Source organism: Actinoallomurus oryzae, assembly GCF_039541955.1.
Classification (GTDB): Bacteria; Actinomycetota; Actinomycetes; order Streptosporangiales; family Streptosporangiaceae; genus Actinoallomurus; species Actinoallomurus oryzae.
On the sequence record NZ_BAABHF010000010.1, the window covers coordinates 396810 to 502035 of the forward strand.

Annotated in this window: 105 protein-coding genes; 49 read left to right on the forward strand and 56 right to left on the reverse strand. The window is 71.9% G+C overall.

Translation table 11 applies throughout. The features are described from left to right. Window positions 1-157 precede the first annotated feature (157 nt). The 9 genes from ABEA10_RS06785 (at window position 158) to ABEA10_RS06825 (ending at window position 11122) form a co-directional block, all read left to right on the forward strand. Window positions 158-1276 carry a glycoside hydrolase family 18 protein gene (locus tag ABEA10_RS06785; RefSeq protein ID WP_345458792.1) on the forward strand — a complete coding sequence of 373 codons (1119 nt, stop codon included), beginning with the start codon at window positions 158-160 and terminating at the stop codon, window positions 1274-1276. 313 nt (window positions 1277-1589) lie between these two features. Continuing rightward, on the forward strand, window positions 1590-2504 hold the full coding sequence (locus ABEA10_RS06790) for a DUF998 domain-containing protein (RefSeq protein ID WP_345458794.1): 915 nt from the start codon (window positions 1590-1592) through the stop codon (window positions 2502-2504). Next, window positions 2501-3352: an alpha/beta fold hydrolase gene (locus tag ABEA10_RS06795; protein ID WP_345458796.1), complete on the forward strand. Its 852-nt coding sequence runs from the start codon at window positions 2501-2503 to the stop codon at window positions 3350-3352. Before ABEA10_RS06790 ends, ABEA10_RS06795 begins: the two co-directional genes overlap by 4 nt. Next, window positions 3349-3732 carry a hypothetical protein gene (locus ABEA10_RS06800; RefSeq protein WP_345458798.1) on the forward strand — a complete coding sequence of 128 codons (384 nt, stop codon included), beginning with the start codon at window positions 3349-3351 and terminating at the stop codon, window positions 3730-3732. The genes ABEA10_RS06795 and ABEA10_RS06800 overlap by 4 nt, the downstream gene beginning before the upstream one ends. A gap of 34 nt (window positions 3733-3766) precedes the next feature. Beyond that, window positions 3767-4861 (forward strand): phosphate acyltransferase PlsX, encoded by a 1095-nt coding sequence (plsX, locus tag ABEA10_RS06805; protein WP_345458800.1) that lies wholly within the window; start codon window positions 3767-3769, stop codon window positions 4859-4861. A gap of 96 nt (window positions 4862-4957) precedes the next feature. Continuing rightward, window positions 4958-6088 carry a saccharopine dehydrogenase family protein gene (locus tag ABEA10_RS06810; protein WP_345458803.1) on the forward strand — a complete coding sequence of 377 codons (1131 nt, stop codon included), beginning with the start codon at window positions 4958-4960 and terminating at the stop codon, window positions 6086-6088. Window positions 6089-6218: 130 nt separating this feature from the next. Beyond that, complete coding sequence (gene argS, locus ABEA10_RS06815; protein ID WP_345458805.1) at window positions 6219-7955, forward strand: arginine--tRNA ligase; 1737 nt, start codon at window positions 6219-6221, stop codon at window positions 7953-7955. Window positions 7956-8065: 110 nt separating this feature from the next. After that, window positions 8066-9601: a hypothetical protein gene (locus tag ABEA10_RS06820; protein ID WP_345458807.1), complete on the forward strand. Its 1536-nt coding sequence runs from the start codon at window positions 8066-8068 to the stop codon at window positions 9599-9601. A 51-nt stretch (window positions 9602-9652) separates the two neighbouring features. Beyond that, a complete protein-coding gene (locus ABEA10_RS06825; RefSeq protein ID WP_345458809.1) occupies window positions 9653-11122 on the forward strand; it encodes a glutamate-cysteine ligase family protein in 1470 nt (489 codons plus the stop codon). Here ABEA10_RS06825 and ABEA10_RS06830 read toward each other — a convergent pair whose 3' ends face one another. The 9 genes from ABEA10_RS06830 to ABEA10_RS06870 form a co-directional block, all read right to left on the reverse strand. Further along, window positions 11123-11368 carry a DUF2630 family protein gene (locus ABEA10_RS06830; RefSeq protein ID WP_329243389.1) on the reverse strand — a complete coding sequence of 82 codons (246 nt, stop codon included), beginning with the start codon at window positions 11366-11368 and terminating at the stop codon, window positions 11123-11125. It lies immediately after the preceding gene. A 173-nt stretch (window positions 11369-11541) separates the two neighbouring features. Continuing rightward, window positions 11542-12237, reverse strand: a complete 696-nt coding sequence (locus ABEA10_RS06835; protein ID WP_345458812.1) for a hypothetical protein — start codon at window positions 12235-12237, stop codon at window positions 11542-11544. A gap of 74 nt (window positions 12238-12311) precedes the next feature. Next, entirely contained in the window at window positions 12312-13166 is an 855-nt protein-coding gene (locus ABEA10_RS06840; protein WP_345458814.1) for an aldehyde dehydrogenase family protein, read from the reverse strand. After that, window positions 13163-14578 carry an aldehyde dehydrogenase family protein gene (locus tag ABEA10_RS06845; RefSeq protein ID WP_329243397.1) on the reverse strand — a complete coding sequence of 472 codons (1416 nt, stop codon included), beginning with the start codon at window positions 14576-14578 and terminating at the stop codon, window positions 13163-13165. The genes ABEA10_RS06840 and ABEA10_RS06845 overlap by 4 nt, the downstream gene beginning before the upstream one ends. 3 nt (window positions 14579-14581) lie before the next feature. Further along, a complete protein-coding gene (gene deoC, locus ABEA10_RS06850; RefSeq protein WP_345458817.1) occupies window positions 14582-15541 on the reverse strand; it encodes a deoxyribose-phosphate aldolase in 960 nt (319 codons plus the stop codon). 67 nt (window positions 15542-15608) lie between these two features. Beyond that, window positions 15609-16706 carry a hypothetical protein gene (locus ABEA10_RS06855; protein ID WP_345458819.1) on the reverse strand — a complete coding sequence of 366 codons (1098 nt, stop codon included), beginning with the start codon at window positions 16704-16706 and terminating at the stop codon, window positions 15609-15611. Between the two features lie 11 nt (window positions 16707-16717). Continuing rightward, complete coding sequence (locus ABEA10_RS06860) at window positions 16718-17851, reverse strand: beta propeller repeat protein (RefSeq protein ID WP_345458821.1); 1134 nt, start codon at window positions 17849-17851, stop codon at window positions 16718-16720. A gap of 194 nt (window positions 17852-18045) precedes the next feature. Then, window positions 18046-19764: an LLM class flavin-dependent oxidoreductase gene (locus ABEA10_RS06865; RefSeq protein ID WP_345458823.1), complete on the reverse strand. Its 1719-nt coding sequence runs from the start codon at window positions 19762-19764 to the stop codon at window positions 18046-18048. Between the two features lie 310 nt (window positions 19765-20074). Further along, the gene (locus tag ABEA10_RS06870; RefSeq protein ID WP_345458825.1) at window positions 20075-20599 is read right to left on the reverse strand and encodes a hypothetical protein; all 525 of its coding nucleotides are present in this window, start codon (window positions 20597-20599) and stop codon (window positions 20075-20077) included. Window positions 20600-21042: 443 nt separating this feature from the next. Between ABEA10_RS06870 and ABEA10_RS06875 the strand changes: the two genes are divergently transcribed. Beyond that, window positions 21043-21351: a DUF6980 family protein gene (locus ABEA10_RS06875; RefSeq protein ID WP_345458826.1), complete on the forward strand. Its 309-nt coding sequence runs from the start codon at window positions 21043-21045 to the stop codon at window positions 21349-21351. Window positions 21352-21523: 172 nt separating this feature from the next. Here the strand turns inward: ABEA10_RS06875 and ABEA10_RS06880 are convergent, their stop codons facing one another. Beyond that, entirely contained in the window at window positions 21524-21949 is a 426-nt protein-coding gene (locus ABEA10_RS06880; protein ID WP_345458828.1) for a DUF6228 family protein, read from the reverse strand. A gap of 295 nt (window positions 21950-22244) precedes the next feature. Here ABEA10_RS06880 and ABEA10_RS06885 point away from each other — a divergent pair, with 295 nt between their 5' ends. Then, window positions 22245-22673, forward strand: coding sequence for a DUF6896 domain-containing protein (locus ABEA10_RS06885; RefSeq protein ID WP_345458830.1), 429 nt, complete (start codon window positions 22245-22247; stop codon window positions 22671-22673). Between the two features lie 389 nt (window positions 22674-23062). Next, complete coding sequence (locus ABEA10_RS06890; protein ID WP_345458832.1) at window positions 23063-23500, forward strand: VOC family protein; 438 nt, start codon at window positions 23063-23065, stop codon at window positions 23498-23500. Between the two features lie 325 nt (window positions 23501-23825). Here ABEA10_RS06890 and ABEA10_RS06895 read toward each other — a convergent pair whose 3' ends face one another. The 3 genes from ABEA10_RS06895 to ABEA10_RS06905 form a co-directional block, all read right to left on the reverse strand. Beyond that, window positions 23826-24245, reverse strand: a complete 420-nt coding sequence (locus ABEA10_RS06895; RefSeq protein ID WP_345458834.1) for a LapA family protein — start codon at window positions 24243-24245, stop codon at window positions 23826-23828. Between the two features lie 318 nt (window positions 24246-24563). After that, window positions 24564-24944, reverse strand: coding sequence for a DUF2218 domain-containing protein (locus tag ABEA10_RS06900; protein WP_345458836.1), 381 nt, complete (start codon window positions 24942-24944; stop codon window positions 24564-24566). A 5-nt stretch (window positions 24945-24949) separates the two neighbouring features. Next, window positions 24950-25576: a class I SAM-dependent methyltransferase gene (locus ABEA10_RS06905; protein ID WP_345458838.1), complete on the reverse strand. Its 627-nt coding sequence runs from the start codon at window positions 25574-25576 to the stop codon at window positions 24950-24952. A 135-nt stretch (window positions 25577-25711) separates the two neighbouring features. Here ABEA10_RS06905 and ABEA10_RS06910 point away from each other — a divergent pair, with 135 nt between their 5' ends. Continuing rightward, window positions 25712-26281: a TetR/AcrR family transcriptional regulator gene (locus tag ABEA10_RS06910; protein WP_345458841.1), complete on the forward strand. Its 570-nt coding sequence runs from the start codon at window positions 25712-25714 to the stop codon at window positions 26279-26281. 63 nt (window positions 26282-26344) lie between these two features. Here ABEA10_RS06910 and ABEA10_RS06915 read toward each other — a convergent pair whose 3' ends face one another. Then, window positions 26345-27280, reverse strand: a complete 936-nt coding sequence (locus tag ABEA10_RS06915; protein WP_345458842.1) for an alpha/beta hydrolase — start codon at window positions 27278-27280, stop codon at window positions 26345-26347. Window positions 27281-27373: 93 nt separating this feature from the next. Between ABEA10_RS06915 and ABEA10_RS06920 the strand changes: the two genes are divergently transcribed. Beyond that, window positions 27374-27919: a PadR family transcriptional regulator gene (locus ABEA10_RS06920; RefSeq protein WP_345458844.1), complete on the forward strand. Its 546-nt coding sequence runs from the start codon at window positions 27374-27376 to the stop codon at window positions 27917-27919. A 145-nt stretch (window positions 27920-28064) separates the two neighbouring features. On the opposite strand, the gene ABEA10_RS06925 is transcribed toward ABEA10_RS06920, so the two are convergent. The 5 genes from ABEA10_RS06925 to ABEA10_RS06945 all read right to left on the reverse strand — a co-directional run bounded on the left by ABEA10_RS06925 (window position 28065) and on the right by ABEA10_RS06945 (window position 32786). After that, the gene (locus ABEA10_RS06925; protein WP_345458846.1) at window positions 28065-28838 is read right to left on the reverse strand and encodes a phytanoyl-CoA dioxygenase family protein; all 774 of its coding nucleotides are present in this window, start codon (window positions 28836-28838) and stop codon (window positions 28065-28067) included. Between the two features lie 78 nt (window positions 28839-28916). Then, window positions 28917-30647 (reverse strand): ABC transporter permease, encoded by a 1731-nt coding sequence (locus ABEA10_RS06930; RefSeq protein ID WP_345458848.1) that lies wholly within the window; start codon window positions 30645-30647, stop codon window positions 28917-28919. A 118-nt stretch (window positions 30648-30765) separates the two neighbouring features. Next, window positions 30766-31491: an ABC transporter ATP-binding protein gene (locus ABEA10_RS06935; protein WP_345458850.1), complete on the reverse strand. Its 726-nt coding sequence runs from the start codon at window positions 31489-31491 to the stop codon at window positions 30766-30768. After that, entirely contained in the window at window positions 31488-31991 is a 504-nt protein-coding gene (locus ABEA10_RS06940; RefSeq protein WP_345458852.1) for a PadR family transcriptional regulator, read from the reverse strand. Before ABEA10_RS06940 ends, ABEA10_RS06935 begins: the two co-directional genes overlap by 4 nt. Window positions 31992-32102: 111 nt before the next feature. Then, window positions 32103-32786, reverse strand: a complete 684-nt coding sequence (locus tag ABEA10_RS06945) for a rhomboid family intramembrane serine protease (RefSeq protein ID WP_345458854.1) — start codon at window positions 32784-32786, stop codon at window positions 32103-32105. A gap of 121 nt (window positions 32787-32907) precedes the next feature. On the opposite strand from ABEA10_RS06945, the gene ABEA10_RS06950 reads away from it, so the two are divergent. Continuing rightward, on the forward strand, window positions 32908-35808 hold the full coding sequence (locus tag ABEA10_RS06950; RefSeq protein WP_345458856.1) for a helix-turn-helix transcriptional regulator: 2901 nt from the start codon (window positions 32908-32910) through the stop codon (window positions 35806-35808). An 11-nt stretch (window positions 35809-35819) separates the two neighbouring features. Here the strand turns inward: ABEA10_RS06950 and ABEA10_RS06955 are convergent, their stop codons facing one another. After that, the gene (locus ABEA10_RS06955; protein WP_345458858.1) at window positions 35820-36191 is read right to left on the reverse strand and encodes an OsmC family protein; all 372 of its coding nucleotides are present in this window, start codon (window positions 36189-36191) and stop codon (window positions 35820-35822) included. A 278-nt stretch (window positions 36192-36469) separates the two neighbouring features. Here ABEA10_RS06955 and ABEA10_RS06960 point away from each other — a divergent pair, with 278 nt between their 5' ends. From ABEA10_RS06960 to ABEA10_RS06970, 3 genes are read left to right on the forward strand one after another with little or no spacing between them, the layout of a single operon-like run. After that, on the forward strand, window positions 36470-36628 hold the full coding sequence (locus ABEA10_RS06960) for a hypothetical protein (protein ID WP_345458860.1): 159 nt from the start codon (window positions 36470-36472) through the stop codon (window positions 36626-36628). Between the two features lie 6 nt (window positions 36629-36634). Continuing rightward, window positions 36635-39523, forward strand: coding sequence for a helix-turn-helix transcriptional regulator (locus ABEA10_RS06965; protein WP_345458862.1), 2889 nt, complete (start codon window positions 36635-36637; stop codon window positions 39521-39523). Window positions 39524-39565: 42 nt separating this feature from the next. Further along, the gene (locus ABEA10_RS06970; RefSeq protein ID WP_329263033.1) at window positions 39566-39958 is read left to right on the forward strand and encodes a nuclear transport factor 2 family protein; all 393 of its coding nucleotides are present in this window, start codon (window positions 39566-39568) and stop codon (window positions 39956-39958) included. Between the two features lie 8 nt (window positions 39959-39966). Here the strand turns inward: ABEA10_RS06970 and ABEA10_RS06975 are convergent, their stop codons facing one another. Further along, window positions 39967-40767: a class I SAM-dependent methyltransferase gene (locus ABEA10_RS06975; RefSeq protein ID WP_329243460.1), complete on the reverse strand. Its 801-nt coding sequence runs from the start codon at window positions 40765-40767 to the stop codon at window positions 39967-39969. Between the two features lie 133 nt (window positions 40768-40900). Between ABEA10_RS06975 and ABEA10_RS06980 the strand changes: the two genes are divergently transcribed. From ABEA10_RS06980 to ABEA10_RS06995, 4 genes are all read left to right on the forward strand, one after another. Continuing rightward, window positions 40901-41128: a zinc ribbon domain-containing protein gene (locus tag ABEA10_RS06980; RefSeq protein WP_345459013.1), complete on the forward strand. Its 228-nt coding sequence runs from the start codon at window positions 40901-40903 to the stop codon at window positions 41126-41128. A gap of 104 nt (window positions 41129-41232) precedes the next feature. Continuing rightward, a complete protein-coding gene (locus ABEA10_RS06985; RefSeq protein WP_345458866.1) occupies window positions 41233-41736 on the forward strand; it encodes a hypothetical protein in 504 nt (167 codons plus the stop codon). A 96-nt stretch (window positions 41737-41832) separates the two neighbouring features. Then, window positions 41833-42507, forward strand: coding sequence for a response regulator transcription factor (locus ABEA10_RS06990; RefSeq protein ID WP_345458868.1), 675 nt, complete (start codon window positions 41833-41835; stop codon window positions 42505-42507). Next, on the forward strand, window positions 42504-43886 hold the full coding sequence (locus ABEA10_RS06995) for a sensor histidine kinase (RefSeq protein WP_345458870.1): 1383 nt from the start codon (window positions 42504-42506) through the stop codon (window positions 43884-43886). Before ABEA10_RS06990 ends, ABEA10_RS06995 begins: the two co-directional genes overlap by 4 nt. Here ABEA10_RS06995 and ABEA10_RS07000 read toward each other — a convergent pair. Beyond that, entirely contained in the window at window positions 43776-44408 is a 633-nt protein-coding gene (locus tag ABEA10_RS07000; RefSeq protein ID WP_345458872.1) for a TMEM175 family protein, read from the reverse strand. The two genes, ABEA10_RS06995 and ABEA10_RS07000, sit on opposite strands and share 111 nt — an antisense overlap. A 72-nt stretch (window positions 44409-44480) precedes the next feature. On the opposite strand from ABEA10_RS07000, the gene ABEA10_RS07005 reads away from it, so the two are divergent. Further along, the gene (locus ABEA10_RS07005; protein WP_345458874.1) at window positions 44481-46367 is read left to right on the forward strand and encodes an acyl-CoA dehydrogenase family protein; all 1887 of its coding nucleotides are present in this window, start codon (window positions 44481-44483) and stop codon (window positions 46365-46367) included. Window positions 46368-46710: 343 nt separating this feature from the next. Continuing rightward, entirely contained in the window at window positions 46711-46992 is a 282-nt protein-coding gene (locus tag ABEA10_RS07010; protein WP_345458876.1) for a muconolactone Delta-isomerase, read from the forward strand. A gap of 32 nt (window positions 46993-47024) precedes the next feature. Here ABEA10_RS07010 and ABEA10_RS07015 read toward each other — a convergent pair whose 3' ends face one another. From ABEA10_RS07015 to ABEA10_RS07025, 3 genes are read right to left on the reverse strand one after another with little or no spacing between them, the layout of a single operon-like run. Further along, window positions 47025-47381: a MerR family transcriptional regulator gene (locus tag ABEA10_RS07015; protein WP_329243483.1), complete on the reverse strand. Its 357-nt coding sequence runs from the start codon at window positions 47379-47381 to the stop codon at window positions 47025-47027. 55 nt (window positions 47382-47436) lie between these two features. Continuing rightward, window positions 47437-48093, reverse strand: a complete 657-nt coding sequence (locus ABEA10_RS07020) for a response regulator (protein ID WP_345458880.1) — start codon at window positions 48091-48093, stop codon at window positions 47437-47439. Between the two features lies 1 nt (window position 48094). Continuing rightward, window positions 48095-49276 carry a sensor histidine kinase gene (locus tag ABEA10_RS07025; protein WP_345458882.1) on the reverse strand — a complete coding sequence of 394 codons (1182 nt, stop codon included), beginning with the start codon at window positions 49274-49276 and terminating at the stop codon, window positions 48095-48097. A 123-nt stretch (window positions 49277-49399) separates the two neighbouring features. Between ABEA10_RS07025 and ABEA10_RS07030 the strand changes: the two genes are divergently transcribed. Both ABEA10_RS07030 and ABEA10_RS07035 read left to right on the forward strand, forming a co-directional pair. Further along, the gene (locus tag ABEA10_RS07030) at window positions 49400-50287 is read left to right on the forward strand and encodes an ABC transporter ATP-binding protein (RefSeq protein ID WP_345458884.1); all 888 of its coding nucleotides are present in this window, start codon (window positions 49400-49402) and stop codon (window positions 50285-50287) included. After that, window positions 50284-51066, forward strand: a complete 783-nt coding sequence (locus ABEA10_RS07035) for an ABC transporter permease (protein WP_345458886.1) — start codon at window positions 50284-50286, stop codon at window positions 51064-51066. Before ABEA10_RS07030 ends, ABEA10_RS07035 begins: the two co-directional genes overlap by 4 nt. Here the strand turns inward: ABEA10_RS07035 and ABEA10_RS07040 are convergent. The 3 genes from ABEA10_RS07040 to ABEA10_RS07050 form a co-directional block, all read right to left on the reverse strand. Beyond that, window positions 51036-51383 carry a MerR family transcriptional regulator gene (locus ABEA10_RS07040; protein WP_345458888.1) on the reverse strand — a complete coding sequence of 116 codons (348 nt, stop codon included), beginning with the start codon at window positions 51381-51383 and terminating at the stop codon, window positions 51036-51038. The two genes, ABEA10_RS07035 and ABEA10_RS07040, sit on opposite strands and share 31 nt — an antisense overlap. Window positions 51384-51448: 65 nt before the next feature. Further along, window positions 51449-51865, reverse strand: coding sequence for an Hsp20/alpha crystallin family protein (locus ABEA10_RS07045; RefSeq protein ID WP_329243503.1), 417 nt, complete (start codon window positions 51863-51865; stop codon window positions 51449-51451). A gap of 193 nt (window positions 51866-52058) precedes the next feature. Further along, window positions 52059-53204, reverse strand: a complete 1146-nt coding sequence (locus tag ABEA10_RS07050; protein ID WP_345458891.1) for an acetyl-CoA C-acetyltransferase — start codon at window positions 53202-53204, stop codon at window positions 52059-52061. A gap of 169 nt (window positions 53205-53373) precedes the next feature. Here ABEA10_RS07050 and soxR point away from each other — a divergent pair, with 169 nt between their 5' ends. Beyond that, a complete protein-coding gene (gene soxR / locus ABEA10_RS07055) occupies window positions 53374-53844 on the forward strand; it encodes a redox-sensitive transcriptional activator SoxR (protein ID WP_345458893.1) in 471 nt (156 codons plus the stop codon). 91 nt (window positions 53845-53935) lie between these two features. Here the strand turns inward: soxR and ABEA10_RS07060 are convergent, their stop codons facing one another. After that, complete coding sequence (locus ABEA10_RS07060) at window positions 53936-54565, reverse strand: TetR/AcrR family transcriptional regulator (RefSeq protein WP_345458895.1); 630 nt, start codon at window positions 54563-54565, stop codon at window positions 53936-53938. Here ABEA10_RS07060 and ABEA10_RS07065 point away from each other — a divergent pair. Next, a complete protein-coding gene (locus tag ABEA10_RS07065; protein WP_345458897.1) occupies window positions 54537-56042 on the forward strand; it encodes an FAD-dependent monooxygenase in 1506 nt (501 codons plus the stop codon). The two genes, ABEA10_RS07060 and ABEA10_RS07065, sit on opposite strands and share 29 nt — an antisense overlap. Here ABEA10_RS07065 and ABEA10_RS07070 read toward each other — a convergent pair. After that, window positions 55990-56373: a DUF1707 SHOCT-like domain-containing protein gene (locus ABEA10_RS07070; protein ID WP_345458899.1), complete on the reverse strand. Its 384-nt coding sequence runs from the start codon at window positions 56371-56373 to the stop codon at window positions 55990-55992. The two genes, ABEA10_RS07065 and ABEA10_RS07070, sit on opposite strands and share 53 nt — an antisense overlap. Window positions 56374-56541: 168 nt before the next feature. Between ABEA10_RS07070 and ABEA10_RS07075 the strand changes: the two genes are divergently transcribed. Both ABEA10_RS07075 and ABEA10_RS07080 read left to right on the forward strand, forming a co-directional pair. Continuing rightward, window positions 56542-56709, forward strand: coding sequence for a hypothetical protein (locus tag ABEA10_RS07075; RefSeq protein ID WP_329243512.1), 168 nt, complete (start codon window positions 56542-56544; stop codon window positions 56707-56709). A 138-nt stretch (window positions 56710-56847) separates the two neighbouring features. Then, a complete protein-coding gene (locus ABEA10_RS07080) occupies window positions 56848-57435 on the forward strand; it encodes a class I SAM-dependent methyltransferase (RefSeq protein ID WP_345458902.1) in 588 nt (195 codons plus the stop codon). On the opposite strand, the gene ABEA10_RS07085 is transcribed toward ABEA10_RS07080, so the two are convergent. Beyond that, entirely contained in the window at window positions 57359-58396 is a 1038-nt protein-coding gene (locus ABEA10_RS07085; protein WP_345458904.1) for a zinc-dependent alcohol dehydrogenase family protein, read from the reverse strand. The two genes, ABEA10_RS07080 and ABEA10_RS07085, sit on opposite strands and share 77 nt — an antisense overlap. A gap of 84 nt (window positions 58397-58480) precedes the next feature. On the opposite strand from ABEA10_RS07085, the gene ABEA10_RS07090 reads away from it, so the two are divergent. Continuing rightward, complete coding sequence (locus tag ABEA10_RS07090) at window positions 58481-59197, forward strand: DUF2625 family protein (RefSeq protein ID WP_345458906.1); 717 nt, start codon at window positions 58481-58483, stop codon at window positions 59195-59197. 14 nt (window positions 59198-59211) lie between these two features. Here ABEA10_RS07090 and ABEA10_RS07095 read toward each other — a convergent pair whose 3' ends face one another. Together ABEA10_RS07095 and ABEA10_RS07100 are read right to left on the reverse strand one after the other, a co-directional pair. Then, window positions 59212-61449, reverse strand: a complete 2238-nt coding sequence (locus ABEA10_RS07095) for an ATP-binding SpoIIE family protein phosphatase (RefSeq protein ID WP_345458908.1) — start codon at window positions 61447-61449, stop codon at window positions 59212-59214. A 78-nt stretch (window positions 61450-61527) separates the two neighbouring features. Then, window positions 61528-62232: an iron-dependent transcriptional repressor DtxR gene (locus ABEA10_RS07100; protein ID WP_329243525.1), complete on the reverse strand. Its 705-nt coding sequence runs from the start codon at window positions 62230-62232 to the stop codon at window positions 61528-61530. Window positions 62233-62394: 162 nt separating this feature from the next. Here ABEA10_RS07100 and ABEA10_RS07105 point away from each other — a divergent pair, with 162 nt between their 5' ends. Continuing rightward, complete coding sequence (locus ABEA10_RS07105; RefSeq protein WP_345458911.1) at window positions 62395-63042, forward strand: UdgX family uracil-DNA binding protein; 648 nt, start codon at window positions 62395-62397, stop codon at window positions 63040-63042. A gap of 30 nt (window positions 63043-63072) precedes the next feature. On the opposite strand, the gene ABEA10_RS07110 is transcribed toward ABEA10_RS07105, so the two are convergent. After that, complete coding sequence (locus ABEA10_RS07110; protein WP_345458914.1) at window positions 63073-64416, reverse strand: MFS transporter; 1344 nt, start codon at window positions 64414-64416, stop codon at window positions 63073-63075. Further along, window positions 64413-65066: a pyridoxamine 5'-phosphate oxidase gene (gene pdxH, locus ABEA10_RS07115; RefSeq protein WP_345458916.1), complete on the reverse strand. Its 654-nt coding sequence runs from the start codon at window positions 65064-65066 to the stop codon at window positions 64413-64415. The genes ABEA10_RS07110 and pdxH overlap by 4 nt, the downstream gene beginning before the upstream one ends. Before the next feature lie 176 nt (window positions 65067-65242). Here pdxH and ABEA10_RS07120 point away from each other — a divergent pair, with 176 nt between their 5' ends. The 3 genes from ABEA10_RS07120 to serC all read left to right on the forward strand — a co-directional run bounded on the left by ABEA10_RS07120 (window position 65243) and on the right by serC (window position 67947). Beyond that, window positions 65243-66349: a citrate synthase 2 gene (locus ABEA10_RS07120; protein WP_345458918.1), complete on the forward strand. Its 1107-nt coding sequence runs from the start codon at window positions 65243-65245 to the stop codon at window positions 66347-66349. Window positions 66350-66489: 140 nt separating this feature from the next. Further along, window positions 66490-66804 (forward strand): hypothetical protein, encoded by a 315-nt coding sequence (locus ABEA10_RS07125; protein WP_345458920.1) that lies wholly within the window; start codon window positions 66490-66492, stop codon window positions 66802-66804. Between the two features lie 33 nt (window positions 66805-66837). Next, window positions 66838-67947, forward strand: coding sequence for a phosphoserine transaminase (gene serC / locus ABEA10_RS07130; RefSeq protein WP_345458922.1), 1110 nt, complete (start codon window positions 66838-66840; stop codon window positions 67945-67947). A gap of 100 nt (window positions 67948-68047) precedes the next feature. Here serC and ABEA10_RS07135 read toward each other — a convergent pair whose 3' ends face one another. From ABEA10_RS07135 to ABEA10_RS07145, 3 genes are all read right to left on the reverse strand, one after another. Next, window positions 68048-69973, reverse strand: a complete 1926-nt coding sequence (locus ABEA10_RS07135) for a YqeB family protein (protein WP_345458924.1) — start codon at window positions 69971-69973, stop codon at window positions 68048-68050. 34 nt (window positions 69974-70007) lie between these two features. Next, a complete protein-coding gene (locus tag ABEA10_RS07140; protein WP_345458926.1) occupies window positions 70008-71009 on the reverse strand; it encodes a hypothetical protein in 1002 nt (333 codons plus the stop codon). A 181-nt stretch (window positions 71010-71190) separates the two neighbouring features. Next, window positions 71191-71766: a Uma2 family endonuclease gene (locus ABEA10_RS07145; protein ID WP_345458929.1), complete on the reverse strand. Its 576-nt coding sequence runs from the start codon at window positions 71764-71766 to the stop codon at window positions 71191-71193. A gap of 128 nt (window positions 71767-71894) precedes the next feature. Between ABEA10_RS07145 and recD2 the strand changes: the two genes are divergently transcribed. Beyond that, the gene (gene recD2, locus ABEA10_RS07150) at window positions 71895-74153 is read left to right on the forward strand and encodes an SF1B family DNA helicase RecD2 (RefSeq protein WP_345458931.1); all 2259 of its coding nucleotides are present in this window, start codon (window positions 71895-71897) and stop codon (window positions 74151-74153) included. Window positions 74154-74257: 104 nt separating this feature from the next. Continuing rightward, on the forward strand, window positions 74258-75091 hold the full coding sequence (locus tag ABEA10_RS07155) for a phosphoribosylaminoimidazolesuccinocarboxamide synthase (protein WP_329243552.1): 834 nt from the start codon (window positions 74258-74260) through the stop codon (window positions 75089-75091). Here ABEA10_RS07155 and thpR read toward each other — a convergent pair. The 4 genes from thpR to ABEA10_RS07175 all read right to left on the reverse strand — a co-directional run bounded on the left by thpR (window position 75066) and on the right by ABEA10_RS07175 (window position 78210). Beyond that, on the reverse strand, window positions 75066-75620 hold the full coding sequence (gene thpR, locus ABEA10_RS07160; protein ID WP_345458935.1) for an RNA 2',3'-cyclic phosphodiesterase: 555 nt from the start codon (window positions 75618-75620) through the stop codon (window positions 75066-75068). The two genes, ABEA10_RS07155 and thpR, sit on opposite strands and share 26 nt — an antisense overlap. A gap of 12 nt (window positions 75621-75632) precedes the next feature. Beyond that, window positions 75633-76955, reverse strand: a complete 1323-nt coding sequence (locus ABEA10_RS07165; protein ID WP_425550881.1) for an MFS transporter — start codon at window positions 76953-76955, stop codon at window positions 75633-75635. Further along, window positions 76862-77302: a MarR family winged helix-turn-helix transcriptional regulator gene (locus tag ABEA10_RS07170; protein ID WP_329263038.1), complete on the reverse strand. Its 441-nt coding sequence runs from the start codon at window positions 77300-77302 to the stop codon at window positions 76862-76864. The genes ABEA10_RS07165 and ABEA10_RS07170 overlap by 94 nt, the downstream gene beginning before the upstream one ends. Before the next feature lie 314 nt (window positions 77303-77616). Next, window positions 77617-78210 (reverse strand): TetR/AcrR family transcriptional regulator, encoded by a 594-nt coding sequence (locus ABEA10_RS07175; RefSeq protein ID WP_345458937.1) that lies wholly within the window; start codon window positions 78208-78210, stop codon window positions 77617-77619. Between the two features lie 117 nt (window positions 78211-78327). Between ABEA10_RS07175 and ABEA10_RS07180 the strand changes: the two genes are divergently transcribed. Then, the gene (locus ABEA10_RS07180) at window positions 78328-79377 is read left to right on the forward strand and encodes a zinc-binding alcohol dehydrogenase family protein (protein WP_345458939.1); all 1050 of its coding nucleotides are present in this window, start codon (window positions 78328-78330) and stop codon (window positions 79375-79377) included. A 57-nt stretch (window positions 79378-79434) separates the two neighbouring features. Here the strand turns inward: ABEA10_RS07180 and ABEA10_RS07185 are convergent, their stop codons facing one another. Beyond that, a complete protein-coding gene (locus ABEA10_RS07185; protein WP_329243563.1) occupies window positions 79435-80907 on the reverse strand; it encodes an NCS2 family permease in 1473 nt (490 codons plus the stop codon). 140 nt (window positions 80908-81047) lie between these two features. On the opposite strand from ABEA10_RS07185, the gene ABEA10_RS07190 reads away from it, so the two are divergent. Both ABEA10_RS07190 and ABEA10_RS07195 read left to right on the forward strand, forming a co-directional pair. Then, window positions 81048-81302, forward strand: a complete 255-nt coding sequence (locus ABEA10_RS07190) for a DUF2530 domain-containing protein (protein ID WP_345458942.1) — start codon at window positions 81048-81050, stop codon at window positions 81300-81302. 109 nt (window positions 81303-81411) lie between these two features. Next, window positions 81412-81951: a hypothetical protein gene (locus ABEA10_RS07195; RefSeq protein ID WP_345458944.1), complete on the forward strand. Its 540-nt coding sequence runs from the start codon at window positions 81412-81414 to the stop codon at window positions 81949-81951. Between the two features lie 36 nt (window positions 81952-81987). Here the strand turns inward: ABEA10_RS07195 and ABEA10_RS07200 are convergent, their stop codons facing one another. Together ABEA10_RS07200 and ABEA10_RS07205 are read right to left on the reverse strand one after the other, a co-directional pair. Then, a complete protein-coding gene (locus ABEA10_RS07200) occupies window positions 81988-85023 on the reverse strand; it encodes a sacsin N-terminal ATP-binding-like domain-containing protein (RefSeq protein ID WP_345458946.1) in 3036 nt (1011 codons plus the stop codon). Window positions 85024-85115: 92 nt separating this feature from the next. After that, window positions 85116-85940 (reverse strand): DUF3027 domain-containing protein, encoded by an 825-nt coding sequence (locus tag ABEA10_RS07205; protein ID WP_345458948.1) that lies wholly within the window; start codon window positions 85938-85940, stop codon window positions 85116-85118. 59 nt (window positions 85941-85999) lie between these two features. Here ABEA10_RS07205 and ABEA10_RS07210 point away from each other — a divergent pair, with 59 nt between their 5' ends. Then, window positions 86000-87391, forward strand: a complete 1392-nt coding sequence (locus tag ABEA10_RS07210) for an MFS transporter (RefSeq protein WP_345458950.1) — start codon at window positions 86000-86002, stop codon at window positions 87389-87391. 77 nt (window positions 87392-87468) lie between these two features. Here ABEA10_RS07210 and ABEA10_RS07215 read toward each other — a convergent pair whose 3' ends face one another. Beyond that, complete coding sequence (locus ABEA10_RS07215) at window positions 87469-87855, reverse strand: cold-shock protein (RefSeq protein WP_329243577.1); 387 nt, start codon at window positions 87853-87855, stop codon at window positions 87469-87471. 45 nt (window positions 87856-87900) lie between these two features. Continuing rightward, on the reverse strand, window positions 87901-88524 hold the full coding sequence (locus tag ABEA10_RS07220; RefSeq protein ID WP_345458953.1) for an HAD family hydrolase: 624 nt from the start codon (window positions 88522-88524) through the stop codon (window positions 87901-87903). A 464-nt stretch (window positions 88525-88988) separates the two neighbouring features. Between ABEA10_RS07220 and ABEA10_RS07225 the strand changes: the two genes are divergently transcribed. Beyond that, window positions 88989-89213, forward strand: a complete 225-nt coding sequence (locus ABEA10_RS07225) for a hypothetical protein (protein ID WP_345458955.1) — start codon at window positions 88989-88991, stop codon at window positions 89211-89213. A 17-nt stretch (window positions 89214-89230) separates the two neighbouring features. Here the strand turns inward: ABEA10_RS07225 and ABEA10_RS07230 are convergent, their stop codons facing one another. From ABEA10_RS07230 to ABEA10_RS07240, 3 genes are all read right to left on the reverse strand, one after another. After that, entirely contained in the window at window positions 89231-90214 is a 984-nt protein-coding gene (locus ABEA10_RS07230) for a quinone oxidoreductase family protein (RefSeq protein ID WP_345458957.1), read from the reverse strand. Between the two features lie 43 nt (window positions 90215-90257). Then, window positions 90258-91124, reverse strand: coding sequence for a helix-turn-helix transcriptional regulator (locus ABEA10_RS07235; protein WP_345458959.1), 867 nt, complete (start codon window positions 91122-91124; stop codon window positions 90258-90260). A gap of 110 nt (window positions 91125-91234) precedes the next feature. Beyond that, complete coding sequence (locus ABEA10_RS07240; RefSeq protein ID WP_345458961.1) at window positions 91235-92215, reverse strand: phosphotriesterase family protein; 981 nt, start codon at window positions 92213-92215, stop codon at window positions 91235-91237. Between the two features lie 98 nt (window positions 92216-92313). Between ABEA10_RS07240 and ABEA10_RS07245 the strand changes: the two genes are divergently transcribed. Then, on the forward strand, window positions 92314-92931 hold the full coding sequence (locus ABEA10_RS07245) for a CGNR zinc finger domain-containing protein (RefSeq protein ID WP_345458963.1): 618 nt from the start codon (window positions 92314-92316) through the stop codon (window positions 92929-92931). Window positions 92932-93068: 137 nt separating this feature from the next. Here the strand turns inward: ABEA10_RS07245 and ABEA10_RS07250 are convergent, their stop codons facing one another. After that, window positions 93069-94712 carry an AMP-binding protein gene (locus ABEA10_RS07250; RefSeq protein WP_345458965.1) on the reverse strand — a complete coding sequence of 548 codons (1644 nt, stop codon included), beginning with the start codon at window positions 94710-94712 and terminating at the stop codon, window positions 93069-93071. Window positions 94713-94838: 126 nt separating this feature from the next. On the opposite strand from ABEA10_RS07250, the gene ABEA10_RS07255 reads away from it, so the two are divergent. From ABEA10_RS07255 to ABEA10_RS07270, 4 genes are all read left to right on the forward strand, one after another. Continuing rightward, a complete protein-coding gene (locus tag ABEA10_RS07255) occupies window positions 94839-95453 on the forward strand; it encodes a TetR/AcrR family transcriptional regulator (RefSeq protein ID WP_345458967.1) in 615 nt (204 codons plus the stop codon). A gap of 73 nt (window positions 95454-95526) precedes the next feature. After that, window positions 95527-97863, forward strand: a complete 2337-nt coding sequence (locus tag ABEA10_RS07260) for a helicase-associated domain-containing protein (protein ID WP_345458969.1) — start codon at window positions 95527-95529, stop codon at window positions 97861-97863. A 72-nt stretch (window positions 97864-97935) separates the two neighbouring features. After that, on the forward strand, window positions 97936-98415 hold the full coding sequence (locus ABEA10_RS07265) for a hypothetical protein (RefSeq protein ID WP_345458971.1): 480 nt from the start codon (window positions 97936-97938) through the stop codon (window positions 98413-98415). A 73-nt stretch (window positions 98416-98488) separates the two neighbouring features. Further along, window positions 98489-100141 carry a DNA repair helicase XPB gene (locus tag ABEA10_RS07270; protein ID WP_345458973.1) on the forward strand — a complete coding sequence of 551 codons (1653 nt, stop codon included), beginning with the start codon at window positions 98489-98491 and terminating at the stop codon, window positions 100139-100141. On the opposite strand, the gene ABEA10_RS07275 is transcribed toward ABEA10_RS07270, so the two are convergent. From ABEA10_RS07275 to ABEA10_RS07290, 4 genes are all read right to left on the reverse strand, one after another. Then, window positions 100093-100524, reverse strand: coding sequence for a hypothetical protein (locus ABEA10_RS07275; protein WP_345458975.1), 432 nt, complete (start codon window positions 100522-100524; stop codon window positions 100093-100095). The two genes, ABEA10_RS07270 and ABEA10_RS07275, sit on opposite strands and share 49 nt — an antisense overlap. Beyond that, on the reverse strand, window positions 100517-101044 hold the full coding sequence (locus tag ABEA10_RS07280) for a SigE family RNA polymerase sigma factor (protein WP_345458977.1): 528 nt from the start codon (window positions 101042-101044) through the stop codon (window positions 100517-100519). The genes ABEA10_RS07275 and ABEA10_RS07280 overlap by 8 nt, the downstream gene beginning before the upstream one ends. A gap of 17 nt (window positions 101045-101061) precedes the next feature. Further along, window positions 101062-101472 carry a hypothetical protein gene (locus ABEA10_RS07285; RefSeq protein ID WP_345458979.1) on the reverse strand — a complete coding sequence of 137 codons (411 nt, stop codon included), beginning with the start codon at window positions 101470-101472 and terminating at the stop codon, window positions 101062-101064. A 96-nt stretch (window positions 101473-101568) separates the two neighbouring features. Continuing rightward, on the reverse strand, window positions 101569-102756 hold the full coding sequence (locus tag ABEA10_RS07290; protein WP_345458981.1) for an FAD-dependent oxidoreductase: 1188 nt from the start codon (window positions 102754-102756) through the stop codon (window positions 101569-101571). A 108-nt stretch (window positions 102757-102864) separates the two neighbouring features. Between ABEA10_RS07290 and ABEA10_RS07295 the strand changes: the two genes are divergently transcribed. Continuing rightward, a complete protein-coding gene (locus ABEA10_RS07295) occupies window positions 102865-103551 on the forward strand; it encodes a TetR/AcrR family transcriptional regulator C-terminal domain-containing protein (protein ID WP_329243625.1) in 687 nt (228 codons plus the stop codon). 117 nt (window positions 103552-103668) lie between these two features. After that, window positions 103669-104448, forward strand: a complete 780-nt coding sequence (locus ABEA10_RS07300; protein WP_345458985.1) for an ArsR/SmtB family transcription factor — start codon at window positions 103669-103671, stop codon at window positions 104446-104448. An 18-nt stretch (window positions 104449-104466) separates the two neighbouring features. Here the strand turns inward: ABEA10_RS07300 and ABEA10_RS07305 are convergent, their stop codons facing one another. Beyond that, entirely contained in the window at window positions 104467-105069 is a 603-nt protein-coding gene (locus ABEA10_RS07305) for a hypothetical protein (protein WP_329243632.1), read from the reverse strand. Between the last annotated feature and the right edge of the window lie 157 nt (window positions 105070-105226).

Below are 105226 nucleotides of genomic sequence, written 5' to 3' on the forward strand. Positions count from 1 at the left end.
CTCAACGTCACAATCAGCTCAAAAGTGTCAGCTCGACACGCACTGTCAGGGTCGATCCTGGTAAGCGGTCTGCGACATACTGTGTAACCCCAGTCCCGCTACGCGACAGAAGTCACTGTGCTCCCGCTACGACACCAACGGCCCACGTGGAGCGATCGTGGGTAGACATCGCAAAAAGCAAAGCCGGCAACGCCGCCGGGCGAGAATCGCGCTGGTCGCGGCCGGCCTGCTGGTCCCGCTGACCGGCGGCGCCGTGGTGTTCGCGGCCACCGACGGCTCCGGCGCGCCCGCGGCCCAGGCGCCGGGGGCGACCGACGGAGCGGTCCGCCGGGCGTACACCGGCGGCTCCTCGCGCTCACGGCCCACCGCCCAGACACCGGCCTCGTCCCCACCGGCCCGGACGCCGGCCGCGTCCGCGTCGCCGTCGCCGTCCACCGGACCGCGGATCGGCTTCGCCCCGTACGCCGACGTGCTGTCCTGGCCGCCGCCGGACCTGTCCAAGACCGACGTGAAGGCCTACACCATGGGGTTCGTCTCGGCCGGCGGCGGATGCTCGGCCGCCTGGGGCGGGCTGTCCCCGGTCGACGCCGCGTTCGCGGTGCGGCGGATCAAGGACGTTCCGGGCAAGGTCATCGTGTCCTTCGGCGGTCCGCACGGCACCGAACTCGCCCAGTCCTGCGACAGCGTCGGCTCCCTGGTCAAGCAGTACCGCAAGGCGTTGGACGCCACCGACCCGGCGGGACTCGACTTCTACCTCTCCGAGGGCACGCTGTCCGACACCCTGTCCGTGCAGCGCCGCACGCAGGCGCTCGCCCGGATCCAGCGCGACGACCTGCCGCTGTCGATCACGCTCCCGCTGCACCGGTCCGGCCTGTCCGCGAGCGCGCTCGGCGCGCTGCGCTCGGCCGCCACGGGCGGTGTGCGCGTCTCGGTCGTCAACCTTGTCCCGGCCGACGGCGCGGGCCAGTCGGTCACCGCCTCCGCCATCGCCGCGCACACCCAGCTGATGCGGCTCTACCACCTCGGCGACGCCCAGACGTGGCAGCGCATGGGCGTGACACCGATCATCGGCGTCGCGGGCGTGGACGCGCAGTTCCGGCCGGCCGACGCCCAGCAGCTGCTCACCTGGGCCACCGCCCACGGCCTCGGGCGGCTCTCGATGTGGACCGTCACCCGCGACAACCCGTGCACCTCCGACACGAGCGTCGCCAGCGACACGTGCAGCGGCCTGGACGAGGACCCCGGAGTCTTCACCAAGATCCTCCAGGGCTTCTGACGCACCGGCCGCCCGTCGGCCGGAGGTTTTCCACAGGCGTCCGGCCGCCCTTCCTCGGGCGGCCTCACCCCCTCGACAATGGGATTGGGCTGAGCCCCCCGGGCGGGCGGGGCCCGCATCGGGACGGGGCCCGCATCGGGACGGGGCCCGCATCGGGACGGGGCCCGCATCGGGACGGGGCCCGCATCGGGACGGGGCCCGCATCGGGACGGGGGCGGTCGGTTCGCATCCGGGCAGGTCACGGGGCTGGTCGGTCGTTGGGCTTCGGTTCTGAGTCCTTATGCTTGGACTCTGGGCGGGGGGAGCCTAAGCCGTGACTGTGAGCTCGTACGGGGGTTCACGCGAGCCGGGCATGGTGCCGGTGTTCGCGTGGCTGCTTGCCGCCATCGCCGGGATCACGTACGCGTCGTGGCTGCTGCAGTTCTTCCTCAACCCCGAGCTCGACCCGGTCAACGGCTATGTCAGCGAGCTGTCCGCGAGCGACCAGCCGTACCACCTTCTGTTCTCCGCCGGTGACTTCGTCTCCGGCCTGCTGACGATCGTCGTGGTGGTGGCCGTGCTGCGCGCGGTACGCCCGCGCGGTCACGCGCTGGCCGGCTGGCTGGCGCTGGTCCTGTTCGGCGTCTTCTCGATCGCCGACTCGCTGTTCGCGATGGACTGCGCGCCCAACTCCGACACGACGTGCGCCCTGCGGGAGCGGGCCGGGAAGGTCTCCTTCGCCCATCAGTTCCACAGCGTGACCAGCGTGTGCGTCGTGACGGCGGGCATCGTCAGTCTCGTCGCCCTCACCATCGCCGCGCGCCGGCACCGCCGCTGGCCGGTGATCGCTCGCTGGAGCTGGCTGCTGCTGGTCGTGGAGACGGTGACGGCCGTGGCCACGCTGCCGCTGATGTACTTCGGCGTCCTCCTCGGCGTGATCGAACGGGTCCAGGTCGCGATGATCTCGATCTGGCTGTTCGTGATCGCCGCCCAGCTCCACGCCGACCGCCGCCGCGCGCCGGCTCCCGCCGCACTACCGGCTTCCGAGCCCCCGCCCGCCCGCGCCGCGGCGCCGCTTCCCGAGTCGCCGCCGGTTCCCGGCATCGCCTCCGCCGCGCCGCCGGCCCCGGACACGCCGCCGGGTGGCGCCGGCCCCGTACACGCCAGGCCGGAGTCCGCCCGGCCGTCCGTACGCGGGCGCCGTCGCAGGCCCGACGACGGCGCCCGGGAGAGGACCTCGCGGACGTGAACGGATCGCTGCCCGGTGAGATCCTGCTGGTCGGCGACGACCGCCTGCACGTGGTCGAGGAGGGCACCGGTACTCCGCCCGTGCTGCTGACCTCCGGGCTCGGCGGCGCGTGGTTCGACTGGAACGCGGTCGCCGAGCTGCTGCGCGAACGGCACCGCGTCATCGCCTTCGACCGTCCCGGCCTCGGCGGCAGCCCGCCGACCGGTCACCGGCCGGGCGGCCTGTGCGCCGAGGCGGACCGTCTCGCCGCGCTCGCCCGCCGCACCGGTGAGGCGGTGATCGTGGTGGCGCACTCGCTCGCGGGCTTCCACGCGGAGGCGTTCGCGCGCCGGTACCCCCTGCTGGTCGAGGGCCTGGTCCTGGTCGACCCGAGCGCCGAGCAGCAGAGTCCGCCGCACGCGCGGCGGCTGAGCCGGCTGGCCCCCGCCGCCGGGCTCGCCGGTCACGCCATCGGCATGACCGGGCTGGCCCGGTTCGCCGGGCCGCGCATCCGCGCCGCGGTCATGCGGCGGATCACCGAACGCGGCGACGTGGCGCCGCCGGACCTCTCCCGCGCCGTCTACGGTCGGGCGCACGTGCTCGGCACGCTCCTCGCCGAGAACGCCGCGTACCGCCAGCTCGCCGCCGACCTGCTCTCGCTCCGCGAGTCGGCCCCGTTCCCCGAGGTCCCGCTCTGTGTGATCACGGCGCTCGGGGACGTACGCGGCGACGGCCGTGAATGGCGGCGGGCCCACGCCGACATCGCCGCGCTCAGCCCGTACGGGCGGCAGATCGTCCTCCCCCACACCGGGCATCTGGTGCAGATCGACCGGCCCGAGGTGGTCGCCGAGGCGGTGGACCGGCTGTGAAGAGGCTCCTGCTCGCGGTTTCGGCCCTGCTCGTCCTCCTGGCCCTGCTCGTGGTCGCGGGCTGCACCGATCCGGTACGGAAGGTCTCGGAGAGCTCGCTGCGCAACGCGACCGCCCGCGGCGCGACGGAGGAGATGCGCGGCCTGGGATACGAGATCAGGAAGGGCATGCGCTGCCGTACGCTGTCGGCCGACACGATGTCCGTCGTCCGGGTGCAGTGCGTGGGCCGCACGACGCGGGACGAGCCCGTACGGGTGGACGCGGTCGCCTCCGACGCCGGTTCCGCGCACCCCCGCCAGGAGTTCGTGATCAGGGTCGGTGGCCGGGAGGTCGTCCGTACCCCGTGCCTCGGCCAGGGCTGCCAGGACCGTGACCGGTGAACCGGAACCCCGGCCGTCACGGTAGCTTTCGCGCATGCAGCGCCGAGCCAGCGGAACCAGCCGCGTGAGCGAGCCGACGAGTGACACGGCCGCCATCGACGGCAGGCGCATCGTGGTGGACGCGATGGGCGGCGACAACGCGCCGGGCGAGGTGGTGGCGGGCACGGTCATGGCCGCCCGCGAGCACGGCGTACGGCCCATCCTCGTCGGCCAGGCCGTCCGCATCCGGCAGATCCTCGCCGCGCACGACGCCCTCGGGGAGATCCCGATCGTGAACGCCGAGGACGTCGTGGCCATGGACGAGGGCGCGCTGGCCGGACTGCGGCGCCCGCGGTCGTCGGTGGCGGTGGCCTGCCGGCTGATCCGGCGGGGGTACGCCTCCGCGCTGGTGTCGGCCGGGTCGACCGGCGGCGTCGTCGCGACGTCCCGGCTGCGGCTGCGCGGACAGCCCGGCGTGGCCCGTCCCGCGATCGCCGTGGTCCTGCCGACCCGGCCGCGGCCGACCGTGTTCCTCGACGCCGGCGCCACCGCCGACGCCAAGCCCGAGATGCTCGTGCAGTTCGCCATGCTCGGCACGGCGTACGCCCGGGTCCGGCTGGGCGTCGAGGCCCCGCGCGTCGGGCTGCTGACCATCGGCGAGGAGGCCGGCAAGGGCGACAAGCTGACCCGGCGGGCGTACGAACTGCTCTCCGGCGACGTGGAGGGTGTGGAGTTCGCGGGGAACGTCGAGGGCTCCGACCTGCTGACCGGCAAGGTGGACGTCGTGGTCACCGACGGGTTCACCGGCAACGTCGCGCTCAAGACGATCGAGGGCGCCGTACGCCTCGCCATCGCCGAGATGCGCGATGCCCTCACCGCCAGCCGTACCGCCAAGCTCGGCGCGCTGCTGCAACGGCGGCGGCTGCGGCTGCTGCGTCACCGCCTGGACTCCGAGACGTACGGCGGCGGGGTGCTGCTGGGGCTGAACGGCACGGTCGTGATCGCGCACGGTTCCTCTCACGCGCCCGGGGTGGCCGCGGCGTGCGTGCTCGCCCGCGACCTGGCCGAGAGCCGCATCGTCGAGCAGATCGGCGAGCGCATCGCCGCGAACCGCCCGCACCGGCTCCCCCGCCGCGAGGAATCCCGCTGACCCGCCTCCGCCCCGCATGGTTGACTCACCGGTAACCACTGGCTCGCCGGCAACCACTGGAAGGTCTCGATGGAGCGGTCGTACGACGTTGTGCTCATGGGCGGAACCGGGTTCACCGGAGGGCTCACCGCCGACTACCTGGCCTCGCATCTGCCGGGCGGGGCCCGGTGGGCGCTGGCCGGGCGCAGCCGGTCGCGGCTGGAGGCGCTGCGCGACCGGCTCGGCGTGGACGTGCCGCTGCTGCCGGCCGACGCGACCGACCCGGGCTCCCTGCGCGAGCTGGCCGCGTCGACGCGCGTCGTGCTCAGCACGGTCGGCCCGTACATCGACCACGGCGAGCCGCTCGTCGCCGCCTGCGCCGAGGCGGGCACCGACTACGCCGACCTGACCGGCGAGCCGGAGTTCGTCGACCTGATGTACCTGAAGTACCACGCGCGGGCGACCGAGACGGGCGCGCGGCTCGTGCACAGCGCCGGGTTCGACTCGATCCCGCACGACCTGGGCGTCTACTTCACGGTCCGGCAGCTGCCGGCGGGCGTGCCGCTGCACGTGGACGGCTACGTACGGGTGAACGGCAGGATCTCCGGCGGCACCTACCAGTCGGTGATCAGCGTGGCGTCGCGCGCCCGGCAGATGGCCGAGGCCCACCGGCGGCGCCTCGGAGCCGAGCCGCCGCGGGAGGCGCGCCGCGCACGGGCCCTGCCGGGCCGCCCGCACCGCAACGCCGGCCTGGGCGCGTGGGCCCTGCCGTTGCCCACGATCGACCCGGACGTCGTACGGCGCTCGGCGACGGCCCTGGACGCGTACGGCCCGGACTTCTCCTACAGCCACTTCGTCGCGCTCAGGCGCCTGCCGGCCGCGGCGGCGCTGACGGCGGGCGCCGCGGGCCTGCTGACCGCGGCGCGGATCCCGCCGGTCCGTGAGTGGCTGCGGGGCCGCATGGGGTCCGGCGAGGGCCCGTCGGAGTCCAGGCGGGCGAGGAGCTGGTTCGAGGTCCACTTCGCGGGCGAGGGCGGCGGGCAGAAGGTCGTCACACGCGTACGCGGCGGCGACCCGGGCTACGGGGAGACCGCCAAGATGCTCGCCGAGACCGGCATGGCACTGGCCTACGACGATCTCCCGAAGACCGCGGGCCAGGTCACCACGGCCGAGGCCATGGGCGACGCCCTGCTCGACCGCCTCCAGAAGGCGGGCATCGCCTTCACCGTCGTGGGCCGGCGCGAATGATCCTCTCAGCGGGGCCGTGGGCGTGTGCGGCGGGTCGGAGGATATTCGGTCGGGCCGGCGCGGTTCCGCCGATAGGCTTTGAGGGAATTCGCAGCGTGAGCTGCCGTACGCCCGTCACCTGAGGATCTCCATGCCCGACCCGCAGAAAGTTCTCGCCGCTCGCGTCCAGGCCGCCCTCGGGCAGGCCTTCGGGGAGCCCGACGCGGATCCGGCGATCCGGCCGTCGCAGTTCGCCGACTTCCAGGCCAACGTCGCTCTCGCGCTGGCCAAGAAGCTGGGCCGCAAGCCTCGCGACATCGCGGCCGAGCTGGTCGCGCGCCTCGACGTCGCCGACGTGTGCGACAAGGTGGAGATCAGCGGGCCCGGGTTCGTCAACCTGACGCTGCGGAACGAATGGATCGCCGGCCGGGCGCAGCTGATGCACGGCGACGAGCGGCTGTCCGTCGAGCCCACCGCGTCACCCCAGACGACCGTCGTGGAGTACTCCTCGCCCAACGTCGCCAAGGAGATGCACGTCGGTCACCTGCGCACCACGATCGTCGGTGACGCGATCGCGCGGGTGCTGGAGTTCCTCGGCCACGAGGTCATCCGCGACAACCACCTCGGGGACTGGGGCACGCAGTACGGCATGCTCATCGAGCACCTGCTCGACGTCGGCGAGGACTCCGACGAGGGCATGCTGCTGGAGACCGATCCGAACTCCTTCTACCAGGCGGCACGGGGCCGGTACGACACCGACGAGGAGTTCGCCGGGCGGGCGCGGCGGCGGCTGGTGAGCCTGCAGGCCGGCGACGCCGAGACCATGCGCCACTGGCAGCGGCTCGTCGACCTGTCCAAGGTCTACCTCCACACGGTCTACGGACGGCTCGGCGTCACGCTCACCGACGACGACATCCGCGGCGAGAGCTTCTACAACGACATGCTCGGCGCCACCGCCGACGAGCTGGCCGCCGACGGCATCGCGACGATCAGTGACGGCGCGCTCTGCGTGTTCCCGCCCGGGTTCACCGGACGGGACGGCGGGCCGCTGCCGGTGATCATCCGCAAGAGCGACGGCGGCTACAACTACTCCACCTCCGACCTGGCGACGGTCCGCTACCGCGTGGACAAGCTGACCGTCGACCGGATGATCTATGTGGTCGGGTCCCAGCAGTCACTGCACTTCCAGATGCTGTTCGCGGTGGCGCGGATGGCGGGCTGGCTGCCCGACCGCGTACGGGCCGAGCACGCCAAGATCGGCAACGTCCTCGGCTCCGACGGCAAGATCTTCCGCACCCGGAGCGGCAAGTCGATCAAGCTGACCGAGCTGCTGGACGAGGCCGTCGAGCGGGCCGGCGCGGCGTTCGACGAGGTGCCGCACGACGAGCCGTTCGACGAGGTCGCCCGGCGTGAGGTGGTCGAGGCGGTCGGCATCGGCGCGGTCAAGTACGCCGACCTGTCCGTGGCGCGGGACAGCGAGTACGTCTTCGACTTCGACCGGATGATCTCCTTCCGGGGCAACACCGGCCCGTACCTGCAGTACGCCACCGCGCGGATCCGGTCGATCTTCCGCAAGGGCGGAGTCGCGCCGGAGGACGCCCTCGGCCCGATCGCCATCGACCATGACGCCGAGCGGGCGCTCGCCGTGCACCTGCTGGGCTTCGGCTCCGCGCTGGAGACCGCCGGGGAGACCGCCGAGCCGCACCGGCTGTGCGCCTACCTGTTCGACCTCGCGTCGGCCTACACCACCTTCTACGAGAACTGCCCGGTGCTGAAGGCCCCCGACGACGACACCCGGGCGTCGCGGCTGGCGCTGTGCGCCCTGACCCTGCGCACGCTGTCGAAGGGCCTCGAACTTCTGGGTGTTACCACTCCGGAACGCATGTAGCCCCCGCTGCGTCGCATAAACCGGGACGATATGCGGCGAGGAGGGCACGTGCACGAGCGAACCGGCAGGCGCAGCAGTCTGCTGCTCACGGGCCCGGTAAAGGAGAACCGGTGAGCGACAACTGGTGGGTCGACTACAAGCAGAACCGCCGGATCGAAGAGCTCCAGGGGGACGTACAGGCCGCCTACAGCTACGCCGCGTCCCGGTCACGGGCGTTGCAGTCGCGGCTGTCGCAGGTCCAGGGCACGCTCGAACGCCGTCTCGACCGGCTGGCCAAGTCCTTCGACGCGTTCGTCGAACTCTCGGACGTCCGGCTGGAGATGGCGATGTTCGACCGGGAGGCGGACGTCCGGAACCGTACGCGCCGTCTCCTCAACGGCCTGGCCCAGGGTGCCGGCGACCCGCCGCCGCTCGACGTGGACGACTGCCCCGGTTACTGGCTGAAGCCGGCCGCCGACGGCCTGGCCGCCCTCATCCGCGGTGACGACGAGACGGCGGAGAAGTTCACCGCCGAGGCGATCGCCCTCGACGAGGACCGCACCACGCTGTTCCTCACGCTCGGGCTGGCGACCGCCGGCCGGTACGTCGACGCGGTGCCGTGGCTGTCGCGGTCACTGCCGTCTCTCGGCACGACGGTGACCGCGGTGCAGCGGCAGCTGTGGATCGCCTGCGCCGACGGCGCGTTCGGCGCGCCGGGCGCGGCCCACATCGAGCGGCGGCTCACCGAGGTCATCGACGAGATGCCGGCCGAGGCCGCCGATTCGGAGCGCGAGCGGTGGCGCCAGGCGGTCGACGGCAAGGCCGACGTCCGCAAGGGCCGCGCCAGGCTGCCGCGTGAGCTGCAGAACATACCGGCGCTGACCGAGCCTTCGGTCATGGCCGGACGCCTGGCGAACCTTCGGCGAAAGGTCGACGAGGCGCTCCAGCCGGTCGACGCGAAGCCGGCCGCCGACTTCGTGAGCCTGCTGATCACTCTGGTGGACGAGGGCGCCCCGGAAGAGCGCGAGCTCATGGCCCGTGCCCGCGAGCTGCGCGACATCATCGAGACGGGCGGCGCGCAGCAGCCGCCGGCCTGGGACGCGCCCGCCGGCGAGACGCTCGAACTGCTGCGCGGCGACCTGTTCTCCCGGTCCGCGCCGGGCCCGCGCGCGCTGGCGGCGAGAGTGGGCGCGCGATGGCTGCGCTCGATCGCCGAGGGCCTGGCCGAGCGCGCGTCCGTGGCGCCGCCCAAGGCGGTGGACGTGCGCCTGTACGGCCATCCGCTCCGGGTCGGGGTGGATGGGGCGCCCGCGCTGCCCGAGGCCCAGGCGAGCATCGACGAAGCCGCCACGATCAGCCCCACGGGTGAGCGTCTCGGCATGGCCGTGGCGATCGCCGGTGTCGTGGTGCTCGTGCTCACGATCGTGGCCGGGGTGCCGGCGGCGGCCGTCGTGGGCGCCGTGGGGATCCTCGTCGGCGTGGGAATCTGGATCAAGCTGCGACTCGATCGGTCGCGGGCCCGCGAGGAGGCCGAGCACAACAAGGAAAGGCTCGCGCGGCAGACCGAAACCATTACCGACGCACTGAAGAACTGCCACACCGTTCACAACAATCTCCGCAAAACCGTGGAGGCGGATCGCCAGGCGATCGTCACCGTCTTGACCTAGGAGATTTACGGGTATTCGTGCCACTGTGAGAGCAACATCCCGGAGGCACGTATGGGCAGGGACGTAGCGGCGATCACCGTCTCCACACAAGATCGGCGGCGTTATCGCGAAAAAGTGCAGCGCTGCCTGGAGGCGTTCGCGGCGATGCTGCGAGACTCCCGGTTCGCACCCGAACCGCCCAGTATGGGGATGGAGATCGAGCTCACTCTCGTGGATGACCGAGGACGGCCGGCGATGCGAAACGCGGCCGTCCTCGACGCGATCGCCGACGATCAGTGGTCGACCGAACTCGCCCAGTGCGACATCGAGGTGAACCTCCCGCCCTTCCCGCTGGCCGCCAAGGCGCTGGGCGCGCTGGAGCAGACCGTCCGCGACACGCTGAACGACGCCGACGCCCGTGCCCGGCAGCAGGGCGCCCGGCTCATGTTGGTGGGCATCCTGCCGACCCTGCGGGAGGCCGATCTCACCGAGGAGACCCTGTCCGCCAACCCCCGTTACCGGCTGCTGAACGAGCAGATCATCACCGCACGCGGCGGCGAGGCCCTGCACCTGGACATCGACGGGCACGAACGGCTCCGTACACACGCCGACAGCATCTCGCCCGAGGCGGCGTGCACGAGCGTCCAGTACCACCTGCAGGTGACCCCCGAGGACTTCGGGGCGTACTGGAACGCCTCCCAGATGATCGCCGGTGTCCAGGCCGCCCTCGCCGCGAACTCACCGTTCCTGTTCGGGCGCGAGCTGTGGGCCGAGACCCGGATCCCGCTGTTCGAGCAGGCCACCGACACGCGGGCCAAGGAGCTGAGGGAGCAGGGCGTACGGCCGCGCGTGTGGTTCGGCGAACGCTGGATCACCTCGGTGCTGGACCTGTTCGAGGAGAACAGCCGCTACTTCTCTCCCCTGCTGCCCGTGTGCGACGACGGCGACCCTCTGGACCAGCTGGCCCGCGGCGACGCGCCGGCCCTGAATGAGCTCACCCTGCACAACGGCACCATCTACCGCTGGAACCGCCCCGTCTACGACATCGCCCAGGGCCGTCCGCACCTGCGGGTGGAGAACCGCGTGCTGCCCGCCGGGCCCACCGTCGCCGACACGCTGGCGAACGGCGCCTTCTACTACGGCCTCATCCGCGCTCTGGCCGACGAGGAGCGCCCGCCGTGGCACCGCATGCCGTTCGCCGCCGCCGCCGGCAACCTGCGCCGCGGCGCGCGGTACGGGATGGACGCCGTGGTGGTGTGGCCGGGCGTCGGCGAGGTGGCGGTGACCGACCTGGTGCTGCGCCTGCTCCTGCCGCAGGCCGCCGCCGGCCTCGACCGCTGGGGCGTCGACGGGGTCGTACGGGACCGGCTGCTCGGCATCATCGAACAGCGGTGCCTGGCCCGCCGCAACGGCGCGACGTGGCAGGCCGACACGGTGCGCGCGATCGGCGGAGACCGCCAGGAGGCGCTGCGCCGGATGGTGCGGCGCTACCTTGAGCACATGCACACCAACGCCCCGGTCCACACCTGGCCGATCGGCTAGTTACTGAAGGTAGCCCTCGACCTCACCGGCCGAGCGGGACGAGGCCTCGTCCGGGTTCTCACCGGCGTCGCGCCGGGCACGTCGCTGGCGCAGGAGGTCCCAGCACTGGTCGAGGGCCTCCTCCAGGCTCCGCAGCCGCTGGTGCTCCTCCTCGGCGGCCAGGTCGCCCTTCTGCAGGCGTTCGCGGAGTGTGTGCTCCTCATCCACCAGGCTGTGAATCCGGCCGAGAATCTCGCTGTCCTGCATCTTCAGATCACCTCAAGACGACAGTCTGACAGCTGCCGTGCCCACGGCACACTCACACCCGCCGGCGGGCATACTCGACCTGCGCCGCGGCCTCACTGCGGCCGCGGCCCCTCCTGACCATCGGCCGGACCGGGCCCCGTGCTCAGCGGACCCGGCCTGTCAGCGACCGGGCCTCACAGCGGGCTGCGGCTGCCGACGAGACCGTTGAGGAAACCGCCCGAGCTCTCCGGCTGCGGCCGGGAGGCGGACGCCGACTCCTCCTTTGGAACGGCCTCCTTCGCCTTGCTCGCCGCCTTCTTGGCGGTCGTCTTGGCCTTGCTCGTGGCCTTCTTCGCCGTGGCCTTCACCCCGGTCGGCTTCTTCGCCGCCGCCGTGGTCCGCTTCGCCGCCGTTCCCGCCTTCGCGGTGGTCTTCTTCGCCGCGGAGGTCGTGCGGGCCGTGGTGCTGCGCCCGCCCGCGGCCGGCTTGGCGGCGGCCGGCGGCTTGATGGCCGAGATGGTCTTGGCCGCGTTGGTGAGCGCGTCGGCAGCGGTCATGAGCGCCTTGGTAGCGGTGTTCATCGTCTTCATGGCGGTGTTCATCGCCTGCGCCGAGGACGTCGCCTTGCTCGCCGCGTCGGTCATCTTCGTCGCCGCGGACGACACCTTGGTCGCCGCGGACGACACTCGCGTCGCGGCGGCCGCAGGAGTGACGGACGACTTGGCGGCCGACGTGGACTTGGCCTTCGTCGACTTGGCGGCCGGCTTGGACGTGGTCTTGCGCGCCGTGCTGCCGGTCGTCTTCTTGGCGGCGGCCGTGGTCTTCTTCGCACCGCCGGACTTCGTACGGCTCGTGCTCGCCGTTGAACGGCGGGCGGACGAACGCGTCATCGTATTAGTGGGCACTGATCCATCCCCCCGTGTCGATCAGCTTCGGGGGGATCTATTCCACAATTGGCGAAGATCTACACGCCTACCGGGTGCCAGACGGTCTTTGTTTCCAGGAATGTGGTCATCCGGACAGTGCCCGGATCGGCCGTCCAGTCGTTTCCGGCGGGCCGGAGGACGCGCTTGAGGTTCTCCGCGGCGGCCTTCTCACACTCGGCCGCGAGCTCCTCGCCCGCGCCGGTGAGGTCGAGCCCGTTCACGTCCATGTGCGAGGCCAGCCACGGTGCCAGCTCGGCGCGGTGGCCGGTGAGGATGTTGACGACGCCGCCCGGCAGGTCGGAGGTGGCGAGCACCTCGCCGAGGGTGACCGCGGGCAGCGGCGCCGGCTCGGCGGCCACGACCACCGCCGTGTTGCCCGTCACGATCACCGGTGCGAGTACCGAGGCCAGGCCGAGCAGGGGGCCGTCGGGGGCGATGATGCCGACGACGCCGGTGGGTTCGGGTGTGGAGAAGTTGAAGAACGGGCCGGCCACCGGGTTGGCCGCGCCGGTGACCTGCGCCACCTTGTCCGCCCACCCGGCGTACCAGACCCAGCGGTCGACGGCCGCGTCCACCTCGGCGCGCGCCGCGTTCTTGGCCAGGCCGGTGGCGCGCAGCTCGTCGGTGAACTGCTCACGGCGTCCCTCGAGCATCTCGGCGACCCGGTAGAGGATCTGCCCTCGGTTGTACGGCGTGCGGGCGGCCCAGGGCGTCTGAGCCTTGCGGGCGGCCACCACCGCGTCGCGTACGTCCTTGCGGGAGGCGCGTGAGGCGTTGGCGAGGAAGTTGCCCTTGGCGTCGTTCACGGTGTACGACCTGCCGGATTCCGATCGCGGGAAGGCTCCGCCGATGTACAGCTTGTACGTCTTGCGCACACTCAGCCGGTCGGTCATCGCAGGTAGGCCTCCAGTCCGTGACGTCCGCCCTCACGGCCGAAGCCGGACTCCTTGTATCCCCCGAACGGCGAGGCCGGGTCGAACTTGTTGAAGGTGTTCGCCCACACGACCCCGGCGCGCAGCCGCTCGGCCATCCACAGGATCCGTGAGCCCTTCTCGGTCCACACGCCCGCCGACAGCCCGTACGGGGTGTTGTTGGCCTTGTCCACGGCCTCCTGCGGCGTGCGGAAGGTCAGTACCGACAGCACCGGGCCGAAGATCTCCTCCCGCGCGATGCGGTGCGACTGGGCGACGCCGGTGAAGACCGTCGGCGCGAACCAGAAGCCGCGGTCGGGCAGCTCGCAGGGCGGCGACCAGCGGGTCGCGCCCTCCTTCTCCCCCACCTCCGACAGCATCCGGATCTTCTCCAGCTGCGCGGCGGAGTTGATCGCGCCGACGTCGGTGTTCTTGTCCAGCGGGTCGCCGACCCGCAGCGTCGCCATGCGGGTCTTGAGCCGGTCGAGCAGCTCCTCGGCCACCGACTCCTGTACGAGGAGCCGCGAGCCCGCGCAGCAGACGTGGCCCTGGTTGAAGAAGATGCCGTTGACGATGCCCTCGACGGCCTGGTCGAGCGGGGCGTCGTCGAAGATGACGTTGGCGGCCTTGCCGCCGAGCTCCAGCGTGAGCCGCTTGCGGGTGCCGGCGACGGAGCGGGCGATCCGGCGGCCCACCTCGGTGGAGCCGGTGAAGGCGACCTTGTCGATGCCGTCGTGCTCGACCAGGGCCCGCCCGGTCTCTCCCGCGCCGGTGACGATGTTCACCACGCCGGGCGGCAGGTCGGCCTGGCGGCAGATCTCCGCGAACGCCAGCGCGGTCAGCGGGGTCGTCTCTGCGGGCTTGAGGACCACGGTGTTGCCGCAGGCCAGCGCCGGAGCGATCTTCCAGGCCAGCATGAGCAGCGGGAAGTTCCAGGGGATGACCTGGCCGGCCACGCCCAGCGGGCGCGGATCGCGGACGGCGTACTCCAGCTTGTCCGCCCAGCCCGCGTGGTAGAAGAAGTGCGCGGCGACGAGCGGGAGGTCGACGTCGCGCGACTCGCGGATCGGCTTGCCGTTGTCGATGGACTCCAGCACCGCCAGCTCGCGAGAGCGCTCCTGGATGATCCGGGCGATGCGGAACAGGTACTTCGCCCGCTCGGCCGCCGGGAGCCGCGACCAGACGCCGTCGTAGGCCCTGCGGGCGGCGGTGACGGCGCGGTCGACGTCGGCGGCGCTCGCCTCGGCGATCTCGGCGAGGACCTCCTCGCTCGCCGGGTTGACCGTCTTGAACGACGTGTCCGCATCGACGAACTCCCCGTCGATGAACAGGCCGTAGGAGGGTTTGATGTCGACGATGTCGCGCGACTCGGGCGCGGGCGCGTACTCGAACATCTGCTAGTCCATGGTGAAGTAGTCGGGACCCGCGTACACGCCGGTCGTGAGCTTTCGGCGCTGCATGAGCAGGTCGTTGAGGAGCGAGGAGGCGCCGATGCGGAACCACCGGGGCGTCAGCCAGTCGGGCCCGGCCGTCTCGTTGACCAGCACCAGATGCTTGATCGCGTCCTTGGTCGACCGGATGCCGCCGGCCGGCTTGACCCCGACCTGGCGGCCCGTACGCGCGCGGTAGTCGCGCACGGCCTCGAGCATGACGAGGGTGACCGGCAGCGTGGCCGCCGGGCTCACCTTGCCGGTGGAGGTCTTGATGAAGTCGGCGCCGGCCATCATGGCCAGCCACGACGCCCGGCGCACGTTGTCGTAGGTGACCAGCTCGCCGGTCTCCAGGATCACCTTCAGGTGCGCCTCGCCGCACTCGGCCTTGATCGCGACGATCTCGTCGTAGACCTTGGCGTAGTCGCCGGCGAGGAACGCGCCCCGGTCGATCACCATGTCGATCTCGCTCGCGCCGTCGTCGACCGCGCGGCGGGTGTCGGCGAGCTTGGCGTCGAGGGGCGCCCGCCCGGAGGGGAAGGCGGTGGCGACGCTCGCCACGCCGACGCCGCTGCCCGTCAGGGCGCGTACGGCCTCGGCCACCAGGTCGGAGTAGACGCAGATCGCGGCCACCTTGGGCACGCTCGCGTCGCCCGGGTCGGGGTGCATGCCCTTGGCGCACAGCGCGCGGACCTTGCCCGGCGTGTCGGCGCCCTCGAGCGTGGTCAGGTCGACCATCGAGATGGCGAGGTCGATCGCCTCCGCCTTGGCCGACTTCTTGATCGACCGGGTCGCGAGGCGCGCGGCACGCTCCTCGGCGCCCACCTGGTCGACGCCCGGCAGCCCGTGCAGGAACCGGCGCAGCTCGGCGGTGCCGGTGACAAGGCCCGGCAGAGTCTCCGTTGACACGCACACAGCATCGCCCATGGGACCCTCGGGCACAAAACGGGCCCGGTACGAGCGCACCGGACCCGTTTTGGCAGGTTGTGTGGAATCAGCCGGTGGCGAGGTAGACGCCGTTACCGGTCGGGTCGTCCGGATCGCCCTCGGGGTAGGCGACACCGCCCGCCCACACGGTCGAGCCCTTGACGGCCAGCGCGGTGAGGTTGATGTCGTGGCCGGACGGGCGCGGCGCGGTCACGTCGGTCACCGACCCGCCGACGACGTGCGTCAGCCGCGGGTCCCACGCGCCTCGCAGCAGCCACACGCCGGAGCCGCCGTCGCCGGTGACCCGGGTGTAGCCGCCGTACCCCTGCGGGAAGGTCTGAGAGGACCACTTCTTGCCGTTCCAGTGCAGCAGGATCGGCTGGGTGCAGGTGTCGTCGCCGTCCACGCCGCAGGACCACTCGACGCCGCCGGACGCCCAGACGTCGCCCACCGACGGGGCGTAGATGTCGCTGATCACGCCCATGGCGTCCGGCTCGGGCAGCGTGAACTTCGGGGTGGCCGCGAGTTTCCAGGCCGAGCCGGTCCAGTGCATGACGGCCGGCTGGTTCTTGTAGGTGCCGCCCGCGTACACGTGGGTGCTGGAGACCCCGGCGATCGTACGAGCGGGCGCCGGGAGGGCGACCTTCGCCCAGCTCTTGCCGTTCCAGTGCATGGCGGTGCGGGTCCCGTCACCGCCGACCGCCCAGACGTTGGAGGCGCTGAGGGCGCTGGCGTCCAGGACGTTGTAGCTGTTCGCGCCCACCGTGGTGCGGTTCCACGCGGTGCCGTTCCAGCGGGCGGCGAACGCGCCGGCGTCGGTGGTGCCGAACGCCCAGACGTTCTTGCTGGACGAGGCCGACAGCGCGCCGATCTCGCCCAGCGCGCTGCTCGGGCTCTTGGCCGTGGTCCACTTCCCGTTCAGCAGGTGCTGGACGAGCGGGACGTTCTTGCCGTTCGAGGCCTGGTAGCCGGCCGCCCAGGTGCTCCCGGTCGGCGCGACGCTGATCGCGTTGATGCCGTCCTCGCCCGGCAGGGTGTTGGTCTGGGCGACGCTCCAGGTGGCGTCGGCCGCCTTGGTCCTGGGCTCCGCCTGGGAGGTGGCCGCCGTGGTGACCGTGGCGGTGGCGGCCAGCGCCGCGGTGAGCGCGGTCAAGCTTCGTCGCATGGGGGTTCCTCTCAGTGGTACTGCTCGACGACGCCGTCCCAGGACTGGTCCTCACCGCCGGGCACGGGCGCGATCTCGCCGACGGCGAGCATGGTCGTGCCGCCGGGGACCCCGGCGACCTGCCGGATGCCGGGCACCTGACGCCCACCGGTCGTGGCGACGGGGGCGGTGGTGGTCGTGCCGTCCGCGGCGACGTGGACGAAGGTGCCGTTGAAGCCGGAGTACCAGATGCCGCCCTGGCCGTCGGCGCCCGCGCTCAGCGCGAAGTCGCCGTCGGCGCCGAGCCGCAGGCTCCACTTGCTCCCGTCCCAGTGCATGATCACCGGCTGGTTGTGCTCGGCCTCGGCGAGGGTGGCGTTCCCGGCCTTCTTGACGCTCTTGAGCTCCTCGCCGCCGCCCCAGTAGAGCCGGCCGACCGCCCAGACGTTGTCGCTCGACTCCGCGACGACGTCGTTGAAGTAGGAGAAGCCGCTCTCACCGGCCGGGATCGGCACCTCGGGAAGCGGCGAGACCGTCCACGACGTGCCGTCCCAGTGCTCCGCCGCGGGCTGGTCGTCGACGTCGCCCACGGCCCAGACGTCGTGCGCCGCGACCGCGCCGACCTTCCGCGCGGTGAAGGGCATCGCGACCTGCTTCCACTTCCGCCCGTTCCAGTGCAGGGCCTTGCCCTCGCCCGTGCCGCCCTCGTAGTCGTTGCCGACCGCCCAGACGTTCTTCGGGCCGAGCGCGGCGATGTCCGCGACGTCGTACGAACCGGTCGGCGCCGAGGTCCAGGACGTGCCGTTCCAGTGCCACGACGCCTGGACGCCGTCGTAGGTCGCGCCCATGACCCAGACGTTCTTCGGAGAGGATCCGCCGACGCTGTTGAAGGACCCCGTGCTGCCGGGAACGGTGACGGCGGACCAGGTGGTGCCGTTCCACCGCAGCAGCGCGCCGGTGCTGCCGGCGCCCTGCTGCCGCGAGCCGACCGCCCAGGCGTCGTGCGCGCCGGTGGCCGCGACGTCGTACAGGCCGTAGCCGTCGTAGCCGGTGTCCGGGCTCAGGTAGGTGACCCGCCACCCCTCCTGATCGGCGGCGCCGGCCGGTGCCGACCCGGCGGCGACGATCAGTGCGGCCAATCCCGCGCCTATCAGCGTCTTTCGCATCCAATGTCCTCCATTGCCCAATTTCCCGACGCCCGGACGGATCGGGCGTACGAGAACTTGACGCCGCCGGGAGGTGAATGGTTGGCAAACGTTATGAGGACGAAGGCGGAAATTCACTGATATGAGCTTCTCGGCGGTCCGGTCAGTACGGCGAGAGGCCTCAGTCCGATGAGAGCATCAGTACGGTGAGAGCCTCAGTACGGTGAGACGCCGCCGAACATCTCTCCGACGCGCGGGGCGAACGCGATATCACCGTCGATCTCCAGCCTGCCGTCGAGGGCGAGGGCCGGAGCCTGCTTCTCCCCCGTCAGAAGACGGAGAAAGTCCGCGGCGCCGATCCGGATGCTCACCACGGGACGGCGTGCCGGCTCCGGCCGTACGCGCGCCCGTCCGTCGCGGATCTCGATCGTCCAGGGCGTCTCCTCCTCGCCCCGGCGCAGGCGGAACTCCAGCTCGCCCTCGAAGCCCATGGCCATCCGTGGATCGAAGGCACGGACCATGCCGGCGAAGAACACCCGCTGCGCGGCCGGCCCGAACCGGCGCTCCAGCCTGTCGTCGGAACGGGCGGCGACGAGCCGGGCCATCGTCCGCCGTCCACGGGCACGGACCGCCGTACGGGCCGTCGCCCTGAAGTCGCGCGCCGTCGCCCGCGGCCTGCGCGCCCGCGCGAGCTCGGCCGCCTCGTCGATCAGGTACGGGGCCTGCCGGCGGGGCGGCTCCTTCCGCGCGAGAGCCGCCTCGACCGCCGGCGCGAGGCGTTCGGCCCTGGCCCGCTCGCGTTCCTCCCGCCCTTCGGCGAACCGCGGGATGACCTGCTCGCCGACCAGTTCGAGGCTCTCGCAGACGTGTTCGTGCCGGTTGGGACCGGCCTGGAGCACGAAGATGACCTGGTCGACCCCGACGGCCTCGTACCGCCGTACGAGCTCGGCCACCTGGGCGGGCGTCCCGACCGCCCCGCGCAGCGACCCGAGGCCGCCCTCGGTGATCCGCACCGCGAGCGGCGCGTCGGCGGCACCCACGATCCGCCGGGAGTAGCCCCGCTCCTCACGGTGGCGGACGAAGTCGTCCCAGATGCTCGTACGGCCCGGCTCGTGCGGGGAGGTGCCGTAGTAGTGGGCGAGCGCGAACCCGAAGAAGTGCCCCCCGTCGATACCGCGCTCGATCGCCGTCGCCTCGTCCTCGTGGCACATCATGGGCAGCACGACCGCGACGCCGGGATTGACCGCGAACCCGGCCGGAACGCACTCCTCGGAGTTCAGCAGGCGGTAGTACTCATCGACCCAGACGCCGGCGTCCTCGGGCTCGGCGAAGGAGAAGGACAGCGCCCCGATCCCGTTCCGGGCGGCGAAGTGGATCGTCTCGCGCCGCGAACAGGCGACCCAGAGCGGCGGGTGCGGCTTCTGCACCGGCTTGGGGATGACGTTGCGCGGCGGCATCCGCAGGTACGGGGAGTCCCAGCCGGCGAAGGGCTCCTCGACGAACATCCGGGTGATCGCGTCCATGGCGTCCTGCCACATGGCGCGCTTCTCCTCCCGCGGCACCCCGAATCCGCCGAGCTCGGCCATGGAACTGGCCTCACCGGTGCCGAAGTCGACCCTGCCCCCGGAGACGAGATCGAGCGCGGCGACCCGCTCGGCGACACGCGCGGGATGATTGACGGGCGGCGGCACCTGCACGATGCCATGCCCGAGCCGGATACGCCGCGTCCGCTGCGAGGCGGCGGCGAGGAACACCTCGGGCGCGCTGGAGTGGGAGTACTCCTCGAGAAAGTGATGTTCGACCGCCCAGACGTGGTCGAACCCGACCCGGTCCGCGATCTCGACCTGCTCGAGCGCGTCCCGGTAGAGCCGCTCCTCCGCCCCGTCGTCCCACGGCCTCGGCAACTGGTGCTCGTAGAAGATTGAAAACCGCAACTCAAGCACCTCCGGGTGCGTGACCAGCCTGAACATCGTTCAACCTGGCCATACCCGGCCAGCGTCGCTCCGACTGGGCCACAGCGTCAACGTGTCATACGGGATCGCTCACCGCGCTGACCCGCCCATCCGTCAAAACGAGCGGCCTCCGTCGTCGGCTCCCTTGGCAGCTACGTACTGGCGCAGCCGACGGATTCACAGTTGGTCGGCGATCTCCATTAGCTCCCCCGTTGACCTCGGCTTTCATCCGGTCTCGGGTCCATGCGCAGCAGGTTCATCCCGCGTATGTCCCGCGCGTCCGCAACTACGTCTACACACCGCCGAGCCCGACGTCACGTGCATGATCGGGGAAAAGAACGACTGGGTCGGTCCACCCACGGACGACCGCGATGACCTGGGCGCGATCCGGCTTCGAGGGCAGGACGCTGATGCCCCGTGCCCAATTCGCCAGCAGGCCCTCGGTCGTAGCGATGCAGGTCGTCACCAGCGTGTGAGCCTGCTGCTCGTTGTCCCAGGTATGCCACAAGGCCCAGCCTTCGGCCCGCGCTTCGACACCAAGCCGGCTACACATCTCGGTATAGGCGTCTGAGTCCGGTCGGATCAGTCCCGCCCCTCCGATGCGATAAGCCGGGCGCTCATCGATGCACCCATCGCCCTCGAAGTGGTAATGACGCAGCGTCCGAGCAAGCTCATTGACCATGCGTTGCAAAGGCGTCGCATCGTCGGGATCTCCCGCATAGCTGAGCCACCCCTCATCGTGAGCGCGCTCTACCAACTCGCGTGCAAGCATCTCGACACGCCGCAGGTAGTCAAACTCATCAAGGTCAGACGACACGTGGACCAGTCTGCCAACTGAGAGCTACAAGCACTCTGAAATTTCCAGCTGCTCGGACCGTCGGGCAGGTGACGGGAGTCGAACCCGCAACTACCAGCTTGGGAATCGTCTGGTTCCACGCCGTCACGGGGTGCTGACCTGGGTTTCGACATGACCGCAGGTGGCCGCTGTTGACCTCTGTTCACCGTGCTTAATGGCCCGTTAATGGCCCGGCACCAACCTTGACCCGATCGGCGGGACCTTCTAATCCGTAGGTAGTTCGGATTGGTCCGCATGCTGGGCGAACCTCGCACGGGCTTTCCGGACTCGTACGACTCGGATCAGATTCGTTCGTCCCAGTGGCTCCCGGGAGCCACGCCAGATCACCGGTCCGGAGCGTCGTCCGCGCCCACGGCAGAGGATACGGCGCTAGAGGTCGATCGCGTTCCGCGAAACTGATGCCCATGACCCAGCACTGCTGCGAAGCGATGGCGCGCCAGGTGAACCGGCACTGTGATCACCACGATGACCCGTTCGACTGCGCGGACGCGGTGGTCCGGTTCAGCGCCAGGTTCCAGGAGTACGGGTTGATCATCCATGACGGTGGCACGTCGAGCATCGGGATCGACTTCTGTCCGTGGTGCGGGCAGCGGCTGCCCGCGTCGCAGCGGGATCGCTGGTTCGCGGAGATGGAAGGACGCGGGATTGATCCGTGGGAAGACGAAATCCCCGCCGAATTCCAGGACGATCGCTGGCTCCACCGACACGGGTGAAGGTTGAAGCCACGCTCTCAGCTTGGGAAGTCGGCGCCATAGATCGTCGATCACCGGCGGTGCCACTGGCCCGCGCCTTCTCGGAGTTCTCCCCGTGAGTGCCCGTACGCGACCGAGGCCGCCTGCTCTGACGGGCACGCAACGGGCACGCTGGAACTCGTGCCCAACGGTCTTAGCTACCTTCGAGGAAGCGCGTGACGTCAGCGGCGAAGCCCTTAAGCTCCTCGCCCGGGGACACATGGACCTCCACTGTCGCCGTCCAGTCCGCATCCCACTCAGGGAACCGAAGGGTCCACGCCAGCCGGATGCTGCGACCGAGATGGGCGGCCCTGATCTCGACGTCCCGCCTGAACGATGCCCAAGTCCGCTCGCCCTGCCAGCCCCGGAAGCCCTCCTCAAGGGACTGCACATACTCCGCAAGCCCATCGCCATTCAACGTCTCAACGCCGATGGTCGCCGAAAGCCCAGGCGCTTCAGCTCCGACCACGAGACACACGAGCGCATCCCCATGAGGCCGCCGCAGTCCGCTAAGCCGGATGTAAGCACCAGCCGGCCCGCGAGGAACCATCACCTCGCAGCCATCGTCGGGAGCAGTCACGGACGCATCCTTACGCATCACCGCTGGCTGGTCATCCCGTTTGCCTTCGGCCCACCCTCCGGGGAGCGGGCCAGGCGACGGTGGTGAAGGTGGAGCACTCCACGACTGAACGACCTTCGCCACCGTGGCCTGGGCTGCTCGGCTTGCCCAGGGGCGAAGGCGGGCGGGATGACCAGGCTTCCACCTCAACCACCCACCCAGCTCGACCCCGGTGACGCGGCCATCCCGGAGCCTGAGGCCCCCGCCAGAGGCGAAATGCCTTGGCCTGGACGTCGGTGGCGGACAGCATGTGCGGGTGGACGCTCGCGAGGTGGTGTTGAGGTTCGTCCGCGATACGGAGCGCTTGACCGGCGCGGTGAGCGCTGCGACGGCGCACGACATCGGTGGCGGTGGTATCGGTGCGCTGGTCAGGGCGGTGAACCGGCGACTCGTTCCCCGTGGTGCTGAGCTTCCCGGGGGCCTGCGCTACGACGTGCACGGGATCGGCTGCCGCATCACGGACCGGAACGGAACCTTGGTGGATGTCGACCTTGGTCCCGAACCGCGGATGCTGATTTTCGACGCCTGGCGAGTCCGGCGATTCGCCGAGTCCATCGGCGAGGAGTCTGTCACCGAGCTGGAGCTCTCTGCTGCGTTGGAGGCGCTGGCCGGCGAAGGCGTCGTGATGGCGGCGCCAGGGAAGTATTGCGTTTGGTACGCGGCACCGCCGCCGTCAGAGCGGTGAGATCGGCGCACAGGCGAGGAACGTCAAGGGCCGCCCGATCGGCACGGCCGTAGGGACCGGCGCCCACGCCGCAGGTCGTAGGGCGTGCCGGAGCGGGCGGTCGCGGCGCTGCCTGAGCCGACGCACGTGGCGGTCATAGAAGATCCCGAACCGCACCTCGACCACCTCCGGGCCCATGGCCGCCGAAACATCGCTCGACCTGGCCCATACCCGGCCGGCGTCGCTCCGACTGGGCCCAGAGTCAACGTGTCATGGATCGCTCACCGCTCCGGCTCTCCCATCCGCCGGGCAGCCTCCGTCATCAGCTCGTCGGTGGTCACGCCACGCGCGGTAGGCGGCGTTGTCAGATCTGGACGGTACGGTCTGCGCATCTCGGCCGAGGAGGATCCGTGGCGATCAAATGGAGCCTGACGATCGACTGTGCCCAACCGGCGAGGCTGGCGGAGTTTTGGGCGTTGGCCTTGGGATATGTGCCGGCGCCGCCGCCGGCGGGGTTCGGAAGCTGGGGGGAATGGTTCACGCATTACGACGTTCCGGAGCAGGAGTGGGATCAGGGCGCATATCTGTCCGACCCGGATGAGGTGGGCCCGAGCTTGTCGTTCCTGCAGGTGCCGGAGTCGAAGGTGGTGAAGAACCGGCTGCATCTGGACGTCCAGGTCGGCGGGGGCCGCAACACGCCGTGGGAGGTGCGGTGGCCTCGCGTGATCGAGGCGGTCGAGCGACTGACCGCCGCCGGTGCGACGGTGATACGTGAAGAAGAATTGCAGGGAAAACCCGACCACGTGGTCATGGCCGACCCCGAGGGAAACGAGTTCTGCGTCCTTTGACGTACATTCTCCGCCACACGCCTGGTCGTACCCACATATCGCGTCTTCCCCTGGATCGGCGGCGCCTCTTGCCATGACATACGCCGGCCGGACGGAGACCGGAATTTGTGCCGTCATCACCGGCATGTCTTCCGCCGTTCAGCGGCCCACCAAGCCAACTGCACTGACATGGGGCCATGTGGCGGGTGGACAGCGCGCCGCCGAAGCGGCGGCGCTTCCGCGGTACGCGGTCAGCGACGACTGAATCGACGCGCGCTTCGCCGGGTGTCCGGCTCGGCGTGCCGGGCACCCGGCGAAGCGGTCCGGGCGCTTGCTCCCGGCCGCGTCAGGCGGGGCTGTCGAAGAACGGGGAGACGGGTTCCCGGTCACGGCGCCGTCCGGACGAGACGGGCACGTCCGTGGTCACCGGAGCGCTCGTGGCACGGCCGCGCACGCGGGACAGTTCGCGTTCGAGCTGCTGGTTCTTCCTCTCCAGCGACGCCATCGTCTCCTCGCGCTCCTCCCGCAGGTCGTGCAGCTCGCGACGGACCCGCATCTTGCGCAGCAGGGAGAGCCAGGACACCGCCAGCCCCGCGCCGGCGAAGAACGCGACGATCACGCCGACGACGAACACCTGCGACTCGGTGTGCACTCCGGGCACGTGGTAGCCGAAGACCTCGAGCGAGGCGGATGACGAGTTCTGGACGATGACCTCGATGCCCACCACCACGGCGACGACGGCCACAATGACTCCCAGGAAGACCATGCGGTCCTCTCCTCTCCTCGATCGGGCGCGGGCCGTATGAGCGGGGGGCTCCGGCGGCCTCTGACACCCTCCAGCCAAATGGGCAATTCGGTCAAGGCCGGAAATCATAGGAGATAACAAAGCATCGAACATCTTCGACGCTACGCATACGGCCGGTAGCTCATCGCTGTTTCCGCAGTAGCGGGATCCTCACCTAGAGCAACTACCGTCCGCGCCGTCGAACGCGCTTTCGCCAATACCCGCGATAAACGAGAATCGCCGAATTCTGCGCACGGAAATCGCCACGAATGACAACATCATGCCGCCGTTTTCGCATGGTCAGGACCGATCGGCTATTTCCGGGGTTTCCGGTTGCCAGGTCACCGTGAGGTGGTCGCGGCGGCCGATGAGTTCCAGCCGGGCGGTGATGCCCTCCTGCACCCGCCGGAGCTGCCGCGGGTCGGCCGCCTCGGCGCGGAGGATCAGCTCGGTCTCGGTGGCGCGCAGCGTGCAGCGGCCCCATCCGAAGTCGATCGACGCGTCGGCGCCGGACCACTCGGCGCGTACGACCCTCGCGGGGCCTCCGTGGCCGTGACCACCCTCGCCGTGACGGCGCGGGTGACGGAAGGCCGGCGCACTCAGGTGGCCGGCGTGTTCGCCGAGCTGCGCCAGGTAGCGGCCGGCCCGGTCGGTGCGGACACGGGCCTGTGCGCTCACCACGACCGTCACCTCCCGTCCGCGACGCGGGTGAGCGCGACCAGCCAGGCGGCGATGCCGCCGGGGTGGAGAGGTGAGATGGAATCGCAGCCGGTGGGGTCGAGGGAGTCGATGCGCCATCCGTTCGCGAAGCTCTCCCGGATCTGATCGCGGCCGAGTCCGTGCGGCGCTCCACTCTCGCCGGCCCGGCGGTCGGCGTAGCACAGCAGGAAGGCGCGGCCCGTCGGCGGCACCACCGTCCGCAGGCCGGCTAGGTAGGCGGTGCGATCGGCCTCGGCGAGGGCGTGGAACACCAGTGAGTCCAGCACGGTGTCGAACGTCTCGCCCAGCTCGGCCAGGTTCCGCAGGTCGTGGCGCAGGAATCGGGCCGTGAGCGACCTGCGCCGCGCCTTCTGCCTCGCCGTCTCCAGCGCGCCGGCGGCCAGGTCGATGCCGGTGGCGTCCAGCCCGAGGGCGGCGGCCATCAGCGTGTGCTCGCCCGTCCCGCAGCCGACGTCCAGCACCCGGCCCTCGATCGCCCCGCTCTCGGCGAGCGCGGCGAACGCGGGCTGGGGACGGCCGATGTCCCACGGCGGCGGACTGGCGTAGAGGTCGTCCAGATGACGGGGCGCGGGATGCGCGGAGAAACCTGACACGTACGTCTCCCTTCAGGCGACGACGATCGCGGACGGATACCCGGAGCAGGTATCGCGCTACAAGGATTATTCGATACATAGTGTCTACGTCAATAGACAACTCGTCGATGAATCGGCGATATGTATCATCGGAGGGTGCCGAAGCTGTGGGAGGACACGATCGAGGCGCACCGCCGCGCGGTGCGCGACGCAGCGGTGGAGGCCGCCGCGCGGCTGGTGGCCGACCAGGGCTTGGCGTCGCTCACGATGTCGCAGGTCGCCAAGCGAGCCGGCATCGGCCGGGCGACGCTGTACAAGTACTTCCCCGACATCGAATCGGTCCTGGCCGCCTGGCACGAGGACCACATCGCCGATCACCTGCGCCGGCTCACCGACGTCGCCGAGCATGCCGACCCGGCCGAACGGCTGCGGGCGGTGCTGCTGAGCTTCGCCTCCATCACCCACCAGCGCCACGACGGCGACCTGGCGGCACTGTTGCACCGCGGCGAGCACGTCGCCCGCGCCCACGAGCGCCTGCACGCCTTCATCCAGACGCTGGTGGCCGACGCCGCGGCGGACGGCACGGTCCGCGACGACGTTCCCGCCGGGGAACTGGCCACCTACTGCCTGCACGCCCTCACCGCGGCCGGCGCCATGGCCTCGGCGGACGCCGTCGGCCGGCTCGTCGAGGTCACCCTGGCCGGACTGCGGCCCGCGCCGGGGTGAGCGCGTTCCTCCGCGACGCCGGGCCTCCGCCGTCCACGGCCGTCGCCCCGGCCGGTCCGGCCGTCAGCGGTGCAGTCCGCTGCGCAGCGCGGCGATCCAGTGTGCGGTCGCCGCACCGGCCAAGGCGCTGCCGGGCGCGTGCGCCTCGAAGAAGTGCCAGGCACCCGGCACGTGGTGCGTCTCGACCGGAACGTCCGCTTCGATCAGCCGGCGTGCGTAGTCCAGCGCCTCGTCGCGCAGCGGGTCCAAGCCGCAGGTGAGAACGTACGCGGGTGGCAGGCCGCTCAGATCCGTGGCGCGGGCGGGCGCCGCGTACGGCGAGACGTCGAGCCGGTCGGACCCCAGGTAGGTGTCCCACATGTGCCTCATGCCGGGTCCGTTGGGGATCCGCCCGTCGGTGATCCGCCGGATCGAGGCGGTCCGCGTCCGATCGTCCAGGCAGGGGATCAGCAGGCACTGGTAGGCGATCCGCGGCCCTCCGCGGTCCCGGGCCAGCAGGCACAGCGCCGCGCTGAGACAGCCCCCGGCCGAGGCGCCGGCGACGGCGATCCGTTCGGGCGCGACACCCAGGTCGGCGGCGTTGCCGGCGAGCCGGCACAGCGCGGCGTAACAGTCCTCGATCCCCGCCGGGAAGCGATGCTCGGGCGCCAGCCGGTAATGGACGTTCACCACGACCGCGCCGACCTCGGCGCACACGTCGCGCGCCATGGGGCTCGACCCGTCCAGCTCGCCGTAGGCGAAACCACCGCCGTGGAGGTAGAGGACAGCGGGAAGCACGCCGTGCGCCCCGGCGGGCCGGAGGATCTGCACCGGGATCTCGTTGCCGTCGGGCCCCGTGACGGTCGTCCGCTGGACGGTGACCCGGGGATCACGCGCTGATGCGAGGGGCGCCATCAGCGCGCGAAAACTCGATCGTGTGGCCTCGATGTCGGCGAACGGGTTCTCGGGCCGTTGCGGCAGGGCCGCGAAGACGCCGGCGAGCTCTGGATGGATGTACATGCCGGTCCAATAGTCTCATTGATACGGTCTCAGTGCGACGAATTTAAGGTCTCATTGAGACCATGTCAATGGGAGGTACGCGTGGAGCTGAGCATGTCCGCATACACCGTCCTGGGGCTGATCGCCCGGCACGGTCCGATGACGCCGTACGAGCTGAAAGCCCGCGTCGAGCAGAGCGTCGCCTACTTCTGGCCCATCCCCCACGCCCAGCTCTACCGCGACCCGCCCAGGCTCGCCGAGATGGGCCTGCTGACCGAGGAGGCCGAGGCCGGCGGGCGACGGCGCCGGGTCTTCCACCTGACCGATGCCGGCCGCGAAGCGCTGCGGGCATGGCTGTCCGCCGCCGAGGTTCCCCAGGCCGAGACCCGTGACCCGGCACAGCTCCGGCTGGCCTTCGCCGACCTCGGCGACGCCACGGACCTCGTGCGGCTGGCAAGGGCGCAGGAGTCGCGACACCGCGAACTGCTCGACCTCTACCGAACCCGGCACGCCGCCCTCGACCCCGCCGACGCCGCCACCCGATCACGCTCGCGCGTCCTGGCCCTCGGCATCCTGCAGGAACAGGCTCAGGTCGCCTTCTGGGCCGCCCTCGCGGCGAACCCCGACGCTCTGGACGTCATCCCCGATGAACAACGGTGACTTCGAGAATCCCGACGAACCCGGCCGGCCCGCCCCGGTTCACCGCCGAGTCCGGCGAGGGACGGCGTGTCGGCCACGGGCCCGACGGGCCCCAGTGTGGGGCTAGATCTCCGGCGAGATGACGACCGTCACGATTCCGGCGGTTTCAAAGCCGGCGGCGCGATGAGGCCAGCCCCTCCAGTACCGCGCGCTCGACCGGCGTCGGCGCCGCGCCCGACAGGTCGAGCAGGCCGGCCGGATCCAGTGGAGGCTGGGCCATGAACCGGGGCTCGGTCCCGCGATGCGGCTGGGCCGCGTGGACGAGGAACGGGTGGCACAGGAACACGTCGCCCACCGATCCCGTGGCGAGGGCCTCCGGCCGCCCCTCACTCGCGCGGACCGCGTCCCGGCACAGGTCGAGCCACTCTCGCCCCTCCTCGCCCGCGTCGGCCAACAGCGCCGGGACGTCCCGGTGGGAGCCGACCCGGATCCGCGTCGGCGCGTCCGACGGCCCGACGTCGGAGAACAGGAACAACATGAGGAGCGCCCGGGCGCGAGAGCGCAGGTTAACGCGGTGCTTGCCGTCGGGGCCGGGGAAGCTGCCCTCCAGGTGCCAGCCGTCGTCGCCGGGCGGCTCGTCGCTGGGAAAGCGCACCGGGAAGGTGCCCAAACCCTGCCGGGGCACCCAGCGTCCCGGCCCGACCAGCTGGTCGAACGCCTCGTACAGCGCCGGGGTGTTGGCCGCCTCGCGGAACGGCGGTGTGCCGAAGCCGTTCAGCCGGATGACCGGCCGCGTCCAGGTGGATCGGTCGGCGGGGTCGCACCCGGTCGCCGCCCACAGCTCCTCCAGACAGCGCCCGGCCACCTCTCGCGAGAACGCGCCCGCGATCCGCACGAAGCCGTCCTCGACGAAGGCCTCGACCTGCTCGTCGCTCAGCATCGCGACTCACCTCCCGCCCGACCCGGCCGTTCGGGCAGGAGATCCTCGCCCGTCGCCCGCGGTCGCCGCAACGGGTTTTCACTCGGCGGCCAGCACCCGGGCGATCGGTCGCCGGCAGACCACGCGGATCGGGACGGCGGTGAGAGCGGCCACGACGAGGAGCGCGCCGGGCACGACCAGGGGCAGCCGGGCGTATGGGATGAGGATCGACCCGGCGGCGCCGCCCGCCGTACGCGCGGCGTAGTAGATGGCCAGGCCGAGCGGGATGCCGAGCAGCGACGCCCCGAACGCCGGCAGCAGCTGCGCCGCCGACAGGCCGAAGGTGACCTGCCGCGGCGTCGCGCCCAGCGTGCGCGCCAGACCGGCGAAACGCTGCGCGTCCAGCGACGTCGCCCAGGCGATCAGCACCGCGTTCACGGCGGCGAGCGCGAGCAGCGCCAGGGTCAGCGCCAGCACGACCTGGCCGACCTGCTCGGTGACCGGGTTGTCCGCGCCCGGGACGAACCCGGGCCCGGCCAGCCGGGCGTCCTTGCGGGCGATGTCGCCGTGCAGGGCGATCGCGGCGACCACCATCGCGACCGTGAGCGCGAGACTCGCGGTCGCCAGGATCACCCGGCGCGGGCGGCGCGCCGCGACGCGTACGCCGAGCAGGAACGGCACCGGCAGCCGGGCCGACAGCGCGATCAGCAGCGGTGAGCGGCGCGGCGTCCGCCGGGGACCCGACAGGGCCCGTACGGTGGTCGTCCGGGCGCCGCGGATCGCGGGGAACACCGTTGCCGCGCCCGTCACGACCACCGCCACCAAGGCCACGACCAGCGCCGACGCGACCGTCAGATGCGGGGAGCCGGCGGGCAGCAGACCGCTGCTCGGCCGTACGAGCAGCGGCGCCGCCGCCCGGCCGGCGACCAGGCCGGCGGCGGTCGCGGCCAGCGCGAGCAGGACGTGCTCGGCCAGCAGCACCACCGCGACGAACCGGGGTGAGGCCCCGACCGCCTTGAGCAGGCCGACGCGCCGGGTCTGGTCGGCGAGGCGTCCACCGACGAGCACGGCCACGCAGGCGACGCCGAGCAGCGCCAGCGCCCAGGTGCCGGTGAGCAGGGCACTGTCGACGAGATGCAGTTCGGCGGTCGCGTACGCGCCCATGTCCTGCCAGGAGCGGACGCCCCGGTGCGCCGCCGCGAAGGCCGGGGCGGCCGCGGGGTCGGCCAGCCGCAGCGGCATCACCTGCGACGTCGGCGTGCCGATCCGTCGTAGGTCCGCCCGCGTGACCCAGATCAGGCCCGGCGTGGAGGACGGGTACGGGACGCGGCCCGCGCTGACCGCGATCCCGGCGACGCGGAAGCGGTGGCCGGAGATCGTGATCTCCTCACCCGGCCGCACGCGCAGGGCGCCGGCGAAGGCGCGTTCGACCACGGCTCCCCCATGGCGCACCCAGGACCCGGCGGTGACCTGGGGACGGTCGACCGCTCCCGGATCGGTGTCCCGGCCCTGCACGGAGGCGTCGACGCCGATGTCGCGGACGCGGAGCCCGCCGGAGACGACCGGGTACGGACCGGCCGACGCCGTCACGCCGGGCGCGTGCGCGAGCTGTCTGAGTGAGGCCGCGCGGTCCGCGGTCGCCACCGCGTCCGGACCGGCGGTGGCGGCGCGCGTACGGTCCCAGGGCCGGTCGGCGACACCGCGTACGGTCAGGCCCAGCGTGAGTGTGGTGGTCGTCGCCGCGATGGCGATGAGCAGCAGCAACGCCTCGGCACGGCGGTGGCGCAGGTCGCGCAGCGCCAGCCGGGCCACCAAAGTGATCACGCTCACGAGCCCTCCTTCGCCGGAGGGGCGATCCCGACGCGCGTGTTCTTGACTCGCTCGCTCATGAGCCCTCCTTCGTCGGGGAGGGTGACCACAGGCGCGTGTCTTTGATTCGCTCGCTCATTCAGCCCTCCAGCCCGGCCAGGGTGCCGAGGCCGCCGCCTCCGCCGTTCAGCCGGGTCTCACCGGCGAGCACGCCGTCGCGCATGGTGATCACGCGGTCCGCGGTGGCGGCGGTCCGTGAGTCGTGCGTGACGATGACGAGAGTCTGGCCCTCGGCGCGCAGCGATCCGAAGAGCCGCAGCACCGCGGCGGTCGCCGCGCTGTCGAGGTTGCCGGTCGGCTCGTCGGCCAGGACGACGAGCGGGCGGCCGATGAGCGCGCGGGCCACCGCGACCCGCTGCCGCTGCCCGCCGGACAGCGCCGCGGGCAGGTGAGTGGCCCGGTCGGCCAGCCCGACGCGTTCCAGGAGCGCGGACGCCCGCCGCCGTGCCGTACGCGGCGGCACTCCGGCGAGCAGGGCCGGCAGTTCGACGTTCTCGCGCGCGGTGAGCTCGTCGACGAGGTGGAACGCCTGGAAGACGAAGCCCAGGGCCTTGCGCCGCATGCGGCTCAGCTCGGTCTCCGACATGCGGTCGAGCCGCCGGTCCGCCAGGTGCACCTCGCCGCCGGTGGGCCGTTCGAGCCCGCCGAGCAGGTGCAGCAGGGTCGACTTGCCGCAGCCGCTCGGCCCGACGATCGCGACGGTCTCGCCGGGCCGCACCTCCAGATCGACCTCGTCAACCGCGCGGACCAGCCCCGCGTCCCGGCCGTACTCCTTGCGCAGCCTCACGGCCCGCAGCACCGTCATTTCGACTCCCAGTAGTGGGCGCAGGCGTCCAGCCAGCGCAGATCGGCCTCGAACCGGAGGACGACGCCTTCGAGGAGCAGCGCCGCGGCCGAGCCCTCGGGCTCGGCGAGCGCGGCCCGCTGCGCGTCGGCCAGCCGGCGCAGCAGCTCGCGGCGCTGAAGGTCGACGAGCTCCACCGGATCGGCCAGGCGGGCCGCGGCGGCCGCGATCAGCTTCAGATGGAACTCGGTCGGCCGGTTCCAGCTCACGTCCGCGAGCCAGGTCCGTACGCGCTGCTGGCCCTCGGCCGTGAGCGCGTAGACCTTGCGGTCGGGGCGGTCGGCCTGGCCGACGTGCTCGGCGGTGACCATCCCCGCCTTCTCCAGGCGCGTCAGGGTCACATAGACCTGCCCGGCGTTGAGCGCGTCGCGGAGCGGCCCGAGGGCCTCGTGGAGCCGGGCCCGCAGCTCGTAGCCGTGGGAGGGCTCCTTGGCGAGCAACGCGAGTACGACGTCCTGCACGGCATCACCTCTAACGGTTAGCTATATAGGTAACGGTTAGCCGAGGCGGGCGTCAAATCGGGACGGCCGCCGGCGCGACACGCGTCGCCGGCGGCCGGAGAGGGCACGCGGTCAGGCGGTGACCGGATTCCGACGGCGTACGGACAGGACGAGAGCGACGGCGACCACCAGCCCGGCCAGCAGCGCGACGCCGTGGATGTTGCGGACCGCGGTCAGGGCCACGCCCGTGACCAGCGCGCCGGCCGCCGTCCAGCGGCCCACGGCGATACCGCGCTCGGCCGCGACCCTGGCGGCCATGGCCGCCACGAGACCGATCGCCAGCAGCGGGAACCAGGCGGTGGCCAGCAGCGCGGCGCACCACAGCAGCACGATCGTCGGGGCGAATCTCGGGAGACGTTCGTCACCCCGCCAGAGCGCCACCGCCGCGGCGCCGGCCAGACCGCAGATCGCGATGGAGTTCCCGCCGCCGTGCGGCTGCCAGGCGTAACCGGCGATCTCTCCCACCAGGCCGGCGGCGAAGTAGCACACCAGCCAGCGCGACCGCGACACGGCCTGCTCCGCGACGGCGCCGACGAGGACGAGGAACAGCAGGTTCGAGACCGTGCCCGCCACGCCGCCATCCTGCACGAAGAGCGAGGTACCGGTCCGCCACCAGTCGCCGTGCAGCCCGGCGGGGGCGCGTTCCAGGTGCGCGAGCATGCCGGGCACGAGGAACTGCGCGACGTTCGACAGCGCCGTGACACCGAAGACGACCGCCGTCACCAGGGGGAACCGCCGCAGACCGTGAATTGTCATGCGACTCACTCTTCCCTCCGGCGGCGCGTCGCGGCAGAGCCATCGATCCACTCCCCGGCAGGACGAATGTCCGTACGCGGCGCGGGCGTCAGCCCGACGAGGGTTCGATATTAAGTCTGTTTTGTCCGACCTTGATGGCATCCTTGATGACGTGCCCAACCAGCAGGGAATCAGTGCCGTCATGGTCGGCCGCGCCACCGAGCTGGCCTTTCTCGAGACCGCCATGCGAGAGACGCCGGCCGCTCTGCTCGTGGGCGGCGAGGCCGGGGTGGGCAAGACACGCCTGATCCGCGAGTTCCTCGAGGCGGCGCGCCGCCGCCCCGGCGGGCCGCGCGTGCTCATCGGCGGATGTCTCCAGATCAGCTCCGAAGGCCTGCCGTTCGCGCCGTTCAGCGCGGCGCTGCGGCAGCTGGTCCGCGAGATCGGCGTCGACGGGGTGGCCGCCCTGCTGCCCGGCGGCTCGCCGGGCGGGCTGGCACGCCTGCTGCCGGAGTTCGGTGAGCCGGACACCGAGGCCGCCACGACCGAGGCGCGCACGCGCCTGTTCGACCACGTGCTGCTGCTGTTCGAGCGGCTGACGGAGCAGACGCCCGCCGTCCTGGTCATCGAGGACGCGCACTGGGCGGAGCGGTCAACGCGCGACCTGCTCAGCTACCTGATCCGCAACCTGCCGCCCGGCCTGCTGGTGATCGTCACCTACCGCTCGGACGAGCTGCACCGCGACCATCCTCTCCGGCCGCTGCTGGCCGAGCTCGGCCGGGCGGGCTGGGTCCGCCGCCTCGACCTCGACCGGCTGCCGCGCCGCGCCGTGGCCGAGCAGGCACAGGGCATTCTCGGCCGCAAGCCCGCCCCGCAGCTGCTCGACGAGGTGTACGAGCGGAGCGAGGGCAACCCGCTGTTCGTGGAGGCCCTGCTCGGCCGCGACGGTGAGATCAACTGCGAGCTGCCCGAGTCGCTCCGCGACCTGATCCTCGGCAGCGTGCAACGGCTGCCCGAGGAGACCCAGGAGATCCTGCGTGTGGCCAGCGCGGGCGGCGACCGGGTGGAGCACGCGCTGCTGGCGGCGGTGAGCGGGCTCGACGACACCGGGCTGTCCCGGGTGCTGCGGCCCGCGGTGGCCGCGAACGTCCTCGTCGTGGACGGCGAGGCGTACGGCTTCCGGCACGCCCTGATGCGCGAGGCGATCCACGGTGACCTGTTGCCGGGTGAGCACACGCGCACGCACACGCGGTTCGCCGAGGCGCTGGAGGCCGACCCGTCGCTCGTGCCGCCGGGGCGCGTCGCCGCCGAGCGGGCCCACCACTGGTACTCCGCGCACGACACGACGTGGGCGCTGGTCAGCGCCTGGCAGGCCGCGCAGGCCGCCAAGGAGGCCACCGCCTACACCGAGTGGCTCCGGATGATCGACCGGGTCCTCACGCTGTGGGACCGGGTGCCCGACGCCGCCGAACGGCTCGGCGTCGGCCACACCTACGTGCTGGAGCGGGCCATCGAGGCCGCCGACCTGGCCGGTGAGACCGAACGCGGCGTCGCGTTCGCCCGCGAGGCGCTCAAGGAGATCGACGATCCGCTGCGGGCGGCCGCGGTGCTGGAGCAGCGGGGCCGCCTCAAGATCCGGCAGGGCCACCGCACCGCACTGGACGACCTGCGCGAGGCCGCCCGCCTCGTGCCCGTCGACCCGCCGAGCGTCACCCGGGCCCGCGTGCTGTCCACGCTGGCGCAGCACCTCTATCTGCTGCCGAACCGCGCCGAGGAGGCGCGGGAGCTGGCCTCGGAGGCGCTCATGGTGGCCCGGGAGACCGGTGACGCCACGGTCGAGGCGCACGCGCTGACCACGATCGCGGCCTGCGACATCCCCGAGACCGAGGCCGAGCGTCACCTGGCCGTCCTGGCCGAGGCCGCGGAGGTCTACCGCCGGGGCGCCGACGACTCGGCGATGCTTCGCGTGGCCACCAACGAGTCGCACGTCCTGGAGAGCATCGGCGAGCACGAACGCGCCATCGAGGCCGCCCAGCGGGGCATCGCCCTGGCGCGCAAGCACGGGCAGGCCCGTACGTCCGGGGCGTTCCTCACCATCAACCTGGCCGAGCCGCTGCTCAACCTGGGCCGCTGGGACGAGGTCCTGGAGGTGACCGAGCACGCGCTGGAGCTGTCCCCGCCGCCGCTCACCCGGGCGTCGCTCCACGCCGCCCTCGGCGACATCGCGCTCGCCCGCGGCGACCTGGCCGGCGCCGCGCGGGCCGCGGCCGCACTCGACTCCGTCCTCGCGCCGACGTTCTCCCGCACGCAGGAGCTGTTCCCCTCCGTGTGCCTGCGGCTCGGCCTGACGGTGGCCGAGGGGGACCTGACCGCCGCGCTCGACGTCGTGGAGCAGGTGGTCGAAGAGCTGCATCCGTCGGTCAACGCCCGCTACGGCTGGCCGTTGATGGCCGGCGCGGCGCACGCCTGCGCCGAGGCGCCGGGCGAGCGTTCGGGCAAGCTGCTGGCCCGGCTGCGCGACGAGGCGAACAGGACCCCGGTGAACGGACGGCCGCAGCGCGCGCGGCAGCTCGTGTTCGAGGCCGAGGCCGCACGCGCCGAGGGCCGGGACGGCCCGGAGCGGTGGGACGCCGCCGCGGCGGCCTGGGACGACCTCGGCGAGCCGTACCCGCTGGCCTACGCGCTGTGGCGGGCGGCGGCCGCGGACGGCGACCGCGACCGGGCCGCTCCCCGCCTGCGGCGCGCCGCCGAACTCGCCGACCGCCTCGGCGCCAGGCCGCTGCGCGAGCGGATCGAGGCGTCCGCCCGCCGGGCCCGCGTGCCGCTCGGCGGCCAGACCGGCGGTCCTTCCCTCGGCCTGACCCCGCGCGAGCTGGAGGTGCTGCGTCTCGTCGCCGAAGGCCGCAGCAACCGCGAGATCGCCGGGGAGCTGTTCATCTCCGCCAAGACCGCCAGCGTGCACGTGTCCAACATCCTGGCCAAGCTGGAGGTGTCCAGCCGCGGGGAGGCCGCCGCCACCGCCCACCGCATGGGCCTCGTCTGACGGCCCGGCGGTCAGGCGGGTTCGAAGACCAGCGGCTTGCTCAACGTCGAACGCACCGGCGAGCGCGCGATGCGCTCGGCGATCGCGGACCGGTGAGTCTCGAGGTCCGGGTCGAGGACCAGCTCGTACCGGAACCGTGTCTCCGACTCCTCGCGTTCCAGGAGCACCCGCACCCCGACCTCGGCATCGCCGATGCCGAGGTCGGCCAGCGCCATCCGTGCCGAGACGGTCATGCACGTGGCCAGCGCGGCCTCCAGCAGTTCGTGCGGCCGCATCCCCGCCGAGCCGCCGACACCCTCCTTGAGCGTGTCGGCGACGCCCTCGTTACCGCCCGCCCGGAACCTCACCTGCCAGGGCTTCGCGAGCACCGTGGCCTCGACCATCGCCGTCACCTCGTCATATCAAGAACCCGACCTGCCGCGATAATAGCGAGCCAGCTCATATTCTGAGAAATGATATCCATATGATGGACGCATCAGGGCCCCGGCCGGGCTCGAGGATTGGCAAATAAGCGTCAGGATCATGGCGGAGATGTGCCTCTGAGGACCTCTTAGACCGACTCACCCCGGATCGGCGCTGCGGATAGGACATACGCCGGATGTGGGGGTACGCGCCTTACGGCGACGGTGGACGGTGTCGGAACAAAGAGCAGGAGGACACCATGCATCCCGAGATCGTCCGGGCCCTGATGACGACGCGTGTCCATGACGACCACCGGACCGCCGCGGCCTGGCGGAGGCGTGCCCGCGTACGCCGCCGTCCCCGCGCCCTGTCCCGTTATCCGCGCCCGCGTCCCGTCTGGTCCACCAAGACCGCATAAGTCGCCATGACTGGCATGCTGGAGGACGTGCGCGCACATGAGGTGAGCCCCGCCTTCGTGGGGCGGGAGCCCGAACTCGCCACGCTGACCGACGCCTTCGAGCGCGCCCGTGCGGGCGATCCCGGCGCGGTCCTGCTCGGTGGCGAGGCCGGCGGCGGCAAGACCCGCGTGGTCGGCGAGTTCGCCCAACGCGTGCGGAGCGACGCGCACGTCCTCGTCGGCGGCTGCCTCGAACTCAGCACGGCCGGCTTCCCGTACGCGCCGTTCACCGCGGCGCTGCGCCAGCTCGTACGGGAGGCCGGCGCCGCGGAGATCGCCGCCCTGATGCCGCGGGACGGCGCACGCGACCTGGCCCGGCTGCTGCCGGAGTTCGGCGAGCCGCCCGCCGACCGCGACCCGGACAGCGCGCGGGCCCGGCTGTTCGAGCAGATGCTCGCGCTGCTCGAGCGCCTGGCCGAGCGCCGTCCCCTCGTCCTCGTCGTCGAGGACGCGCACTGGGCGGACCGGTCAACCCGTGACCTGCTGGTCTTCCTCCTCCGCAACCTGCTGCACACCGCCGTACTGGTGATCGTCACCTTCCGCTCCGACGAGTTGCACCGCGGCCATCCGATGCGGCCGGTGATCGCCGAGCTCGAGCGGTTCGAAGGCGTCATCCGGCTCGACCTGCCCCGCCTGACCCGGGCGGAGACGGCCGCCCAGCTCGCCGGCATCCTCGGCCACGCTCCGGATCCCAAAATCGTCGAGATGGTCTACGAACGCAGCTCCGGCATCCCGCTGCTCGTCGAGGCCACCGCCGAACACCCCGCCTCCGGGATGCCCCAGTCCGTACGCGACCTCGTCCTGGCCGACGTCAACCGGCTGCCCGAGAACACCCAGGATCTGCTGCGCCTCGCCAGCACCGGCGGCGTACGGTTCGGGCACGCGCTGCTCTCCACGGTCTCGGGCCTGGACGACACGGCCCTGTCGTCGGCGCTGCGGCCCGCGGTCGACGCGAACGTCCTCGTCGCCGACGCGCAGGCGTACGCCTTCCGGCACGCGCTGATCTGGGAGGCGATCCACGACGAGCTCCTGCCCGGCGAGCACACCCGCGCGCACCGCCGGTTCGCCGAGGCGCTGGAGGCCGATCCGTCCCTGAGCCTGGCCGGGCGCCCCGCCGTCGAGATCACGTCGCACTGGGTCCGCGCGCACGACCACGAGCGCGCGCTGCCCTCCGCCTGGCGTGCGGCGCGGGAGTCGGCCTCCGCGTTCGCCTACGCCGAACAGCTCCAGCTGCTCGAACGCGTGCTGGAGCTGTGGGACCGCGTGCCCGACGCCGAGGAGCGGATCGGCACCGACTACGTCGACGTGCTCCGGCGCGCGGCGCAGGCCGCCGACGCCTGCGGCGAGCCCGAGCGCGGCCTGGCGTTCGTCCGCGCCGCCCTCGCCGACCTCGACGAGCGGACCGATCCCGAGCGCGTCGCGCTGCTGCTCCGCCGACGCGCCTGGCTCACTCTCGTGCTGGGCCGTGCGGGCGGTCTGGAGGACCTGCGCCGGGCGCAGAGCCTGGTGCCGGAGGCCTCGATCGCACGGGCGGAGGTGCTGGCGCTGCTCGGCCGTACGCTGGCGTTCCTCGGCCGGCAGGACGAGGGGCGCCCGATCAGCGAGGAGACCCTCGCGCTGGCGGACCGGTTCGAGGACGACTGCATCGCGGCGGGCGCCCTGAACAACCTCGCCATCGCCGAGTCGGTCGCCGGCCGGTTCGACGCGGCGCTGGCCCTGCTGGAGACCGCGCGTACGCGGGCCGAGCGCGCCCACGACGGCGGGTCGGTGCTCCGGTCGATGGTGAACACGACCGACGCTCTGGAGGCGAGCGGCCGGTCCGAGGCGGCGCTCGCGACGGCGCAGCAGGCGCTCTCGCGGGCCGACGCGCTCGGCCAGTCGCGTACGCAGGGCATCTTCGCGGCGAACAACCTGGCGGAGGCGCAGATCTCCCTCGGCCGCTGGGACGACGCGGTCGAGACGTTCGAGCGGGCCATGGAGCTCGCGCCGACGCCCGGCCTGCGCGTGCAGCACCTGGTCAACCGGGGCCAGATCGCCGTCGCCCGCGGCGAGAGCGACCTCGCGGCCCGGATCGTGGAGGAGCTGCGGGCGCTGGCCGCCGTCGACGACCCGTACCCGCAGCAGGTGCTGCCGCTGGCCTGCCTGGTCATCGAGTGGCGGCTGGCCGAGGGCGACGTGCCCGGCGCGATCGAGGCCACGAACCGTGCCATCGCCGAGCACGAGCTGAACCGGGACGTACGGCACACCTGGCCGGTCCTCGTCGCGGCCATGCGGGCCTGTGCCGAACGGCGCGACGAGGCCCTCGCGGAGGAACTGCGCGCCATCGCCGCGGCGACCGCGGCGTACGGCCCGGTGATGGAGGCCCGGCGCGCCGTGTTCGACGCCGAGTCCGCTCGGGTCGAGGGCATCGTCGACCGGTCGCGGTGGGACGCCGCCGCGGCGGCCTGGGAGGCGCTGAACCACCCGTACCCGCTGGCGTACGCGCTGGCGCGCTCGGCCGAGGCCGCGGTGGCCGACGGCCGGCGGGACGAGGCGTCGTCGCTGGTCGGCCGGGCCGCGTCGCTCGCCGACCGGCTGGGCGCCCGGCCGCTGCGCGCCGAGATCGACCGGCTGGCGCGGCGGTCGCGGCTGACCGTGGCGGGCTCGGCGGCGGGCTCGCCGGCCCTGGGCCTGACCCCGCGCGAGCAGGAGGTGCTGCGCCTGGTCGCGGAGGGGCGCAGCAACCGTGACATCGCCGAGGAGCTGTTCATCTCGGCGAAGACGGCGAGCGTGCACGTGTCGAACATCCTCGGCAAGCTGGGCGTGGCCAGCCGGGGCGAGGCGGCCGCCACCGCCCACCGCCTGCGCCTGGCCTAAGGTCTGTCTCGCACACAGCCGAAAAGATGAGTAGGGGTGGCCATGCATCCGTTCCGCCAGGCCGTCGAGGCCGGTGACCTCGCCGCGATCGAGCCGCTCTTCGCCGAGAACGCGGTGTTCAACAGCCCGGTCGCGTACCGGCCGTACACGGGCCGGGCGATCGTGGTGGCGATCGTCCGCGGCGCCGCGCGGGTGTTCGAGGACTTCCGCTACGTACGGGAGATCACCGGCGCGGACGGCCGTGACCACGCCCTGGAGTTCCGGGCGTCGGTGAACGGCAGGCAGGTCCACGGCTGTGACTTCCTGCACCTGGACGACGACGGCCTCATCGACGAGCTGACGGTCATGGTGCGACCGCTGTCGGGCACGAACGCGCTCGCCGAGGCGATGGGCGCGCAGTTCGACCGCATCACGCAGGAGGCGACGAACGCCTGAGCGGCGGGCTACTCCGGGACGCGGGCGACGCAGAAGACCGTCTGGCCGAACGGCGGCCGGATGACCTTCTCGATGGCCCTCGTGGCCGGAACGACCGTACGGTCGTAGATCTTGACGAGCTTCGGGTCGGGGTAGCCGGCGCCGCCGCGGCGGACCGCGGCCCACCAGGCGATGCCGCCGAGGAAGTTGATCGGCTTGAGCACGTCGATGTCGAGCCCCGCGCCGGTGACCGTGGCCTGGAGCGTCTTCGGGGTGTAGCGGGTGACGTGGCCGACCTTGCGGTCGAAGTCGCCGTAGAGCTGCATGTAGCCCGGCACCCAGATCACGATGCGGCCGCCCGGCTCGACCACGGCGGCGAGGTCCTTCAGCGCCTGGACGTCGTCCTTGATGTGCTCCAGGACGTTCATCATGACGACCGTGTCGACCTTGCGCTTGATCTTGATCTCGGCGGGCAGCGCCAGGTCGAGCACCTCGACGTCGTCCCGGCCGGCGTAGCGCTTGGTGAGCTGCTCGACGCAGTAGGAGTCGTTGTCGCTGACGACGAGGTAGTCGAGCCGGCCGGCGAACTGCTCGGAGAAGTGGCCGAGCCCCGAGCCGACCTCCAGCAGCGACTTTCCGACGTGCGGCGAGACCATGTCGTACTCGTACTGCCGGTAGTTGCGGGCCTCGTCACCGCCGAGGTGGTTCTCCAGTTGTCCCTCACCGGCGGCGGGCTGGTGCTCGCCGTCGAAGGTCTCCGGGGTCTCCCGGCGGCTGCCGAGCAGCCCGAGGAGCGTGCTGGCGACGGAATTCTTCTTGGCCTCTGGCATGCGATCACTCGCTGATGTCGACGATTTCGTTGGCCCCGGCAACGGCAACGGGCGCGCGTCAGTCTATCCACAGCGAGCGCCGCCGCCGTACCACTCGTGGGAGTCCGTCCGTTGAACTCCCAAACCCCTCCATATCCGGGCCTGGACGTGCCGGACGTGCGACACCGAACACGACCGAGACCACAACGCCGCTAAAAACGTCCTGTTCGAAGGGCGCCGGATCGTCGCCGCCGGACGGGCGGAGACAGTAAACGCCTCGCCGAGCGCAAGTAGGACCAGGATCCCGGTCCCGGCACAGCGCCTTGAAGCAGGAAGCTCCCGAGAGGGTCAACCGACCCTGGTAGGGCTCCCCGCCCTTTAGGCGAGGAGCACGTCAAGGTTCCCAGCGAACTCCCAGAGTTCTCCACCGGGCCTCCGAAACGCGTCAGGTTCAGTGAGAGACGTCGAATCAAGGAGGACACGAAGGTGAACAAGAAGGTTCTCGGCGGCGTCTCCGCTCTGGCGATCGGCGTGGTGGGCACCGGTGTCTACCTCGCGGTCCCGGCCTCCGCGGGCTCTCCACAGGCCGTGCCCGCCGCGGCGACCGGCAAGCAGCCGAACGCCGAACGGCGTCAGAACGCCCGCAAGGCGCTGCGGCGTCGCGCCGGGGTGCACGGTGATGCCACCGTCCGTACCAAGAAGAACGGGTTCGTCCAGGTGACCTGGCAGCGCGGGGTGCTCACCGCCAAGAGCGGAAGCGGCTTCACCGTGCGCAGCCTCGACGGCACGACCTGGCAGTGGCAGACGGCCAAGGGCACGAAGTTCCACAAGGACGGGCAGAAGGCGGACCTGTCCAAGCTGGCCGTGAACGACTTCGTCGTCGTCTTCGGCCGGGCCGGGGCGGGCGGCAGCCGTACCGCGGGCCGGGTGTTCGCGCCGAAGAAGGTGCCGGCCAAGGCGACCCAGTCGCCGACGCCGCAGCACAGCTGACCTCAGAGGGCGGGTGACGCCTCCGGTGACCGTCACCGGAGGCGTCACGCGCTCCCACGGCCCGCGGCCCGCGTACAGGCGCGATGATGGGACTCGATGGAGAATCCGCGCATACTCGTCGTCGACGACGAGCCGAACATCCGCGACCTCGTGGAGGTCGCGCTGCGTTTCCACGGCTTCGAGGTGACCACGGCCGCCACGGGCGACGAGGCGCTCAAGCGCGCCCGGGACGCCGGCCCGCAGCTCATCGTGCTCGACGTCATGCTCCCCGACCTCGACGGATTCGAGGTTTGCCGGCGGCTGCGGAGCCGCGGTGACGAGACGCCCGTCATCTTCCTCACCGCGCGCGACACCCCGACCGACACCGTCACCGGCCTGACGCTGGGCGGCGACGACTACGTCACCAAGCCGTTCTCGGTGGACGCGCTGGTCGCCCGGGTCCGCGCCGTACTGCGGCGCTCCGGGCGCGAGCCGGCCGACGAGATCCTCCGCGTGGCCGACCTGGAGCTGGACGAGGCCCGCTGGACCGTACGCCGGGCGGGCACCGCGATCGAGCTGTCGCCCACGGAGTTCCGGCTGCTGGCCTACCTCATGCACCACCCCGGACGGGTCCTGACGCGCGCCCAGCTGCTGGAGAACGTCTGGGGCTGGGAGCACTCGTCCTCCTCCCCCGTCGTCGAGACCTACGTCAGCTACCTGCGCCGCAAGATCGGCCCGGACCTGATCCACACGCAGCGCGGCGTCGGGTACGCGCTGCGGCCCCCGTCGTGAAGTCGCTCAACGCACGTCTCATGGCGGGCATGCTGGCGGTCACCGCGATCGGCATGGTGCTGATGGCGGTGGTCAGTACGGCGGCGCTGCGCGGTTACCTCATGCACCGGGTCGACGGCCAGCTCCAGGCGGTCCAGAAGAAGCCCGCCCTGGCGCGGATGGGCGACAGCACGACGCCGGGACGCTACATCATCCTCAACATGGCGCCGGACGGGACCGTACGCGCGGTCAGCGGCGACGACCCGGACCCCTCGGCAGCGCTCGACCAGGCGCGGCGCATGGGCCCGGGGATCTTCTTCGACGAGGCGGCCGGCGGCCGGCCGTTCGGGATGGGCGGCATGCGGGCGGTCGCCCGGGTGGGTCTGCGCGGGCACGTCACCGTCGTCGTCGCCCCGCTCGGCGACATCCGCGCGGCGCTGGCGTGGTTGATCGTGATCGAGCTGCTGACGACCGCGGTCATCCTGGGGGTGCTGGCCCTGCTCGGGCGCTGGCTGATCCGGCGCGGGCTCGCCCCGCTGTCCCGGATGGCCACCACGGCGCACGCGATCGCGAGGGGCGGCGACCTGCGCGCCCGCATGGAGGAGTCACCGTCGGAGGTGGGCCTGCTGGCGGGCGCGATCAACGTCATGCTCGGCCGGATCGAGCAGGCCTTCGTGGCGCGGGTGCGTTCGGAGGCGAAGGTGCGCGAGTTCGCCGCGGACGCCTCGCACGAGCTGCGCACCCCGCTGACGACCATCCGCGGCTACTCCGAGCTGTACGAGCAGGGCGCGGTCGACGCCGATGAGGCGATGCGCCGCATCTCGGCGGAGTCGGAGCGGATGCGGCGGCTGGTCGAGGAACTGCTCGAGCTGGCCCGTCTCGACAAGGGCTCCGCGCTGACGCGGGAGCACGTCGACCTGGCCGCCCTCGCCCGCGACGCGATCGCCGACGCGACGGCCGTGGAGCCGGAGCGCCCGCTAAGGCTCGACGCTCCCGCGCACCTGTCCGCCCTGGCCGACGAGGGCCGGATCCGGCAGGTACTCGCCAACCTGCTGGCCAACGTGCGCGCGCATACTCCGGCCGGGACGCCCGCGACCGTACGGCTGGCCGAGCACGCCGGGGCGGTGGTCATCGAGGTGGCCGACGAGGGCCCGGGGATGGCGCCGGAGGAGGCGGCGCGGGCGTTCGACCGGTTCCACCACGCGTCCGGCGGCGACGGCACCGGACTCGGGCTGGCGATCGTGGCCGCGATCGCCGCCGCGCACGGCGGGCGTGCGATGCTCCGGTCCTCACCCGGCGCCGGGACCGGCGTCCGGGTCGAGCTGCCGCGCGGTGGGCAGGTGCTCGAAGGCGTAGTAGAGCGCGGTCAGCCCGAACAGGACCAGCGCGGCCAGCGGTGACACGAGCGCGATCAGCGTCGTGAGGACGTAGGCGACGAACCCGATGCCGAACCTCGGGATCGACCGGCGTACGGCCTCCTGCTCCAGCCGCCCGTCGAGCATGTCCCGGCGGAAGACGACGTACCACCAGATCGCGGAGAAGCAGATCGACATCGCGATCATCAGCAGGCCGTACGCGACCATGATGGTCGTCGCGTCGCGGCCGCGCATGTGCTCGCCCAGCTCGTCGCCGACCACCTCGGTCAGGAACGGCACCACCGCCACGAACATGAGCAGCAGCAGGTTGAGCACGAGCAGAAGGCGATCGACGCGGACGACGTGGTTGAACAGGGTGTGGTGGTTCAGCCACATGATGCCGATGCTCAGGAAGCTGACCACGTACGCCAGGTAGGAGGGCCAGATCTCCACGAGCCGGTGCGAGAGCGGCCCTTCGCCGCCGGGCACCTTCAGCTCCAGTGCCAGCAGAGTGATCGCCACGGCGAACACGCCGTCACTGAAGGCCTCGGCCCGTTTCCCATCCATGTGGGCAGTTTGTCGCATGCCCTGGCTACTGACGGGTAGAACTCAAGAGTAACTTCCTGTGAGGTGATCTTCGTGACACACGTGGACGAACGCACCGCCCGCCGCGTGGCCGAGGAGGCCCGGCAGACGGAATGGGAACTTCCCAGCTTCGGCAAGGAACTCTTTCTCGGGGACTTCCGGCTGGACCTGATCCACCCGCACCCCGAGCCTTCGGAGAAGATGCGCCACAAGGGGGAGGAATTCCTCTCCCGCGTGCGGGAGTTCTGCGAGACCAAGATCGACGCTCGGACCATCGAGCGTGAGTCCCGCATCCCGGACGAAGTGGTCAAGGGTCTGAAGCAGCTCGGCGCCTTCGGGATGAAGATCCCCGAGGAGTACGGCGGGCTCGGGCTCAGCCAGCTCTACTACAACCGGGCGCTGATGCTCTTCGGCTCCGCCCACCCCGCGGTCGGTGCGATGCTGTCGGCCCACCAGTCCATCGGCGTCCCGCAGCCGGTCAAGCTGTTCGGCAGCGAGGAGCAGAAACGCGCGTACCTGCCCCGGTGCGTGAACGAGATCAGCGCCTTCCTGCTGACCGAGCCGGACGTCGGCTCGGACCCGGCCCGGCTGCGCACGACCGCGACCCCGGACGGCGACGAGTACGTGCTGGACGGCGTCAAGCTGTGGACCACCAACGGCGTGGTCGCGGACCTGCTCGTCGTCATGGCCCGCGTGCCGAAGTCCGACGAGCACCGCGGCGGCATCACCGCCTTCGTCGTCGAGGCGAACGCGGACGGCATCACGGTGGAGAACCGCAACGCCTTCATGGGCCTGCGCGGCATCGAGAACGGCGTGACCCGCTTCCACGGGGTGCGCGTGCCCGCCGCGAACCGGATCGGCAAGGAGGGCCAGGGCCTCAAGATCGCCCTGACCACGCTGAACACCGGCCGCCTGTCCCTGCCCGCCATGTGCGCGGGCGCGGCCAAGTGGAGCACGATGATCGCCCGCGAGTGGTCGAGCGCGCGGGTGCAGTGGGGCCGCCCGGTCGGTGAGCACGAGGCGGTCGCGTCCAAGATCTCCTTCATCGCCGCCACGTCGTACGCCCTGGAGGCGATGCTCGACCTGTCCAGCTCGCTCGCCGACGAGGAGCGCGGCGACATCCGGATCGAGGCGGCGCTCGCCAAGCTGTACGCCTCGGAGATGGGCTTCCTCATCGCCGACGAGCTCATGCAGATCCGCGGCGGACGCGGGTACGAGACGGCCGAGTCGCTGGCCGCTCGCGGCGAGCGCGGCGTGCCGGTCGAGCAGCTCGTCCGCGACATGCGCATCAACCGGATCTTCGAGGGCTCCTCGGAGATCATGCGGCTGCTGATCGCCCGCGAGGCCGTGGACGCGCACCTGTCGGTGGCCGGCGACATCATCGACCCCGAGGCGGACCTGCCGAAGAAGGCCGCGGCCGTCCGCAAGGCCGGCGGCTTCTACGCCAGGTGGCTGCCGACTCTCGTCACCGGCGCGGGGCAGCTCCCGACGTCGTACGCCGAGTTCGGCCCGCTGGCCAAGCACCTGCGTTACGTCGAGCGCGCCTCGCGCAAGCTGGCCCGCTCGATCTTCTACGCGGCCGGGCGGTGGCAGGGCAGGCTGGAGCGCAAGCAGGGCTTCCTCGGCCGCATGGTCGACATCGGCGCCGAGCTGTTCGCGATGAGCGCGGTCTGCGTCCGCGCGAAGACCGACGACCGGCCGGAGGCGTATGAGCTGGCCGACATGTTCTGCGCACAGGCGCAGGTGCGGATCGGCGAGCTGTTCGACCGGCTGTGGCACAACACCGACGGCCTCGACGCCGCCTTCGCGCGACGCGTCATGGACGGCCGCTACACCTGGCAGGAGGAGGGCGTACTGGACCCGTCCATCCCCGGCCCGTGGATCGCGGCGGCCGAACCGGGAGCGTCGAAGGTCGACAACGCGCATCGCACGGTCGCCTGAGCCGGTTCCTGTTCCGGCGGTCTCAGAGCCCCGCTCGGTAGGGCCCGCTCCCCCCGCCGGGAGCGGGCCCTATCCGAGGAAGAGGTCAAGGTGCTCCAGCACCGCCTCGGGCCGCTCCTCGGGGAGGAAGTGCCCGCAGTCCTCGATCCCGGGCGAGGTCCGCGTCCATCCGCCGCCACATCTCCCGCGTCGGGATGATGTCCATGACCACGAGCCGTTCGATGTCGCCCGGGTGGTCCAGCGCCCAGCGGTGCGCCACCCGCGCCCAGCGGTGCGCCACCCGCGCCCCGCGGTCGTGCCGTTCCCGCCAGAGCTCGCGAGTGTAACCACCGAGGAGGAACGCGTGGAATTCCTGGTCCGAGTCGACGGCGCCCGCGTCTACGAGCTCCCCGCGGACGAGAGCGCGGCACTGATCGAACGCGAGAGGGTCCGTGGGCGAGAGCTCATGGCCGCAGGGACGATCCGCCACTTCTGGCGCATCCCCGGCCGTCGCGGCAACATCGGCATCTGGTCGGCCGCCGACGCCGACGAGCTGGAGGCGGCGCTGACCAGCCTGCCGGTCTGGCCGTACGCGGACATCGAGGTCACCCCGCTGGCCCGTCACCCGATGACCGCGATGTCGTGAACCGTGGTGCCCAGCCCCGGCGGGCGGCGCGGTCAGATCGGGGGGACGCGGGACCTTCGCATCCGGGTCTGCCGTGACTCACGTTCGGTCAGGCGTTCCCAGGCCGCGTCGCGCTGGGCCTCCAGCTCGCGGACGCGCCGCTCCAGGGCCACGATGTGGCGGATGGCGGTGAGGGTGATGCCCTCCTGGGCCAGCTGGATGACGCGGCGGATACGGCCCAGCTCGTGGTGGGAGTAGCGGCGGTGCCCGCCCGGCGTACGGCTCGGGCGGACCACCTCGTAGGTGTCGAGACGGTGCAGGAATCGAGGTCGGGTACGGAGGATTTCGGCGGCCTGGCCTACCGTGTAGCGCGGCCGGTGTTCGTCTTCGGTGAGCATCGCGCGAGACATCGCAGCACGGTCCGCGCTCCGGTGCGGCCGGCACACGCCTGCGGTTGTGAGCTCTTTACCTGTCACGGGCCGGCCACGGGGCCGCGTCGCGGGCCAGGAGGGCCGCCTGGACGCGGTTCGCGCAGCCGAGCTTGGCCAGGATCCGGGTCATGTAGGTCTTGATGGTCGTCTCGCTCATGTGCAGCCGCCGGCCGATCTCGGCGTTCGACAGGCCCTCGCCCACGAGGCGTACGACGTCCGACTCGCGGGCGGTCAGGGCCGCCAGCCGTTCGGCCGCCTCCCGGCGGCGGTCCGTCGGGGTGACCATGCCGAGCACCGTGCGGGTCACGGCCGGTGACAGGTACGCGTCGCCGTCGTAAGCCGCGCGGACGGCGCGGATCAGCTCGTCGGGCCCGCAGTTCTTCAGCACGAACCCGGCCGTCTCACTCCGCAGGGCGCGCACGACGTTCGCCTCGGCGCCGAAGGAGGTGAGGACGACGCAACGGACGCCGGGCGCCAGCCGGCGCAGCTCCTCGATCGCGCTCAGGCCGTCCATCACCGGCATGGTGATGTCGACCAGCGCCACGTCGATCCGGTGACGGACCGCCGCCTCCACGGCCGCCCGGCCGTCCGCCGCCTCGGCGACCACCTCGATGCCGTCCGCCGAGCCGAGGATCGTGCGGATGCCCGCGACGATCAGCGGTTCGTCGTCGGCGACCAGGACCCGGATCACCTCAGCCCGCCCCCACCAGCATGCTCATCGGCAGGACCACGAACATGAGCGCCGCGGCGGCGAACCCGAGCAGGGCCGTACGCGCCGTACCCGGTACGGGCGTCTCGGCGTCCTCGCTCTCCGCCGCGAAGGGCAGCATCGCCACCAGCCGGAACTCCCCGTTCTCCGCCCGGTGGTCCAGGAATCCCCCGGCCGCCCGCACCCGCTCGTCCAGCCCGGTCAGGCCGTGGCCGGCGCCGTCCGCGACGTGGTCCGCGAGCGGGTTGACGACGGTGACCAGCAGGCCGTCCGGCTCCCAGGCGAGGTTCACCGTGACCGGCCGCCCCGGCGCGTGCCGGGACGCGTTGGTCAGGCCCTCCTCCACGACCCGGTACGCCGCCTGCTCCGCCTCCGCGTCGAGGGCACGCGGCTCTCCCCGCCGCCGGGACGTCACGGGCAGCCCCGCCGATCGGAACTCCGCCACGACCTCCTCGATCGCCGTGGCTCCGTGCGACCGGGCCCCCTCGCCCCGGAGCGTGCCGAGCAGCGTGTGCAGCTCGTCCACGGCGCCGCTCGCCGCCGCGCCCAGCCGCCGGACCGCCTCGCGCTGCGACGGCGGCACCGAGACCTCCAGCGCGGACGCCTGGATCGTCACCAGGCTGAGCCGGTGGCCGAGCGAGTCGTGCATGTCCCGCGCGATCCGCAGCCGTTCGCGCAGGCGCTCGCGTTCGGCGAGCAGCTCACGCTCCCGGCGGAGCCGGCGGTTGTTCCGGTCGAGCGCCGACAGCAGCCGCTCGTGCTGGGCGAGGTAGCGGCCGACGAGCAGCGGAAGGGCGACGAACACGACGTACGCGCAGACGAGGCCCGGGATCAGCCGGGGCTCCGGGGGCCGGACCAGGAGCTTGCCGCCCAGGCCGCCGAGCGCCACACCGGCGACGATCGCCGTGCCGGTGCGGGACACGACGCGGCGACCGGCCTGGTAGGCCGTCCACAGGAGCAGCGCGTACCCGCCGCCGGCCAGCACCACGAGTGCCAGCGCGACCGTGAAGGCGGCGGCCGGAAACCGCTGGGACAGCAGGACGACCAGTCCGAGCACGAGCGCGCAGAGCAGGATCCCCCACGGATGGAGGGTGTTCCCGTGCGCGGCGGCGAGGAGTGCCGTGTCCGCCGCGACCACGGCGGCGGCGAGGAGGTGTCGGCCCATGCGCAGCAGGCTACGTGCCCGGGAGCCGCGGCCGAGTGCCATCGGGCGGCGCCGACCTTGGTCGGCGGGATCGTCGACTTTCGAGGACTGCCCCGCGACCGGCCCGTTCCTAACGTGAACCGGGTGATCGAAGTACGGAACCTGAGCAAGAGGTACGGCGAGACCGTCGCGGTCGAGGACCTGTCGTTCACCGTGCGCCCGGGGCGGGTGACCGGCTTTCTCGGGCCGAACGGCGCCGGCAAGTCCACCACCATGCGGATGATCCTCGGCCTGGACCGGCCGACCGGCGGGCGGGCCCTGATCGACGGCGAGCCGTTCGCCCGGCTGGGCGAGCCGCTGCGCCGGGTCGGCGCGTTGCTGGAGACCACGGCCGCGCACGGCGGGCGGCGGGCCCGCGACCACCTGCGCTGGCTCGCGCGCAGCAACCGGATCCCCGAGCGGCGCGCCGCGGAGGTCCTGCGGATGACCGGCCTGGAGAACGTCGCGCGGCGGCGCGTGAAGGGCTTCTCCCTCGGCATGGGCCGGCGGCTCGGGCTGGCCGCCGCCCTGCTCGGGGATCCGGCGGTGCTGCTGCTCGACGAGCCGCTCAACGGCCTGGACCCCCAGGGCATCCTCTGGATGCGCAACCTGATGAGGGAGCTGGCCGCCGAGGGCCGCACGGTGTTCGTCTCCAGCCACCTGATGGGCGAGATGGCGCTCACCGCGGACCACCTCGTCGTGATCGCCCGTGGCCGCCTGCTCGCCGACACGACGGCCGCCGCGTTCGTGGCCGCGCACAGCCGCGCGTACGTGCGGATCCGGACGCCCGAGCCGGAGCGGATGCGCGACGTGCTCGCGGGCGCCGGCATCGCGGTCGGCACGGCGCCGGACGGCGCACTGGAGACGGAGGGCGCCGAGCCGGCGCGGATCGGCGAGCTGGCCGCCGCCCACGGGCTGGTGGTGCACGAGGTCTCCGCGCTGGAGTCGTCGCTGGAGGAGGCGTTCATGCGACTGACCGGGGAGGCGCGATGAGCGCGGCACGGGCGGCCCTGCGCGCCGAGTTGCTCAAGCTCCGCACCACGCGATCCACCGTGTGGACCCTGGTGCTGACCTTCGTGCTCTCCGCCGGGCTCGCCCTTCTGGTCGGGCTCAGCATGCGCAGCGGCTTCGACCGGATGGCCCCCGACGCGCGGGCGGCGTTCGATCCCGTCCTCATCAGCTTCTACGGCCTGATGATCGGTGAGATCGCCGTCGTCGCGTTCGGGGTGCTGTTCGTCGGGAGCGAGTACACGAGCGGGATGGTCCTCGCCTCGCTGACGGCGGTACCTCGGCGCGGGGTGTTCTACGGGGCCAAGGTGCTGGCCGGCGCGCTCACCGCCGCGGGGTTGTCGCTGGTGACCGGATTCGCCGCCTTCTTCGCCGGGCAGGCCGCGCTGGGCCCGCACGGCGTGTCCCTCGGCTCGGCCGGGGCCCTGCGGGCGACGCTGCTGGCCTGCGTGCACCTGACGCTGATGGGCGTGTTCGCGATGGGCGTGGCGGCCATCGCCCGCGGCACGGCGCTGCCGCTCGGGATCATGATCCCGCTGCTGTTCCTGGACTCCCAGGGGCTCGGCAACGTCCCCGGCATCCGTACCGTCGCGCAGTACCTTCCCGACCAGGTGGGATTCGTGATGATGAGGACGGTGCGGCCCGACCGGTCATCGGTCGGCTACCGCGGCTTCGGCCCGTGGACCGGCTTGGGAGTGCTCCTGCTGTGGACGGCGGCCGCCGTGGTCGGCGGTTACCTGGTGCTGCGCCGACGCGACGCCTGACCGTGCTCGCGGGTGCGGCCGAGCTCGGCCTCCAGCTCGGCGATGCGCCGGTGGGCCGCGCGCAGCTCGCTCTCGAGCTCGAGGATGCGGCGGATGGCCGACAGGGTCATCCCCTGGTCGGTGAGCCGCACGACGTACTGGACGAGCGTGATCTCGTGGCGGGAGTAGCGCCGTTGTCCGCCGGGCGACCGGCGGGGACTCACGACCTCATGCTCGTCGAGCCGGCGCAGGAACGCCTGCTGCACGCTGAGCATCGCCGCCACCTGGCCGACGGTGTAGAGCGCGGCCTGGCTGTCGTCGATCGGCAGTGAAGACATGATGCCCCCATCATGCACTGGGCGGGCGTCTCCTCGGAGGACGCCCGCCCGGATCCGGACCCGTCTTACTTGAGCGCCTTGCGCCCGCGGGTCTGGATCTCCACCTTGCGCGGCTTGGCCTGCTCCAGCACCGGAATGCGGACCGCCAGCACGCCGTCGTCGTACGCAGCGTCGATGGCGGACGAGTCGAGGTGCTCGGACAGGTAGACGCGCCGGGTGTAGGTGCCCATCGTGCGCTCCCGTACGAAGATCTGCTCGTCCTCGGCGATCTCCTCCTCGCGCCGCGCGCTGACCGTGAGGACGCCGCGGTCCACGGTCACCTCGATGGAGCCGGGGTCGATGCCCGGGAGGTCGAAGCGCAGGATCACCTCGTCCTTGCGGCGGATGCCGTCCATCGGCATCACGGCGGGCTGCCGGCGGGTGAGCCGGTCGAACTGGCGCTCGAACTCCTGCATGAACGGGTCGATCGACGTCAACAGCATGGAAGTCACCTCCAGGTGTGAACTCTCGTTATGAGCTAACCTCAAACTCAAGTTGTATATTTCCACGAGTCTGAGATGTAAACAAGCTCTCTGGAAGGTGACATGGAACTTCCCCGGACACGGCGAAGGGCGGGGTGCCTCACCTGGCACCCCGCCCTTCACGGACCGCGGCCCCGAGGGGCCGCGAACACCCTTACACGCGCTCGATGATGGTGGCGTTGGCCTGGCCGCCGCCCTCGCACATCGCCTGCAGGCCGTACCGGCCGCCCGTGCGCTCCAGCTCGTGCACGAGCTTGGTCATCAGGATCGACCCGGTGGCGCCCAGCGGGTGGCCGAGCGCGATGGCGCCGCCGTTCGGGTTGGTCTTCTCCAGCGACGCGCCGGTCTCCTTGGCCCAGGCCAGCGGCACCGGGGCGAACGCCTCGTTGACCTCGAACACGTCGATGTCGTCGACCGACAGACCGCCGCGCTTGAGCGCCTTCTCGGTCGCCGGGATCGGGCCGGTCAGCATGTAGACCGGGTCAGAGCCCTCGACGACGAGAGTGCGGATGCGCGCCCGCGGCGTGAGGTTGTGCTGCTTGACCGCCTCCTCCGAGGCGATGAGCAGCGCACCGGCGCCGACGGAGATCTGCGAGGCCACCGCGGCGGTGAGCTCCCAGCCGTCGCGCAGCGGCTTCAGGCCGGCCATCTTCTCCAGCGAGGTGTCCGCCCGCGCACCCTCGTCCTTGGTCACGCCCGCGATCGGGGCGATCTCCCGGTCGAAGTGGCCGTTCTCGATCGCGTGGACCGCGCGGCGGTGGCTCTCGAGCGCGAACTGCTCGAGGTCGCCGCGCTTGTAGCCCCACTTCTCGCACATGAGCTGCGCGCCGCGGAACTGGGAGATCTCCTGGTCGCCGTACCGCTGGTTCCAGCCCTCGCCGTACGGGAAGGGCATGCCCTTCTCCAGCGCCATGGCGACGCTGGAGCCCATCGGGACCATGCCCATGTTCTCCACACCGGACGCCACGACGAGGTCCTGGGTGCCGGAGAGGACGGCCTGGGCGGCGAAGTGGACCGCCTGCTGCGACGAGCCGCACTGCCGGTCGATGGTCACGCCCGGCACGCGCTCGGGCAGGCCCGCCGACAGCCAGGCCGTACGGGCGAGGTCGAGCGACTGCGGGCCGACCTGCATGACACAGCCCATGATCACGTCATCGACCGCCTCGGGGTCCACCCCCGTGCGCTCGACGAGCTCCTTCAGCACATGTGCACCCAGGTCGGCCGGGTGCACCGCCGCCAGCGCACCCTTCTTCGTGCCGACCGGGGTACGGACCGCTCCGACGATGTACGCCTCGGCCACGTCGCCTCCCAAACTCTCGTTGCGGGTTCCGTCCCAAACAACCGAACACTATTCGGTCAGTACGAGGTTACCTCGCCCGGCCGTCACGTCCATGTGACTCTGCTCTCCCGTCCGTGGCAACCTCGACCAATGCTGAGCTTTGGAGCTCGAACTCTTTAGAGTGTGCGCCATGGACAACCCACCGCCGGACGCACAGGAGCTCACCGTCGGCCAGGTGGCCGCCCGCAGCGGCGTGGCCGTGTCCGCCCTGCACTTCTACGAGAGGAAGGGCCTGATCCACAGCCGGCGTACGGCGGGCAACCAGCGCCGTTACCCGCGCGACGTGCTCCGGCGGGTGGCGTTCATCCGGGTGTCGCAGCGCGTGGGCATCCCGCTGAGCGACATCCGGGCCGCGCTCGCCGAGCTGCCGGAGGGCCGCACGCCCACGCCACGCGACTGGGCCCGGCTGTCGGCCGCCTGGCGCGGCGAGCTGGACGCCCGGATCGCGCAGCTCCAGCGGCTCCGCGACGACCTGACCGGGTGCATCGGCTGCGGATGTTTGTCCCTGCGCCACTGCCGGCTGTCCAACCCGTACGACCGGCTCGGCGCCGAGGGCCCCGGCCCCCGCCGCCTGCTCACCGACGGGCCACCGGCCCCCTGAGAGAGATCCCCGCCGCGCCTGGGGTTCCGGGCGGCCTCTCAGAGACTGCCGGGGAACCCCATGCCCTGCCGCGCGGCGGCCAGGCGGCGGCTCAGCGCCGTGCCGGCAGATGCGCGGCCAGACCGTCCAGGACGCGTTCCAGCCCCGCCTCGAACGCCCGTTCCTGGCGGTCGGCGGCGTGCGGGGTCTCCGCCTCGATGATCACTCTGCTGAAACGCGGGTAGAGGCCGCTGTTCACGATCGCCGGGCCGTATTCGCCCTGCTGTTCCATCCACTGCTCGTGGCTCAGCCCGGACCGCCGCGCCGCCTCCTGATCGCCCAGCTCCCCGAGCACGCGGCCGAGCACGAACGCCGACAGCGTGCCGAGGCCGGCCAGCATCTCGTCGGTGCTCAGGTCCATGCCGTCGAACACGGACAGGCACAGTTCCGTCCACCACAGGCTGTTGGGGCCGTGGTTCGAGCGGCCCGAGGACAGCGCCGGCAGCCACGGGTGCCGAAGCGCCGTCTCCCGGAGCAGGCGCGCGATGGTGCGTAGGTCGGCCCGCCAGTCGCCCGTGAGCACCGTGCCACGCAGCTCCCCCATCACCTCGTCGACCATCAGCTCCAGCACGTCGTCCTTTTTGGCGACATAGCGGTACAGCGAGGTCGTTCCGGTGCCGAGCCGGGCCGCGATCCGCCGCATCGACACGGCGGTGAGCCCCTCCTCGTCGGCGATCGCCACCCCGGCGACCGCCACGTCCCGCCGGCTGTGGGTGGGCTTCGGCCCGCGCGTCCCGTTCAACACGCCGACGGCGCACGCGCTGCACCTGCGCGGTCTGCTGCCCGCCGTCGCCAAGGCCGCCATCATGTGGATCGGCGCGATCCCCCAGAACCCGTCCGAGCCGCCGAGCGGCGAGCCGGGCGAGCGTCCGGAGATCTTCGTGGGCCACTTCGCCGGGATCGGCATCCGCGCCGACCGCCTGAAGCCGCCGGGTCCCGGCGACGAGTTCCTCGGCGCCGGCGTGATCAGCCAGGCCGACCTGGAGGCGATCTTCGAGGAGCGGGCGTCGGCGCTGGGCGCCCGGCTGCGCCGGGGCGTGGCGCTGACCGGGTTCGACACCGATGCCGACACCGTCACCGTGCACACCGGACACGGCGACGTGCGGGCGGCGTGGCTGGTGGGCGCCGACGGCGGGCGCAGCACCGTGCGCGGGCTCGCCGGGTTCGACTTCCCCGGGGTCGACCCGGTCTTCACCGGACGCCAGGCGGTCGTGGACCTCGATGCGCCGGAGAAGCTCACCGCGGGCGGATGGCAGGCGGGCGAGCACGGCTCCTACTCGTTCGGCGGCTGGGCCGACGGCGATGGCCCACCCCGCGTGCACACCGTCGAGCCCGGCGCCCCGCCCGCCGACCGCGACGCACCGGTCACGGCCGAGGAGATGCAGGCCGGCCTGCGCCGGGTCAGCGGCACCGATGTGCGGGTCACCCGTGTGCACGTCGCCACGCGGTACGCCGACACGACCCGGCAGGCCACCACGTACCTGCGAGGGCGGGTGCTGCTGTGCGGGGACGCGGCGCACGTGCACTCCCCCGCGGGCGGGCAGGGCATGAACCTGGGCATCGGCGACGCGGTCAACCTCGGGTGGAAGCTCGCACTGGTCGCACACGGCGCGGCACCGGACTCGCTGCTCGACACCTACACGGCCGAGCGTCACCCGATCGGCGCGTGGGTGCAGAGGTGGAGTATGGCGCAGACCGCGCTGAGCACGGCGCGGGGGCCGCGCGCGGACGCGCTGCGCGAAGTGATGGCCGACCTGCTCGACACGCCCGACGGGGCCACGCACGTGGTGTCGATGATCGGTGGCGGCCGGCAGCGCTACGACCTGCCCGGCGATCACCCGCTGCTCGGCCGCCGGGTGCCCGACCTGCCGCTCGACGACGGGACCACGCTGGCCGAACACTTCCGCGACGGCCGGGCGGTGCTGCTCGACGTGGGCACGGGCGCCGCCGCGGTGGCCGGGGCGTGGGGCGACCGGGTCACGGTGGTGACCGCACGGCCGGCCGCGTTCCCCGATCAGCCGTTGGCCGCGCTGGTCCGCCCGGACGGCTACGTCGCGTGGGTCGCACCGGACGGAGCCGATACCGGCGGCCTCCGCGCGGCGCTCGTCACCTGGCTCGGTGCGCCCGCGGGATCCGCCGGCCGCCGTGCGCGCGCTTGACCGCGACGAGGACGATCAGCCAGACGGGGAAGGCGAAGTCGAAGTGGCCGGCCACCGCGACTCCGATCAGGATCACGGTCGCGACCGCGGCCGTGCCCGCCAGCGCGATCCATCGCATCCGCGCCGCCGACCAGGCGGCCTCGCGCGGCTCGGGCGCCACCGGCAGGTCCGCGGTCAGCACGCGCAGGTCGCCGATGGTCTTGGCCGAGGTCGCCGCCGTGCTCCGCTCGTCGAACTCCTCCATGGTGAGCCGCCCCTGCGCGTAGTGCTCGCGCAGCAGGTCCACGACCTCGTCACGGTCCCGGTCGGCGGCCCGAAGCGTGTCGTTCATGTCCTCGATTCAACCGCCCGCGCGCGGCGGCGTCATCGGCGCTCGGGTGGGATGTCCTCCACCCTGAGGTGGAGGGGCTCCGGCGAACGCCGAGATCCGCTGAGATCCACTGAGATCGCGGGAAACGGCTACGCTTGTACGGGCATAGCGCACCAGAGGAGAGAGCCGTTGAGTGGTCTCGTCACGCTGGCACTGCTGGCGATCCTGGGAGCGTTCATCGTCACCCGGATCATGCGGCGCATCGGCCTGAGCATGTCGCGTAACAGCACGTTCGGCTTCATGTTCGCGTTCGTCGTGCTCGTACTGATGCTCTGGGGTCAGTCCTTCCGCAAGTGATCCGCTCGAACTCCCGGCGCGCCGGACGCGTCATACCCGATGCCAGGCCCCGGTACCGTCCATGGGAGGCGACGATCCGTGCTCCACTCCAGGTCACAGGCGCATACGACGACTACGGCCTGTCACCTGCGTCGTCTCGTGAACTTCGCCGAACCCCGCCGCGACGACGTCTGCCTCGACGTCTCCGGCTCCTCCGGCCTGGCCTCGGCGATCCGGCCGTGGGTGGGCGAGCTCACCAGTGCCGCCGCGGGGGCGCTGCCGTCCGGAACCTTCACGCTGGTCGTCGCGCCGCTCGGGCACGTCCGCGGTGACGACCAGGTCGGCCTGGTCCACGACCTGCTCCGGGTCTGCGGCGGCCGCGTGGTGCTCGCCGACCTCGTCCGTACGCGCGCGGGCGACGGCGACCGCATCGAGCGGCTGCGGGACCCGGCGCGCAGCCGGATGCGCACCTTCCGTGAGCTGCTCGACGTGGTCGAACGCGCCGGTGGCCGGACCCGCAGGATGGACGTGTTCACCGTCGAGCGTCCGATCGAGCCCTGGCTCGCCGAGGCGCACGACCCCGACCGCATCCGCCGGGAGCTCACCGACGAGCTCGACGGCGGCCCGCCCACCGGCGCGCGCCCGCGGCTGATCGGCGCCGAGATGTGGTTCACCCAGTCGTGGGCGTACTTCGCGGTGGAGCCGACGGGTCGTCCAGGCCGGGTACGAGGACGGCCGCGCCGTTGACGCGGTCGCCGGCCAGGTCCGCCAGCGCCTGGTCGGCCCGGTCGAGGGCGTACGGCGTGACGGCCACCTTCAGCCCCAGCCGGCCGGCGAGCCGGAGGAACTCCTCGCCGTCCGCGCGGGTGTTGGACGTCACGCTGCACAGCTGCCGCTCCTGGAACAGGTCGGCCTGGTAGTCGAGTACGGGCACGTCCGTGAGGTGGATGCCGGCGATCGCGAGCGTGCCGCCGCGGTCGAGACGCCGCAGGGCGGCCGGCACCAGCTCCCCGGCCGGCGCGAAGATGATCGCCGAGTCGAGCGGCTCGGGAGTGGGGTCGAAGGAGTCCTGCGCCGTGTCCGCGCCGAGCCGCAGTGCCAGCTCACGCGCCGCCTTCGCGCGGGTGAACACGTGGACCCTGGCGCCCTCGGCGAGCGCGATCTGCACGGCGAGGTGCGCCGATCCGCCGAACCCCCAGATGCCGAGGCTCCCGCCCGGCGGGAGCGCGGAGCGCCGGAGCGCCCGGTACCCGATGATCCCCGCGCACAGCAGGGGCGCGACCTCGATGTCCGGCCGGTCGCCGGGCAGCGCGTAGACGTAGGCCTCGGGCGCGACGGCGTACTCGGCGTACCCGCCGTCGGCGTCCCAGCCGGTGTAGAGCGAAGAAGGGCAGAGGTTCTCCGCGCCGCGACGGCAGTAGGCGCACATGCCACAGGTGTGGCGCAGCCACGCGACGCCGACCCGGTCGCCCGGCGCGAACCGGTGCCCCTGCCGCACCACCTCACCGACGATCTCGTGTCCGGGCGTGACCCGGGGCAGGTGCGGCACCAGGTCGCCCTCGGCCACGTGCAGGTCCGTACGGCACACTCCGCAGGCGCGCACCCGGACCAGCACCTCCTCCGGCCCCGGTTCGGGGATCTCGCGCGTCACGGCCTCGATCGGCCCGGTCTCGATCGGACCGGGCCGGGTGACCTCCCATGCCAGCACGCCTTCAGCGTACGACCCGCCACCCCGGACCCCCGGAAGCACACGGGCGAACCCGCGCACCGTACGTGATGGCAGGATGCCCGGATGCGAGAGCTCAACGAACTGATCGGCGTCGACGATCCCGCCTGGCCCGCGCTACGGAAGGAGTTCGCCGGTGCGTCCGTGCCCGTCGAGGTACTGTCCGGCGATGCCGACCGGGGACGAGCGTGCCTGCTCCAGCTTCAAGTCAGCGCGGCGTCGTTCCTCGGCGCGCTGGTGCTGCACTCCGGCGGTCTGCTGCTGGACCACGGGTGGCTGCGCGTCTACGGCGGAGGCTGCCGTGATCTGCCGGGGCTGGCCGCGGTCAACCACTTCCCCGCCGGCTTCGATCCCGCATGGCGCCCACTCGACGGCCTGGTCATCGGCCATGACGCTCTCGGTGGCGTGTTCGCCCTGAACGGCCACGACCCTGCCGCCGCCGGCCGCCCCGGTGCGCCGGGGCAGGTGGTGTACTTCGCGCCGGACTCTCTGGGGTGGGAACCCCTGGAGATCGGCTACGCGACCTGGGTGACCTGGCTGTTGTCGGGCGGCCTCGACCAGTTCTACGACGGCCTCCGGTGGCCCGGCTGGCAGACCGAGTCGGCCGGCTTGGGGCCCGGGCAGGGCATCGCGGTCTATCCGTTCCTCTGGTCGGAGGAGGCCCGTGCCGACCTGGCGGCCACCACGAGACACCCCGTCTCCCTGCGGGAGCTGCTCGGCATCAGCGCCGACTCCTGCCGGCAACTCGGCCTGCGCGACCCGGGGTTCCTCGGCGCCGTGTGAATGACGCGCCGCGGTCAGTGCTTCAGCGGGATCTCGAACCACACGGCCTTGCCGTCGCTGGTGGGGCGTGAGCCCCAGCGGGCGGCGAGCTGGTCGACGAGGTACAGGCCGCGGCCGCCCTCGTCGGTCTCGCCCGCGCTGCGAATGCGGGGCAGGCGCATGTCCTTGTCGAGGACCTCGACCCACACCGAGCGCTCGCCGCGGCGCAGCCGGAGCGTGAACTCCTTGGTCGGCGGCTCGGGCCGGCCGAGGTCGGGGAGCTTCTCCCACGGGTCGTCGAAGCCCGCCGGGCCGTCGAGGCCCAGCGCGCCCTCCAGGACCAGCTCCCGGCGCGGGGTCGGCGTGTTGGCGGCGTGCAGGACGACGTTGGTGACGACCTCGGAGACCAGCAGGCAGGCGAGTTCGGCCTGTTCGTCCAGCATCCCCCAGTTGGCGAACGTCTCGGCGGCCATGCGCCGGGCCTCGGAGACCATGATGGGCTCGGCCTGGAAGGTGCGCTGCTCGACCTGGAGCCGGACCGGGTTGGTGCGGACGACCACGATCGCGACGTCGTCGTCGATGTCGCCGGGCACGGCCTCGAACGCCGCGTTGGCGATCGCCTCGACGTCCTTGCGGTCGGCCCGGCGTACGGACTCGCGCAGCATCTCGCGGGCCTGCTCGCGGGTGTAGTGCTCGCCGTCGTCCTTCGGCCGTCGCTCGATCAGCCCGTCGGTGTAGAGCACGAGCGTGGTGCCGGGAGGCAGCTCGCGCGTCTCCTCCTCGTACAGGATCTCGCCGCCGAGGCCGGGCTCGCGCACGCCGAGCATGGCGCCCTTGCCGACCGCCTCCATGTCGATGACCTCGCCGTCGATCAGCAGCAGCGGCGGCTCGTGCCCGGCGTTGGCGAAGGACAGGATGCGCGACCAGGCGTCGTAGACGAAGTAGGTGCACGACACGAGCGGGTGGCGCCGCTCCGACGCGTCGGCCGGCTCCCGGTAACCGCCGGGGCCGACCATCGTGCGGACCCATTCGTCCAGCTTCATCAGGATGTCGGCCGGCGGCTTGTCGTCCTGGGCGAAGGCGCGCAGCGCGGCGCGGAGCTGCCCCATCACGGCGGCGGCGCGGGCGCCACGGCCCTCCACGTCGCCGATGACCAGGCCGACCCGGCCCGCCGACAGCGGGATGACGTCGTACCAGTCGCCGCCGACCTGGGTCTGGATGCCCTGGCCGTGCGACTCCAGCGGGCGGGCCGGCTCGTAGCGCCAGGCGATCTCCAGCCCGTCGAGATGCGGCGGGCGGTCGCCGGGCAGCAGGTTCTTCTGGAACGCCAGCGCCGTCTCGCGCTCCTCCTCGAACAGCATGGCGTTGTCGATGGCGAGCGCGACCCGGCTGGCGATCGCGCCGACCAGGTCGCGGTCGAAGCCGTCGTAGTGCGGGTCGGGCCGCCGGCTGATGCCCGAGAGGGCCAGGCTCATCACGCCGAGCACCTCGCCGCGGGCGAGCAGCGGCGCCGCGATCACCGACGTGATGCCCAGGTCGTCGCCGAGCTGCTTGCTCGCGGCGCTGGGCGCCGTCATCCGCTCGGCCACGACGTCCTCGACGACGACCGCGTCGCGGCGCGCGAGGGCCTTGGCGCAGAAGTGGCCCGGCGGGTAGACGACCGTCTCACCGACCTCGGCCCACGTGCCCGGCGGCGGCGTCCAGTCGCCGCCGTGCCGCGAGACACGGCGGATGAGCTTCTCGCCGCCGTACAGGTCGATGAAGCAGTGGTCGGCGAACTGCGGGACGAGGGTGTCGGCGACCCGGCGCAGGGTCTGCTGGAGCTCCAGCGACGCGGCCAGCCGCTCACCGATGCGCTCGAGCAGGCCGTAGCGGTCCTGGTCGCGCTGGTTGCTGCGCAGCGCCTCGCGGGCGAAGATCACGATGCCCTCGACGGAGCCGGAGGGGTGCCGCAGGGGCACGGCGTACGCACGCGTGTAGACGGTGCTGCCGTCCGCCCGCAGGTTGCAGAACGTGCCCTCCCAGACCGCGCCCTTCAGGACGTGACGGGCCAACTCCCTGGCCTGGTCGTGGTCCTCCTCGGCGATGCCGAGCGACAGGATCGACCGGCCGATGTACTCCGAGCCGCCGAAGCCCAGCAGCGTCTCGGTGAAGGCGTTGCAGTAGATGACGTTGCTGTACCGGTCGCAGACGATGACCGCCATGTCCGCCTGGCCGAGCACGGTCTCGGGCGGCAGCAGCGGGTCCACGGGTGGTTCACCCCAGCGCATCATACGCCCGCCACCTCGCCATTGCCGTCCCCTTCCCTGTTGAACGACGGACGACGGCCCCGGATACGTGGATCGGGCAACTCAGCGCTTGGAGACGAAGACGTGGGAGGCGATGCGGCTGGGAAGCTCGGCCGAGGGGCTTTCGGAATCATCGTCGCGCGTCACCCTGACACCGTCGTCGCCTGCGGCAAGCGTCACCTCACGTCCCGGTTGTATCCCGACCTGCTTGAGTCTAAGCATGAGTGCGGTGTCGCTCTGGACCTGCTCGCTGATGCGCCGGACGACGACGGGGGTGCCGGCGGCGGTCGCGACGTCGGTCATGAGGGCGAGGGGTTCGCTCGGGGCCGGCTCGGGTACGTCGGCGCCGAGTTCGTTCAGGCCGGGAATCGGGTTGCCGTGCGGGCACGTCGAGGGGTCTCCGAGCAGGGCGACCAGCCGCCGCTCGACGGACTCGGACATGACGTGCTCCCAGCGGCAGGCCTCGACGTGGACCTCTTCCCACGGGAGGCCGATGACGTTGACGAGGAGGCATTCGGCGAGCCGATGCTTACGCATGACCCGGACCGCAAGGGAACGGCCGGTTTCGGTCAGGTCGAGATGCCGATCACCCTCTACTCTCACCAGCCCGTCACGCTCCATGCGCGCCACCGTCTGGCTCACCGTCGGGCCGCTCTGCGACAACCGCTCGGCGATTCGGGCACGAAGCGGCACGATGCCTTCCTCTTCGAGCTCGAAGATCGTCCGGAGATACATCTCCGTGGTGTCGATCAAGCCGTGTGCGGTCAAGGTTTCCTCCAGTTCGCTCCTGATGCTACGGCCGATCGCGACTCTGCGGGGAGCAGGCGACGGCAAGAGCGATCCTTATCTGTTCATATACCCGAACGTGAACCGGCGATGTGGTCTTCCCGCCAGTGAGAAGAGCGTTCTTGACGATAGATTGGATCTGTCATGCCACGTTTCGAGGGGGCGGGACGCTGGGTCCCGCGGGGAGCCGGGCTCGACGGCCTGCGCCACGCCGCGCAGGACTGCCAGGGCTGCGACCTCTACGAGAACGCCACGCAGACCGTCTTCAGCTCCGGATCGGCGTCGGCACGGGTCGTCCTGATCGGCGAGCAGCCCGGCGACCAGGAGGACCGCCAGGGCGCCCCGTTCGTCGGCCCGGCCGGGAAACTGCTGGACAAGGCGCTGGTCGAGGCCGGGATCGACCGCTCCGACGCGTACGTCACGAACGCCGTCAAGCACTTCCGGTTCAAGCAGGAGGGGCCGGGCAAGCGGCGCATCCACCAGACGCCGGACGCGGCCCAGATGACGGCCTGCCGCCCGTGGCTCGCCGCGGAGCTGCACATCATCGACCCCGACGTCATCGTGCTGCTCGGCGCGACCGCGGCCAAGGCGCTGCTCGGCCCGTCGTTCCGCGTCACCCGCCAGCGCGGCCAGCTCATCCCCCGGCCGCCCATCGACGACGAGACCTCCCGGCAGAACGCCTGCTACGTCGCGACCGTGCACCCGTCGGCGGTGCTGCGGGCCGACGACCGCGACGCCGCGTACGCCGGGCTGGTCTCCGATCTCAAGGTCGCCGCCGAGGTGCTGGGCTGACCTGACGGCCGCGACTCGGCGGACGGCCGGCTACGGCCGCTCGTCCGCCGACGCGCGTACGGCGGTGTAGCGGCGGAACGACGGCACCGCGAGCCCGGTGACGACCACCAGGCCCGCGCACACCAGGCCTCCCCCGGTCCACGACGCCGTCGCCCCGGCGATCGAGGCGGTGACGCCGGCGCGCAGGTCGCCGAGGCGCGGCCCGCCCGCCACGACGACGGTGAACACCCCCTGCAGGCGCCCGCGCATCTCGTCCGGGGCGTAGGTCTGCAGGATCGTCTGCCGGAACACCGCGGAGACCAGGTCGGCGGCGCCGCCGACGGCCAGCAGCAGCACCGCGAGCCACAGCGAGCCCGCCAGGCCCGAGGCCGCCACGGCCAGACCCCACACCACGATGACCGCGATGAGGGCGACGCCCTGCCGCTGGATCCGGCCGATCCACCCGGACACCAGCCCGCCGATCACGGCGCCGATGGCGATCGCCGCGACGAGCCAGCCGACCGCCTCCTCACCGCCGAAGCGCGTCTCCGCGACCTCGGGGAACAGGGCACGGGGCATTGCGACGCCCATCGCGATGATGTCCACGACGAACGACATCATCAGCACCGGCCGGGTGAGCAGGAAGCGCAGCCCCTCCACGACCGAGCGCAGCCCGGGCCGCCGGATCTCACCGCCGATCGGCGGCAGCGCGGGCAGCCGCACCGCGGCGTACAGGCCGACGGTGAACAGCACCGCGTCGATCCCGTACGCGACCGCGTACCCGCCGTGCCCGATCACCACGCCCGCCAGCACCGGGCCGATGAACGTGGCCACCTGCGAGGCGGTGAAGTTCAGCGTGTTGGCGGCGGGCACGAGCCGGACCGGGAGCAGGCGCGGGATCACGGCGCCGCGGGTGGGCGAGCTGACCGCGAAGCCGACGGCCTGGACCACGACCAGCCCGATGATCAGTGCCACGCTCCCGACGTGCAGGAACGACTGCGCCAGCAGGCCGAGCGTGGCCGCCCAGGTCACGAGCGAGGCCATGATCAGCAGCTTGCGGCGGTCCATCATGTCCGCGACCGCCCCGCCCCACAGGCCGAAGACGATGAGCGGCACCAGGTTGGCGGGTCCGAGCAGGCCCACCCACAACGAGGACTTGGTCAGGTCATAGACCTGGACCGAGATCGCCACGGAGGTGAGCTGGAAGCCGGTGAAGGACACCGCCTGCCCGATCCACAGCCGCCGGAAGGCCGGCTCGCCGAGCGGGCGGGTGTCGATGGCGGCCCGCCGCGCCAGGTTCCGGGCACGCCGGGACCACGAGGGAGGCGTGTCGTCGGGTGCTTCGGGTGAGGCCGTCGCCGGGCTGCGGGGGCATGACTGGGGGTCAGCGCTCAAGGGCTCAGTCTCTCCAACACCCATTTGTCCGGTTCGTGCACGTCGGGACGACGGTATCGCAGGCGGTCGTGCATCCGGTTCGGCCGCCCCTGCCAGAACTCCACGCTCACCGGCACCACGCGGTAGCCGCCCCAGAAGTCCGGCAGCGGCACCTCGCCCGGCCAGCGGCGGGCCAGCTCGGCGTACCGGCTCTCCAGCTCCTCGCGGCTCACCACCGCGGACTGGTGCTCGCTCGCCCACGCCCCGAGCTGGGAGCCGTGCGGACGCGTGTGGAAGTAGGCCGCGGACTCCTCACGGGACAGCCGCTCGGCGGTGCCCTCGACGATCACCTGCCGGTGTATCGGGTGCCAGGGGAAGACCAGTGACACACGGGGGTTCTCGGCGATCGTCCGCGCCTTGCGCGATCCATGGTTCGTGAAGAAGCGAAAATCTTCTGGGCCGTACCCCTTCAGCAAGACCGTGCGGGCGCTGGGCGTACCGTCGGCGGTGGCCGTGGAGAGGATCATGGCGTTGGGCTCGGACAACTCGGCCGCGACGGCGTCGGCGAACCAGACGTCGAACTGGCTCAGCGGGTCGGCGGCGAGGTCACGCTCGTCCAGCCGGGCATCCTTGTAGGACTTCCGGAGGTCGGCGGGGTCGGTTCGCTCCACGACAGGACATCCTCTCGCGTCGCCCTGGGGGCGACACGGCAGGGTTCCCGCATAGAGTTGCTGGAAACGAAAAAATTGCGCATATCACACCCCCCCGGGTACTGAGCAGCGTGCAAGAAGAGGTTCAATTATCAGTCGGGTCTGTACACCACAGGGGACGAAAGGCAGGACAGAACATGTCCGACTTCAAACCCGGCCTCGAGGGCGTCGTCGCCTTCGAGACTGAGATCGCCGAACCGGACAAGGAGGGCGGTGCTCTCCGATACCGGGGCGTCGACATCGAAGATCTCGTTGGCCACGTCTCCTTCGGTGACGCATGGGGTCTGCTGGTGGACAACAGCTTCGACCCCGGACTGGCGCCCGCCGAGCCGTACGTGCTCCCGGTCCACTCCGGTGACGTGCGGGTCGACGTCCAGAGCGCCCTGCCCATGATCGCGCCGTCCTACGGCATGCGCCCGCTGCTGGACATCAGCGACGAGCAGGCCCGCGAGGACCTGGCCCGCTCGTCGGTGACCGCGCTGTCGTTCGTGGCGCAGAGCGCCCGCGGCCTCGGCCTGCCGATGGTCCCCCAGGAGCGGATCAACGAGGCCCGCACCATCACCGAGCGGTTCATGGTGCGCTGGCGCGGCGAGCCGGATCCCAAGCACGTCAAGGCGATCGACGCCTATTGGGTGTCGGCCGCCGAGCACGGCATGAACGCCTCCACCTTCACCGCCCGCGTCATCGCCTCCACCGGGGCCGACGTCGCGGCCTCGATGTCGGGCGCGATCGGCGCGATGTCGGGTCCGCTCCACGGTGGCGCGCCCGCCCGTGTCCTGCCGATGATCGAGAAGGTCGAGCAGATCGGCGACGCCCGCAAGGTCGTGACCGACATCCTCGACCACCACGAGCGGCTCATGGGCTTCGGGCACCGCGTCTACCGCGCCGAGGACCCGCGTGCCCGCGTGCTGCGCCGCACCGCCAAGGAGCTGGGCGCGGCCCGCTACGACGCGGCCAAGGCGCTGGAGGACGCCGCGCTGGCGGAGCTGCGCGAGCGCCGTCCGGACCGTCCGATCGAGACGAACGTGGAGTTCTGGGCCGCGGTCATCCTCGACTTCGCCGAAGTGCCGCCGCACATGATGCCGGCCATGTTCACGTGCGCCCGCACGGCGGGCTGGGCCGCGCACATCCTGGAGCAGAAGCGCACCGGCCGCCTCGTACGGCCCAGCGCCCGCTACGTCGGCCCGGCGGCTCGTTCGGTGTCCGACGTGGACGGCTCCGCCGAGCTCACCACCAAGGTCTAGAGACTGTTGGGAAGCCCTCGCCCCGCGCAGCAGGGCATGGGGCTCCCCAACAGTCTCTGAGCACAGGCGACACGCACGGCCCGCGGATGCCCCGGCACCGCGGGCCGTACGCATCCCTTCCCTCCGCCACCATGGGAACCATGTACACCGGCCCACGCGATGAGGAACCCGACGAGCGCGACGCCGCCCTGCTCCGGGAGGAACGCGAGCGCGAAGAACGCCGCACGCGCCGCGACCGCGCCTCTCGTGTGGTCGTCGCCTGGGTGATGGCCGCCGCGCTCGCGCTGCTGTCCTACGACTCCGGCGCCGCGGCGGTCGACGCCCGGCAGGACGGCCGGCCCTGGCGGTACCCGGCGTGCGTGTCGCTGATCTGCCTGCTGGGGCTGCTGTGGCTGGCGGTACGCACGGTGCGGCGACGACGTCGTGACCGGGTCTCACATCGCGGACCGGGCTGAGACCGGCCGGGTCGCTTGATTAGGCTTCGTCAGGTGACCGACATCGTGATCCCAGACAGCCTCAAGCCCGCGGACGGCCGATTCGGCTCAGGCCCGTCGAAGGTCCGTCAGGAACAGCTGGCCGCGCTCGCCGCGTCCGGCGCGACCTATCTCGGCACGTCCCACCGGCAGAAGCCGGTCAAGTCGATCGTCGCCCGGGTCCGCGAGGGCCTGGCGGAGCTGTTCGCGCTGCCGGACGGCTACGAGGTGCTGCTGTCCAACGGCGGCACGACGGCGTTCTGGGACGCCGCGGCGTTCGGTCTCGTGCGCGAGAGGTCCCAGCACGTGGTGTTCGGGGAGTTCTCCTCCAAGTTCGCCAAGGTCGTCGCGAAGGCGCCGTGGCTGTCGGACCCGTCGGTGATCGAGTCCGCGCCGGGCACGCACGCGCTGCCGGCCGCCGAGGACGGCGTCGACGTCTACGGCCTCACGCACAACGAGACCTCCACCGGCGTGGCGATGCCCATCGAGCGGCCCGCCGGGGCCGATGGCCTCGTCCTCGTGGACGCCACCAGCGGCGCCGCCGGCCTGCCCGTCGACGTCGCCCAGACCGACGTCTACTACTTCGCGCCGCAGAAGGGCTTCGCCTCCGACGGCGGCCTGTGGCTGGCCCTGGCCTCACCGGCGGCGCTGGCCCGCATCGAGGAGATCGCTGCGTCCGGACGCTACGTCCCGGACTTCTACGACCTGAAGGTCGTGGTGGACAACTCGCGCAAGGACCAGACCTACAACACCCCGGCCGTGGCGACGCTCATGCTCATGGCCCAGCAGATCGACTGGTTCCTCGCCCAGGGCGGCCTGTCCTGGTCGACCGGCCGCTGCGCCGACTCCGCCCAGCGGCTCTACACCTGGGCCGACAAGACCTCCTACACCACGCCGTTCGTGACCGACCCGGCCCAGCGCTCCCAGGTCGTGGGCACGATCGACTTCGAGGGCGTGGACGCCGCCGAGGTCGCCAAGGTGCTGCGCGCCAACGGCATCGTCGACACCGAGCCCTACCGCAAACTGGGCCGCAACCAGTTGCGCATCGCAATGTACCCCGCCATCGACCCAGCCGACGTGGAGGCCCTGACGGCGTGCATCGACCACGTCGTAGAGCGCCTGTGAGAAGCCGAAGCGGCCTGTGAGGGGCCGGCGAAGCGGCTGAGGGGGCCCTTCACCTCGCCAGGGCGAGGTGAAGGGCCCCCTCACACCACTCGGGACGGGATCACAGCTCCGGGGGTGGGGCGGCGCCGTGGCCGGCGTCGGGCGGGCCCCAGGGGAGGCCGTGGCGCTCGCAGGCGCGGCGTAGCTCGGTCAGGTCCGGCGGGAAGGACACGCGGCGCAGCACCCGGCCCGCCGGGCTCCACACGACCAGGCGCGGCGCCTCCGCCTCGTCGATGCCCACGCCGCCCAGCGCCTGCCGGGTGACGCTCCACTCCGTACGGCCGAGGCGCGTCACCGAGGAGATCCCCGAGGCCGAGACGCGCAGCTGCGGGCGGTTGCGGTCGTACAGCCACGCGCCCGCGAGGCCGAGGACCAGCCCGATCGGCGCCGCCCACGCCAGCGCCGGCCAGAACCCGCCGAGGTCGGCGCGCAGCCACAGCGAGCCCAGCACCGCGACCAGCTCGCACAGCGTCGCGGTCACGGCGTATGCGAGCGCGCGCGTGCGGGTCGGGACGTCGAGCCGGGCCTCGGGCAGGGCCTTCTTCGGCTTCTCCTTCGCCGGTTCGGCGGTCTCCAGGCGGGTCATCGAGCCGTAGAAGGCGGCGTTGACGTACGCGTCGTACTCGGCGTCGGTGATCGGGAGCTGCACGCGCCGTGCCGCGTCGCGCAGGTCGGTGCGGGAGATCCGCAGCATCGACAGCGGCGCCGCGAGGAACTCGTCGCCCTCGTCGTCGTACATCCGCAGCCAGGCGTGCCCGTCGACGGTGAGCAGCTCCATCCCGCCGATGCGGTCGCGCGGCATGCGCAGGATGACGTCGCCGGCGCCGTCTGCCCAGCCGATGCCGTCGTCGTCGACGACCAGGCGTCCGCCGGGGACGCGGGAGAAGATCTCCGGCAGCCCCGCCAGGCCGTACTCCGAGGGCCTCGGGACGGCCTGGTCGGGCGTGACGACGTGGTAGCCGCGCTCGTCCAGCGCGTGGGTGAGCTGGAAGGCGTCCAGGCCGTGTGCGGGCAGCCGGGCGAGCACCTCGAGCCGGTGGCCGAACAGCGTGACCACGGTCTGGTCGGCGGCGGGCCGCCCCGAGACCGGGTCGATGGCCGTGCCGGGACCGACGACCGCGGCGGCCACCGCGCCGCCCCGCACCCGCCACTCGCCCACCGTCGCGTGCCGGATGCGCAGCTCCGAGGGCATGATGGTCCAGCTGAGCGGCGCGCTCCGCAGCCGGCGGCGGCGGGCGGCCATCATCGCCACACCGCCCACGAGCGCCCACAGGCCGCCCATCAGCCGTCCGGCGATCTCCACGCCGCCCTCCAGGGCGATCCGGGTCACCATCGTCAGCGAGAGCAGCGCGACGAGGACGCCGAGAGCGGTCGTGCGCCGTCGGCCGGTTGTGGCCGTGGCGAGGTGTCCGGTGTCGGTGCGAGTGGCGGTCCGCGGCTCGTGCGCCACGGCGAGCAGGGCCGCCTCCTGGTCGCGCAGCCGCTGCTCGGCCCGGCGGCCGAGGGCGCGCGGCGCCTCGTCCTCCTGCGGCAGGCCGTCGTCCTCGAAGAGCGACCGGTCGCCGTCGATCACGTGGGTGGTGATGCCGAGGCGCCGTGCGGTGATGTAGAAGCTCAGCAGGTCGAAGCCCATCTCGGCGAGCGGGCCCGCCACGGTGGCGCCGAACCGATGGAAGATCGTCAGAACGCCGTCGTCCGCGGTCACCGCGAACTCCTCGACCCGGCTCAGCTCGTACGCCTCCAGCACCGTGCCGTCGGCGGCGAGGCGCTCGAGGCCGCGTGCGGACAGCCGCCAGCGGCCCGGCCGCCGCTCCCGCAGGCCCAGGAGCCAGGGCAGGGCGTAACAGGCGATCACGGCGGCCAGCCACAGCCCCGGCGGCCGGATCGGCAGCAGTGCGATGACCAGCGAGAGAAGGGCGAAGGGCCCGGCCGCCACCGGACGCAGCCGGCGCGCCGGAGCGCGAAGGCCGATCAACTCGAGGTTCACGAGAACAGATCGTGACATGTCAGCGCCCATCCCGTCATGACCCTCGTCTGCGAGCGAACAGGCCGGCGATCAGCAGAACCACTCCGGCGACCAGCACCAGACTGACCACCGGGAACTTCTTCGAACCGCTGGTAGACCCGCTACTCGCACCGTCCTTTCCCGATGAGTTCGCCGGGGAACCGCTGTTGGTTCGCGCCGGCAGCGCTTTGGCCGGAACCGGCACCTGCCACAGCGGCTGCTTCTGGCCCTCGGAGCTGAGCAACAGCGACCGGCCGTCGGCGGTGAACGTGATGCCCTCGCCCTGTTGCTGGTTCGGGATGGACACGTCCGTGACCTTCTTGCCGGGCGCACTGTAGATCTCCGCACCCCAGTAGCCGCGGATCACGAACGTCCGGCCGTCGGGCGCGAACGCGCCGTCGGTCGCGTAGAACGGCGCGTCGCCGACCTTGTGCATGATGTTGTAGCCGCTCGTGCTGAGGTGCTTGGGGCCCTCGTACAGGGAGTCGCTGAACGCCTTGCTCGCGATGTACAGCCGCCCCGTACGCGGGTTGATCATCATGGTCTCGGCGTTGCGCGGGCCGTCGGCGTACTTGATCCGGTACGCCGTGGCGCGCAGCGTCCGGCTGCGCAGCACCGACGGCTCGGGGATCCGGTAGACCGTGACGTACGGCCAGGCACCGTCCATGTTGTCGCCGATGTCGCCGACGTAGATCCCGTTCGGCCCGAGCGCGATCGCCTCCCAGTCGCGGTTGCGCGCGCCGGCGAGCGTCAGCGTGGCCCGCGTGCGGCAGTCCGGGCCCAGGGCGTAGATCTGCGTCGGCCCGTCGGAGTCGTTGAAGGTGTAGACGATGCCGGGGTGGCGCCGGCTGGCGGCCAGGCCGCTGGACTCGCCGATGCGCGGGTCCTTGATCGTGCAGAGCTTCTTCGGCTCGTCGTCGTCGGCGCGCGCGGTGCCGGGGATCACGGTCGCCGCGACGGTCAGGAGGGCGGCAAGGATCCTGATCACGGCTCGCGGCGACATGCTCTGGGTCTTCACCGCTCCCCGGGCGCGCGAAGCCTGGCGCGGGCGACTCAATGGAGAATCGTACCGACGACCACGGCGGACAGAAGGACCGCCAGGACGGCCGGCAACAACCATCGCGGAGCACGGTTCACGCCATGAGCCTATGCGGTCCCCCGCTCCACCGAGTCCCGGGTACTCCGCCGCGTACGGGCGATCAGCCGCGCCGTGGCCTCGTCAGCCGCCCAGGATCGATCTCGACGGGGAACGGCCGGGTGAGCTCGATGAGCTCGCGAGACGAGACGACCTGCTTGTACTCGGTGCCGACCAGCTCGAACACGGTCAGCTTAGAAGCGGGTGTCAGTTCGAGAACCCAGTAGTGCCGGATTCCGGCATCGGCGTACGCGCTGAGCTTCTCACCGAAATCACGGCGGGCACTCTGACCAGTACCGCTGATCTCCACGACCAGCGCGACGTCGGCCGCCTCGTACTCCTGCGGCTCGCAGTCGAAGGCCTCCCAGGTCACCACCGCAATGTCGGGAACCTTCAGCCAGTCGTCGCGGCGTGCGGTGAAAACCTCCACCTCCGGAAGCACCTCCAGCCCGGCGGCCCTGGCGGGCTCGCGCAAGAGGACGGCGATCTCCAGCAGGGCGGCTTGGTGGGAGGAGGCAGGGCGGGGGCTCACGATCAGGACACCATCGTCAATCTCGTACCGGTTGTGTTCGTCGTCCGGCAACCGATGGAGTTCATCGACGGTCCACGGACCGTGACGCTCCGTCAACGATACTGACACTGCGTGGCCTCCTCTCGTGTTCGCGCAAAGACAGCTTAGTTCTCGTCGCCGCTGTTCGTAGGCGTCATCGGCCAGACCCCCGGCAGGCGGCGGTGCCCGTGCCCGGCGGCTGCGGCACCATGACCGGTGTGAAGGACGGACGATCGGACGGTTCCGCCGGGTTGCGGGAGCTGGAGGCGGTGCTCGAGCGGATCACGTACGCCAACGAGGAGACCGGATACACGATCGCCCGCGTCGCGACCGACCGGACCGGCCCCGACCTGCTGACCGTCGTCGGTCCGCTCCTCGGCGCGCAGATCGGCGAGAGCCTGCGGCTCACCGGGCGCTGGACCACGCATCCGAAGTACGGCCGTCAGTTCGAGGTCCGCTCGTACACCACCGTCCTGCCCGCGACCGTCCAGGGCATCCGCCGCTATCTGGGATCCGGGCTGATCAAGGGGATCGGGCCGGTCATGGCCGACCGGATGGTCGAGCACTTCGGCACCGACATCCTGCGCGTCATCGAGGAGGAGCCCGCGCGCCTGGTCGAGGTGTACGGGCTGGGCCCCAAGCGCTCGAAGCGGATCGGCGAGGCGTGGGAGGAGCAGAAGGCCATCAAGGAGGTCATGGTCTTCCTGCAGGGCCATGACGTGTCCACCTCGCTCGCCGTGCGCATCTACAAGAAGTACGGCGACCAGTCCATCGAGGTGGTGCGCAAGGACCCGTACCGGCTGGCCGCCGACGTCTGGGGCATCGGGTTCCGCACCGCCGACACCATCGCCCGCGCCCTGGGGATGCCCCACGACGCTCCCGAGCGGATCAAGGCCGGCCTGCGGTACACGCTCTCGCAGGCCGCCGACAACGGGCACTGCTACCTGCCCGAGCCGAACCTCGTCACGGAGGCCGTGAAGATCCTCGAGGTGCCGCGTGAGCTCGTTCCGCCCTGTGTGGACGACGCCGTCGCCGCGGAGGAGGTCGTACGGGAGCGGGTTCCGGTGGGCGACGGTGAGGTGCCCGCCGTCTACCTGCCACCGTTCCACCGCGCCGAACGCTCCCTCGCCGGCGGCCTGCTGGACCTGCTGCGCGCGAAGGAGGACCGCCTCCCCGCGTTCCAGGACGTCGACTGGGATCGGGCGCTCGCCTGGCTCCGCCGCCGCACGGGCGCCGACCTCGCGCCTGAACAGGAGGAGGCGGTGCGCCTGGCGCTGACCTCACGGGTCGCCGTACTCACCGGCGGGCCGGGCTGCGGCAAGAGCTTCACCGTACGGTCCGTGGTCGAGCTGGCCGCCGCGCGGAAGGCCAAGGTGCTGCTGGTCGCGCCGACCGGGCGGGCGGCCAAGCGGCTCGCCGAGCTGACCGGCCACGACGCCGCGACCGTGCACCGGCTGCTCAAACTCCAGCCGGGTGGTGAGCCGGAGTTCGACCGCGACAACCCGCTCGACGCCGATCTGATCGTCGTGGACGAGACCTCGATGGTCGACGTGATCCTCGCGAACAAGCTGGTCAAGGCCGTGCCGCGCGGCGCGCACCTGCTGCTGGTGGGCGACGTCGACCAGCTGCCGTCGGTCGGCGCGGGCGAGGTGCTGCGCGACCTGCTCGCCGCCGATTCGGTGCCCCGGGTCCGGCTCACCAAGATCTTCCGGCAGGCGCAGGAGTCCGGGATCGTGGTCAACGCGCACCGCATCAACGCCGGGCAGCCGCCCCACGTGCGCGGATTCCCCGACTTCTACCTGTTCCCGTGCGAGGACAGTGAGCCCACGGCGGAGCTGACGGTCGACATCGTGGCCCGCCGCATTCCGCGAAAGTTCGGCCTCGACCCGCGACGCGACGTGCAGGTGCTCACCCCGATGCACCGCGGGCCGGCCGGCGCGGGCAACCTCAACGCGCTGTTGCAGGAGGCGCTCACGCCGCACCGCGACGACCGGCCGGAACGCCGCTACGGCGGCCGGGTCTTCCGCGTCGGCGACAAGGTCACCCAGCTACGGAACAACTACGACAAGGGCGCCGCCGGCGTGTTCAACGGCACGGTCGGCGTGGTCACCGCCCTGTCGCTGGAGGAGCAGTCCCTGACCGTACGCACCGACGAGGACGAGAGCGTCCCGTACGACTTCGCCGAACTGGACGAACTGGCCCACGCGTACGCCGTGACCATCCACCGCTCACAGGGCAGCGAGTACCCGGCCGTGGTCATCCCCCTGACGACCAGCTCCTGGATGATGCTCCAGCGAAACCTGCTCTACACCGCGGTGACCCGGGCGAAGAAACTGGTCGTGCTGGCCGGCTCACGCCGCGCCCTGGCCGCAGCCGTCCGCACCGCCGGCACGGGCCGCCGCCACACCTCATTGACCCACCGCATGGAGAGCCGTGCCGAGAGCCGAGAGAACCGTGGCGAGAACCGCGCCGTGTGAGGGGACCGTTCACCAGGCCAGGGGCGGTTGAGGGGACCCCTCACAGGGGCGAGCCCCCCACGGCGGGTACGTTCGGATACGGGTTTCGCACGGTGGAGGGGTACATGGAGCTGGTTCACTCCGGCAAGGTTCGGGACGTTTACGCCGACGGTGACGATCTGATTCTGGTTGCTTCGGATCGGGTGAGCGTCTACGACGTCGTCCTGCCCACCCCGATCCCGGGCAAGGGGGCGATCCTGACCCAGCTTTCGCTGTGGTGGTTCGATCGGCTTGCCGACGTGGTGCCGAACCATGTGATCTCCGAGGACGTGCCGGCGGAGTGGGCCGGACGGGCGATCCGGTGCCGGCGGCTGGAGATGTTCCCGGTCGAGTTCATCGCCCGGGGCTACCTGGCCGGGCTGGGGCTGAAGGAGTACGAGAAGCAGGGCACCGTGTCGGGGGTGCCGCTGCCGCCGGGGCTGGTCGAGGCGTCGCGGCTGCCCGAACCCGTCTTCACCCCGACCACGAAGGCGACGACCGGGCACGATGAGTTCATCACCTTCGACGACGTGGTGCGCGAGATCGGCGCCGAGACCGCCGAGCGCCTGCGCGACCTCACGCTGGAGGTCTACCGGCGCGGCGCGGACCTGGCCCGTGAGCGCGGCGTCATCATCGCCGACACCAAGCTGGAGTTCGGACGCGCCCCGGACGGCACGATCGTGCTCGCCGACGAGGTGCTGACGCCGGACTCCTCCCGGTTCTGGCCGGCCGACGCCTGGGAGCCGGGCCGTGCGCAGCACTCGCTCGACAAGCAGTTCGTCCGCGACTGGTCCTCGTCGGTGGCCGGCTGGGACCGTACGCCTCCGGGCCCGCCGATCCCCGACGACGTCGTGGCGGCCACCCAGGCCCGCTACACCGAGGTCTACGAGCGGATCACCGGCTCGCCCTGGCGTCCCTGAGCGGCCAGCGGCAGAGCGTCTCGTACCGCACCTCGCCGCCGAGGTGACTCTCGACGAGGTGGATCTCTCCGGCCGTCCACGGCGTCCCCTCGTACGCCGCGAGCCCCTCCACGACCGCCCTGAGGTCGCGTGGCGCCCGCGTACGGGCGACGGTGAGGTGCGGGTGGAAGCGGAGGGCGCGGCCGGTGTCGATGCCCTCGCGGCGCCCGGCGGCCCGGCACGAGTCCGCCAGGCGCTGGAGGTCGGTCTGGATGCCGGTCCACAGGGTGCGCGCCGACCGTGCCCTGGGGAACGCCCCCGCGCCCGCGAACGCCAGCTCCCGCCGGGGGTGACGCGCGGCGGCGCGTTCGAGGCGGGGGCGCAGCCGCGCGGCGGTCGGCTCGTCGACCTCGCCGTAGAAGGCCAGCGTCACGTGCCAGGTGTCCCGGCCGGTCCACCGCAGGTGCGGCCAGTCACGGTACGGCGCGAAGGCCGCCGCGATCTCGTCCAGCACGTGTGCCGGCGGGATGAGCGCGACGAAGAGTCTCACTCCATCAGGGTCTCACTCCGTCTCGGCCACACGGGGCCGTAGCGCGTTCAGCGCCGAGCGCGGAGCCATGATCGCCACGACGACCGTCACGGCGGCCAGGGAGACGATGCCGCCGATGATCAGGCCCGAACGCGGCCCGAAGACCTCGGCGAGCCAGCCGAGGAGCGGCGCGCCGATCGGCGAGCTGCCGGCGAAGACCAGCATGTACAGGCCCATCACGCGCCCGCGCATCCAGGACGGCACGCTGAGCTGCATGACGGCGTTCGCGGTCGTGTTGAAGGTCAGCAGCGCGACGCCGGTCGGGATGAGCGCCACGAGGAACAGGATGTACGTCGGCATCGCGCCGCTCACGATCTCCAGCACGCCGAACGCGGCGGCGGCGATGAGCATGAGGCGCATGCGGGGCCGCTTGCGGCGGGCGGACAGCAGCGAGCCGGACACGGCGCCGACCGCGAGCATGGTCGAGGCGAGGCCGAACGAACCGGCGCCGCTGTGGAAGACCTCCCGGCTCATCAGCGCGGTCGTCATCTGGAAGTTCATGCCGAACGCCGCGACGAAGAACAGGACGATCAGCAGCATGACGAGGTCGCGGCGGTCGCGGACGTAGCGCAGGCCCTCACGCAGCTGGCCCTTGGCCCGCGGCACGCGCGGCCGGATGTACAGCTCCTCGTCGCGCATCAGGTAGAGCCCGAGCAGCACGGCCAGGTACGAGGCGGCGTTGACGATGAAGACCGGGCCGGTGCCGATCGCGGCGATCAGCACGCCCGCGATGGCCGGGCCGAGGATGCGGGCCGTGTTGAAGATCGCGCTGTTGAGGGCGATGGCGTTGGACAGGTCGTTGGGTCCGACCATCTCGACCGCGAACGTCTGGCGCGTGGGGTTGTCCACCACGGTCAGCACGCCCAGCCCGAACGCGAGCGCGTACACGTGCCACACCTGCGCGCTGCCGGTGAGCGCGAGGACGCCCAGGACCAGCGCGAGCATCCCCATCGCCAGCTGGGTGATCATGAGGATCCGGCGCTTGGGGAACCGGTCGGCGATCACGCCGCCGTACAGGCCGAACAGCAGCAGCGGCAGGAACTGCAGGCCGGTCGTGATGCCGAGCGCGGTGCCGCTGCCGTGGGTGAGGTTCAGGACCAGCCAGTCCTGGGCCACGCGCTGCATCCACGTGCCGGTGTTGGAGACGACCTGGCCGGCCGAGAACAGCCGGTAGTTGCGGTTGTGGAGGGAGCGGAAAAGGCTCAGCCGTGGCTGAGCCTCTCCAGGATCGGTGCCGCCTGCCGCAGAATGGTCTGCTCCTCCGGCGTCAGCTCCGCGAGTCGCTGCGCCAGCCAGGCCTCCTTGCGCCGGCGCTCCTCCTTCAGCAGCTTGTCGCCCGCCGCCGTCAGACTGAGCACCACCTGCCGCCGGTCGGTCGGGTGCGGGCTGCGGGTCAGCAGGCCGTCCGCCTCCAGCCGCGCGATCGTCCGGGTCATCGAGGGCGGCTGCACCTTTTCGTGCGCGGCGAGCTCGCCAGGGGTGAGGGCGTCGTGCCGGGCCACCGCGCCGAGCGCTCCGATCTGCGTGGCGCTCAAGGAGTGACCGCCCTCGGCGCGCATGCGGCGTGAGAGTCGTGAGATCGAGACGCGCAGGGCCGCCGCCAGGCCCGCACGGCTTCTGGTCTGTGACGTTTGCATGTTCATTAGCTGGAGTCATTACTCTTGCTAACGATATAGGACGATTGTCTATTCCGCCAGTTCGTTAGCGAGACGAAAGACTTCGGCTCTCTCCTTCTCCGTGGGGACGACGGCGCGCTCTCCTGACCGCCGGGCGGGCTCCCGCGCACCACCGGGCCGCCCGACGCCGGCCACCTCGGCCGGACGCGACGGCCCCAGCGCTCGTCACGGCCGGGATGACCTGGTCTGAGACGGGGACAGAGCGGCGTCTCCGCCGCCCCGTCCCCATGGATCAAAGCGTATGTCGGATAGCTCCCGGTTAGTACTCCGACCCGGCCTCGTTACCGTACGGCCGACGCCCCCGCGAGGAAGATGGTGATCGCGTCGTCGATGAGCGCCTCACCCTGGGCCGTCGTGACCCGCCGGGACGTGACGAGCGCCGAGATGCCCTGGGTGGTCGCGGACAGCAGCAGCGTCAGCCGGCTGACGTCGCCCGCGTCGTACGCGCCCGCCTCCACACCCACGTCCATGATGCCGGTCATGGTGGCGAACAGGCGCTCCGCGGCGGTCCGGACCGCCTCCGAGGGGCCGTCCACCTTCGTGGCGAACATGAGATCGAGCAGCGCCGGCTCCCGCACGGCGAACCTCAAATACGCCGAGCCCGCCGCGCGAAGGGAGCGTGCGTGGTCGCCGGGCGCATGTGAGACCGCCTCGCGGATCTCGTCGCCGAGCCGGATGAAGCCGCGTTCGGCCAGCGCGTCGAGCAGCGCGTTCCGATCGATGAAGTGGCTCCGCGGGGCCCCGTGACTGACGCCCGCCTCGCGCGCCAGCTCCCGGAGGGACAGCGCGTCGATCCCACGCTCACGAAGCACCGTCTCCGCCCGGTCGAGCAGGACGGCGCGGAGATTGCCGTGGTGGAAAGGCCGATCGGACACGGCTCCAACGGTACTCCCAAAGTAGACATTGACCAGATTCTAGACGGTGTCTAGTCTGCGGGTGCGGCTCGCGTGATCCGACGACGCGGCCCTCACCCAGCGGAGAGAGACCCGGAGATGACCGAGCAGAACACCGCGCTTTGGCTGCGGAAACGAGGCGCGCCCTTCGAGGTGGGGCCCGCCCCCTACACGCACCCGGCGGCGAACGAGGTCGTCGTGCGAGCACGGGCGGTCGCCGTGAACCCCGTTGATGGCATACCGCGCTTCCTGTACCGCGTGGTCCTGCCCTGGCTCACCTTCCCGGCCGTCGTGGGCTCGGACGTCGCCGGCGAGGTCGTCGAGGTCGGCCCCGGCGTGACGCGGCTGCGCCCGGGCGACCGCGTCCTCGGGCACGCGTTCGGCGTCGAGAAGTCGCAGAACCGCGCGGCGGAGGGCGCCTTCCAGCACTACGTCGTGCTCCTGCAGCACATGGTCTCCCCCATCCCCGACTCGCTGTCCTTCGAGCAGGCGGCCGTGCTGCCGCTGACGCTCTCCACCGCGGCGACCGGCCTGTTCCAGGAGAACCACCTCGGGCTGGCGATGCCCGGCGCCGACCCCGTCGACCGGCCGGAGACGGTGCTCGTGTGGGGCGGTTCGACGAGCGTCGGGAGCAACGCCATCCAACTCGCCCGCAACGCCGGCTACCGGGTCGTGGCGACCGCGTCACCGCGCAACTTCGACTACGTCCGATCGCTGGGCGCGGCCGAGGCGGTCGACCGCCGCAGCCGCACCGCCGTCGAGGAGATCGTGGAGCGGATCGGCGACAGCCCGCTCGCCGGCACGCTCGCGATCGGGACCGGGTCGCTCGCACCGTCGGTCGCGATCGCACACCGGACCACGGGCAGCAGGCGCGTCACGTCGGCGCAACCCGAGCGGGTCACGCGGCTGCGGGGCCCGCGGGCACGGCGACCCGGGGTACGGGTGAGCGGGATCTGGGGCGGCACTCTTAAGGACAACGAGGTCGGGCCGGCGATCTACGTCGACTTCCTCCCGGCCGCGCTCGCCACCGGCGCCTACCGCGCCGCGCCGGACGCGACGGTCGTCGGGGACGGGCTCGCCCGCATCCCCGACGCGCTGCGGCGGCTCCGAGACGGCGTCTCCGCGCAGAAGCTCGTCGTCACGGTCTAGGACCCGCGCAGCGGGGCCGGGCGCCCCGCTGCGCGTTTCGGCGGCGGCGGCTCCGGCTCAGCTCACGCCGAGGATCGCCTTGATGGGCACGATGGCGTAGTAGGCCACGAACAGGGCCGCCACCAGCCACAGCAGCGGGTGCACCTCGCGGGCCCGACCGCGGACGGTCTTGATGACGACGTACGAGATGAAGCCGGCGCCCATTCCGTTCGTGATGGAGTACGTGAACGGCATGATGACCATGGTCAGGAAGGCCGGAATGGCGATCTCGTAGTCGGAGAAGTCGATGCGCCGGATCTGGCTCATCATCAGGAAGCCGACCACGACCAGCGCCGGGGTCGCCGCCTCGAACGGCACGATCTGCACGATCGGCGCCAGGAACATCGCCACCAGGAACAGCACCCCGGTGACCACGTTCGCCAGGCCCGTACGGGCGCCCTCGCCGACGCCGGCCGCCGACTCCACGTAGCCGGTCGCCGACGACACCGACCCGGCGCCGCCCGCCACCGCCGCGAGGCCGTCCACGAACAGGATGGTCCCGATGTTCGGCGGCGCGCCGCGTTCGTCGAGCAGCCCGGCCTCGCTGCCGATTCCGACGACCGTACCCATGGCGTCGAAGAAGTCGGCCAGCACCAGGGTGAACGCGAACAGGATCGCGGCCAGCACGCCGACGCGGGCGAACGCCCCGTACAGGGTGAAGTGGCCGACCAGCGACAGGTCCGGCGTGCCGGCGATGTGGTGGATGCCGGGCAGCTTCGGAACGTTCAGGCTCCAGCCCTTGGGGTTGACCACGCCCGGCTTGACGACGGTCGGGCCGGCGTGGGCCAGGGCCTCGACGATGATCGCCAGGATCGTCGTGCCGATGATGCCGATGAGGATGGCGCCCTTGACCCGCCGGGCGACGAGCACCGCGGTGACGAGCAGGCCGAGCACGAACACCAGCGCCGGCCAGCTCTGCAGGTTGTTGGAGATGCCCAGCTGCACCGGGACGGTCGTGTTCGCCTCGTTCGGCACGCGGCGGACGAAGCCGCCGTCCACGAAGCCGATCAGCGCGATGAACAGCCCGATGCCCACGCCGATGGCCGCCTTCAGCCCCTCCGGCACCGCCCGGAAGATCGCCGTGCGGAAGCCGGTGAGCACCAGGATGGCGATGACGATGCCCTCGACCACCACGAGGCCCATCGCCTCGGGCCAGGTCATCGCCGGGGCCAGCGTCGCGGCGACGAAGGCGTTCAGGCCGAGCCCGGTCGCGATCGCCAGCGGGAACCGCCCCGCCACGCCCATGAGGATCGTCATCACACCCGCCACGAGCGCGGTGGCGGCCGCGACCTTGGGGATGCCGAGCACCGCACCGGTCTTGTCCGGCACGGTCCCGATGATCAACGGATTCAGCACGACGATGTACGCCATGGTGAAGAACGTCGCCAGACCACCACGGATCTCCCGACCGACGGTGGAGCCGCGTTCGGTGATCTTGAAATATCGATCCAGGCCGTTCCGCGGCTCGGCGGCCACTGTCGTCGTCGTCACGTCCTTCTCTCTCCTAGTCCAGGGCCCCGAGTCGAAAAATGACGTACGCAGAGTGACAGACCAGACAATGCGGACGGAAGACCTTCGCGACGTGATCTGCGGCTCTGCCCCTGATACCGGGCGGCCGATACGCTGATCTCATGACGCGGCAACCGGACCCGCCCCCGATGGAGACCAACGAAGTCGTCGTCTCGGCCATCGGGGCGGCGGCCTTCGCGGTGGCGTTCGTGATCCTGCTGATCGTGCCGCTGGCGCCGGACCACCACTGGTGGCGCTGGGTCTGCCTCGTCGGCTTCCTCATGGGAGTGTTCGGCTGCTGGTACATCCCGCGCCTGCAGCGCAGCCGCGCCGCGGCGGCCGAACGCCACGCCGCCAAGCGCGCCGCGGACTCCTAGGGCCGCGCGCGACAGGGCTCCGCGTCGGCCCGCAGGGTGGGCAGGGCGTCCGTGTGGGAATCTACGGCCGTGCGGATCAGCGGCGCGGCGACGTCCACGGGAGCGGGGAATGGCGATCGGACAGCAGTTCGTCAAAGGCGGCTTGGGCGTGCTCGAATGCACGCGGCAACTCTTCAGATCGCCCGAGGCATCTCTGGAGATTCTCGAACGCGGTGGCAAACCGCGCCTCCGCGTGGGAGTCGTCGGCTACAGCGGCCAGCGGTTCGATGAGGACGAGGCGCGACGGCTCCTGAGGAAGGCCTACGCGGCCGTCAGGAAGGATCACCCGGACCACGATCTGACGGTGATATCCGGGCTGACGAAAATGGGAATTCCCAAGCTCGCTTATGAAGAGGCCGGGGAGCACTGGCTCGCCGAGGCGGTGGACAGCGGGCGGGCCGTCGACTTCGCATGGTCCACCGTCGACAGGGTCCGCATCGTCGGCGACAACTGGGGAGACGAGAGCGACACGTTCGTACGCGGCATCGACGTGCTCGTCCGTGTAGGAGGCGGGGCACAGAGCCGCGCGGAGACCCTGGCGGTCAAGCGGCTGGGCAAGCCGGTGTACGAGCACGAACTGCCGGCATCGCAGGCGTCCGCCGACTCGTGAGGTCGGCGCCGTAACGCGGCCACGGCCGTCCCACCGTCATAGCTCGGCCTCGGCCAGCAGGGTGGGCAGGGCGTCCGGGTCGCGCAGCGCCGCCTCGGCGAGCAGGCGGTCGCTCCAGCGGCCGCACGCCCACGCCGTGCCCCTCGCCAGGCCCGCCGGGTCGCTCGCGTGGACCGTGCCCGCGTCGTACCACCACGGCACCGCGACACCGTCGACCACGAGCTTCTCGTGGCACACGTACGTCTCGGGCGCCTCCGGCAGGACCGCGCGCAGGACGTCCGGCACCGGCCGGGGAGTGCCCGCCGACTCGATCGAGCCCGGCACCTCCTCGCTCCCCAGGGCCAGCTCCAGCGCGTCGGCGACCTCGACCGGCACGAACAGCAGCGGCTGCCCCGTCAGCAGCGGCAGCAGGTCGGGCCGGTCCACGACGATCACGTCTCCCGCCGGCACCACCTCCGGCTCGCCGTCCACGAACGCGCGGACCTCCGCCGGCGCCGGCACGTCCAGATCGGCCGCGCACAGGGCGCGCCACAGGTCGCGCAGCCGCTCACGCGAGACCGTACGCGCGGGGTCGGCCAGCCGGTCGAGCAGTTCGGCCGCGCCGTCCGGCTCGTCGAGCAGCGCGGAGAGCGTCGTCCGGACGCCGAGCGCCCGCAGCAGTTCCGGGTCCAGGCCCGGCGGCGCCAGGTCGTACAGGTCCTCCAGATCGCCCGGCAGGCACAGCTCGCCGGGCCGCCGCCCGTCCAGGACCGGATGCCGCCGCAGCCACCACGCGGTGTACGACGGGACCGTGGAGGTCCGCCCGTCCGCGAGGATCACGCGTGCGGGTTCGGTGACCGCGGCGCGCAGCGGCGGCTCCGCCAGCAGCGCGAACGCCCCCGGCCAGTCGGCCACGAACTCCAGGTCGCGCACCGCGGTGAACTCGGGCACCACGAAGCCCTCCCCGAGCTCGTCCGCCCACTCCTCCTCACCGTCGAGGTCGTGCTCGGGCTCGATGACGTCCTCGTCGCGGACGAGCGCGAAGGTGCGCAGCACGCCCGTGGCCTCGAGCGTCTCGGCGCCGTGGCGTTGGACCAGGCCGGCGTCCACGACGCCGAACGGCGCGTCCTCGGCCACCACGCCGGCCAGCGGGGCGCCGGGCAGCAGAAGCTCCCCGGCCGGGTACGGCTCGCCGTCCTCGCCCGGCAGCGCCAGCTCCGCCAGCCACGGTTCCTCCCCGGGCCGCAGGTGGGAACGGGCGACGAGCGTCAGGACGGCGGTCCAGATCGGCTCGGGGTCCTCCTCGTCGTACGAGGCGGCCACCGCCGCGCGGGTCGCGGGGTCGGTGAGGACGGCGCGCGGCCCGGCCTCCACCGCGCCGAGCCGGAGCAGCAGCGGGTGCGCGGCGTCCGGGTGGACGATCCGCAGGCCGAGCGCGTCGAGCCCGTCCGGGTCCGTGACGAGCAGCCCGCGCGGGCCGCGCACCGTACGGCCGTCGGCGAGCGGCACCGGCAGCCCGGTCAGCGCCTCGCGGTCGGCGCCCTCCAGCGCGGCGTACAGCCGCCGCCACCACGCGGGGTCGCCGGATCCGGCGTCCACCCCGACGAGCGCGTCGACCACGTCGGCGACGCTCAGGCGCCGTACGCCGAGCGCGGCGAGCGCCGGATGCCGCGCCGGCCAGTCGGCGGGCAGCAGGCCGGGCACGACCTCGGCGAGGACGTCCGGCAGCGCGGCGGGGCCGTCCACGACGGCCGTGTCCCGGCCGCGGACGAGGACGGCCTCCTCCTCCAGGCCGAAGGCGAGCTCGGCGGGGTCGTCGCCGACGATGTGGCCGCCCTCGGACGGCCGTGCGGGCACGGGCAGCAGCGGGGTGTCCGGCAGTCGCGCGAGGACGGCACGGCGGAGCCGCGCGTCCAGCTCACCCTTGGCGACCGGCCCGGGGACGAGGTCGAGCAGCCGGGGCGTCGGCGGCAGCAGCACCGGATAGATCTCGGCCGCGCGTTCGACCAGGAAGTCGGTGAGCGGACCGGGCGCGACGTGCCGCCGGTCCGGCGCGAGCGGGAAGCTCGCGAGCAGCAGCGCGGGCAGGCCGAGCGGTTCGTCGCTGGGCGTCGGGGCGTGGATCACGGCCGGGACCCCTGCGGGGAGCTCGCCGTCGGGCACGGCCCAGCGAATCTGCCAGCCGGCCCGCTCCTCCACGGGCCGGTCGGCGAGCAGGGCCGCGTCGGCGGTGCCGCGCGCCTCCGCTGTGTGCCAGGTACGCCCGTCGATGGTCACCGTGCCGGTCGTCACGCCGCGCCGTTCCCCGCCCGGGTGCCAGGTCGCGGTGAGCGTACGGGGCTCCCCGGCGTCGATGACGACCTCGGCGAGGGCGGGCAGGGCGAGCAGGAGCGCGGGCCCGGCCTCGTCGAGCAGCCGCCGTACGAGGGTCTCGGCGGCGGCGTCACGCAGCGGAAGCCGCACAACGGTGTCGTAGCCCTCCGGCAGGCTCGTCGCGTCAACCCCGGGCGGGTCCGCACCGTCGCCCTCGCGCGGGCCCGCGCCCGCGCCCTCAAGGAGGCCCGTGCTGTCGGCGGGCCACGGGAGGCGGAGCACCGGCACGTCGCCGCCGCGCCGGTCGAGTTCGTCCTTCAGCTCGGGGACGGCCGCGACCTCGCGGCGCGTGCCGGCCGCCGACCAGGCGACGCCACGGACGGCCCCGTCGAGGCCGCGGGAGATGATCGACGGCTCGTCGCTGACCGCGACGACGGCCGCGAAGCCGACGCCGAAGCGGCCCGCCGACCCGGTCTCGTCGCGCTTGGCCGACGCCCGGAGCGTGCTCAGCGCCTCGACGCCGGCGGCGTCCAGCGGGGCACCGGTGTTCGCGGCCGCCAGCACCCCGTCGCGCAGAGTGAACCGGATCCGCCCGGGAACCCCGGCGCGCAGCGCCGCGTCGGCGGCGTTCTGCGCGAGCTCCACCACCACGCGGTCGCGGTAGCCGCCGCGGGCGTGGTCCTCCTCGGTATTCGCGTCCTCGCGGAAGCGGGCCGGGGACGCCGACCAGGCCGCCAGGACCCGGGCCCGGATCGCGGCGGTGCCGTACGGATCCTCCATCGCGCGCCTTTCACCGCCCGCCGCCCCATGGCGCGGGCGGGTGTCCGCGGCCCGTCTCACGGCCCCGCCGTGAGACGGCCCCGCCCGTGGGCTCAGCTGTGGCCCAGGGCCTCTTCGTCGGTGAGCGACGCGGAGGGCATGACGTCGTAGCCCATCTCGTCCACGATCGGCGGCGCCGACTCGGCCGCGGCCGGCATCACGACGGCCTCCGAGTGCGCGCCGCACCCGTGGTCGAGGGACACGACCTTGCCGTCGTCGGGGGCGTACTCGTTGGCGCACACCCCGAACGCCTGCCGCATCGAGCCCGCCAGCGGCACGAAGAAGCCGCAGGTGGCGCAGTGCGCCGGTGCGGAGCGGGCCATCGGTGTCGCCGGACCGGCGTCGCCGGAGTGCCAGCGGGCCGCGGCCCGGTCGCGCCCCTCGGCGGACAGCACCCGGTGGCGGCCGAGGCCGAGCTCCCAGAACAGCTCCTCGTCGGTCTCGCCCGAGGTGCCCGACACGTCGGTGAACCCGGGCACGAGCCGATCGTCGTCCGCCTGGGTGGGCAGCAGGTCGCCCGGGCCCAGGTCACCGGGGCGCAGCCGGTCGCTCCAGGGCACCCAGGCCGGCGCGAGCATCGCGTCGTCGCCCGGAAGCAGCACGCTCTCGCTCACCGTGACGTTCTTGGCGCGCGCGGCTCGGACGACCGAGACGGCCCAGCGCCACCCACGGTACGCCGGATCCAGGCAGGCGAAATAGTGGGTGACGACCCGGTCGCCTTCGGGTAGCAGACCAAGGTGATCACCGACGTACTCCGGAACCGAGGTCTCCGCGGCCGCGGCGCGGGCCAGGTCGACGGCTGCTGCCGCAGCCGCGTCGACCACGGGTGTACGGCTTCGCCTCGCGGCGGCCGGGCTGCTGGAACGCACTGGACTCACATAAACGATTGTCGCCCATACAGGGGCATGGGTTTGCCCCGAAGAGGCAGACTTACGTCATGAGTTTGCGGTCACGGGCGGGAGGCGCCGGACGGGCGGTGCGCACGATGACCCGGAGCATCGGGCGTACGACACGCCGCGCCACCCACGCCGGCGGCGCCGGCCGGACGGGGCTGGGCAACCTGATCGAGCTGGGCGCGGTCAACAGCGCCGGCGACGCTCTGATCGCGGTGGCCCTCGCGGGCACCATGTTCTTCAACCTCGACGTCAAGCAGGCACAAGGCCAGGTGGCGCTGTATCTCCTGGTCACGATGGCCCCGTTCGCCCTGGTCGCGCCGCTCATCGGGCCCGCGCTCGACCACATGCGTCACGCGCGGCGCATCGCCATCGCCGGCACGATGCTCGCCCGCGGCCTGTTGTGCTGGGGCATGGCCGGAGCCGTCCTGCACAAGGACCCGCTGACCCTGCTCCCGGCCGCGTTCGGCGCGCTGGTGCTGTCCAAGGCCTTCGGCGTCTCCCGGAGCGCCGTGACGCCGCGCGTGCTGCCCGAAGATCTCAATCTGGTCACGGCCAACGCCCGCGCGTCCTTCTGCGGCCTCGTCGCCGCGTCGATCACCGCGCCGCTCGGCGCCGGGCTGGTCGCGATCACCAACGCGGGCTGGGCGCTGCGCATCGCCACGGTCGTGTTCCTCGCCGGGGCGGTCCTCGGCATCCGGCTGCCCTCCCACGTCGACACCCCCGAGGCCGAGCCCGCCCCCGACGCGGAGGACGCTCCCGCCCAGGCCGGTGCGGACACGGCCGGCCGCTGGCGCACGCTGCTGCGCGTCGGCCCGGTCGTCGGCGAGGCGATACGCGCCAACGCCGCGCTGCGGGCGCTGTCGGGCTTCCTGATCCTGTACCTGGCGTTCCTGCTGCGCACCAAGGAGTTCGTGCACCCGGTCTCGCCCAACATCGCGCTCGGCATGCTGGCCGCCTCCGCCGGGGCCGGCGGGCTCGTGGGCACGGCCATGGGCGCGCTGCTCAAGGCGCGCGCGCCGGTGGGCATCGTGTTCAGCACGCTCGCGTTCGCGACGGTGACGGCCGCGGTGTGCGCGGTGTTCTTCGGCCTCGTGGCGGCGCTCGTGGTCGCGTTCGTGGGCGCGCTCGGCCAGTCGCTCGGCAAGCTCGGCCTCGACGCGATCGTCCAGCGCGAGATCGGCGAGGAGGTCCGTTCCTCCACGTTCGCCGTGTCGGAGACGATCCATCAGCTCGTGTGGGTGCTCGGCGGCCTGGCCGGCCTGGGCATGTCGATCATCGCCTCGAACGGCCACCTCGCCCTGGCGATCGTCGCCGCCGCCCTGGCCGCCACGCTGGTCATGCTCATCTACCGGCGGGCGGCCCGCCGCAGCGCGCGCCGCCACGGAGGCGACCGTACGGAGGGCGAGCCGACCGTGGCCGACACCGCGGCCTGAGCGCGCCACCGGTCACCGCGCAGGCGGGGAACCCGCCCCGACCCGCGCAGGGACCGCGGTGCGCCGGCGCCGGGAGGTCAGTGCTGGTCGAAGTCGTCGGCGACCGCGCGCAGCACCTCGCCGATCTTCCTGGCCATCTTGCTGTCGGGGTGCTTGCCCCGGCGGTAGGTGGTGGAGACGCCCTCGAGCAGCTTGATGAGGTCCTCGACGAGGATGACCATCTCGTCGGGCTTCTTGCGCTTGGACTTGACGACCGAGGGCGGCGCGTCGATCGTGCGTACGCTCAGTGCCTGCTGGCCCTTGCGGCCCTCGACGACGCCGAACTCCACGCGCTGACCGGGCTTGAGCGAGTCGGTCCCCGCGGGCAGGGCGGAGGAATGCACGAAGACCTCACCGCCGTCGTCACGGGTGAGAAAGCCGAACCCCTTGTCGGCGTTGTACCACTTGACCTTGCCACTGGGCACAGGTGACCTCGTTGCTAGCTCTTGTCCGGACAGGCCATATCAAGGTTATTGCCTCGACGAGGGGCCTGGGTTGATCAGTTCGGTCAAAGTCTCCGGGAAAACCCGCAAATCGGGCAACACGATATCGGCTCCGTACGCCAGAAGCGCCTCCGCGTCGTACGGGCCGGTGGCGACGGCCACGCTGCGCGCTCCGGCCGCCCGGGCGGCGTCGACGTCGGCGACGTGATCGCCCACGTACGCGGTGGCACCGAAACGGCTCAGTGCCGTCCCCTTGGCGGCACTGAACAGTCCCCCCGCCACCTCGTCGACCTTCAGGCCGAGGACCCGTACGGTCTCCTCGGCGTGCACCTGGTTCTTGGCGGTGACGACGATGACGCGCCCGCCGCACGCCTTTACCGCGTCGACGGCCTCGGCGGCGCCGGGCATGGTGACCGTCGCGGGCACGGCGATCTCGCCGTAGAAGCCTCGGTAGATCGTGGCCATCTCGTCCACGCGCTCGGCGGGGAACCAGTTCGCCAGCTCCATCTCCAGCGGTGGTCCGAGCCGGGACACGACGGCGGCGGTGTCGATCGGAACGCCGGTGCGCTCGGAGAGTGCGACAAAGGCGGCGGCGATACCCTTCCGGGTGTCGGCGAGAGTCAGGTCCAGGTCGAAGCCCACGGAGATCACGGCCCCCAGGGTACGTACGGCCCCGGGGACCGCGTGCCCGCGCCCTCCCGGCAGTGGCGATGCGACGGGATCCGAGTGGGAGGGCGCGGAGTCTGCGCGAAATCTGGATCTATGGATTTCGTCACCGGCGGAACTCGCATTAGAACGAGCCCGAAACAACGGTTAACGCGATGCGGATATACCCAGTGCCGATCATCCAAACCACGTCACCGGCAGATCGCTCCCCCGAGTAGGAAATGCATATGACGAAAAGGCAGGAAGAATCAGAAAAGACGACTAAGGCGGACAATGCGGAGTCCGGCGGCGCCGGGAGATCGGATCCGGCGGCCCGGACGGAGCCCGCCACCACCACGCATCGAGGGCCGGGGCACCGCTCACGCGACGGCGAATCCCTGCGTACGGGCGTGCGTCGCGCGTCCGGCACGGCGGCCGACCTCGTCCGAATCCTCGCAATGATCATTTGCGTGCTTCTCGCCCTGCACATCGCGTTCGTGGTTTTCTCCGCGAATCGCGACAACTCGATCGTCCGAACGGTGAACGACTGGGCGGACTGGTTCGCGTGGCGATTCCGCGACATGTTCGTGCCCAAGGACGAACGTGTAGGGGTCCTCGTCAACTACGGAATCGCGGCCGTCGTGTACCTCATCGTGGGCCGCGTGGCGGCGGGCCTCATCCGCCGCATCCGCTGAGCGAGGCCGGACGCGGATCAGGGCGTCGCGACCTGGAGCGCCAGCTTGCCGGTGGTCGCCCCCGACTCGATGCGGCGGTGTGCCTCGGCCGCCCTTTCCAGCGGCAGCGCCTCGACCCGCACCCGCAGGGTCCCCTTCGCGGCGGCCTCCACCGCGCGGCGCAGCGCCCGGCCCGCCTCCTCGGGGAAGGCCGCGGAGAACGCCGCCAGGTTGAACCCGGAGACGGTCTTGTTGGCGAACCACAGTTCGTTGGCCGGGACGCCGACGTCCTCGGCGCCCGACGCGTTGCCCATCACCACCAGGCGTCCCATGGGCGCCAGCCGTTCCAGGCTCGCACGGCGAGCCGGGCCGCCGACCATGTCGACCACGATGTCGAACTCTCCGGCGTCGGCGAGCCGGTCGCGGAGGATCACCTCGTCGTAGCCGAAGCTCCTGGCGGTCTCGATCTTGGCCTGGCCGCCGACCGTGCCCACCACACGGCCCGCGCCCAGCAGGCGGGCGGCCTGGCCCAGTTGGCTGCCCACGCCGCCGGCCGCGGCGTGGACCAGGACGCTCTCTCCGGGCTCGATACGCGCCACCCGATCGAGCACGAGGAAGGCGGTGGTGCTGTTCGACGGCAGCGCCGCGGCGACGGCCGGCTCGAGGTCCAGGCCGTCCAGCGGAGCGACCAGGGCGGCGGAGGTGACCACCACCTCGGCGTAGCCGCCGCCGTCGACGATCGTCAGCGCGGCCACCGGCTGACCGGCCGCCAGGTCCTCGACGCCGGGGCCGACGGCGCGGATCCGGCCCGCGACCTCGATCCCCGGCACGAAGGGAAGCGGCACGTCCACCACGCCGCGCCGGTAGAGGATCTCGGCGAAGTTCGCGCCGGCGTACGCCACGTCGATGGAGACCTCGCCCGGGCCGGGCTCGGGGATCGCCACCTCGTCGACGCGGAGCACCTCGGCTCCGCCGAACTCCGGAATGGTCACTGCCTTCATCCGCCTGTCGCTGCTGCTCATGGCACGATCCTGCGGTCGCGGGGGCGGACTCGGCAGTGTTCGCTCATCCTGGGTGTGTCACCACCAGGCTGCGCTCGCGCATCAGCTTCTCCAGCCGCTGGAGGGTGTCGGTGCCCGGCCGGGGATTGTGCAGGATCAGGTGGTGCCCGGGATGCTCGGGCAGCGGCAGCAGCGTGGCATCGAAGATCAGCGTCCCGGCCTCAGGATGATCGACGGCCTTCACCGCGCTGGTGTGCTCGGCCACGTCGTGGCGCACCCACAGGTCGGCGAACTCCGGGCTGACCGCGGTCAGGTCGGCGGCGATGCGGTCGAACTCCCGATCGTCCGGGTAGCGCGCCGCGTCGGCCCGGAAGGCGGCGGCCACGTCGGGCGCGGTCTCGGTCCAGTGCCGGTGCAGCACGCGGTAGCGGGCGTTGGTGAAGAAGGAGACCAGGCAGTTGTGGTCGCTCTCGCCGTAGCCGAACACCGCGCGCGCCGCGTCGTTGACCGCGGTGAAGTTCCAGTGACGGTCGCGGACATAGCCGGGACGCGGCAGCCAGGACTCCAGCAGCCGCAGCACCTCGGGCGAGGCGGGAACGGAGGCCGTGGAGGAGACCTGCGGCGGGTTGAGCCCCGCCAGCAGGTACAGGTGGGCACGCTCGGCGGCGTCGAGCAGCAGCGCCCGGGCGATCGCGTCGAGGACCTCCTCGGACACCTTGATGTCGCGCCCCTGTTCGAGCCAGGTGTACCAGGACACCCCGACTCCGGCCAGCACCGCGACCTCCTCGCGCCGCAGGCCCGGTGTGCGCCGCCGTCCGCCGTCCGGCATACCGACGTCGGCGGGCGAGACCCGCGCCCGTCGGCTGCGCAGGAACTCCCGCAACTCGGCGCGGCGGCGGTCGCGGGGCAGGGGGGATTGAGCACCGGCCATGGGCTCAACTCTAAGAGCCACACGGACGGGGCGCGCGTGGCGAGCCGCGCGGTAACGCCGGCCCTGTCCACGCGGGCTCCGGGCGACGCCGCCGCGCGGAACCCGTCCGGTCATGGCCGCCACCGTGCCGCGAAGGCGCGGGCCGGGTTCCGGATGAAGATCGCGTCGGCCAGAGCGGCGCCGAGTTCCCGTTCGATCCGCGGGCGCAGGCCGGCGAGCAGGAACGGCATGCCGGGGCCGTCGGCTCCCGACCGGGCCGCCGCGGTGACCGTGTCGGCACCGAGCAGGATCTGGGCGGCGTGACCGGCGTCGGCCAGGCTCTCGATGCCGTCCAGCAGGCGCCAGTCGGTGGCGTGGTGCGCGCGGGACGGACCGTCGAAGGCCAGGAACGCGCCCGCCTCGGCGACCGCCCGGTGCATCCTCGTATCCGGGAATCGGTGCAGGTGTCCGAGGATGACGCGCCGCGGAGAGACCCCGTGCGTCCCGCACAGCAGGTCGAGGACGTCCATGGCGGCGGTTCCGGCCTCCAGGTGGACACCGATGGGCGCGTCGGTGGCGTGATGCGCCTCGGCGGCCGCGGCCATGACGTGCCGGGCGTGGTCGTCGAGACGGTGATAGGCACCCGCGACCTTGATCAGTCCGGCCTTCACGCGAGCGCCGGTCAGTTCGTGGACGAACAGCTCGGCCAGGTCGTCACGGACGCCGGCCCGCTCATCGCGGGCGTAGTGCCTGGCCTGGTGCATTCCGGTGGCGCCGACGAGATGGACCCCGGACCGCCGGGACAGGCCGGGCAGCTCCTCGGTTCGGGGGCCCATCCCCCACGGTGTCCACTGCACCACGGTCTTCCCGCCGAGCGCGGCGAAGGCGTTCAGCTCGGCGAGCGCGGCCCCGGCGTCGTCCAGCTCCTGGCCGGGCAGGGCCGGCGAGCGGATGAACAGGTGGTCGTGGGCGTCGCAGACGCCGAGTTCGTCCGGCGCGACGTCGCCGAGCACCGTACGGACCAGCGCACCGGCCTCGTCCCGGCGGACGTCCGGCGGGCGGCATCCCTCCGCACGCTCCGGTCGGGCCCCCGCCGGCAGTGCCTGCCCCATCGCCGTCCCCCGTTCCTCGGCCGCCTTCTCCGTAACGCCTCATCCGTTACACCGATCGACGCTAGCAGATGTAACGGGCAAGGCGTTACAGTGGCCGCATGGCCGGAGAAGACCAGCTCGCCTTCCGCTTCGACTGCGGTGCCACCTGGCTGAACCTGCTCGCCACCACGGGCCGCAGGTTCAGCGCGAAGCCGGTCGAACGGCTGGCCACTCCCGACCGGCTCGCGGAGTGGCTGGAACGCTGCGAGCTGTCCCCGGTCCGGCGGCCCGGCCAAGGCGACCTCGAGCAGGCCCGGGAACTGCGGGAGACCCTGCGTGCGCTGGCGCTGGCCACCGTCGACCGCCGGCCGCCGCCCGCGGACGCCGTCGCGGACCTGACCGCGTTCCTCGCCGAGCATGACGATCCGATCCGGCTGACCACGGACGACCGGCTACGCCGCGAGCCTCCGGCGACGGCGGCGCGGGCCCTCGCCCGGATCGCCCGTCAGGCGGTGGACCAGCTCACCGGCGCCGACCGGCTGGCGCTGAAGAGCTGCCCGGAGCACGACTGCCGGGGCGTCTTCCTCGATCCGCCGGGACGCCGCCGCTGGTGCCCGTCACCGGCGTGCGCGAGCCGGGGCCGGGTCCGCGCCCACCGCGCCCGCCGCGCCGCCGAGAACGGCGATCCGACGCCGGGGCGCGAGAGCGGTACGGTCACCGGACCGGGACGTTCTTGACCCAGGGGTCAGCACGGTGACCTGCTTCGCCCCGGCCGGAATCGGCGGGAAGTACACGCGCACCGGCGTGCGTACGTCGGGCTGAACACGGACCGACGGCGCGATTCCGGGGTGCGTGCGGTCCTCGGTGCGCCGGCTCAGGCGGTCTCGGTGTTCGCGACGTCCGTCAGGCCCAGCTCCTCGATCGACGTCTTGCGCATCTTGAACTTCTGGATCTTCCCGGTGACCGTCATCGGGAAGCCGTCGGCGAACCGGACGTACCGGGGGATCTTGTGGTGGGCGAGCTTTCCCCGGCAAAAGTCCCGTACGTCCTCCGCCGTCAGCACGGAGCCCGGCCGTGTCTTCACCCAGGCGCACAGCTCTTCGCCGTACTTGGCGTCCGGGACGCCGATGACCTGCACGTCCTCGATGTCCGGGTGGCCGTACAGGAACTCCTCGATCTCCCGCGGATACAGGTTCTCCCCGCCGCGGATCACCATGTCCTTGATCCGGCCGACGATGTTGACGTAGCCGGCCTCGTCCATCGTCGCGAGGTCGCCGGTGTGCATCCAGCGGGCGGCGTCGATGACCTCGGCGGTCCGTTCGGGGTCCTCCCAGTATCCGAGCATCACCGAGTACCCACGGGTGCACAGCTCCCCCGGCGTGCCGCGCGGCACGGTCAGCCCCGTCGCCGGGTCGACGATCTTCACCTCGGTGTGCGGGTGCACGCGGCCGACGGTGGAGACCCGGCGGTCCAGCTCCTCGTCGTACCGGGTCTGGGCGGACACCGGCGACGTCTCGGTCATGCCGTAGCAGATCGTCACCTCGCGCATGTGCATCTCGGCGACGACGCGCCTCATGACCTCCACCGGGCAGGGCGAGCCCGCCATGATGCCGGTGCGCAGGGACGTCAGGTCGTAGGAGGAGAACTCCGGCAGCGCCAGTTCGGCGATGAACATCGTCGGCACGCCGTACAGCGAGGTGCAGCGCTCGGCCTGCACGGCGTCCAGCGTCGCCTTCGGGTCGAAGACGGGCGCCGGGATGACGATGCACGCGCCGTGCGTGGTGATCGCCAGGTTGCCGAGGACCATGCCGAAGCAGTGGTAGAACGGCACCGGCACGCAGACCCGGTCGATCTCCGTGTAACGGCACAGCTCGCCGATGAAGAAGCCGTTGTTGAGGATGTTGTGGTGCGACAGCGTCGCACCCTTGGGAAAGCCGGTGGTGCCCGAGGTGTACTGGATGTTGATGGGGTCGTCGGGCGACAGGGCCGCCATCCGGGAGTCGAGCCGCTCGGGGTCCAGCGCGGCGCCCGCGATCGACAGCGCCTCCCACTCCTCCGTGCCGAGGTAGATCACCCGCTCCAGCGCCGGCAGGCCGGAGCGCACCTCCTCGACCATGCCCCGGTAGTCGCTCGTCTTGTAAGAAACAGCGCTGACCAGGAGCTTCACGCCCGACTGCCGGAGCGCGTAGGTCAGCTCGTGGGTGCGGTAGGCCGGGTTGACGTTGACCAGGATGGCGCCGATCTCCGCGGTGGCGTACTGCAGCAGCACCCACTCGGGGTTGTTCGGCGACCAGATGCCGACGCGGTCGCCCTTGTCGATCCCGGCGGCGATCAGGCCCCGGGCGAGAGTGGCGACCTCCTCGTCGAACTCCTGGTACGTCCAGCGGCGGCCGCTCGGCACATCGACGAGAGCATCGCGGTGGGGAAGGACGGACGCCACGTGCCGTAGGTTCTGCCCGATGGTCTGGCCGAGCAGCGGAAGGTCGGAAGTGCCGTGACTGTATGAGGGACGGGACATGGACCCACCTCCTCGTGTATTTCACCGCATCTGCCCGCTCACCACCAGAGCGCGGAAGAGGCCCGTGCGGCTCACCGATGTCAGTAAGTGCTTTCATGGCCTACGCTTTCCGGGGAGGAGCACATAATGCAGAGATCCACGCGTGAGCGGATCGTTTCCGAGGCGCTCCGGCTGTTCGCCGAACGCGGCTACGCCGCGACGTCCGTCGCCGAGATCGAGGCCGCCTCGGGCCTGTCCCCGGGCGCCGGTGGTCTCTACCGCCACTTCCGCTCCAAGGAGGAGGTCCTCGCGGCCGCGGTGCGCGAGCACATCACCCGCACCTCCAAGCAGGTCTCCGCGACCTTCCAGCACGCCGACGACGTACGCGCCCGGCCGCTGATCGACCGGCTGCGGCTGGCCGCGACGCTCGGCATGGCCAAGATGCGCGAGGAGGCCGACCTCATCCGGGTGCTCTTCCGCGACCTCGACAAGTTCCCCAACCTCATCACCGAGATGAGAGAGGGCATCGTCAACCCGCTCTACGACATGATCGGCAAGTGGCTGGCCGGCCAGCCGGAAATGGCCGGCGTCGAGGCCGACTGGGACGCCATCGGCCTGGCGCTCGGCGGCTCCATCGTCAACTACTGGCTCGCGAGCGACGCCCTGCACGAGCCTCCCCAGCGCGTCGACGAAGAACGCTTCATCAACGGCTGGGCCGCCCTCGCCCTCGGCCTCGCCGGCCAGCCCGCCCGGGCCGTCTGACCACGGCGCGGAAGCCCCGCGGAAACCGACGCTACGGCGCGCGTGGGTCCGGACCCGGATTACCGTTGTGGGAGTGAGCACGGAGACCTATGCCGACTGGCTGCGGGCGCGCGACGACGAGGAGTTGCGCGCGCTGTTCGCGTGCCGTCCCGAGCTGATCACTCCGGTGCCCGCGGACATCACGGCGCTGTCCTCCCGCGCCTCGGCCCCCTCCGCCCTCTCCCGCGCCCTCGACCGCCTCGACCGGTTCGCGCTGAGCGTTTTCGAGGCCCTGCTCGTGCTGCCCTCCCCCACGACCTACGACGACCTGGCCGCCGCCGTCGGCGCGGACGTACGCCCCGCGCTCGGCCGGCTGCGCTCGCTCGCCCTCGTGTGGGGCGACGACGGCGAGTTGCGGGCCGCGCCCGGCGCCCGTGGCGCGGTGCCGCATCCGGCCGGCCTCGGCCCGCCCGCCAAAGAGGCGTTCGCCTCCTACCCGTCCGACCGCATGACCGCGCTGCTCGACGACCTCGGCCTCGACTCGGTACGGGCGATCTGCGAGCGGATCGGCGCCCTGGTCGAGGACGCCGGCCCCGAGGCGCGCGCCGCGCTCGACCGGCTCGCCTGGGGCCCGCCGATCGGCAAGGTCGACGGCGCCCGCCGTCCCGTCACGCTCGCCACCGCGAACTCCCCGATCGAGCGGCTCCTCGCCCGCGGGCTGCTCGCCGCCACCGATGACCGTACGGTGACGCTCCCCCGCGAGGTCGGCCTCTTTCTCCGCGGCGGCCGGGTCTTCCGCGAGCCGGCGACCGCCCCGCCGCCGCTCGGCGGCAGCGTGCGCGAGCGGAAGCTGGTGGACAGCACCGCGGGCGGCCAGGCCTTCACCACCGTACGCACCCTCGAGGACCTGCTCGAACGCTGGGGTGTCGACCCACCGGGCGTGCTGCGCACCGGCGGGCTCGGCATCCGCGACCTGCGGGCCACCGCCGCGCACCTGGACCTGCCGGAGTGGACGACGGCGCTGCTGATCGAGGTCGCGTACGCCTCCGGGCTGCTCGCGCGCAGCGGCGACTACGACGGCTCCGGGGTGGGCGGACGCGGCGGCGACGCCGTGTGGCTGCCAACGCCGGCGTACGACCTGTGGCGGCTGCACGACGTCGAGCGCCGCTGGGTCACCGTCGCGGGCGCCTGGCTGCGCATGGACCGCGCCCCCGGCCTCGCGGGCGAACGCGACGAGCGCGACCGCCTGATCAACGCCCTGTCCGAGGAGGCGATCCGGGCCAGCGCGCCGCAGGTGCGGCGCGCGACGCTCGAGGCGCTCGCCGACGCTCCGGTGGGCACGGCGCCGACCGCCGAGGGCGTCTACGCCAACCTCGTCTGGCACCAGCCGCGCCGCGGCGGCGTGCTGCGCGAGCGGCTCGTCGGATGGACGCTCCGCGAGGCGGAGGCCCTGGGCGTGACGGGCTTCCGTGCGCTGGCCGAGCACACGCGGGCGCTGCTCGCCGGCGGCGACGCCGAGGCGGCCCTGCGAGCGGTGCTGCCCACACCCGTCGACCACGTGATGATCCAGGCCGACCTGACCGCCGTCGCCCCCGGGCCGCTGGTGGCCGACCTCGCCCGTGAGCTGGCGCTCGCCGCCGACGTCGAGTCGACCGGCGGGGCCACCGTCTACCGCTTCACCCCCGAGTCCGTGCGCCGCGCGCTCGACGCGGGGCGCGGCGCGTCCGAGCTGATCGAGCTGCTCACGCGGCACTCGACGACCGCCCTGCCGCAGCCGCTGAGCTACCTGATCGAGGATGTCGCCCGCCGGCACGGGCGGCTGCGCGTGGGCATAGCGTCGGCCTACGTCCGCAGCGACGACCCGGCCGTGCTCGAGGAGATCATGGCCGACCGGCGTGCCGAGCAGCTGCGGTTGCACCGGCTCGCCCCGACCGTCCTCGCCTCCCGCGTGCCCCGCTCCGAGCTCCTCGACGGGCTCCGCGTGCTCGGGTACGCCCCGGTCGCCGAGTCGCCCGAGGGCTCAGTCGTGATCACCCGTCTCGACGCCCGGCGCGCCGACACGGCCGGGCACGGCGCGTACGAACCGGCGCACCACTCCGTCCTCGGCTCCGGCCCCGACGGCTCGGTGATCACCGCGGCGGTGCGCGCGCTGCGCGCGGGCGACGAGGCCGCACGCGTCGCGGTCCCGAACGGCTCGCCGCCCCGCTCGCCGGCGGCGGCGATGGTCCAGCGCCTGCGCGAGGCGACCGACCGCGGCGGGCGCGTGTGGATCGGCTACCTCGACCAGCAGGGCCAGGCGTCCAGCCGAATCATCGAGCCCGCGCGCATCGAGGGCGGTTTCCTCACCGCGTACGACGCGACCCGCGCCGCCGTGCACCGGTTCGCGCTGCACCGCATCACCGGGGTCGCCGACGTCGATGGCGCCGGCTGATCCCGCCGGGCGCCGAAACCGGACACCGTTCTCTCGCGTCCTATCAACGGGCCGACACCCAGGAGACTCACCATGACGTGGCAGGACCCACCGGGCCAACCGGACTGGCGCGACGCGTACGGACAGTACGGCCAGGGGCAGAACCCCTACGGTCAGGATCCCTACGGGCAAGATCCGTACGGGCAGAATCCCTACGGCGCGTACGACCCGTACGGCCAGGGCGCGTACGGGCAGGGCGCCTACGGGCAGAGTGCGTACGGGCAGGGCGCGTACGGCCCGTACGGACCCGCCGGCGTGCCGCGCGGCAACGGCATGGCCATCGCCGCGCTCGTGGCCAACATCGTCGCGGCGTTCCTCTGCTGCGCCGGCCTGCTGTGGATCCCGGGTGTGATCACGGCGGCGATCGCGCTGAACAAGAGCGACACCGATCCGGAGTCCTACCGCAAGCTGAGCATCACCTCGTGGGTCTGCTTCGCCGTCAACATCCTCCTGGCCATCGGCGGCCTCATCGCCCTCGCCGTGATCGGTGAGCACTCCGACACCAGTACCTGAGCAATCCGCGCGGGAAGCAGCGCGGGGGCTCCGGCTGTTGGAAACTGTGACCCCCGGCTCCGAAAGGCATCCCGTGACCGACGGCCCGCTCATCGTCCAGTCCGACAAGACCCTGCTGCTCGAGGTCGACCACGAGGCGGCGACCGAGTGCCGTAAGGCGATCGCACCGTTCGCCGAGCTCGAACGCGCACCCGAGCACGTCCACACCTACCGGATCACGCCCCTGGCGCTGTGGAACGCGCGGGCGGCCGGCCACGACGCCGAGCAGGTGATCGACGCGCTGATCAGCTTCGCGCGCTACCCGGTCCCGCACGCCCTTCTGGTGGACATCGCCGACACGATGGGCCGGTACGGCCGGCTGCGGCTGGAGAAGCACCCGACGTACGGGCTGGTCCTCTCCTCCTCCGACCGCGCGGTGCTGGAGGAGGTGCTGCGCGCCAGGAAGCTCCAGTCGATGTTCGGCACGCGGGTGGACGACGACAGCGTGGCGGTGCATCCGAGCGAGCGCGGCACGCTCAAGCAGGCGCTGCTCAAGCTCGGCTGGCCGGCCGAGGACCTCGCCGGCTACGTCGACGGCGAGGCGCACCCGATCTCCCTGGTCGAGGAGGGCTGGGCGCTGCGCGGTTACCAGCGCGAGGCGGCCGACTCCTTCTGGCACGGCGGCTCCGGGGTGGTCGTCCTGCCCTGTGGCGCGGGAAAGACGATCGTCGGCGCGGCGGCGATGGCGCACGCGGCGGCGACCACGCTGATCCTCGTCACCAACACCGTCTCGGCGCACCAGTGGAAGCAGGAGCTGCTCCGCCGCACCTCGCTGACCGAGGAGGAGATCGGCGAGTACACCGGCACCAAGAAGCAGATCCGTCCCGTCACCATCGCGACGTACCAGGTCATGACCACCCGGCGGAAGGGCGCCTACACGCACCTGGAGCTGTTCGACGCCCGCGACTGGGGCCTGATCATGTACGACGAGGTGCACCTGCTGCCGGCGCCGATCTTCCGGATGACCGCCGACCTGCAGACCCGCCGCCGGCTGGGCCTGACCGCCACGCTCGTGCGCGAGGACGGCCGCGAGGGCGACGTGTTCTCCCTCATCGGGCCCAAGCGGTACGACGCTCCGTGGAAGGAGATGGAGGCGCAGGGCTGGATCGCCCCGGCGGACTGCGTCGAGGTGCGCGTGACCCTGACCGACTCCGAGCGGCTCGCGTACGCCACGGCCGAGCAGGAGGACCGCTACCGGTTCTGCGCGACGACGCCGACCAAGTCGTCGGTGGTGCAGGCCCTGGTGGAGCGCCACCGCGGCGAGCAGACCCTGGTCATCGGCCAGTACATCGACCAGCTCGACGAGCTCGGCGAACGCCTGGACGCCCCGGTGATCAAGGGCGAGACGAAGGTCAAGGAGCGCGAGCGGCTGTTCGACGCGTTCCGGTCCGGCGAGATCTCGGTGCTGATCGTCTCGAAGGTGGCCAACTTCTCCATCGACCTGCCCGAGGCGGCCGTCGCCGTCCAGGTGTCGGGGACGTTCGGGTCGCGCCAGGAGGAGGCCCAGCGCCTCGGCCGCGTGCTGCGCCCGAAGGCGTCCGGCAAGGGCGCGCGGTTCTACTCCGTCGTCGCCCGCGACACCCTCGACCAGGACTACGCCGCCCATCGGCAGCGCTTCCTCGCCGAGCAGGGCTACGCCTACCGCATCGTCGACGCCGACGCCGTCCTCGCCGACGAAGAGCTCTGACCGGCGCCGCGCCGGCTCGGGGTCGCCCGGGGTACGGACGGGGCCGTCACCGATCCGCTGGGGCGCGGCGTGGGCGTCCGGCGGACGACGGGCGGCTTCAGCACCGGAGGCGGGACGCTCGGCGTGCTCGATGTCGAGGGACGGCCCGTGGGCGACGGCGGCCCGATCGGCACGGCGGCGCGATGGCGCGGCCACAGCAGGAGCCCGGCCAGCACGACGAGCGCGACCGCGGCCGCGACCGCGAGGGGGCCGAGCCTCGTCCAGGATCCGCGTTCCGGCCGTCCGGCGTTCCGGTACCGGTCGATGAGCCCGGCGTCCGGCTCGATCTCCTCGGCCGCGCGCCGGTAGTGCTCGACGAGCAGGTTCTCAAGGTCGTCATCCATGCCGCGAGCCCTCCTCCGCCAGTTCGCGCCGCAGCGCGGCCATCGCCCGCGCCGTGTGGCTCTTGACCGTGCCGCGGGAGACGCCGAGCGCCTCGGCGATCTCCTGTTCGCTGAGGCCGCACCAGTACCGCAGCACCATCACGGCCCGCTGCTTGACGGGCAGCCGTGCGAGGACGTCGTCCAGCGGCGTCCCGTCCGCCTCGCGTGGCCGCCGTGCCGCGAACCGGTCCACATCCTCCGCGCCACCGACCGGCACGTCCGGCCGTCTCCCGCGACGCTTGCGGTCGTCGATGGCGAGGTTGACCAGCACCGTCCGCGCGTATGCCTCCGGCCGGCCCCCGCGCCGGACCCGGTTCCAGCGCCGCGCGACCCGCTCGTACGTCGTCTGGAGGAGGTCCTCGGCCAGGTGCCGGTCGTAGACGAGGAAGATCGCGGTACGCAGGAGGCGGCCCGCGGAGGCGACCACGAACTCATCGAAGGTGAGCTCGCCGTCGCCTCCGCGTGCCCCTTCACCGCTCACGCCCGACAGCGTGCCACCTAGCCCAGGCCGGGCACGGTCGGCGGCGGGCACGGGCGCACCGAGGGCACCGGGCGCGGCGTCTCGCGCCGGGTGGACGGCGTACGAGAGGGCACCGGCTTACACGGCCGGTGTACGGGCGGCTTGCCCACGACGGGCGGGCGGGGCGAGGGCGTGGCCGCCGGGGGTGCCGTCGGACGGCGCGAGGGTGTGGCCGTCGGCGGGCGGGTGGGCGGCGCGCTCGGCCGGGGAGCGATCGTGGGATCGGACGGCCGAGCGCTCGGAGCCGCGACGCGCACGTCGGCCACCGGCGACGACTCGTGGCCGGAGCCGCCCGCCAGGGCGGTACCGCCAACCCACACTCCCGCGAGCACGGCGGCCGCCGCCCCCGTCAGCACCATCACGCTCCGGCGGCGTCTGCGGTCGGTCATCGGTTGTTTCCTTTCGTCGTCCCTACACCCCCATCAACCCCTCCCTCCCGTCGATCGGTTGTCATGGTCTTCCGGATTTCCGCAGTGCGGGCGGCCCTAGGCGGGGAGAGGGTCCTGGCCGAGCATGCGGTGGCCGTTGGCGGCGGACGTGCGCACCGCGGCGAAGCCGTAGTCGATCATCTCTGCCTCATAGGCGGCCAGTGCCGGGATGAGCGGCTCGCCGTGCGCGACCTTGCCGAGCGCGGTGGTGAGGTTGGCGGCGTCGCGCAGGGCGGTGTTGGCGCCGACGCCCGCGGCCGGGCTCATCGCGTGGATCGCGTCGCCGAGCAGGGTGACGTTGGTGGTGGCCCACGGGTCGATCGGCACGCTGGTGCGCAGCGTCAGCGGGAAGACCGTGTCGGGCTGCCAGTGCTCGATGATCCGGCGGACGCGGGGATGCCAGTCTCTGATCATTCGCAGGGTCATCTCCCGCAGCTGCTCGCCGGACATGGCGTACAGCTCCTCGTCCGCTGCGGGCAGGAATTCGGGTCGTGAGCCGAACGAACACGTCATGTAGTCGGTGGTGTCGGTCAGCCGTACGCCGGGGGCCAGCCGGGCGGTGGCCCGCGCCACCGGCTCGGGGTACTGCACCGGCGCGACCCCGACGTAATTCTTGTTCGGACCGATGATCGGGGTGAACACGGCGTGCATGTCCGGGAGGAACAGCTCCCGGGTCCGGTCGTCCAGCGGCACCTTGCCGTAAAGCTGACGTAGCCCGGTGTCGACCACGCGGGCGTGCGGCAGGTACTGGCGGCGCACCGGCGAGTTCACGCCGTCGGCCGCCACGAGGACGTCGCCGGTCGCCCGGGTGCCGTCGGAGAAGTACGCGGTGACGCGGCCGTCGGCCGCCGAGCCGTAGCGGGTGAGCCGCTTGCCGAAGGCGACGGAGTCCCGCACGCCGCTGAGCAGGATCTGCCGCAACGTCAACCGGTTGACCGCCAGGTGCACGCCGTCGTCGGCCGGTTCGAGCACGGTCAGCCTGGTGAGCTGGTCGTCGAACACCGGTGTGCGGGTCCTCGGCACACCGGCCGTGGCGCGGAACAGCCGGTGCAGTTCGGCGGGCAGGACCTGGGCCAGGGCCTGGTCGCCCTGCCCGTCGATGTGGATGCGGTAGCCCTGGGGGCGCGAGGTGAGGGACCGGTCGCCTTCGTAGACGGCGAAGCTCACCCCCGATCGCCGGAGTCCCTGCGCCAGGCACAGGCCGCCCAGCCCGGCGCCAACGATGACCACGTGCGGATACGGCATGGATGCCAACTCTCCATCTCCCTAGCAATGCAAGGTGGAGACTAGCAGCGGTAGGGACTCCCTCGCACTGCTAGATTGTCGGAAGGCGAAACGGCAGGGGAGACACGGATGACACCGCACGAGCTCGGCTTTCCGACCCCGGCGGAGGAGGCCGATCCCCGGCTTGACCGCGCGCGGATCGCCCAGACCGCCTTGAAGCTGCTCGACGAGCAGGGGTACGACGCGTTCAGCATGCGCAAGCTGGCCGTCGCCCTCGACATCAAGTCCCCGTCGCTGTACTGGCACGTCCGCAGCAAGGACGAGCTCTTCGAGCTGCTGATCGACACCGTCATCGGCCTGTGTCCGCTGGCCGACGACGACGGCCGCGACTGGGCCGATCGGCTGGTCGGCATCGGACTGGAGCTGCGCCAGGTCCTCCTGGCCCACCCCGCGGTGGTCCGGCTGCTTCCCGGCCGGATTCCGTTCGGCCCGGGCGGGCTGCGGCTGGCCGACCATGTCATCGGCGTCCTCCGCCGGGCCGGCTTCGACAACCGCCTCTCCGGCTACGGCTACCTGCTGTTGATGTTCTACGTCGTCGGTTTCGCCGCCCAGGAGGTCGCCTTCGGCAAGGGCGCCGCCAACCAGGCGCGACTGACGCAGATCAACGAGTTCCTCCGCGACCTGCCCGCCGATCGCTACCCCGATCTGGTGGCCGTGGCCGACGAGCTCACCGGCCGCCCCGGCCTCACCCACCGGTTCGAGCTCGGCCTCACCGGCATCTTCAAGGAGCTGGCTTCGGCGCGGGACGCACGCTGAGCCGGTCCGGCGGGCGGGTCGTACAGCTCCGTACGGTGTCCCGGGATTGACACGCAACCTTCGGGTTGCCTAAATTCTTATGCAACCGGAAGGTTGCCTTTTGTTCGAGGGATGGGGATGGACGCGGTCTTCAAGGCGCTCGCCGACACCACACGCCGGCGGCTGCTCGACAGCCTCAACGCGCGCAGCGGACAGAGCCTGCGTGAGCTGTGCACCGAGTCGGGCATGACCCGCCAGGCCGTCACCAAGCACCTCGGAGTGCTGGAGGCCGCCGGCCTCGTGACGACCGTCCGGCACGGCCGGGAGAAGCTGCACTACCTCAACGCCGCGCCCATCAACGAGATCGCCGAACGCTGGATCAACCGGTACGACCGCGAGCGGGTGCGCGCGCTCGCCGACCTGAAGACCTCACTGGAGGACCGCCTGATGAGCAAGCCCGAGTTCGTCTACGTCACCTACATCAGGACCACGCCCGACCAGCTCTGGCAGGCGCTCACCGATCCGGTGTTCACCAAGCGCTACTGGGGCGTCGAGTTCGGCACGGACTGGTCGGCGGGCGCGCCGATGACCTGGCGGGAAGGCGGGTTCGAGACGAGCGACCCGGAGCAGGTGGTGCTGGTCAGCGAGCCGTACCGGCGGCTGTCCTACACCTGGCACACCTTCACACCCGAGTGGGCGGAGTACGCCGGTAAGTCCGCGGAGGCCCTGGCCGCGCTGGCCGCCGAGCCCCGGTCCAAGGTCACGTTCGACCTGGAGGAGGCCGGAGCCGCGGTGAAGCTGACGGTGACCCATGACGGCTTCGACCCCGGCAGCGCCGTACTCCCGGACGTGAGCAACGGCTGGCCGCGCGTCATCGCCGGCCTCAAGTCGCTCCTGGAGTCCGGCGAGCCGCTGTGAGGGAGCGACCTCCGGCCTTCAGATGCCCAGGAAGCCGCCCATCCCGCGGTTGGAGGACCGGGTCGTGTCGTAGGCGAGCGGGCAGGCCAGCGTCAGCGTACGGATCGGCTCGGGGAGCTGGAAGTTGAGCTGTAGCACGTAGCGGTCGGCGCCGCTGAACATCTGCGAGATGTAGTCGCCCACGCCCCCGGCCCGCCGGAAGGACGCGATCTGGACGTTCTGCCAGTCGGTCACCTGGGAGCTCATGTGGTCGAAGTAGCCGATCTGGCGCTCGTACGCGTCGAGCATCTCGTAGCCCTGCAGGGCTCGCTTGCGGAGATGGCCGATCAACTGCCCCTGTGGCGTGACGACGTCGATCTTCGGCGTGCCGACGTAGGAGTACGGCTTGTTCACCCAGAAATAGGGCATGCCGTCGGGCCTGGTGACGAGAAGGTCGCGCTTGGCCTGGTCGTTGCGGCGCTGGTTGAGCACGCGCCAGGCCTTCTGGGCTCCGCCCACGCCCTGTTCCGCGACATTGGCGACCGGCTGACCCTGCGGATTCCAGATGGTGTACTTCGCCTCGACCGAGAACATCTCCGGCGGCTGGTCGTAAACGAGCACAGGGGTGTTGAAAAGGTCCACGCGCGAAGTGTACGACCGACGCGGCGGAGCGGGGACAGGATTCGATTCCCCTTGAAACGCATAACGAAAGGGGCGGCCCCAGCACCGAGGGCCGCCCCTGACGTTGTGGGACTTAGAAGTCCATGCCGCCCGCGTCGGGAGCGGCCGGGGCCTTCTC

Excerpts from the sequence above, each read along its gene's own strand:
- ABEA10_RS07190 (WP_345458942.1), top strand. The coding sequence starts at position 81,048 with ATGACGCGGCAACCGGACCCGCCCCCGATGGAGACCAACGAAGTCGTC.
- ABEA10_RS07155 (WP_329243552.1), top strand. The coding sequence starts at position 74,258 with ATGGAGCTGGTTCACTCCGGCAAGGTTCGGGACGTTTACGCCGACGGT.
- ABEA10_RS07245 (WP_345458963.1), top strand. The coding sequence starts at position 92,314 with ATGGCCGGAGAAGACCAGCTCGCCTTCCGCTTCGACTGCGGTGCCACC.
- ABEA10_RS07170 (WP_329263038.1), bottom strand. The coding sequence starts at position 77,302 with ATGAACATGCAAACGTCACAGACCAGAAGCCGTGCGGGCCTGGCGGCG.
- argS (WP_345458805.1), top strand. The coding sequence starts at position 6,219 with ATGCCCGACCCGCAGAAAGTTCTCGCCGCTCGCGTCCAGGCCGCCCTC.
- ABEA10_RS06830 (WP_329243389.1), bottom strand. The coding sequence starts at position 11,368 with ATGCAGGACAGCGAGATTCTCGGCCGGATTCACAGCCTGGTGGATGAG.
- plsX (WP_345458800.1), top strand. The coding sequence starts at position 3,767 with ATGCAGCGCCGAGCCAGCGGAACCAGCCGCGTGAGCGAGCCGACGAGT.
- ABEA10_RS06935 (WP_345458850.1), bottom strand. The coding sequence starts at position 31,491 with ATGACGGTGCTGCGGGCCGTGAGGCTGCGCAAGGAGTACGGCCGGGAC.
- ABEA10_RS07195 (WP_345458944.1), top strand. The coding sequence starts at position 81,412 with ATGGCGATCGGACAGCAGTTCGTCAAAGGCGGCTTGGGCGTGCTCGAA.
- ABEA10_RS07200 (WP_345458946.1), bottom strand. The coding sequence starts at position 85,023 with ATGGAGGATCCGTACGGCACCGCCGCGATCCGGGCCCGGGTCCTGGCG.
- ABEA10_RS07255 (WP_345458967.1), top strand. The coding sequence starts at position 94,839 with ATGCAGAGATCCACGCGTGAGCGGATCGTTTCCGAGGCGCTCCGGCTG.
- ABEA10_RS06920 (WP_345458844.1), top strand. The coding sequence starts at position 27,374 with ATGTCCGCATACACCGTCCTGGGGCTGATCGCCCGGCACGGTCCGATG.
- ABEA10_RS07285 (WP_345458979.1), bottom strand. The coding sequence starts at position 101,472 with ATGACCGACCGCAGACGCCGCCGGAGCGTGATGGTGCTGACGGGGGCG.
- soxR (WP_345458893.1), top strand. The coding sequence starts at position 53,374 with ATGGACAACCCACCGCCGGACGCACAGGAGCTCACCGTCGGCCAGGTG.
- ABEA10_RS07210 (WP_345458950.1), top strand. The coding sequence starts at position 86,000 with ATGAGTTTGCGGTCACGGGCGGGAGGCGCCGGACGGGCGGTGCGCACG.
- ABEA10_RS06845 (WP_329243397.1), bottom strand. The coding sequence starts at position 14,578 with ATGTTCGAGTACGCGCCCGCGCCCGAGTCGCGCGACATCGTCGACATC.
- ABEA10_RS07275 (WP_345458975.1), bottom strand. The coding sequence starts at position 100,524 with ATGGATGACGACCTTGAGAACCTGCTCGTCGAGCACTACCGGCGCGCG.
- ABEA10_RS06965 (WP_345458862.1), top strand. The coding sequence starts at position 36,635 with ATGACTGGCATGCTGGAGGACGTGCGCGCACATGAGGTGAGCCCCGCC.
- ABEA10_RS06860 (WP_345458821.1), bottom strand. The coding sequence starts at position 17,851 with ATGCGAAAGACGCTGATAGGCGCGGGATTGGCCGCACTGATCGTCGCC.
- ABEA10_RS07230 (WP_345458957.1), bottom strand. The coding sequence starts at position 90,214 with ATGAGCAGCAGCGACAGGCGGATGAAGGCAGTGACCATTCCGGAGTTC.
- ABEA10_RS07265 (WP_345458971.1), top strand. The coding sequence starts at position 97,936 with ATGACGTGGCAGGACCCACCGGGCCAACCGGACTGGCGCGACGCGTAC.
- ABEA10_RS07045 (WP_329243503.1), bottom strand. The coding sequence starts at position 51,865 with ATGCTGTTGACGTCGATCGACCCGTTCATGCAGGAGTTCGAGCGCCAG.
- ABEA10_RS07095 (WP_345458908.1), bottom strand. The coding sequence starts at position 61,449 with ATGATGCGCTGGGGTGAACCACCCGTGGACCCGCTGCTGCCGCCCGAG.
- ABEA10_RS07250 (WP_345458965.1), bottom strand. The coding sequence starts at position 94,712 with ATGTCCCGTCCCTCATACAGTCACGGCACTTCCGACCTTCCGCTGCTC.
- ABEA10_RS07025 (WP_345458882.1), bottom strand. The coding sequence starts at position 49,276 with ATGGGCCGACACCTCCTCGCCGCCGCCGTGGTCGCGGCGGACACGGCA.
- ABEA10_RS06835 (WP_345458812.1), bottom strand. The coding sequence starts at position 12,237 with ATGACGCGTTCGTCCGCCCGCCGTTCAACGGCGAGCACGAGCCGTACG.
- ABEA10_RS07000 (WP_345458872.1), bottom strand. The coding sequence starts at position 44,408 with ATGGATGGGAAACGGGCCGAGGCCTTCAGTGACGGCGTGTTCGCCGTG.
- ABEA10_RS07125 (WP_345458920.1), top strand. The coding sequence starts at position 66,490 with ATGTACACCGGCCCACGCGATGAGGAACCCGACGAGCGCGACGCCGCC.
- ABEA10_RS07235 (WP_345458959.1), bottom strand. The coding sequence starts at position 91,124 with ATGGCCGGTGCTCAATCCCCCCTGCCCCGCGACCGCCGCCGCGCCGAG.
- ABEA10_RS06875 (WP_345458826.1), top strand. The coding sequence starts at position 21,043 with ATGACCCAGCACTGCTGCGAAGCGATGGCGCGCCAGGTGAACCGGCAC.
- ABEA10_RS06895 (WP_345458834.1), bottom strand. The coding sequence starts at position 24,245 with ATGGTCTTCCTGGGAGTCATTGTGGCCGTCGTCGCCGTGGTGGTGGGC.
- ABEA10_RS07300 (WP_345458985.1), top strand. The coding sequence starts at position 103,669 with ATGGACGCGGTCTTCAAGGCGCTCGCCGACACCACACGCCGGCGGCTG.
- ABEA10_RS07015 (WP_329243483.1), bottom strand. The coding sequence starts at position 47,381 with ATGTCTCGCGCGATGCTCACCGAAGACGAACACCGGCCGCGCTACACG.
- ABEA10_RS07090 (WP_345458906.1), top strand. The coding sequence starts at position 58,481 with ATGCGAGAGCTCAACGAACTGATCGGCGTCGACGATCCCGCCTGGCCC.
- ABEA10_RS07240 (WP_345458961.1), bottom strand. The coding sequence starts at position 92,215 with ATGGGGCAGGCACTGCCGGCGGGGGCCCGACCGGAGCGTGCGGAGGGA.
- ABEA10_RS07035 (WP_345458886.1), top strand. The coding sequence starts at position 50,284 with ATGAGCGCGGCACGGGCGGCCCTGCGCGCCGAGTTGCTCAAGCTCCGC.
- ABEA10_RS06855 (WP_345458819.1), bottom strand. The coding sequence starts at position 16,706 with ATGCGACGAAGCTTGACCGCGCTCACCGCGGCGCTGGCCGCCACCGCC.
- ABEA10_RS06970 (WP_329263033.1), top strand. The coding sequence starts at position 39,566 with ATGCATCCGTTCCGCCAGGCCGTCGAGGCCGGTGACCTCGCCGCGATC.
- ABEA10_RS06925 (WP_345458846.1), bottom strand. The coding sequence starts at position 28,838 with ATGCTGAGCGACGAGCAGGTCGAGGCCTTCGTCGAGGACGGCTTCGTG.
- ABEA10_RS06960 (WP_345458860.1), top strand. The coding sequence starts at position 36,470 with ATGCATCCCGAGATCGTCCGGGCCCTGATGACGACGCGTGTCCATGAC.
- ABEA10_RS06945 (WP_345458854.1), bottom strand. The coding sequence starts at position 32,786 with ATGACAATTCACGGTCTGCGGCGGTTCCCCCTGGTGACGGCGGTCGTC.
- ABEA10_RS06825 (WP_345458809.1), top strand. The coding sequence starts at position 9,653 with ATGGGCAGGGACGTAGCGGCGATCACCGTCTCCACACAAGATCGGCGG.
- ABEA10_RS07180 (WP_345458939.1), top strand. The coding sequence starts at position 78,328 with ATGACCGAGCAGAACACCGCGCTTTGGCTGCGGAAACGAGGCGCGCCC.
- ABEA10_RS06975 (WP_329243460.1), bottom strand. The coding sequence starts at position 40,767 with ATGCCAGAGGCCAAGAAGAATTCCGTCGCCAGCACGCTCCTCGGGCTG.
- ABEA10_RS06810 (WP_345458803.1), top strand. The coding sequence starts at position 4,958 with ATGGGCGGAACCGGGTTCACCGGAGGGCTCACCGCCGACTACCTGGCC.
- ABEA10_RS07290 (WP_345458981.1), bottom strand. The coding sequence starts at position 102,756 with ATGCCGTATCCGCACGTGGTCATCGTTGGCGCCGGGCTGGGCGGCCTG.
- ABEA10_RS07070 (WP_345458899.1), bottom strand. The coding sequence starts at position 56,373 with ATGAACGACACGCTTCGGGCCGCCGACCGGGACCGTGACGAGGTCGTG.
- ABEA10_RS06915 (WP_345458842.1), bottom strand. The coding sequence starts at position 27,280 with ATGTACATCCATCCAGAGCTCGCCGGCGTCTTCGCGGCCCTGCCGCAA.
- ABEA10_RS07040 (WP_345458888.1), bottom strand. The coding sequence starts at position 51,383 with ATGTCTTCACTGCCGATCGACGACAGCCAGGCCGCGCTCTACACCGTC.
- ABEA10_RS06955 (WP_345458858.1), bottom strand. The coding sequence starts at position 36,191 with ATGGTCGAGGCCACGGTGCTCGCGAAGCCCTGGCAGGTGAGGTTCCGG.
- ABEA10_RS06990 (WP_345458868.1), top strand. The coding sequence starts at position 41,833 with ATGGAGAATCCGCGCATACTCGTCGTCGACGACGAGCCGAACATCCGC.
- ABEA10_RS07105 (WP_345458911.1), top strand. The coding sequence starts at position 62,395 with ATGCCACGTTTCGAGGGGGCGGGACGCTGGGTCCCGCGGGGAGCCGGG.
- ABEA10_RS07295 (WP_329243625.1), top strand. The coding sequence starts at position 102,865 with ATGACACCGCACGAGCTCGGCTTTCCGACCCCGGCGGAGGAGGCCGAT.
- ABEA10_RS07120 (WP_345458918.1), top strand. The coding sequence starts at position 65,243 with ATGTCCGACTTCAAACCCGGCCTCGAGGGCGTCGTCGCCTTCGAGACT.
- deoC (WP_345458817.1), bottom strand. The coding sequence starts at position 15,541 with ATGGGCGATGCTGTGTGCGTGTCAACGGAGACTCTGCCGGGCCTTGTC.
- ABEA10_RS06840 (WP_345458814.1), bottom strand. The coding sequence starts at position 13,166 with ATGACCGACCGGCTGAGTGTGCGCAAGACGTACAAGCTGTACATCGGC.